The sequence below is a fragment of the Mucilaginibacter sp. JRF genome (genome assembly GCF_015223065.1).
Taxonomy (GTDB): Bacteria; Bacteroidota; Bacteroidia; order Sphingobacteriales; family Sphingobacteriaceae; genus Mucilaginibacter.
This window is the reverse complement of record NZ_JADFBY010000006.1, coordinates 115,344-230,686: the sequence shown is the minus strand read 5'-3', so window position 1 is coordinate 230,686 and position 115,343 is coordinate 115,344. Positions and strand designations below refer to the sequence as shown.

Below are 115,343 nucleotides of genomic sequence, written 5' to 3'. Positions count from 1 at the left end.
AGGCATAGGCGATTGCGCTACTATGATAACGTTTGATGAATCGGTTATGGTGCCCTCGTAAGTAACAGTACCCAGTGTTAGCCCCGCCCCTCTGATGGCAAAGCGTGCCGCGTCAAGGTCCTGGTTCAGCAAATCGGGTATATCAACCTCGCTGGCTCCCTGTCCGTCGCCCAGTACAAGGTCAACCTTTGAGCCTTTGGGTATTTTGGTACCGGCTTCAACCACCTTGCCGCCAAAACGCACTTCAAGCACACGGTCGCGGGCAATGTCTGACCGGTAGCTGGTATCGCCCAGCTTTAAGCCGTAGTTAGCCAATGTAGCCAGGGCTTCGCGGTAGTTATTTTGCTCCATATCGGGTAATGATACCATCGGGGCCTGTGTGGTTACTATGGTGAGGTAGATCACCCTCCCCTCTTTTACGTTGGTTTCAGGGTCAGGATCTTGTTCGATAACCGTACCCGGAGGCTGATCGCCAATGTAGGCCGAATCAATTTTATACTCAAACCCCTGCTCCTGCAATAGGCTTATAGCACGATCGATATTCATACCCTTTAACTTAGGTACCGGTATGCCCGAACCATGGCGGGTGTAGTAACTCAAGCTAAAAAAGGCTATCAGCACAACAGCCAGAATTGAGGCCGCGGCAAACAATATTGTTTTACGGAAAGAGGCAGATTTTATATATGCACCAAATTTACTCATGTTGTAAGCAGGGGTAGCTATTAGCTATCAAACATAGGTGAAATATTTTAATTAAGGAAAGATTAAGCGCCAAACACCAGGCAAATAGCTGATTTACCGACCGTATGATATTAGCCCTGCCTGCACCGCTATTTTTGTAATTTACAGCGTTTACAGGTATCAGCTAAAAACCTATATTTGACCCCATGTCAGCAAAAAACATAGCCCTTTTGGCCGGCGGTTATACCGGCGAGTACGAAGTTTCAATTAACAGCGCCAAAAACATAGCCGCCAATCTGAACCCGGAGAAATATGCCGTGTACACCATTTTGGTTGACCGTAACCGCTGGCTGCACGAAACCACTAAAGGCGCTGTAGATGTTGACAAGAATGATTTTAGTATAACCATTGATGGCAGCAAGATCAAGTTTGATTTCGCTTTCATCACTATACATGGCACCCCAGGCGAGGATGGTAAAATGCAGGGCTACCTGGATATGATAGGAGTGCCTTATAATACCTGCGATGCCACAACATCGGCCATATCTATGAACAAGGCTTACACCAAAACTTTGGTGCACGGCATACACGGACTAAACACCGCCCGCTCTATAAAACTATTTAAAAACGACGCGCACGATGTAGCTACCATTGCCGCTACATTGAAATTCCCGCTGTTCATCAAACCTAATAATGGTGGCAGCAGCGTGGGCATGAGCAAGGTTTACAACGCTGCCGCATTGCCCGCCGCGTTAGAGAAAGCTTTTCATGAAGACGATCAGATACTGATAGAGGAATTCATACAGGGACGTGAGTTTAGCATTGGCATTGCCCGGTTGAACCATAAGGTAACGGTGTTGCCTGCTACGGAGATCATCAGCTCAAAGGACTTTTTTGATTATGAGGCCAAGTACACCCCCGGCGTTACCAACGAGGTTACCCCTGCCGACCTGACCACCGAGCAAAACGAATTAGTGGCCAGTATTGTAAAAGATGTTTACAGTCGCCTAAACTGCCGCGGTATGGTGCGAATCGATTTTATTATCCAGGAAAATACCGGCGATTTTTATTTTATCGAGGTTAACACCACACCAGGCCAAAGCGCTAATAGCCTGATACCGCAACAGGTACGTGCCATGGGTATGCAGGTAAGCGATTTTTATGGTATGCTGATAGAAGGCGCGCTGTAAGCGTTAGCTTCTATCAGGCATAAAGCTCAATTACCAGCAATACGGCATTGTTGCTCAGGGCTTCTGCCTCAAATACTTCAGCATCCCATAAAGCAAGGCCATCCCCCGCGTGCAGTAACCTGTTTTGCGCCTCAAAGGCTCCGGCTATGGTAAACGCGAATAATGATGATGCTTTGTCGCGCACCTTGTATTCGGTTTCGCAGCGCCCCGCAAATCTGCCTATCTGCATCGCAAAAGGCAGATCATCGGCACCAATAACCGGTACCAGCTCATCCTGCTTGTAATAAATATCAAATTCAGCCTTGTGGAACACACCGGCGGGTAACGATGGTGTTTCTATATTCACCATCACAAAACTTACCCAATTGGCTTTGTAAGGGTTTTGTATACTAAACTCATACCCCTCACCGGCCGGGATGATGATGGCCTCCCCTGCTTCGGCCTCGGTTTGGTTAAATTCACCCGTGTAGTTAAACGCCCCTGTAACCGGCACTAATATTACGTAACCCGTATGCTCAACCATATACGTGGCCGATGCACCGGCTGCCAGTACGATCTCGTTAAACGTGCAAAGATTTTTAAACGGCAGCTTATGCTCGTTATAATAACCGCCAAAGTTAAAAGTGCTAAAGCGCTGTTCGTATTCGTCCTGCATTAGGCCGCGATCATCTGCTAAAAATATGGTGGCTGCTGTTTGTTCCATGGTTATTGATCTACTGGTTTTGTAACGAATAAATGCTTAAGTAAGGGGTTAATGGCAAAAGGTCGGTAAGCATGGTGTCGGTTTGCTGATCGGTACCGGTCAATAATAAATTTTGCCCTATAGTATCCAACCAATACACCGGCTCCGAATAAAAAGTGATCGAGATGCGATGCTTATCCTTATTATCAAGGTGCGAGTTGATGATCTCGAACTTAAACTCGTTAAACTTTAAAAACCTGCGGCCAAGCGCGTTCAGTACATCGGGCATTATGTTATTAAGCTGTTGCAGGTAGCCTATTACAGCACCGCTCACCATGTGGTTAATGCGTGCTACATCAGGATTGTGTTGCAGCAGATCGCTATACAATGGATATTGCTCTGCCTGAACAAAATTTTGAACCTGCATACGGTATTCCATATAACTATCATCAAACACCTGCCTGTCCCAGGCTTTGGTGGCCGATGCATCGATGATCTTGCGGTAGCAAAGACGTATTGTTTTGGTATTCATGTTTACCTGGGTTTAAATAAGGGCATACCGCTGGGGCATGCCCTATTGTAGTTATGAAAACAGAACAAATTAAGCGGGCACACCAAAGGTAATAGCCAACTCAAAACCATCGGCCTTACTGCCGGTAACGGTAGCTATTTGTATACCGGCCGTATCATCACTAAAAATATTATCGCTTTTGTTATAAGTATAATTGCTCATGCCTTTATCGTAACCATTCACCAGCGCCAAGGCCGAGCCCGAACCTTCAGGAAAAGCTATTTGCGTAACCTTTAATGATTTACCTGCCGAGTTGTATACGTGAACGTGAATATGCGTTGCCCTGCCGGTATACCACCCAGGAAAAATACTGGTAAAGGTTACCAGTCCGTTAGCATCAGTTGTTTGGCGACCACGCAGAAAGTGTACCGACTGGTAGTTGGTTGATTGCATACCCGAGCCACCATATTCAGAATAGTTACCCTCAGCATCGCAATGCCATATATCCACCAACGCGCCGGATAAGGCCGCGCAACTGCTGTTGGTATTGGTGATGGTGATTTGGGCGGTTAGTTTGTAACCTGTACGGCCATCGGTAATATCGCTGCGTACGTATGATGCCGGTTGCTTGGTGGGGAAAGGCCCCTCGGTTTCGGTTGGCGCTACATTACAGCCTGATGTGCTTGAACCCGTGTTGGTTGCCTGTGTATCGTCCGAATCGAGCGTTACGGTATCATCATCCTTTTTGCAGGCGTGTAATAGCACCGGGGTTGATATAGCCCCGATCATTAAACTCTTTAGAAAATTTTTGCGTTCCATAACTTTTATATTTTGATCAATATAAAAGTGAGGCAAAGCGGCGATATAATAACAGGTGTATCGGTAAACCGGCTTTATGAGTCGATGAACCCAAAAAGATCGGTACTAATAATACTTACTGACCATTTGAACGCTGTACACTGAACAGGTTTTTGACCGACAGATCACTACGCTTTTCAATAAAGCCTGACTCGGCCAGGGTACGCAGATAATTGTATACTGATGCTAACGAGATCTTTTGCTTTTTAACCATCATCAGCCACAACTCCTCGGCGGTAACCTCGGTTTCCAAACCGGCGAGTTCGCTGTATACATCCATGATCATGGGGGAAGTTTTGGGTTGCTTTTTCTTGATCAGCAAAAATAATTCTTCGGTAGCGGCATTTTTCATAAGGTAGATGATAGTTAGATGCAGCGCTTAGCAAGGGACAACTCCCCTGCCAATGTATTGTTAAACAAAAGCAAACCCTGCAACATAATTACAAATATTTGCTAATGTATTAATTTTATTTAAACCAATTCTAAATAAAATGATATAAATAAAAACGCTCCCGATATAAACCGGGAGCATGAAGATTTTTTAAGGTATTACTGATATTTATTCGGGTTTGACAGACAGCTCTATTTCATCCAATTGGAAAGATAATACCGCGTCCACATCATCAAACTGCACAAATACCTGTTCGGTATTGGCATCCATCACTTTACCTTCCTTACCGAAGTAATTTGAATTTTCTTCGGTGATCTGAACCATCGCTCCAATTTCTATTGAGCCTGATTCTTTACTAATTTTTGCTTTCGCAAGGCCAAAAGCGCCAATAGGCACGCCCGCGAATAATGCTGCTGCTGTAAATGGGGTCATTGTTAAAAAAAATACTTTTTATAATTGGTTAAGGTATTTACGTTCACCGCTTGCTGACGGTTTTGTACTTAAACAACTATTTTATTCCTTAAAGTTGTAAATCTAATACTTTATAACGTAACTTACTGTACAACTGTATATTGTATAATGAAATTATTACAAAAAATATTTCAACTTATTTTTTGTAAAACATCGCTACCATTTACGGTAGTTGTGCTAACTTGAAAATAATGTTCAAAGGTACTTTTTTGATAGCATTGTAATTGTACATTTTAATAAAGTTACAATACACTAAATAGCAGACAATCTGTGCTTAAAAATTTAACTATTTAAATCACAATGCTTAACCCATCAAGATATTACACTCAATTATATTACAAGGAAATAATATATCCTGATAAGTACTTGCACAAAACATTATTCCGCAAAGGAGTGTTAGATAGTTAACTGATTTACTCACAAAATTTTCCGAATTTAAATAAGCCTCATCTACTGCTACCATCCTTATTTACTTTCCTAAAATTCATATATATTAAATATTATGCATCTACCGAAAGTAATTACAGGCATTTTGATTGATTCAACAAAAAAAGAGATTAACGTTATTCAGGTTGAAAATACATTGAGAGCGATATGCCCCCTGCTGGATTGTAAAAAGATAATAGAACTTAAACTTGATGGCAATACCTTGTGTCTGGATGAGCAGGGCTTATTAGACCAATCTCTTGATAAAAAACACTTTAGGTTTTTCGAAATTCAATTCAAAGGGAATGGCTTAGTATTAGGCAAGATAAAAAACGGCGAATTTACCAATGTATCAAAATCGGTGGCCTGGGTATCTGAGAGGGTCACATTCTTATAACCCATTTTGTTAAACATCGATTACATAAACAAGAACGAATATCTATCATAACAGTTAAATATATTTTAATAAAAAATTAATAATTGTATACTTTTTGTTATTGTTTAACTTACATTTGGGTAAAATATGTGAATCTGTAAACACATATTTGCCTTTTAGGCCAAAGTGTTAAACCAATTATTACATGATCACCGTGACCATTCAGGGAAAGTTAATTGAAAACGCTATACGCAAACGTGGCGTTAAATTAAGTTCGCTTGCCAAACAACTTAATGTAAACAGGCGCACATTGTATAACTGGTTCCATTCCGCTGATCTTAAAAAGGAGCTTATACATGAGATAGGGGTTTGCATCGGTCATGATTTTTCGGAGGAATTTCCGGATATGTTTACTTCAGATATGTTCTTCGCGGCTAAGCCACGCCCCAAACCTGCCTTAACAGAAGATAAGGCCGAACCGGGTGAATGGAAAAATAAATACATTGCCCTGCTCGAAAAATACACCGAAACGTTGGCACTATTAAACTCTGAAACAGACGAACAAAGCAAACGCGCCATAAAAAATTAGTTATTATAATATCGCATTATAAGGTTTTTAATAAAAAAAGGCCCAGGACACTCGCTGCCTGAGCCTTTGAACCTAAACCTTATCACATAAGTAGTAGCAAATACCACTCGTAAAATTCTATTCAATGTTAAATGTTAACATTATAAAAAAGCCCGGACACTTGCTGCACGGGCTTTCGCTTTAATCTTACAGACAGTGATATTTCTACCCCATGTAGTGCAAATATACCTTGTTATTGGTGTAAATTATGGCGTTTGAGGGGCTTACAGGTTGATTGGGTAACATATTGTGAAAGCTACACTTATAGTGTGTATCAGCTTAAAAATGCAAAAAACGGCGATTAAAACCTTTCTGTAACACATCCGTATAAAGCCAAAAAGCAGCAACCGGATGATGATTACTGCTTTTTAATGTCTTCTTAGCTTCAAATGAGCTTGCAATGCCTTGGGGATACCCTTTTGTAACAAACTTCTTACCAAGTGTATATTTTTTTGTTTAATTTATAAGAAGGCAGGAAACATAACACTCATTAACAACACGTTACGGCTGCACAAAATTAACCTTAAGGATTTAACAAAATTCAGATGATTTTATAAATATGTGGAGAAAGTCAACAATATGACGCCTGCTCCTCCACAAACTGTTGCGTTTGTAAACAAGATAGATTTGAGGTAGCCGGAAGATATATCTTGCGATACTTCTCTAATAACATTCTAATTATTGATTGGTTTTTGTTAATGCAATTAAAATTTATCATTAAAAAAAATAGTGATTGAGTAACTCGCGCACAGTAGTTTGTGTAATAGCGCGAAGTGTTATTATTAGTAGTAAGTTAAATTTAAATTTAGGTTGATTAATGATGCAGGGGCAAACCATTCTTTTACATATTTGTAAAACAACCGGACATGCCTATGAATTTGATTATTATTATTACCAGTTTAGTTACAATTAGTACCCTGTTTAGTTATATAAATGCCCGTTGGATAAAGCTACCCGGCGTAATAGGTGTTATGCTTTTATCAATAGTCGCGGCGCTGTTTACGGTTATTGCCGGGTCGGTTACCCCCCGGCTAACACATTTGATATTCGAGCTTACCCACTCTATTGATTTTTCAAAAACCTTGCTTGATGTTATGCTGGGCTTCCTGCTGTTTGCCAGCGCCCTGCATATTGATGTAAACAAGCTGCGCGAAAACCTGCGTGGTGTACTCATCATCAGCACCATTGGGGTTATTTTATCTACATTGATTTTTGCGGGGATATTATTCGAGGTGCTTGGCCTTATTGGCTTACACGTGCCCTTTATGTATTGCCTGGTATTCGGCGCGCTCATCTCCCCTACCGATGCTGTAGCGGTAGCCGCCTTGCTCACCCGCTCAAAAATGCCCGACAGACTCAAAACTATCATCTCGGGCGAATCGCTGTTTAATGATGGTATCGGGTTGGTGTTGTTCGTAAGCTTTTCAGAGGTAGCGTCAATACCTGATAAGTTCTTTTCCTTTTCAGAAGCCGCGCGACTGTTCGCCTTAGAGGTTTTTGGGGGAGTGGTTTTAGGTGCCGTATTAGGTTTTCTGGCCTATCGCATGATGCGGGCCATTACCGACTTTCAAACCATCGTAATGATATCTGTCAGCCTGGTGCTGGGCATATCGGCATTGGCGGGCATACTGCATGTATCGGCACCATTGGCCGTTGTGGTGGCGGGGTTACTGATAGGCAGCCACTGCTTTAACCGCCATGAAGCTATCAGCCAGGAGCAATATCTGGAAAAGGTATGGTCGTTGATGGATGAGTTGCTGAATACTATATTATTTGTGCTGATAGGTCTGCAATTGGTTTCGCTAAACGTAAGTACCACTTATTTGCTGGTTGGCTGTATGGCTATTGTTATTTTACTGATAGCCCGTGCACTGAGTATTGCATTGCCGGTTATCGTTTTGAGGCGATCGCTGGCAATACAAAACAGCAGTGTACTAATTTTGACCTGGGGAGGCTTGCGGGGCGGTATATCAGTTGCACTTGCCCTCTCTCTGCCCGACTCAGAATATAAACCTATGATACTTACCGCAGGCTTTGTTATAGTAGTTTTTTCCATCATTGTACAAGGGCTTACCCTTAACAAGGTGGTTAATAAACTTTTGCCATAACGCTACCTACTGTACCATAAATCTTACAACATCGGTTTTACCCTCTTTTGAGCGTACTAATACCGAGTAAATACCTGTTTTTAACGAAAGCTGGTTAATATTAATATCCATCTTTAACGTATTGTTATTGATAACCGATTTTGATACCGGATAAACTTTACCATTCATATCAACTATAGTAACTGATGACGCGCCTTTATAGTTAGCCGGGAATGTAACCTGGAACCTATCGCTCACCGGGTTAGGGTATAGCTGTATCTTGCTTACTGTAGCTTGCGGATCAATAGTATTTGTTGCCGAATACGATTCAAACGCTCCGCCCTTTAAGCTCATTAAAGCCGTGCGGGATGATGCTGTGGCTGTGGCCGCAGGCACCTTGCCTATCACCAGATACTCGCAAAGCGTACCTGCTGTTGGGCTGGCGTAATTACCGCCAATGGTTACTTTACCCGCCGCGAAGTCCTTACTGTATAAGGTAAGCGAGCTTAGTTTCGGGTCGTCGATACCTATTTTGTCGGTGAGCTTTTTCCAACTTTTTAGCCATGTAGGTAACGATGTAGCCCTCGGATCATAAGCCACATACACCGTTGCCGCCTGCCCAAGCGTGAACGACAGGATGTTGGTTGAGGTATTCATCTTATCATCATTAGGTGTTTTGATGAATGGCGAACCGGTTAATGCCGATGGTACGGAGGTAATTTTATAAGTACGATCGCTATAATAAACAACGCCCGTATTCAACTGCCCCAGCACATAGCTTTTAGTGGTTGTGGCAGCAATGTTTGATATTAAGGCTACAGCTACTGTCGTGTCCTTAATAAATGTGGCGGTGTAATGTTTGCTGGTATCCATTAAAGCAGCAAATGAATTGGTGGTTGCAACGGTATCGCCAGTCCACTCCTTAAACAACCAACCCGAGGCGGGGGTAGCGGTTATGTTAACCACGCTGTTTGAATCATAGGTACTTCGCTCCGGCGATCGGGCTATGGTGCCGATACCTATGGTATCAACCAAAAGTGTATACTGAGTTTTGGGCTGTTGCGATGGCAGCACATTCAGGTTAACACAAAACTTAGCCGTTGAGTTGGCCAGCGGCCCTTTAGCTGTTATGTTACCCGTGTAATGCCCCGGTGCTAAACCTTCGGGATTTATAGCTACATGAATATCCTGTCCTTCGAGCGTTACGTTGCCGCTTTGGTTTTTGGTGATGCTTAGCCATTCAACATCAGATGTTATGGTGTAAGGCGCGGCATCTTCAATACAATACAACAGGTTTTTTACCTGCGCGGTACTATCTACCCTAACATCAGCACTAACGCAGGCTTGGGTAAAACCAAGCGTACGGGCGCTGCTACGGGTTACTTTGGCGGTGTAAGTTTCCTTACGCTCGTTGCCATAGTTATCTAAAGCGCCGTTGGTGATGATGAATGAAGTACCCGCCAGTTTTGATGACAAGCCCAAGAAAGTACCGGGCAATTTATAAGATGACAGGTTAGTCCATGCTCCGGCGCCATTGTTAGCTTTAGGATCAAACTGATAGGTTGAGTTTTGGGTGAGGTTATTATAACTCTGTCCGCCTACCAGGAATATCTTACCGTCAACAGCAAAGGTAGCGGCCTCGGCATGCGAGCGTGGTTTAGGCAGATCGGTTAGCCTTGTCCAGGTATCGGTAGCGCTATCGTACACGTGGCAATACATCTTGTCTACAGCTCCGCAATCATGCAGAAACTGGCCACCCAGCGCATATATTTTGCCCCCTATTACTACCGAGCTTAAATGGTTACGCGGTATAGGCATTGGCGCCAACTTATTCTCCCAGGTTACATGCTGCGGATCAGCCATATACTTATCTACATCAATAGTAAGGTGCAGGTTGGCCTGATCCTCACACAATGTGGGGCCAAAGCCACCAAAAACGTGTATGGTTCGGCCTAAGAGCGCATACCCCGCGGCACCTATCGGGAATACCTTGTTCGCGCCGGGGTCTATTAACTCAGGTCCGTCCGACCATGTATTGGTAGTGATATTATAAATAAGCACGTGGCTGCTTGCCGGGCCGTAGGCATCTACTAACCTGCCGCCAATAAGCCATACCTTATCATCAACAAGTATTACACCCTGGTGCGTAACCTCTTTACCTACCGGAAACGAGGCTATCTTACTCCATTTATTCGCGGCGATATCATAAACCTCGTTAGTTTTTTCGATGATGGGATTATCGCCAAAACCGCCGAAAACATAAAGCTTGTTTTTATAAAGTACGTTGTTTGATTCGGCACGCTTGCTGATCTCATCGGCCTTGCGTGTCCACTGGCCTAATGCGGTGCCCGAAATTAAGGTGAATAAAATGAGTACTAAAAGGGACTTTCGCTTAAAATTTAAAAATACGTTTAACGTAAAGCATCTGCTAATCATGACGGTGTGGTGTGGTAAAAGGTTGAAGTATAATAATATATAATTCAAAAGTACATACACATTCCACGTGGCGCAAAGGGGCTGTTACTGTTGTGTAACTTATTGTCCCTTATTGTGAAAATAATTGAAAATCAGCCTATAAAAAGCATTTACCATCCCGGCAGGATAGATACCCAAATGGGTTTTTAATTTTTATAGAAAAGGTAATTCTCCTTAGTAATAATATCTATAGGCATATAATAATGTTTATCAACCCCTGCCCTATGTACAAGGTGATTATAAAGGGTGATTATACCACGATATCCCTGCTCCTTTGGTTTTTGGCTGATCAAAAACTCGATAACGCCATCCTTCAAATACGATATATTCTGCTCCAAAAAATCATAACCTATCAGCTTAATATCAGTACGTTTAGCCTCGGCGAGGAACTCAGCAACGTATGACACGCGGGAGTTAGTTACGAAAACGGCCTTCACATCATGATCCTTCAACATCACAGTCAGTTCACGCTTTACCGAGAGGTGATCGGTATCGCGAATATCAACCTTAGTTATTTTGTTATTCAGATCATTGATCTTGAAGTACCCTCTAAAGCCTTCCTCTTTGCGTAGCAGGTGGTGCAGGTTATCAATTTCCTTAGAGATATTGACCACCAGCACTTCATCGCCCGGCTGTACAAGGTATTTTATAAGATGCGCTGCCGTAGCGCCGCTATGGTACAGATCGGGGCCTATGTAGCACAAACCACATTTATCGGGCACATCCGAGTTGATGAAAACATAGGGCATCTGCCTTTCATCGCATTCGGCGGCAAATTCGCGTGCTTCCTGCATAAACATGGGCGCAAGTACTACGCCATCAACACCTTTGTTTAATATGGCTTTGTATTGTTTTACAAAGGATGATTTGTCGTTTTGATCAAACAGATATTTCTCTACAACAATGCCGTAAGGTTTAACCTCGGCTTCGGCATCAATAACGCCATCAAGCGGGGCCTGCCAGTAATTTGTTTCGGCCGACGCGGATGGGATAAGCACGGCTATGGTAAGTACTTTTTTAGAGGCCAGCCTGCGGGCCAAAATATTGGGCTGATAATCGAGTTCTTTGATTATCTCCAGAATTTTAGCTTGTGTTTTTTTAGAAACCCCTGCCCTGTTATGCAAAACCCGGTCGACCGTGCCTATGGATACACCGGCACGGCGGGCAATTTCTTTTACGCCTACGAGTTCTTTTTTATCGCTCATTTATATTTAGCTGCATTTGGCTTATCAGCCGCAAATAACAAAAAAATTTATGGCTTACAGCGATGCTAATATAATTACCGCGATGCCATGCTACGCAATATACCCAGTTCAAGCCCACGTATCTCGGCAATGCCTCGCAGCCTGCCAATGGCCGAATAGCCGGGGTTTACCTTTTTACCCAGATCGTCCAGCATTTGGTGCCCATGATCGGGCCGCGCCGGGATGCTGATGTTACGTTTTTGCATTACCGTTACCACTTCTTTAATTATTTCGTACATATCGGCATCGCCCTCAAGGTGGTTGTCCTCATAAAAGTCGCCGAGGGTATTACGCTTGGTATTGCGCAGGTGTAGAAAGTTTATCCTGTCGCCAAATTGCCTTACCAACCCGGGCAGGTCATTATCAGCCCTCACACCGAAAGAGCCTGAACAAAAACACAAGCCATTATTAAGCGAAGGCACTGCATCAAAAATATATTGCAGATCGCTCATGGTGCTTACCACCCTCGGCAAACCCAATATGCCATAAGGCGGGTCGTCCGGGTGAATAACCATTTTTACCCCATGCTCATCGGCAACGGGTATTACCTGTTCTAAAAAATAAACCAGGTTAGCCCGCAACTTATCGGCGGTAATATCATCGTAGGGGCGCAGCGCATCCTTAAAGTTATCAATGGTAAACTGCTCTTCGCTGCCGGGTAAACCGGCAATAATATTGGCTATCAGCTTATTTTTCTCAGCATCGCTCATTTGGGCTAAACGCTGCTTGGCGCGGTTCAGTTCATCCCAGGTATATTCATGGTCGGCATCGGGGCGTTGTAGTATAAATACATCAAAGGCTATAAAGGCAGCCTTTTCAAACCGTAACGCGCGGCTACCATCGGCTACCTCATAATCAAGATCGGTACGTGTCCAATCCAACACAGGCATAAAATTATAGGTGACGGTTTTTATGCCACAATGCGCTAAATGCTTTATGGATGTTTTATAGTTCTCTATCAATTCCATAAAACCATCGGCCTGGGTCTTGATACTTTCATGCACCGGCAGACTTTCTACCACGTTCCAGTTCAGGCCGGCGGCGTTGATCAGATCATTACGTTTCTGTATCTCATCAACAGACCAAACCTCGCCATTAGGGATATGGTGCAGGGCGGTAACGATACCTGTACAACCGGCCTGCTTAATATCCTGCAAGCTCACCGGGTCTGCCGGACCAAACCAGCGCATGCTTTGCTCCATGCGCAAACCTGTACCACGATATGATGAATATTGATGTTCCATTGGTAGTGTTTTAGTTTATAATTTAAGGCGGATGTGTTTTTTAGCCAGCAAGCCGGTTATAAAAACTATAAGCAAGGCGTATATCAGCGATTTGATAAGCCCTACCCCGCCCGTACGTAAAAATAAAGGCAAAAATGATATATCCGTAATTTTTACGAGCGAATAATGTATGTATGGCAGCATATAACAGGTAAGCGTAAACACTCCTGCGGGTTTAATAAAGTTGTACCATGCGGTTCGATTTTTAACATCAGTTAGGTAACTGATCAGCATAAAGGCCCAAACCGTAATACCCGCGCATATAGCCACCCACGAGGGGGTTGCCTGTATTTTTGATATTCCCCATAATGGCCGCGTTACAAAACCGAATGCTATCAGCGCCACAGCAAAGCCCAAAGCCAACAACCAAAGAGTATTGCCCGCGATACCATATTTACGATACCACATAGTTAAAATTATACCGGCCATTGATAATGCTGATACCGAACCACTACCTGCTACCCAAAAATAATCCTTTATACACTCAACCGGTTCAAGCCAACCCAAATGGCTTGCTGAGCAGAACAGCATGAAGAAAACCAAGGCCGCTATTTGTACCCACAGTTTTTGTCCGCTGAAAAGATAGATGGAGCTTACCGTAAAATAAGCCCATCCTATTTTACCCAATATACCCCACCATTGCGGCCTGAGCGCAAGTATACCTGTGCCTGTATCTGCATGGTAAATACAAGCGAGGACTATCAGCATAACTACACCAATAGCTTTCAGTATTTTAACTTTAGGCAGATGCGGGTCGGGATAATCAAGCCATATCAGGAAGAAGCTGATAACCAGCAGCAGCACCCATACATCTTTACTAATGACGGCGCCACTGTTAACATAGGTTTCAGAATTAACAAACATAAAGCCCATGACGAGCAGCACCAGGCTGCGCTGTACAATGTGCTTGAATATTGTCGCAGTGGTATCGGACTTTTTTTGGCGACTTTGGATGGCGTAAGGCACGGCCATGCCTACTATGAACAAGAATGCAGGAAACACCACATCAGCCAGGCCCATTCCATCAACATCGGCCTTTACATGCTCTAAACCTTTGGGGATGTTTTTAAGCGAACCCAGATCGTTCACAAATATCATTAACACCATTACGATAGCCCGCAGGGCATCAATGGCTATTGACCGACCTTTGTTTAATTCACCTGTTTGCATCAACACAAAATGAAATTACGTGTACGTTAACGTTCAAATGTAATTATTTCACTCTGAAGATACACACAGGTGTTCAGATAATAGTAATAGCTGCTTGTTTAATTATTTTGCACCACCACTTTTTTGCCCGATCTACCCTGCTGATCAAATACTTTGAGCGTAATGGTTCCCTTAGTGGTAATGAGCGTTTTATAAGCCGGACTATTTTGGTTTGGCTCGCTACCATTGGTTGTGTACCTGATAGTAAAGCCGGGCAGTTGGGCGTTGGCTTTTACTACCCCATTGCTGCACTCTACCCCGGGCTCAAATATTCTGTACTGATAGCCGCCCTTGTAATGGGCAAGGCGTGGTAATTCGCGCGTGCCTATGGTGCTGGCAAATTTGGCCCAGTCTTGTTTGTACTGGGTGCTTGTAAAAATAGAATCGGTAAGGGTTGACCACTCGGGAGCCTTGGCCCATGAGCGTTCGGCAGCGCCTAATAATTTGGGGAGCAGCATATAATCAATTAAACTATCGGCATACAGGGTTTCAGACCATAATGCCGATTGCAGCCCAACTATGTTTTGCTTAGCCTCATCCTTCAGCTTAGCCTTGTTTTTAAAAACCGATTGCGGCACTGGTTCGCCATATTCATTTTCGGTTGTGGTGGTGTAGTAATTGTACGGGATGAAATAGAAAGGCTTATCAACATTTACAAAGCCAGCCCAGTTCATGCCATGCTCGTAAAAGCTGTTGTTATAGGCCATATCCAAATACATATTGGTTACGTTGGATAGCACCACCTTGAACCCATTATTAGCCAGATTGTACGCCAGATCCTCAGCACCTGTACCTATAATATTATTCCATACATCGGTAGTGTAGCCCCGGTTGGCAACGGTAGTGTCCAACACCCATCGTTTACGGTTGTTTACAACCGTCCGTTTAAGGCCTATCTCCTCCCATCCGTATAATGATAGCCCTTGCTCCTTCAACACATCGTTCACCTTGCCAAAGTAGTACTTCCACATACCATACACCGACCCGATACCGGCATCCTGCGCCATCAGTTTATTTACCTCGGGCGATTTTGCCCAAACCCCTTCGGGCACTTCATCGCCACCCATGTGGATGGTTTTTAGCGGGGCACCTGCGTCAGCGTACATTTTAGCGATCTCGGAAGTCACCTTTTTTATAAAGGCATAGGTTGATGGCATGGCCGGGTTAAGCACATTATCGTTCCAGCCTTGTACCGAGCGGTAAACCGAGCTATCGGCCATATCGCGAAGCAAATATTGCTCGGCCTCGGCCTTTAGTCCCTTTTTGATGTAATTATTATATCGCGCATCCATTGATTTGATGGCGGCACGGGCATGCCCGGGTGTTTCAATTTCGGGGATCACAGTGATGTGCCTTGCCGTAGCGTACTTCAATATCTCCACATAATCGGCCCGGCTAAAATAGCCGCTGCCAAAAGGATTATCACTCTCAGGCCCTGAACCGTATGATGGCGGCAGCATAGCAAATTTATCTACCGAGTGGCCGCGCTTTGATCCTACTTGTGTTAGTTCAGGCAAACCGTCAATTTCAAGTCGCCAGCCTTCATCATCATTCAAATGAAAATGCAGTACGTTCATTTTATAAAGCGCCATCACATCCAATACCTTTAACACTTTAGGTTTCGATTGAAAGTTACGGGCAACATCAAGCATAAAAGCCCTGTGGCCAAACCTTGGCGCATCGCTCACCTTTACAAACGGCACCAAAAGGCTTGTTTGCCTGGCAGCCCATGCTTTGGGCGGCAACATGGTTTTTAACGATTGTATGCCGTAAAATATCCCCGCCGCCTGCGATGCGGTTATAGTAACACCCTTAGCATCGGCAACTAAACTATACCCTTCGGCAGGCGAATTACCCTCTACCAATTTAATTGCCGGGGCCGAATTTGATTTAGAAACTATTGATGGCCGGGTACCCAATAATCCCTCAAGCTCGGTGGCTAAAAGCTCTGCCTCGCTCTTAAACTTATCTGGCGCTACGATCACCGTTTTGGCCGTTAACGCGAACGTACCTTTTTGCACCGAGTAACTTACCGGGCTTGGGAAAACCAACGATGGCGGTACCTGCGTGGGCAGACTTAGCTGCGCATTTTTTTGGTATGATGCCAGCGCTATTTCGGGCTCAATGCTGTTGGTTAAAACGGTGGTATTTTTAAGCGGATAGCCTTTGCCGGCATCGTTATCATATACTAAATAAAACCCTTTGGCAACTTCGGTAAAGTTGCGCAGCTCGGGCACGGTGATGTTTATCCTGAAGGTTTCATTAGGTTTCAGCGTAACCTGTGCCGATTTGAATTTGATACGAAACAAATCACCATTCAAATGACTGATCTGATATTTAAGCGAATCCTCACCAACAAGCAGCGTTTTTTTGATGGAGTTGAAATATATAGACCACCCGCTAACCGGAATAGCCGAACCACTATTATTACTAAGCAGCAACACCGGTACAGGTTTGCTGCCTTGCGTGTTTATTTCCCAGCTGTAGCTCAACGCGGTATGATAACCGGGGTTTGCAACCTGTGCCTTCACGCTGAATATCATCAGCATAAAAGGCAGCAGTAATGTTAATTTGGTTCGATAGTTTTTCAATAACAGATTTCGCATTCACAAATCTATAATGGCAACTACTTTAAGGGTTTCCAATAATCCCGATTGAATGTAATGCAGTCCTGTTTTAGATGCCAACAGCTGTTTAGCACTGTTAGTGGATAGTATTAACACTCTTATTTTTCAAGTACACCACATACTCTTTCGGCGTTAACTTGTATTGTTTGGTAAAGCTTTTTGAGAAGTACGATGGTGTGGCAAAACCTACCTCATAAGCTATCTGGCTGATGTTTAGTTTGCCTTGCTGTAAGTGCTCCAGCGCCTTTTTTAATCGGATGTTCTTGATAAAATCGTGCACACCCATACCTGTCAATGATTTAAACTTGGCGTAAAGCACCGTACGGCTCATGGCGGCATGTTCACTCAGCATCTTATAATCGAGGTCGGCGTTTGATAGGTTGAGCTCAATGTAGCCGCTCATCTTTTCCAGAAACTCCTTATCCAGCTTGTTATAATCCAGATCATCGGGCACCAGCAGGTCGGTGTGCATAAAGCGGTTTTTAACCCGCTCAAGGTTTTTAATAAAGTTGAATATTACGCTCAGCAATATTTGCCTGTTAACCGGTTTGGTGAGGTAAATATCAGCCCCCGCCTCATAGCCCGATAGCTGGCTGTGCTCGTTATTCTCGCCGGTTAACAGCAGCACCGGTAAATGGCTGGTGCTGATATCGCTTTTTATGGCATTACAAAACTCCAGGCCATCCATCACCGGCATAATCAGGTCACTGATGATCAGTTCGGGCTGAGTATCCTTAGCCATTTTTAATCCGTTAACGCCATTGTCGGCCTCAAATATTTCAAATATTCCGGCCAGTAAGGCTTTCAAATAATTACGTACATCCTGGTTATCATCAACTATCAATATGCGTTTACCTTTCAGTATCTGCTTTTTGGCATCGGGTAACAAATGCGCGCTATCATCCGGAATGATAGAGTTATCATCTATCGCGTTAGCATCATTAACAGGCAGCGCTACGGTAGCCGTGGTTGACCTTGCCAGCACCACCGTGATTGCCGACCCCTTGCCCGGCACGCTGGAAATCTCCATGCGCCCATTGTTGGCCTTTACAAGATCGCGGCATATTTGCAAGCCCAGGCCTGTACCCGTTTCGCCGGCAGTGCCCAGCGTTACCTGTGGTTGCAGGTCGTTCAGCAAGGCTATCTGCCCGGCAGACATGCCTATGCCCGAATCGGCAACGGTTATGGCCACCTCATCATCAATACTTGCCGATGTTATGTTGATGCTGCCGCTAACCGGTGTAAACTTGATGCTGTTGCTCAAAATATTACGGATAACCGTGTTCAGCATCTGGTAATCAGCAAAAATGTTATGGTCGGTATCAATATTTACACGGCAGGCTATATTCTTGTTGGTGAGTTGTATTTGGGCGAGGTAAACATTTTTCATCACCAGCTCGTGCACGTTAATATGCGCGGGCTGACTATGTAGGTTACTGGTTTGCGCACGTGCCCAATCAAGCAGGTTGATCACCAGGTTATTTATCGAGTTTGATGACCGGCTGATATCGTGCACAAAAGATACGATCTCGTTAGTACTCAAATGGCTCAACCTTGTTTTAAGCAGATCGGCCAAGCCGGTAAGCGCCGCGATGGGGTTCTTAAGATCATGTGCCAGTATGGAGAAGAACATGTCCTTGGTTTTATTGCTGCTCTCCAGCTCGCTTACCGTACTTTCCAATTGCTGGTTTTGAATAACTATCTGCTCCTGCTGGTTAAGTATCTTATCCGTTTTCCTCACTATCTCCTTATTCACCTCCTCCAGGCTCTCGTTTTGCAGCCTGATCTCCTCGTAACTTTCAAGTAAATGGCTGTTGGTTTCAGATAGTTGATGCGTGCGCAGGCTTACCTCTTTCTCCAACTGCTTGTTGCGGTTACGTATGTTTGATAACCGCAGATAAAACAACGCGGTTACCAGGCCAATTATAGCTGCCACTATGAGCAAATAAAACCACCATGTTTTCCAAAACGGCGGGGTTATCACAATATTAATGCTACTCACCTTGGCCGACCATTGCCTGTTATTATTCAAGCCCTTTACCATCAGCGTATAGCTACCCGGGTCGAGGTTAGTATAGGTGAGGCTGTTGCGCATGCCCAGGTTATGCCATTGATTATCATAACCATCCAGCTTATACATGTACTGCTTTTTTTCGGCAGCGGTATAGTTTAGTGACGCGAACTCGAATGAGAAAGTGGATTGCTTGTACGATAGCACTATTTTATCCGCAAGCGAAATATTGGTTTTCAGGGGCGAATCATCGTCACCTATCTTAACATCGCTGTTAAATAACTGAAAGTTGGTAAATATTACCGGCGGATCAAAGTTTACGCCCCGTATCTTATCGGGCCTGAAAACGTTGAAACCATTACGTCCGCCAAAGTACATGCGCCCTGCCTGATCGATACACTTGGCGTATTTAAATTCATCGGCCTGCAAACCATCCGCGGTCGAAAAGTTATAGAACACCTTTTTCACCGGGTCGAATTTACTGAGGCCCTTGTTAGTACTTATCCAGATGTTGCCCTGCCTGTCGCCCAATACAGCGCCAATGGCATCGTTAGCAAGGCCGTTTTCGGCATAGTATACCTTGTTCACAAGCCTCTTGGGGTCAAAGCAATTCAGCCCGAAATTGGTACCCAGCCATAACCGACCTTTATCATCATCCCAAATGGAGGTTACGGTATTATTGCTTAACCTGTCGCTGCCTTTACTCATGGTTTTGGTGGGCAAATAGGCCGCGAAGGTGCCGTCCTCATTATATTTATTCAAGCCGCCGCCATCGGTACCCAGCCAAATATTGCCCTGCCTGTCCTCGTGTATGGTGAGTATATAATTAGTGCTGATGCTTTGCGGAGCGCCGTTCACAAAACGAGTAAAGGTTCCGGTTGCCTGGTTATATAAGTTCAATCCGCCGCCGTAGGTGCCTATCCACATACGGTTCTTGCTATCGTTAAAAACAACAAAGGCGTAATTGCTGCTCAGGCTGGTGTTATTGCCCGGTATATTTTTAAAATGCTTATAGCTGTTAGTAGCCGGGTTAAACACCGTAACACCATCGCCCCAGGTACCCGCCCATATATTGCGGTCACCATCCTCACTAATACTTAAAACATAGTTGCCGCCAATACTTGCCGAATTGCCTGCCTTATGGGCATAGTAGTTAAAATGACCGGTAACCGGGTTAAACATATTAAGCCCTCCACCGTCTGTACCTATCCATATACGCCCTTGCTTATCATTAAAAATGGCGTTAACAATATTATTACTCAGGCTATTGGTGCTGTGCTGATATTTGTAGTGTACAAAGCCGCCCTCATCAATATTCACCATTGATATACCGGCATTGGCCGTACCTATCCACATATTGCCTTTTATATCGCGCTTAATACTATTAATGGTATTGCTTGAAATGCTACCCGCATCATTATCTACATGCTGATAGGTTACTGATTGCTTGGTTACCGGGTTATATATGCTTAATCCACCATTTTCGGTACCTATCCAAAGGTTACCGGCGGCATCCTCCTCCATACATAGCAAAAACTTGTGCGTTCCGGCTTCGGCAGGGTTCTCAAAGGCTATCTGCTTAAAACCATCGGTATGGCTATCGTATAAATGCAGGCCACCGCCGTAGGTGCCTACCCATATATTGTTTTTATGATCGTTAAATATGAACCGGATATGGTCATCAGCCAAACCATGCGCGTCGCCCCCCTTCAGGCTAAAGTGTTTTATAAGCGACCCGTTTTTTGATACTACAAAAATACCGTTACCATTAGTTCCCGCCCATACATCACCATTGGCATCTTTAATAATTGCTGTTACACTTTGCTTGCCCTGCTGTAGCCTGAAGTTTTTTAATGATTTTTTGGAGAGATCATAACTAAAAACGCCTCTGTCGCTGCTACCTATCCATATCTCATTCTCGGTACTCTTGTAAAGATATTGTACAAAATTGCTGAGCGAACTCGCGCCGGGCAGTGTATTGGTTGCCGGGTAAAATTTTTCTGTTTTAAGATCGAGTACATTCAACCCACCATCAGATGTGGCTACCAGCAGGTTGCCATTTTTATCCTGCAACAACGATTTTATCTCATTAGAGCTGAGGGTATTTTTAACCTTGAGGCTTTTTTTGAATACGTTAAATTTATAACCATCGTACCGGTTCAGCCCATCGCGGGTACCGAACCACATAAATCCCTGCCTGTCCTGATAGATACATAACACTTCGCTGCGCGATAGACCGTTGTTTGTGCCCAGCTGCACAAATTTTAAATTCTGCGGTTGTGCCGATGCCCAAAAAGTGGCCATACAGCATAAAAAAAGCATTATTACAGGGCGAACATTCATTTTATTGGCTAAAAACAGGATTTATTGAAACGTTAAATTATCAATAATTAGAATACAAAGGCAGCATATTTTACTTGCAGTGCAAAAAATGAACAGGATTGCAATTATTGAGGACTATTGGAAAAAAAAGCTCAGCGATCAGCAATAATATTGCATTGTACAACCAAATACCCCTATTTATTTCACCTTTTGATGAAAAAAATTATATACATCACGATTTTCTCGGTTTATTTGACAAGTCTGTGGCAGCATTGCGCTGCCCAGGCTCTTTTTGACGATTTTAACGGCACTAAACTAAACAATGCCCTATGGAAAAAAGAAAACAACAAATGGGGCGAAAATCTGGCTAAGGGCACACACGGGGGCGTAATACCCGAAAACGTGTACGTGAAAGACGGAAACCTGGTGATACGTGCGCACGGCAATTTTTACCAGGGTAACATTTGGGGGCACGGCCAAAAAACAAAAGTTGGCGGCGCTATCTACAGCAAAAAAAGTTTTGCATCGGGCAGTTACGAGATCAGGGCGAAGATATGCCCACAGGTTGGAGCCCTTTCAGCATTCTGGACATACTATTATAAAAGCGATACCTGTAACCACGAGATAGATTTTGAATTTCCGGGCAGAAACCAAAGCCCGAATTCGCCGGAAAAATCGGATATTAAATGGGGTTTGATGACCAGTTGGCGTGGTGTGGGTGATGATATGCACAAAACCACCGATATGCCCTTTGGCAATCAGGCCGACGGGCAGTATCACCTGTATCGCTTTGAGTGGCATACGGGCAGCCCTACCGAAAAAGCCCGGGTTGAGTGGTATTACGATAATAAGCTGATGACCACCTCGTACGAGCACGTACCCGACAGGCCATCAAAATTATGGATAGGTATATGGTTTCCCTACTGGATAGGGCGACCCGATTTTGAGGTTGACTACATGTATGTTGACTGGATCAAGATCACGGAGTTTAAAGAACCCGGCGATGTATTAACTAAATAAGTAATTACAGTATAAGTACCCCAAATAAAACATTAATCACCTAAAATTTATAACATGATTAAAATCTTTACCAAATGCAAGCTTCGGCCCCAGTTAAGGCGCGTTAATAGCCTGGCACTATGCGTTAGTATATGCCTGGCCGCACAAACATTGGGTACCGGCGCGGTATGGGCAGCACCCAATGCCCTTAACAAAGGCGCCACGTTTAAACCCGTTGAAATAACAGGTACCGTTACTGACGAAAGCGGCGTTACCATGGCCGGCGTTAACGTATCGGTTAAAGGCACCAAAACCGGCACCACCACCAATGCCGATGGTGCTTACAAAATTAGTGTTGAACCGGGCGCAACGCTGGTATACTCGATGCTGGGTTTTGAAACGCAGGAGGTTGTGGTAAGCAGCCAAAAGGTTGTTGATGTAAAACTATTGCAAACCAACAAGCAGCTTAGTGAAGTACTGGTAATTGGTTACGGCTCAAAAAACAAGAGCACTTTTACCGGTTCGGCAGTAACGTTGAATGCTGAGGATCTGAACAAGGCATCGCTATCAATGGCCAACATGCTGCAAGGCAGGGCGGCAGGTGTGCAGGTAACGCAAAACAACGGTACGCCGGGCGCGTCGCTATCAATCAGGGTGCGTGGTACCAACTCATTGAACGCCAACAGCGAGCCTTTGTATGTAATTGACGGTTTCCCGGTGAGCGATCAGGTTGGTTTTACCCTGAATCCTGATGACGTAGCCTCAATAAGTATATTAAAGGATGCCGCCTCAACAGCCATATACGGTGCCCGTGGTGCTAACGGTGTGGTATTGGTAACCACCAAAAGCGGCAACAAGCACAAAAGCAACCTGAGCGTACATAGCTATGGCGGTATGCAAACCGTTATTAACCGTTTCGATTTGATGAACGGCTACCAAAACGCGCTGCGCATTAATGATATAGCCACCCAACAGGGTAATACCCCACCCTATACCGCAACAAGGCTCGACTCGTTACAGCAAGGCATATTGGGTACCGACTGGCAGGATCAGCTTTTCCGTACCGGCTATGTGCAAAACCATAACCTGAGCTTTGAAGGCGGCGGCCCTAAAACCAACGTATTTACCAGCTTTGATTTTATGAAACAGGATGGTATCATCATTAAATCGGGCTATAAACGTATTGGTGGCCGTGTAAACGTTAACCACGCGGTTAATGATAAGTTCACCATGTCGGCCAGGGTGTTTGGCAACTATGGTACACAAAATGATCTGCCGCTGGCACCATCAACCATTAACGGCTTTTTGAAACAGGTTATCAAAGCCAACCCGGCATCTACATTTGATAGCGGCCTGTCGGCACAGCGCGACGCGCAAAACCCGCTGCACTTTTTAGCGGCCGAGGATCGTGAAAATTCAACCTATCGTACACAAGCCTATTACTCGTTAAAGTACGAACCTATAAAAGGGCTTACCTTACAAACCGATCTGGGTGCCGACATGAATCGTACCGAGATACTTTACTTCTCGCCATCAACAGTAACTACATCGGCAGCAACCAATGGCCGCGGCTCCATCACCAATATTGATGAGCGCGACCTCATCATCAACCCAACAGCTAAGTATGCCTTTAAAAAGGATGAGCATAACTTTAACTTACTGGCAGGTTACAACGCTCAGGATTATACCTACAAGGAATCGGGCATTAACGCTACCAACTTTAGCAGCGATGAGCTGGGTTATGATAACATTGGTACGGCGCAACAATTTACCGGCTACTCATCAAAAACCAAAATAAAACGCCGTAGCTGGTTTGGCCGTATTGATTACGATTATCAGAACAAATACATATTTTCCGGTACCTACCGTATTGATGGTTCATCGGTATTTGGCTCGAACAGCAAGCTGGGTTACTTCCCATCGGCGGCCGTGGCCTGGAACTTTACTGAGGAAGAATTTTTGAAAGGCAAAAACTTTTTAAGTACCGGTAAATTACGCGCCAGCTATGGTATAACCGGTAACGACCGTATACCTACTGGCATATCGCTGGCCACATTCTCAAGCGATAATTCAACCAAGTATACTTTTGATGGGGTATCAACCATAAGCGGTATAGCTATCAACCGCCTTTCAAACCCTGATTTGAAATGGGAAGAAACCAAGGCTATTGATGTTGGTATGAACCTCGGCTTTTTTAACAACCGTATATTATTAGAACTCGATTATTATTCAAAAACAACGTCTGACTTGTTGCTTGATCGCAGCATAGCGCCATCAACGGGTTTCCAAAGCCGTTTTGGAAACTCGGGCGAGGTTACTAATAAAGGCTTTGAGGCATTTTTACAAACCACCAACCTGCGTGGCAAGGGCTTTAGATGGAATACCACCTTCTCCTACTCATACAATAAAAATAAGGTAACCTCATTAGGCAGCAACAACTCTGATATTTATGTCGGCTCGTTCAAACCTGATGGGGCCGCTAATTTCGAGTCGCCGTTCATTATCCGTGTAGGTGAGCCTGTGGGTTCAATATATGGATACGTTTATGATGGCATTATTCAGGAGAACGATCCGGTACTGACCAGCACCCACCCTAATGCCGAAGCCGGCGATCCTAAATTTAAGGACTTGAATGGCGATGGCATTGTTAACGCTGAAGACCGTACCATATTAGGCACCGGTGTACCAAAAGCCATCATAGGCTTTACCAACAACATTGTATACAAAGGCTTTGAGTTGGATATAGTATTGCAGGGCCAAACAGGCGGCAAACTGGTTAACGTACAAAAAGCCGATTTGCTTAACCCAATATCTAACGGTAACGGACTGGCCGAGATAGCTACCAACACCTGGTCGCCAACCAATACTTCGGGCACTATACCTGCAAAAGGCTTTTACGGTAACGCGCATGGTGGCTGGGTAAATTCAAGGTTTGTTGAAAGCTCTGACTATCTGCGCATAAAGAACGTTACGCTGGGTTACACTGTGCCCGAGCGTATAAGCAAAAGGTTTGGCATGTCAACATTGCACTTTTATGTGAATGCCCAGAATCTGTTTACCTGGAGCGGCTATTCAGGCCTCGACCCGGAGATTGGCAACCTGGTTGACAATTCGCAGCAAAACCGTAACGTAGCCCGCGGCATGGACTTTAACGCCTACCCGCTAAGCAAAATGTACCTTTTAGGAGCAAAGATCACTTTTTAACACTATATTGATACTCAATACAATGAAACTACATAAAAACATACTTGTACTGGCCGGTGCTATCAGTGTAGCGGTGCTGGCCTGTACCAGCGGTTTAGAAGAAGAAACCTTTTCGGTATTTGATGCCAATACGCTTACCAACCCCAACAATGGCGAGCAGGCCGTGCGTGGCACCTATGCCGGGTTAAAAGATAATGGAGGCTATGGATATTATGCCGGTTACCTGTACTGGCTTAACGAGTACCCCGGCGATGTGGTTACCACTACCCTTACCGCCCGCCAGGGCGTACAGCTGGATCAGCTTACTTATGATGCCAGCAACGCCACCATTAACGATGTTTGGACGAGTATATACCGCCTGATATCAAGAGCCAATGAATCGGAGGCTATCATCAACAATATCGATTACGTTGGCAACGGCTCAACCGAAGCCTTGAAAAGACAACATTTAGGCGAAGTGAAGTTTTTGCGTGCGCTGGCATATTATGATGCTACCTCATTATGGGGAGATGTGCCGCTGCTGAACAAACCATCATCGGAGTTTACGGATGCTGACGAAAACCCGCCCCTTACCGCGCAGGCTACTATTGAGCAAGGCATGATTGCCGATCTGGAATATGCCGAAGATAACCTGCCTGCATCCTATTCAGCAACCGAAGTAGCACGCGCGACATCGGGCGCGGCAAAGGCATTGCTTGGTCGTTTGTATTTACGCAGGCTGGAATGGCAAAAGGCCGCAGATAAACTGGCCGAGGTTATGAACAAAGGTTACGACCTGCGTACACAAGGCGAAGGCGGCATTGTATCATTGTTTTCGCGCGATAACCGTTCGGATAATGAGTTCATATTTGTGTTGAAATCATCGAGCGAGCCGGGTGCTTATGCCATCAACTCCAACAGTTTCGGTCAAAACTCTACCCCATGGGATTATAACCGTGGCTGGGGTAACTTCCCTTTAAATATCCAGTTCTACTCTATATTTAGTCCGGCTGATGCACGCCGCGATTTGCTGACAGGTAAATTCACTACCATTTACGGGCAGATCATGGCCATCCCAAAACAATATGGTGGCGAAGCTGAATCTGCCGATGCTGATACCTTATTGGCTACCTTTGTTTACAATTTAAAATATCCGCACACAGGTAACTATAATTACTCGGGTTTTAATAACGTAACCATTTTGCGCTACGCGGATGTATTGATGATGCGTGCCGAAGCCCTGAACGAGGTTAACGGCCCTAACCAGGAAAGTATTGACCTGATAAACCAGGTACGTAACAGAAGCGGATTGGCCAGCTATTCGGTAGGTAACTTCGCCTCGAAAACAGAATTGCGTGATGCCATTTTTGAGGAGCGTAACAAGGAGTTCTTTATGGAAGGGCGTCGCCGTGATGACCTGATCAGGTGGGGAAGAGCAGCCAGTAATGGCAGCAATCCGCTGGTTAAATTCAAGGAAAAAGTAGTGCCAACGCTTAAAAACGCGTCTACCTATTCGGATGCGGTTAACTACGCGCTGTACCCTTATCCGCAAAACGAGATACAAAGCAATACCTCGCTCGATCCAAGTGTGAACGCCGGCCGGGTAAGGCAATAGCTCTTTATTTCAACATAAAAACACTACCGAAAAGATACTGCAAGCTTGCAGTATCTTTTCCTGTTTGATTATATTTAGTACGATCATTATATTTTTTACTGAGTGATTAAAAAGAATAAAGGATACACCATTGGCCTGATAGTTTTGATAGTAGCCGTCATAGCGGTAGTGATCATCAAGCAGGATGATCTGAGGCCATTGCGTATCAAACATATTGAGCTGATGAAGCTACCATCCAACAGGTTACGGTTCGAGATCAATGTAAATACCACCAAAACCTGCGATTCCTATCTGCAATACTGGAAACGTGGCAGTCACGATACTTTGTACAGCGCCTTATCATCGGCACAAAAAAACCATAAACTGTACATTACCGCTACCGAGGCCCGCACAAAATACTATTTCAGGGTGCTGGCAAAAAGTAACGGGCATTATGTGAACAGCAAAACCTATAATTTTGAAACGCAGCCCATTTACCAGGCTACCCCCTACTTTACCCTCGAACATTGCGACAGCAGCCTGCGGGATGAGTTGAAGAACAAATACTTTTTAACGCAGATACTTACCGAACCCGGCTCGCTGGTGATTATTGACAATAAGGGCGAGATAGTTTGGTATGAGCCTTTTCAAAAAGGGGTTAAGGTTACCAACTGGACCAAGGACAAAACCATACTGTGCATTGTCGGGCCTGAAAAGATACCATCATCCGGCGGCGACGAGATATTGGAATTGGGATTGAATGGCAAGGCCGTTTTCCACCTGCAAAAAGGCAAGGGCGATATGGATAAACTGGTGCATCATGAGGTACGCAAGGATAAGGATGGAAACGTTTACGCGTTGACCTTTACCAAAAAGATATTCGATTTGTCATCAGTAAAAGGTAAGGTTAAGGATACCGTTAATGGCGATGGCATTGTGCTATTCAACAAAAAAGGGAAGAAACTTTGGGAATGGTCGGTACTGGATCACCTCAACCCGCTGGGCGATCCGGAGATAATTAAACATAAAAAGGATTGGGTACATGGCAACGCTGCTTACAGGCTTGATGATGGTAACTTCCTGATGTCATTCAGGGATTTGAACCAGGTATGGAAGATCGATTTTAAAACAGGCAAAGTGCTGTGGAAATTTGGCGAGAAAGGCGATTTTAAGATGGACCCGAAGCTGTATTTTCACACACAGCATTACATACACCCCACCCCGCAAAACAACTATATGCTGCTTGATAATGGCGACGAAACACATATTTCGAGAGCCATGATATTTAAGCTGGATACTACCAAAATGGCCGCTGATCCCGTTAACGTAGTAACCCTGCCGCCCGAGTATTATACCACCGCCAAGGGCAGCGCTGCGCTGTTCGGCAAAAACGGCGATAAGGTGCTTTTTTGCCTTACCGACCCACGCGCGTTTTTAATAACGGACATGAAGGGCAAAATACTCTGGCGCATACAGGTAGGCGGCGACCCTTACCGCCTTGAGGAAATAACCGACTTTTTATATCAAAAACCTTTGTAATGGAAGCAGTACTTGATATTGAAACGATGAACACAACGCCCCATACCGATAAAAAGCAGGTAACGCTTGGCTACCTGTTCTTTACTTTTTTTAAGATAGGTATGGTATCATTCGGCGGGCACATGGCGCTAATATCGGTGGTGCAGCGCATAATGGTTGATAAGGATAAAGTTATCGATAACGAGCAGGTGCTTAACAGCATAGGCGTGGCCAGCCTGCTGCCGGGGCCGCTGGCCGTAAACGTGGTGGGCCAAATTGGCTACAGGTTAAGGCAAGGCCGTGGCGCGCTCATCAGCACCGCAGGTATTATATTACCGGCATTTTTGCTGATGTGCGCTATAGCGTGGGCGTACTTTTCGCACAGGCAATTTATTAGCAGCAATGGTATACTAACTTACGTTACCGGGGTGGTTTGCGCCATTATTTTGGCTACCGGCTTCCAACTGTTTAAAAAAGAAGTGGCGGATAATAACAACAAGATCATGTTATTTATTGGAGCGCTTGCTTTGCTATTGTATACCGGCAACTACTTTATAACCGTTGGCCTTCTGCTGGCCGGTGGCGCGGCCGGGGCGCTTTTGCAGTTGCAGCAAAAGGAAGCATCGGCGCAAGCCTCACTATCGGGTAAAACCGAGATCGGCATCATCAATAAAATTGTATTGCTTATACTGGCCATTAACCAGGTTTTGTTTTTTAGCAATGGTACACGATACATCAGTACGGGTTACTTAAAGCTGGTGTTGATATTCAGCGGCATCAGCCTATCGCTGTTTGGTGGCGGGTATGTAATGATCCCTATTATGGAATCGCTGTTTGTGAACGATCTGCACTGGCTTACCAAACAGGAGTTTGTTGATGCCATTGCCTTTAGTCAGGCTACGCCCGGGCCTATACTTATTAGCGCTACGTTCACAGGGTATAAAATAGCGGGCTTTGTAGGGGCTACTTTGGCAACCATAGCCATATTTGGCCCATCGGTTTTTGTGAGCATACTGGCCATCAGCATTATTGAAAAGCATCAGGCCAATAAAACCGTAAAGAATATTTTAGCCGGAATAAAAACCGTAGTGGTGGCGCTCATCATCTCATCGGCATGGCGATTAATGGCAGGGCAAAAAATTGACGTACTGTTTGTGGCTATTGTTGCCGTATGCTTTATATTGAACTACAAATACAAAATAAGCCCCGTATACCTTATACTGGGCGCAATTTTAACAGGAACCATTACTACTAATTTGTTATGACAGATACATTAGCCGGTATACAGATCATTGGTACACAGCGTTCGGGCTCTAATTTACTGAGGGTTATACTCGATCAATCTACCGAGATAGCATCACCGCACCCACCGCATATCCTGACCACCTTTATGCCCCTGTTGCCCTTGTATGGCACATTAGATCTGCCTGCTTACCGGCAATTGGTTAGCGATGTGGTTGATTATGTAGATGCCAATCCGGTACCGTGGGAAGGCATCGTACTGAATAAGGAAGAAATACTCAAAGCATCAAAAGCTTATACCCTGCCCGAGCTTAACCGGTTGATTTACGAGCAAGCCGCCAAAACCAAGCAGGCGCGCTACTGGTGCTGCAAAAGTATGGCCAATGTGCATTATGCTGATGAACTGGAAGCCGCCGGGCTCAACCTGAAATATATGTACCTGTACCGTGATGGGCGCGATGTGGCGGCATCATTTAAAAAGGCGGTAGTGGGCGAAAAGCACAGCTATCACCTCGCTAAACAATGGCAGCACGACCAGCAGGCTTGTATCAACCTTGAAAAAAAGTTAAGCAGCGATCGTTTTTATAAACTTAATTATGAAACATTAATAGCCTACCCGGAGCAAACGGTTAAAAGTTTGTGTGATTTTTTGGGTATTGAATACGTTGATTCTATGCTCTCGTTCTACGAGTCGAAAACATCAAAACTAACTGCCGAGGCGGGTGAAATGTGGAGCAATCTGAAGAAACCGATCATGAAGGATAATACCGGCAAGTATAAGTCGGCATTTAAGGATAACGACCTGGAGATATTTGAAACCGTTGCCGGTGGTGTGCTTGTTGAGTTAGGCTATGATCTGCATAGCGATGTAAATCCATCTAACCACAATACTTATGCGGAAGAATTGTTATCCGAAGAAAACATCAAGACCTACACGGCCTTGAACGCGCAGCTAAAAAAAGAAGTGCTATCGCAAGCCCGCCCCTCGGATCTGGAGAACAGGCGCCCGCAGGAGGAGATCATCAAAAATATTAAAGCCCGTACCGAGGCAAATAAAAAAGTATGGATATAGATATTGACCTGCTTACAGGTATAGCGGTAAAAGCTGGTGAAGCCATTATGAGTGTTTATAATGATGACCGTGATGCATCGGTCACTTATAAGGCTGATAGCTCTCCCCTAACGCTGGCCGATAAGCTATCACATAAACGGATAGTGGCCGACCTTACCCTGCATTATCCCGAAATACCTATCCTATCAGAAGAAGGAGCCCATATACCCTACGAGGTGCGCAGCGAATGGGAATATTATTGGTGCGTTGACCCATTAGATGGCACCAAGGAATTCATTAACCGCAATGGTGAGTTTACGGTTAACATAGCCCTTATACATCGTGATACGCCGGTGCTGGGTGTAATTTATGTACCCTGCAAAAATGTGTTGTATTATGGCGATAGCAAGGGCAGTTACCGCCAAAAATTAATTGAGGGAAAAGTGCGTATTAAGACCGAAAGCAAACCAAGTAACTGGACGGCCGTAGGCAGCCGCTCGCATGCGGATGGAACCGAGGCTGATTTTTTAAGTGCCTACCCGGTAACCAGGCAGCTAAGCGCAGGCAGCTCGCTCAAGTTTTGTTTGGTGGCCGAGGGCAAGGCGCAGATATACTTTCGCAGCGGACCAACCATGGAGTGGGACACCGCCGCCGGGCATGCCATAGCCGTAAACAGCGGTGCCATTATGCAGGGCGTTAACGGCGAGCCGTTTCGGTATAATAAGCCATCTCTGCTAAATCCGGGCTTTGTGTGCCGGGTTGAGCTACCTCAGCAGTGATCAGCGGCAATATAGCATTGTATAGCTTGGCTGTACATTCCTGAGCCGTGGTATTGTGCGCCTGCAAGGTTAGCCAGGGTTGAGCAGGCGCTTCAAATGATGAGCCGATGCCGGTAAAATTCCTGATCTCCTTTTTAAACGCCTGTTGGTACAGCCCCTTAACATCGCGGCCTACGCATACCTCCAGCGGGCAGTCAACAAAAACCTCGTGGTAATTATCACCCAAAATATTACGGGCAATATCGCGGTGGCGATTAAGCGGGGTTATGAGCGAGCAAATGGTTATTACATTGTTGGCGCATAGCAGCGAGGCCATTTCGGCGGTACGCCTGATGTTTTCGGCACGCTCATCATCGCTAAAGCCGAGGCCTTTGTTCACGGTTTCACGCAACGCGTCGCCATCAAGCCTGATGCTGAAATAGCCGTTAAGGGTTAAGTGCTGCTCAAGCAGTTGGGCAATAGTGCTTTTACCCGCGCCCGACAGGCCAAGCAACCATACCACAATTCCTTTTTGTCCGGATAGTTTTGTTGTTATCATGCGTTTTGTATGATGATTTAAAGCGCTGTTATTAAGATACTAATTAATTTCAGGATTTATAGCGGCGTGAATTTAAAACTGTGTATCACTATCTCCACACTGCTGTTATCGCTGGGTACCATGCCCTGAAACAGCCATAAATTCATGTACACAGGCATGCTTACCGTTGATACAGAATAGGGCGGCGCGCAGGTAGAGGTAGCGAATAAGTTGGTATCGTTATCATAAAACCCACCAAGGCTTTTAAACACCACGCTGTTTGCCGTGCGTGTAAACCTATGGGTAGTGTAAGTACCATCATCAAGACTAAAATTATACGTTTGATGAAATGTTGGGTTACCTGTAGATGCCGGGTAAATGGTATAGTTTAACGGCTGATTGGCTTGTACACCCCAGCGGGCAAACTCAATATCCATTTCGTGCAGGCCATCAACGCCGTTGTAATTAAAAAAGCCAAGCACCACGTTTTTATCAAGCGCATTCAGCGGGCCATCAACCTGCCATTGGTAGGTACCATAGCCAAAGGTTTGCGTGCTGATCACCTCGGCGCACTCCCAGCGGTTGGTAGTGGTGTTCTTGCTTACTTTTAAATGAAGCCAGCCATTGCTATCAACCCAAACATTATCCTTATTCCAGTAGTTAGGGCCCGGCCCCATGGTTGAGCTGCCGGTGTTCTTTATATTCCAGGTATAGCCGCTAAACTGTATTGTTGCCGAGGCTTTTTTAACGGTATCAGTATTTGATGGGGTGGCTTTTGTACTTTGCGCTCCCTCCTTTTTACAGGCTGCAACAGCAAAGGCTACAAACAACATGCACAAACTTCTGATCTTCATGGCCGATAATTGGATCTTCATTAATCCAAATATACCACGCACCATAAAGCCGGAATTTCCAATAGTCCTGAATTGTTGTAAACTTTAAATGCCTATCACTTATTCATCTTGTAGCTTTCTTTTATCACGGCCTGGTTTACGGCACGTACACGCTCTACGTCCATTTTTTCAACAGCACGATCGTACGTTAAAACGCCGTTCACCTCGTGTTCAACATCGGTGGTTTGGGTGTATATGGCTACGCTGAGGCCTTTATATTTCATGAGCTGTTCTACCTGATCGAATAGGAAAACATAACGGTCAGTAAGTGCTGCTTTGGTCGGCTCATAATCATAGGCATTGTTTTCAACAGGCCACATGTGATCGCGCACAAACAGGCCTACACCACCAAACTCACCCAGCGAGGCGGCCCGATGATCATCGGGCACTGAAGCATCCTTGGGGCCTACGTAGATGTGGGTGTCCACATAATCGCCATTACCCGGATCGCCATAGGCTTTTTGATAGCCCGGATTATTGTTAAAGCCCGAGTTACCGTTAACCAATCGCGATGGATCGTACTGCTTTACCCAGTTGGTGATGCTCTTAACATCAAAGGCTCCCCAGTTCTCGTTAAATGGCACCCACGTAATTATGGATGGTGAATTGTAATGATCGTCCATTATAGCCTTCAACTCCTGACGAAATACCTTGCGCACTTTCAACGTATCCTCATGCTGATACCAGATGGCCGGCATATCCTGCCAAACCAGCAAGCCCAGCTTATCGGCCCAGTAATAAAAGCGCTGAGGCTCGGTTTTCATGTGTTTGCGTATCAGGTTATAACCTGCCTTTTTTGAAAATTCTACATCAAACTTCAAAGCGGCTTCGGTTGGCGCGGTTAATATACCATCAGGCCAGTACCCCTGATCAAGCAAGCCTACCTGCATTACAAACTTGCCATTAAGCAATGGCCTTATTACGCCATCAACCTTACCCAATTTAATATCGCGCATGCCGAAATAGCTTTCCACCTCATCGGCAGCGGTACCGCCGGCATTGGTTACCGATATTTTCAGATCGTACAAAAATGGCTCATCAGGCGACCATAGTTTGGCATTTTTTATAGGCAGATAAAAAGCTTTTCCGGCTACACCTTTAGCTTCTGATACTACCTTGCTGCCATCCAGCGCGGTAGCCGATAATTTGGTATTGGCATCGGCATCAACAGTAACTATCAGGCGGCTGTTGGCAACATCAGGCAATAGTTTAACGCCTTTAATATAAGTTTTGGCCACAGGTTCAAGCCATACGGTTTGCCATATGCCCGATGTAAAGGTATAATCGCCCCGCGGACCATTTTTGCCCGATGGTGTACGCCCATCGTTAGGATCGTGCGCGGCAACTACAATAGTGTTGCTGCCCTTTTTTAAGTATGGCGTAATGTTAAAGCTAAAAGCATCGTAACCACCGGCATGGCTACCGGCTTTTTGGCCGTTTATAAATACAGTAGCATCATGATCAACAGCATCAAAATGTATTATAACCTGTTTATCGCCCCAATTGGCTGGTACTTCAAACGTGCGTTTGTACCACATATTTATTTCCTGCTTACGCTCAATGCCTGATATTACAGACTCGGGGCAATACGGCACCAATATCTTATCTGTTTTACCGCTGAACGTTATGGGCTTTGCCGGGTTGAACGCGTTAGCTACATCTTTACCTCCCTGGTAATCCCACTTGCCGTTAAGGCATAGCCATTGCTCGCGCTGTAATTGTGGTCTTGGATATTCGGGGAAAGGAATTTTGGCTTCCATGGCCTCTGTTGTCCATTGGGTTGGCAATTTTGGCTTTTGGGCTACTGATGAGTTACAAAAAGTTACACCCAATAAAATTGATGCGGTAAACAGTTTAAAATAATTGGTCATTGATCTCAGATAAATGTTAACACTGCTTGCATAGCTAACCGGCAGATAATTAAGCAGCTTTAGGTTTTTACTGAGCCAATAATACTAATAATATACTTTACAGCAGTGTTAAATAATAACGTTTTAGCAATTTAAGGGTGAATTATAATGAATTTTAACGTATCTTATTTTTAATATTAAGCGTAAAATATACATATGTTAATAATATTGATTTGTTTGGCACAATCTTAGCACTGTCATATTTTGCTATATTTTATTATTACTTAATATCAATAATTTAACTTTGCATGTTATAACTTGCGAAATAACAAATAATAAGTCCCCTATTTTTGAATTTGTATGCCCGATAAAAAGATTACCGTTTTGTATGTGGATGATGAGGAGAATAACCTTTTTTCGTTTAAAGCTACTTTTCGCATCAAATACAATGTGTTAACCGCTATTAGCGGCGACGAAGCATTAAAACTACTGGCCGAAAAACCGGTACATATTATTGTTACCGACCAACGCATGCCCGAAATGACCGGTGTTGAGTTTCTGGAAAACGTATTAAAAAGTTACCCTGACCCAATGCGCATACTCCTTACCGGCTATGCTGACATGAACGCGGTGATCGATGCGGTAAATAAAGGCAAAATATTCCATTACCTTACCAAGCCCTGGAACGAAGCCGAACTGGATGCCACCATACAAAAGGCTTATCAAAAATACCTGGAGAAATTAGAGATGCAGGACATGAACGATAAGCTTGCCGTATCAAACGATCAGCTTGAGTTTATGCTGAGGCAAAAACTGCTATCCTGATCTGTTACCCTATCGAGTATTTATGGAATACATCTTCAAGCTTCTCTTTAGTAAGCGGTTTTTCAACCACACCAAGTACTGTACGGTAAGTGCGCCCGCGCGATATATCATTTTTATTTAAGGTAGATGATAGTATAAATATGCGGTACTGATCGGTTATCTCATCAGGCAAACGCTCATAAGCTTCCAAAAATTCAAAGCCATTCATAATAGGCATTTGCAAATCCAGAAATATTACCGCAGGCAAAGCTAACCCGGTGTTACCATCGCGTATGGCCTCAAATGCGGTAAGCGCGTTGTTATGCAGTTTAACCGTACTATCGGCATAGGCAAACTGAATGATCTTTTGCGCTATAAAGCAATCAAGCTGACTTTCATCAATAACTATTAAAGATAAGGCCATGGCTGATCACAATGAAGGTATAGTAACTTTAAACGTAGTACCTTGGTCCATAATTGAGTTTACCTCAATTTGGCCGTTCAACTTTAGCAAGGCTCCTTTCACGTTATACAACCCGAATCCCGAGCCTACCTCCTGCGAGTTTGCCCGGTAAAACAAGTTGAATATCTCGCCTATGTGGTTGCCTAATATGCCCACGCCTGTATCTTTAACATACACGGTAGCCATATTATGCTCAACCTCAATTATAACATCAACACGCTTATTTATCTTGCGCTTATCCTGGTATTTAAAGGCGTTTGAAAGCAGGTTGTTAAATATCAGTTTCAGTAATTCGCGGTCACTCCTGAAGGTTTGGGTTTGTGTAACCTGCACTTCAAAACCAACTTCGTTTACCTTTGATGATACCTCGTACAGTGGCTTCAGCTCATCCATCAGCTGCGCAAGGTTTATCTCGGATATTTTTAACTCGCCACGTTGCAGGCTATAATAATCGTGCATGCTGATGATGTAGCTATCCAGCTTACTGATAGATTTTTCCATCAGCACCAGCATCTCCTTCATCTCGTTAATGTCGTCAATATCATGCGCTACGTTTATAGCGCCTAATATGCCGGTTAACGGGCCACGTATATCGTGGCTTACGCTGTAAGCGAACTTATTAAGCTCCTCGTAAGCGGTTTGCAGCTCGTTGTTTTTCACGGTCAGCATTGATGTGGCCATGTAAAACTTATTAGCCTCCTCAATGGCCGAGAATATATCGGGCTCTGTCCACGGTTTTTGGCAGTACCTGAATATGTTACCCTTGTTGATGGCGGCGATGGTTGATTCGGCATCGCTGTAGCCGGTTAGTAAAATTCGTACCGGTGCCGGATGCTTGGCACGCATCTCCTCAAAAAACTCCACCCCTGTTTTGCCCGGCATACGCTGATCACAAAATACCACGCGTATGTCAGGATTCCGATCCAGTATATTAAAGGCCTCATCAACCTTATCAGTAACAAATACCTGGTAATTTATACGTAATGTAGCCTTAAAGCCGATGAGGTTATCAGGTTCATCGTCTACATATAAAATTTTGATTTTCTCGGACATTGCTTATATCGGTTTATGTTGATCGATTATTCTTATATGGAATACTATAAATATGATAATTGTTTTAAGCCAATTTTAAAGGGAGTTCAATAATAAATTCACAACCCTCACCAAATGTGCTGTTTATGGTAATATTACCGTTATGGCGCTTAATGGTATTGTACACTATTGACATACCCAGGCCCGTGCCCTCGCCTACCTCCTTAGTGGTAAAAAACGGCTCAAACACCTTGTGCTGCGTTTCTTCGCTCATACCAACACCATTATCACTAAAATGCAGGTATACATGCCCATCATGCTCCCTTGTTTTTATATTGATGATACCTCCGTTATTCTCACCAAATTTCTTGTTTATTGCGTAAACCGAATTCGATATCAGGTTCAGGAATACCTGGTTCAACTTACCTGGGTAACACTCAACCAAATCCAGCTGACCAAAATCGCGCTCAACCGCTACCTTATTATTAAACAGATTGTTACATATAATAATAGTCGACTCGATACCTTCATGAAGATCGGCGTATTTCAGGTCATCTTCATCTAAACGCGAAAATATTTTTAAGCCTTTTACAATTTCGGCCGTACGTACCGCGCCCTCGTTTATACCCTTTAACAGATGCTTTATTTCGTAGGTCAGATAATCCAGGTCCAGCTCCTCTTTAAGCGCGTCTATCTCCTTCTGCTTCGCTTCAACTGATGTGTTTGAAAGGCCTACTTTTTCAATAGATTCCAGGGCATCCATCATCATCTCAATATCGCGCTTAAGCGGATTGATATTTGAAGTTACAAAATTTATAGGATTATTTATTTCGTGCGCAATACCTGCCGTTAATTGACCAAGCGATGCCATTTTTTCTGACTCAACCAATTGTGATTGAGCCTGTTTCAAATTATCCAACGTTACCGATAATTCGTTGTTGGTTTCCTTCAGCTCGTGTGTACGGTCATTAACCTTGGCTTCAAGTATCTCATTTTGCTCGCGTATAATGCGTTCGTTTTCCTGCAAGGCTTGCAGTGCTTCTTCCTGTGAACGTTCTTTTTCTTCCTTGAGTACGTTGATCCTGTCAGCCAGCGCGAATGATAGCAGCATGGCCTCCAACGCCGAACCTATAAGCAGTGCCGAGTTAGTAAGATCGTTATAAGGTAGTATTACGTTAAAATCCTTAAGTACATAAATTACAACGCATACAATGAATATTGACCACGCGATCAGGAAGTACTTAGCCGAGCGCGAGCCTTTCATCAATATCCTCACTGCCATAAACAACACGTACAACGCGCTGAACATGGCTGTTGCCAGCATAATGGTATAGCTCAGGTTGTAATGCCCTAAAAAGGCCAGTAATATCTGGAAAGAATATAAGCCCCAGAAAACGTACGAAAATTTATGTAAAGTGGGCGCGTATACCTTTGAATTCAGGAAGTTTTTGGAGAACTCAATGGCCGACAAGCCTATCAAAGCGCTGGTGATATAAACCAGCATATCAGCCACCAGCGGGTGGTTTTTAAGTACGAACCGTAGCAAATAACCCTCTAACGATGATTGCGTGAGCAACACCATTGACAGGTATACAATGTAATACAGGTAGTTTTTATCGCGTACGCTGATGTATACAAAAAAGTTGTACAATATCATCACCAGGATGATGCCTACATAAATACCAAAGGTTATATCCTTAAAAAACGCGCGTTCAACAATTTGCCCCGCACTGCCCAGGTAAAACGGTAATATAAGTTGCTTACCGCTTTGTACGTGTATATAAACCGTACTTTCGCCACCCTTTTTTAGGCTGATTGGGTATATATAGCTTTGATGCTTGATAATGCGGGTATCAAAATTTAACCGGTGCCCACTTTTGTTTTGCTGTACAACTTTGCCATTGCTTAGCTGGTAAAAGCTGATAGAATCAACTATAGGCTGATTGAATTGTATAGCCAGTGAAGTATCAGCCGAAGCATCTTTAACCGTGAAGCGTATCCAATAGCTGTAAGGCTTTGTAGCCAGGTTAGGAAAATCATTATCAACCTGCTGATACGCTGTGGAGCGCATGGCCGCCGTTAAGGGTATATTGGAGTTGGTATCAGTTAATATCTCTAAATCCTTACCTATAACCTGCACCTGGCCTTTAAATGCAACCACATTTTGGGCTTTGGCAGGTGTGAACATGCTTGTTACTGTTGTTAACAATAACAGCACGAAGAATTTTATGAATGATATTGGTTTTTTATCGGCGATCATTACAGCTATTTTATACCTAACCGTTGGTTAAAGTTGATAAAAAAGTTCGTCTTTATGTTTTCTCAATGATTTTGGTCCGTAATCATCAGCCACGGCCAGCTTCATCAGGAAAACCTCAGCTTCCCGGTCGTTTTGCTGCCCTACCGGGAATATCTTAAGGAAACGCTCGCGCAGGGCGGTCAGATTTTCGATCTCGTCAGGCGTAAGCTGTTCGCCTTTACCATGTATCAACCGGTTAAAGAAGAATGCCGGCGACAACATAGGATGTATGGCTATACCTTCCGCAACGCTTAACAACCACAATTTTTCAACCGCTTTACCGGCATCAATTAAACCGGTGTGCGTAAACTTAGGTATAGTTACCAGCAACATACTACCGGCAGATTTTACCGCCTTAAGCGATAGCTTTTTAAAGGCGCTCCCCTTTTTCCAGTTCGATATCAGCTCAACAGCTTTCCAATCGCCCGCTACCTTAAAACCGGCAATATCGCTTTGGCTAATGTCAACCGCCTCTATCTCAACACCGTCGCGCTTTTCATCAGCTTCGGTTCTGTTCCAGCGTATCTCGTGGTAAAATTCTTCGTGGCCCAGTTTATTCAATAACCTCACCTTATCGCATTCGGCAATAATATCGGCCAGTTCGGCCAATTCGGTTTCATCTTCGGTATGGTACAGGTTAATTCCTTCAAACTCGCTTAGCTGCGCGGTAGCTTTATCAAACAGATCGGCGGCTATAGGCTGGCGCACATCAATACGGCGATTGGTGCGACGGGTAAATATCTGCGCGGCCAGTTGGCTGTCATTACTTTCAGCCGAAGCCTTATCCTCAAAGCGTATAACGGCGGCTATTTGAGAGGCTGCATCCGCAGTTAATATGTCAGCCACAGCAGTTAAGCCGATAGCTTTTGCCTGTAGTTGAACGTTCTCGATTGCAGCGCCTAATGCCATGTGCGAGCCCATCTCGTAATAATCTCCCCACGACCATGATTTGAACTTATCATGAAACAGGAACAACAGCCCATTATGATAAACCCATAACCAGGGTTGGTTATTACCGGCAGATGGCGCAGCCAATGCCGCATCAATTATTTGTTGCAGTTGTTGCTGATCAGGCTTAAATGTAGCTGCCGCGTTTTGGGCAGTGTATTTTTGTATGCTCTCCGCTTGCTGACCTTTGGTTAACGGCAGGTATGGATTAGCCGACAGATCAACCACCTTGGCAACATTCTCATCCTTCACTAAATCTTCCAGATCGATATAATAACGGCCTGATTCGTGGTACTGATCAAGCAAAATACGGCGGCAAACATCGGTAGTTAGCGCGCCACCCAACGTAACCGACGATGCCAGCTGCGGCCAGGTATTGATGGATTGCTCAACCTCCAGCATTGATGCTTTCAATCGGGTTGATATGGTATCAGCGCCTATCATACGCAATATGTATGGTACCTTTTCTTCGTTGGTCAGATCCTTGATGTTATCCGGGTCGAGTCCATCGGCAAGGCCGTGCAATACCGGGCGGTTAGGCTCAAGGTCAAAACGCTCAACATCAAGCATACCACGATCGTTGGTATCCATTACTACCGGTATGTTCAGTTCGCGTGCTTTATAGCGACTTTGTATCTTAATATCCAAGCCATCACACACCTCAATAAACAGATCGAGTTTTTTATCGCCTATAAAAAAGGCGTCCATATTGCCTTTGTGCAGGCCATCGTTAAATATAGTTACCTTTAAAAACGGATCTATCTCGGCTATCTCACGCGCGGCTATAACCGTTTTGTTGATACCCAGGTTAAACAGCGGGGTACGTAAACGGTTAAGGTTACTTAGCTCGGCGGTATCAAAGTCGGCCAGGCGCAACTCGCCGCAAATACGCTCCATAGCAATAGTTAAGGCTATAGAATGCCCTACAGACAGGCCTACTATACCAATTACCCTTTGCTGCAAACCGTGCTGCTCATCAAGCGTAATTTTATAGCGGTTACGGTTGGTACGTACTTCTATAAACTCCTCCTCCTCCAGTAAATGTATCAGCTTTTTATTCCAGGGAAAATAAACCCATACACCCTCCTGATCAGGGTTTTTATTCGCGTGGCGCTCACTGATCAGGCGTGCATAATCATCGGGTTTTAGCTTAATGGTTGGGTGCTGCATTTTCAGCAACTCCTTAAGCTGTTCCTCATAATTATCGTGCACAATACTTACACCACCGCCTGATATCAGGTCGGCAAGCGCCTGCTCATCATCACTATTTTTTAACCGATAAAAAACTGGCTTGTAAATTTGGTTGAGTGCGCCGGTGGCTTCAATTAATCCCGATAGAGCGTTCATATACGTATTTGGTAGGTGTTTTACGATGAAATAGTTGTAAAAGTTGGCAATTTACGGCACTAAAGAAAATTAATATCCCTTTCGTCAATCTTGCCTTGCAGAAAGTTTTTCTGTGTGTTGGCAATGGCCTGCTCAAGGCTCCAGTTGCCCAGTGTTGGTATTTGGGTTTCGTAATGTATAATGATCTTTTTGCCGCGCAATTCCTCCTCGCGTACAGCCACAAAATTATCGCGCACCTGCAAAATGGCCTTCCTGTCTTCCTCATCGGCTAACGGCATTCCGGGTACATCCTTTAATACCATGGTAGTAGCTACCAGGTCAAGCTTTGGGTAATAAAAGGTACCGTTGTTACCTATCGTTGGCACCAGCTCCATACCTATACCTTTAACCGGCTTTACCGTATATGGCGCGCACAACGCGAACAGCGATTTTAAGCCCAGCTGAAAGGCAATAGCCGCCGATACTCTGATCAAAAATATACTGCCTACGCCGTAGCCCGCTATTTCGCGCGAGTTCCATAAGCCGCAAAGCTCGCCGGTACCCTGCTGGGCGTAGTTGTAAACGGTTTCAAATATCTTGGGGTCCATAGCGCCCGTGGCCGATTCAATGGGCAATGGCTCGTGCCCGCCCGCCACATGCACGCGCGCGCCGCCGTAAACCTTTGAACCATCTATCGATTCAACAACCATAACAAACGCGTCGGGGTTTTGCGTCCACTCGTGCCTTGATGAAGTTACCTTGGTAACACCTATTGAGGTTAGTACATGGGTATGCCCTTCAATAAACGCTTCACAAGTATCCGGATCGTCAACTGCTCTAAATGCCCTTAGCCGTACTTCCGGCTTTTCTTTACTTAATATAGATTCCATTAATACGTATAGGGGTATCAATAGTAAAGCTATCATTCATTCCGCATCTATACAACCCGTTGCTCACTACTGCTCAGCAAATGTAATAAATGCAGTTGTAACATAACAACCTCCCCAAAATGTCTTTTACTCGATTAAAGCATATACTTATAAAACAAGAAAGCCGCTGAAAATTAGCGGCTTTCTTGTTTTATTTGGCTTGTACGCCCCATCGCTTGTTGGGCTTAGGCCCCATTTCAAGCTCGAGGGTACCGCCACCTATCAGGTCGCTGTGGTTAAACCACGGGGTGTTTATCACCTTGCCGTTTAGTTTGGCGCTTTGTATGTACTTATTTTCAACAGATGCGCCTTTGGCTATTAGTCTGAACTTTTTACCGTTAGGCAGATCAATGGTTACATCCTCAAACAGCGGACTACCTATAGTATAAACCGGCGTGCCGGGAGTTACCGGGTAAAAGCCCATTGACGAGAATACTACAAAGGCCGTCATGCCGCCGCCATCCTCATCACCGGGGATGCCGAAAACATTATCCTTATACCATACATCCAGCAAAAAGCGGATGCGTTTTTGGGTTTTCCAGGGGGCATCAGTAAAGTTATACAGGTATGGTATATGGAAGCTTGGTTCGTTACCCATCGAGAACTGGCCTACTATGCCGGTAAAATCAGGGAATTTTGCCTGCAACTCATATTTGCTGCGGCCCAGGTCTTCGCGGAACAATTGATCTAACCGTGCCTCGAATTTCTCTTTGCCGCCCATTAAGCCGATCAGCCCGGGAACATCATGCTGTACCTGCCATTGGTATGTCCAGCCGTTATTCTCATCGTAATAATCACGACCGCCCATGCCGCCATCAAACTTAGGGTCGATGTTGATCCATTGGCCTTTATCATCCTTGGGCATAAACAGCATTTCCTTATCGCTCCAAAGTTTTTTATAGTTATCCGCACGTTTGATAAACAGGTTGTAATCATCATTTTTGCCGATGTTCTTGGCGTACTGAGCCAGCGCCCAGTCATCATAACTGGCACCAAGTGTTACTGCTACGGCCTGGCGTTTTTCAAAGCCATGCACACCCTCAACCGTTTCCTTTTCGCCCGGATGCAATGCCGGGATATAGCCGTTGGCATAATAATAATCTTCCAGCGGACCTTTAGGGCCATTCTTCCACGGCATCATGGTAGCTTGAGTGGCATTTTTACGCATGCCCTCATAAGCCTTTTTAATATCGTAATTACGTAAGCCTTTATTGTAGGCATCCAAAAAGGTTACCGTTGAGTGAAAACCATTCATACAAGCGTGATCGCCAAACAACACCGGGAAGGTTGGCACCCAACCACTTTGCTGATACATGTTTACGTATGAGTTGAGTATATCCTCCTCTTGCGCAGGGTTAAGTATGGTACGTAACGGGTGGTGGGCCAGGTAAGTATCCCATGTCCAATCATCAACATAAAAAGGGCGGTTGCTTTCGTGTATCTTTTTATCGTAACCGCTGTAGTATTTATTTCCTTCGGAGATGTTTACCGGGCGTTCGTAACAACGGTATAGCGCCGAGTAAAAGCTGCGTTTTTGCGCTTCGGTGCCACCGGCTACGTTTATCTGGTTGATCACCTTGCTCCAGGCCTGCTCGCCTGATTGCTTAAGTTGATCAAAACCACGGTTACCCTTAAACTCGGCTGTATAATTTGCCTTGGCCTGCTCAGCACTTACAAATGATACCGCGTACTTAAGCTCAACCGTATTGGCTGATGAATTAGCGAAGCTGATAAATGCCTTTACGCCTTTGCCGCTAATGGTTGAACCCTGCGCTACATTGCCGTTGTTCAACACACCGGCAGTACCTTTTTCATTGAACACACCGTAGGTGTATATCTTAATATCGTCATGATAAGTTTCAACACCGGTAAGCTCGTTACCTGCAACATTCCATGATGATTCGCCGCCGTTGTAAACGCCAAGCAGCAAGTTCTTTTCGCCCTTTGCCGGGAACTCAAAGCGATAGATACCTGTTTTTATACCGGGCACATACTCAACAGTGATCTCCTGATCTATTAAATAGGTTTTGTAATACCACGGGCGTATCTGTTCCAGATCATGATCATACGTCATGCGTTGGTTAAAGGCCTTTGCCGAAACGGCATCTGTCGTTGGTTTCAGGCTGAATGCCTCGCCCATACGGTGCGATACGATAAGCAACGGGAAACTGCTGATCTGATCGTCCAGATAATCCTTACGTATCGGGAACATACGCATCATTTGGTTAGGCAGTTGCACGGTTGGCCGGGTAGGCTCTAACAGCGCGCCAACGTTGCCCACTCGCGGATCTACATACTTTAAATTTCCTTCGCCTGAGTTTTGCTGAGCCATAGCGGGCATCCAGCAAGCGGTAATTAACGTTAACGCTGATACGCAACGCTTAATTTGTTCTATCATCAGATATTGGTTTGTAACTGCTTATGCAGTATATGGTAAAACGGTTTCCCAAAGTTATAATCTGTATCGTTATTCAAAAATGTAAACGCTTTTATTTTTTTAAGCTATTGTTAAACTTAACCTTGCACACATTAAGGGCATAAACACCAAACATTATATACAGTATTCTAATAATCAGATATTTGCTTTTATAATCACATTCAAAATATACTATTGGTTAATTTAACAATCACACAGATTTTATACTGTGTACATGTTGAAACTTTACATTTATACCTAAATAAACCTTAGATGAATAAAGACACTATACTTAAAACAATAAGCCGCCGAAACTTTATCCGCAATACCGTTATTGCAGGCGCGGGCGCCGTTCTTATCCCTTCAGCCTTAACAGGTTGCAGTAAAAACGACGATGATGATAAAGTAAACTACCAGGGCCAGGGCTTTAACGAAGGCGTAGCCAGTTTTGACCCGGCTACCGACAGGGTTATATTATGGACCCGCTACACTCCGGCCAGCCAAGAAACCGGCACGCCCGAAGTATTGCTTGATGTTGCCAAAGACAAAGATTTTAAAGATGTGGTAGCCAGCAGATCGGTACGGGTTGATAGCAATAGCGATAACACCGTATATGTTGATGTAACCAACCTTACATCAAACACAAAATATTACTACCGCTTTCGCAGCGAAACAACTGAAGCTGTTTCAGTAACCGGCGAAACCAGGACATTGCCTGCCGCCGGGCAAACCAACGAGGTGAAGATGGCCGTGATATCATGCGCTAACTTCCAAGCCGGGTTGTTCAACGTTTATGGCGCGGTAGCTGAGTCTGACGCTGACTTTGTTGTTCACCTGGGCGATTATATTTATGAGTACCAGGCAGGCGGTTACGGATCGAACGACAACACCGAAAACTTAAAGCGCACACATAAACCTGCCGGTGAGATCATCTCGCTTGATGATTACCGCCAGCGTTATCGCCAGTACCGCAGCGATGAGCAATTGCAAAAGGCTCATCAGCTTAAGCCTTTTATTTGTGTTTGGGATGACCACGAGGTGGCTAATGACGCTTATAAGGATGGCGCGCAAAACCACCAGCCTAACGAGGGCGATTACAATACCCGTAAAATGAGCGCCATACAGGTATGGCACGAGTATTTGCCAGCCCGCGTACAGGATAACGCCAAAATATACCGCAACTTTGAAATAGCCGGATTGGTGAATTTGATGATGCTGGATACCCGTATCATAGGTCGTGATAAGCAAATAAGCTATGCCGATTATATTACACCAACAGGTTTAAATACCAACGCCTTTTTAGCCGCATGGCAAAACCCACAACGTACTATGCTTGGAGCCGAGCAAAAGGCATGGCTGGGTACCAGCCTGGCTGGCAGCAATGCCAAATGGCAGGTATTGGGCAGCCAGGTGTTAATGGGCAAAATGTATATGCCTGCCGAACTGCTTTTATTAGTAGCCCAAATTGCTGATGGCAGCAGCAACCCCGAAGTGCTGGCACAACTTAATACGCTGATATCTCAATTGGTTGTTATCAAAACCCGCGTACTGCAAAATGATCCGACTGTTACCCAGCAGGAAAGGGCTCGTGTTGATACGGTGTTACCTTATAACCTTGATGCCTGGGATGGTTATCCTGTTGAGCGCGAAGCCGTATTTGCCTCCGCAAATGGCAAAAAACTGGTAGCCTTAGCCGGTGACACCCACAATGCCTGGTACTCGGCACTTACTACCGTTAACGGCAACAAGGCGGGTGTTGAGTTCGCTACGGCATCGGTATCATCACCTGGATTTGAGGCCATATTTGGTACCAATGCTGCTACAGTTGCCGGTTTTGAACAGGCCATAGCTTTGCTGGTTAATGATCTGCAATACCTGAATGCCACACAGCGTGGTTATGTAATGGCATCGTTCACGGCTAATGAGGCAAAATCCGAATGGAGATATGTAAGCACCATCTCAACCAAAAATACTACTACCGTTACCGGTAAAACCGTGACCGAGGTTTAGGTTAGACACTATTATACTACAACAAGCCGGTTTTTGTAATGAAGACCGGCTTTTTTTGTTGAGTCAATGGATCGGATTGCACATCTATCAGTGTAAATTATACAATCGACCATCTTAGTATCGCCCGAAAGAATAAATTAATATATTAGCCTCTAAATCTACTTTTTATGAAAAGACGCTCCTTTGTAAAAGCATCCGTTATGAGTACCGCCGCTGTTGTATTGCCTATTGCCGCCAATGCTACCGAAAACACTGCACGCCTACCCCAGCAGGAATTTTATGAATTGCGGGCATATCAGCTTAAAGATGCAACCCAGCAAAAACTGGTTGAGGATTTTTATAAGGACACCGCCATAGCCGCCCTTAATAAGCTCGGCGTTAAGCATGTGGGCGTTTTTACGCAGATGCAACCTGAAACACAAACCAAACTGTTTGTGCTGATACAATATAATAGCCTTGATCATTTTGATAAGGTTGCTGAAAAGTTGAGCATCGATACAGATTACTTCACCAAAGGTGCCACTTACCTTAACGCCCCGGCTAAAAGCCCGGCTTATGAGCGTATTGAAACATCATTACTAAAATCGTTTAAACAAAGCCCTATCCTTGAGGCTCCGGATAAAAGCACCCGCCTTTTTGAATTGCGCCAATACCAAAGCCCAAGCGAGGCCGCGGGTAAGCAGAAGATAGAGATGTTTAACGACCAGGGAGAGATGGGTATATTTAAGCGCCTTGGTTTTAAGCCTGTATTTTGGGGCGAAACCGTTATAGGCAATGCACGCCCTAACCTTACCTACATGCTCACCTTTGCGGATATGGATGCCAAAAATGCCCATTGGAAAGCCTTTGGCAGCGACCCCGAATGGAAAAAGATAAGCTCGGTACCCAAATATGCTGATGCGCTGCTCATTAACAAGATAGTATCAACCATGCTGGTACCAACTGAATACTCGCAGATATGATATTAAATAGCGTTATAATTTATAACGCTATTTTTCTGATCAGGTAATTCAGGTTGGTAAAGTATATAAACTTTTCATCGGCAGATAGCGCTATCCTTATGGCCGATACATCGGCTGCAAGGCCAACACCATCCTCATTGCTGCCTGAGCCATTAGGGCCGGCAAGGGTTTCGACAGTGCCAGTAGCAACATCAAGCTTTTTGATCTTGTAGTCGTCAACCATGTAAATGGTTTTGCTATCCTTTGTGGCTATCATGGAGGTGATACTGGTAAAAGTTAAGTTTGTAAGGGTTGGCGCTAAATGCCCGCCCTCCTCATATTTATAAAGAGTACTGCCATTTGCCACTACGTATTTAACATCATTACGTAAAGCCACAATATTTGAGAAGCGGGCGTTGGGCGATACCTTGTCTATCGGTATCAACACAAAGTTTACTGTTTTTTTATACGGCTCAACCTTAAAAAATTGGAAGTTTTGCGAAAACACCTGCCCTGCGCAAGCCCAAATCATATTCTCCTGCGGATCTACAGTTAAGCCGGTATAAACATCATCACCCCGCACCAAAGGAGCCTGACCCGAGCCTGGTTTATAACTTACCACTAAACCTGCTTCCTGAATATATGTCTTACTGGTAAATGTTATTGTGCCATCTGTAGCTACCACAAGTTCTTGCGGAGCATATAACTCAAATGATGAAGGACTAAAGCTTACTGTATTAACAATACTATCCTGCACAATTTTGCGTATGCTGTTACCATTTATACAAGCCACATAAATAACGTTCTTACTGGTAACACCAATACCTATGGGCTGCGCGAATGAGGCCGCCTTGCCTACACCATCAATATCTTCCTCAAAGCCGTTTCCATTACCGGCTATTGTAGTAACCAGGTGTTCACCGGGTACATCATGGGCCTTCTTTTCATCTAACGGAATACCATCCTTTTGGCAGCCGTATAAACAAAGTATTGCTACAACACTGTATATTAAAGGTAAAATGCGTTTCATAACCTGATTGTGTTAAAGTTTAAGAAATTAGTGACCTTGATAGCCGGGCAAGGTTAATGCTTTAATATTACCGCCTGAACTACTATAACTATCAGCAAAATATAGCAGATGCTGCTGTTCGTCAATTGCCAATTCTCCGGCTCGAATAAATGCGGCTGTACCTTCAGTTGATGTTTGACCGCTTGGATATACCAGCGTTGTGATCACGCTGTTCTCTAACTTCATGATGCGGCCATTTTTTGTGAAATAAATGATCTTATTATCGCCGGTGGCCACCAGCCCGGTCATGCTTTCATATGGTGTGTAAGGATAATTGGCATAAGGCTTCGCTCTAATGAGCTGGCCTCCGCTGGTTAGTTTGAATATTTGCTGATTGTTTACCAGATACTTAGTACCACTTGCTCCAACAAAAATACGTGTTACCGGGCTTCCGCGCTTTTGCTCGCCGTTTTGCAATTCATACAAACTATCGGCAGGTATTTTAAAGTTAGGCAATTGAATGTGCGACGAAAAGAATTTGCCTATGCCATCAAAACTGCAAAACCAGGCAAAACTACCGCTTGGGTCGCCACTCATACCAATGTTACCTATCCTACTTACCGGCAATGTATATATACTGCCAGATGGGCCATATATACGCCCGTAAACCACGCTACCAAACCTATCATCTGTTCTGAAAAGCACGTTAATTGATCCATTATTAGTACCCACAACATTTATTGGGTTGGTCAATCTCAGCCCGTTCTCGCCCGGCGGTGTATTCACGGTTGTTATAACACTTGTAAACTGATTCGCTGTGCTAACAGGCGTAATGTCAATTTTTTTGATCGAGTTATTAGTCACATCAGTTACATATAACGAACCACTATTTTTAAGGTAGATACTTCCGGCTGTAAAACCATTTGGTATACCTGCCGTGGTTATGTTTAATATGGTATAAGGATTAATAGTAACAGCGGCGGCAGTAGCATCAGTGCCTGTTTTTGCAGCACCAGCCGGTATTACATCATTTTTACGCTGACAACCCAGCAAAGCCATTGCAAGATAGAGGATCGCTATCGGGGTAACAAGGTTCTTTTTCATAAGTGATTTTAATTGGCAGCTTAAAATTAGAGCAAAAAGCTACATTAAAACCAAACCCAATACAGTTGTATACCAAGCTGTATAATAACCACTTACAACAACAATCATTGCACCTCAAATGTGGTATGGTACGTTTGTTGTCGCGGCCAAAATGTTCTTACTATTTGAGAGAAAGTAGTTGATTTTTGGCAAACCAGTGAAAGAAAATATTATCAGAAATCTACTGAAATAAAAAAACCTTCCGCGTCGCGAAACACGGAAGGTTAACTATTGATAAAAAACAACCTAATGCTTTTATCGAGTCTAAAGAAACTCAAATTTTTATTAAAATGCTAATACAAATTCATTTTGTGGATAGTATTTGTTCTTTTTTTCGCTTATGGGTCAATTAATTAACAAAATGGCACAAAACACAATCAGCAGGTTAAAAAGCAAAAAAGCCCACCCGGGCCACTCGCTGCCCCGGGTAAGCTAACTATTGATAAAAAACCATCTTATAAGTTTATAAGATGGTTTGGGGCAACAAAGCATGTACCCCACGTGCCATTATTCCGAAAAAGAATACCTTTTGTAAAAATCTCTTTACGTTTCACCAGCCGCCAAATACATTAAATACAGAGATAATTTATTATCAGATATGTAATTTCACTATCGCCGTTTATTAATTTAGTTTCAATAGGGCTAAACAAAATGCACATTTTTAGCACATAACGAGGACGATATGTGATTAATATGAACTTAAAGAAAGAGAAATAAATGACAAATCAAATTATTGAACAACAGTTGATTACTTGATTTAGCATTATTATTTTGCACTTGTTTAATATTTATCAGCTTAAAATACGGCTAATAAATACATACGAGAAAATAACCACACAATTCTCAAATACTACCCAATTTAACTATTGCTTAACAATTAAGGTTTTAATTAGAAACTTTGTATGTATATTTGTATTGTCTTGACTTGGGGAAGTAAAGACAAGCAATTTTTAATCATTTAATCAATAGTAATCCTTTGAGCAGCGAGTGGTCAAAGGATTTTTTATTTTATATACTTCCTGTATAATCTCTGCTCTTTTTCTCGGTTCAGTTAAGTTCAAAATCTTACTCTGCTTATAGTTCTAATTGCAAGTGCGAAAAGTACTGAGTAATGCGCCAAAACACTGGCTCAGTTTTACACAATTGTGTTCCATAAAATTTTCTGAAAATAAAAATGCCCTTTACGCTTTGTATATTCGGGTTTTGCATTATTTTTAAAATAATCTACCTTTTGTTGTAACTATTACGAAACATAGGCGTATAAGACCACAACTATTGATTAAAACACACCCAATGATTAAAAACTTAACAAAAGGTTTAGCAGTTGCGGTATGCGCTGCAAGCTTCACCCTGGCCTCTTGCTCAAAGCAAAACGATGTTGTTCCTGTTGAACAATCAGTAACCCCGATCCAATCAGAACAAACTTTAAGAACCGCTGCTACTACCAGCACTTCTACTTTAAAGCTGGGTATCAATGGCCACCCGTTTGGCGATGCGCCTTACCTGGCAACTCCTGCTACTAAACAGGTTGAGATGATAAAGGGTATGGGTATGAACTGGTACCGCATTAACGTAGTAGTACAATCAGACGGTACAATATCTCAAAACTCAAAAAACTTATTCCCGGAGTTGCGTGATGCAGCTAAAAATGGCGCTGTAAACCTGCTGCCCATGTTATATCTTAAAACATTAAAAGAGTCTGACAGTCCTGAAACTGCTTACCAAAAAGGTAAAACTTTAGGCGCTAACTTCGCTGCAAAATATGGTGCTTACTTTGAGTACTATGATTTAGGTAATGATCTTGAGCTTGACCTTTTATTGCCAGGTACAACCGGCCGCGAAATAGCCGACTATAACCCAACCAAAGGTAAATCAGTTGCTTATTACCTGAAGGGTTTGGATGAAGGCATCAAATCAAAAGATGCCGGTGCTAAAACCATGATTGATGCAGGTTGGTTACATTGGGGCTTTTTAAACCTATGCACCAGCCACGGCGTAAAATTCGATGCCATTGGATACCACTGGTACTCTGACATGGAAGGTGCTGCTGCCAAAAGCTTCAAGATAACTGATATCACTGTAAAACTGGCCGAGTTGTTCCCAACTAAAGAGATATGGTTTACTGAGTATGGCTTCAGATACAAATCAACAAACGCATCTAACGAAGATAGCCAAAGTGCTTTCATGACCACCTTCCTGAACAAATGCCGTAACAACCCTAAAATTAAAGTGGCTATGGCTTATGAATTGTTTGACGAGCCTTACAAAAGCTACCAGGAATCAAACTACGGTTTATACAAATGGACCGCTCAATACACAAATTCAGCTAAAAAGAATGCTGTAAGTCTTTTCTAAAATTAAATACAGATAAAATTATATGCAAAGGGGCCTCGTTTTACCGAGGCCCTTTTTATTTTATTAGGGTAGTATAAATACTGGTTATTATTCTAATAGCTTAACAAATTTACTTTTGCCCTTTATGCTGAAATTGGCATGCTGACGGCCTGATGATAATTGGCTGCCTCTGAAAGCAAATTCGTTACTTTTAAATAATTGAGGAAACTCTCTTGAAAAATCGTGGTGGATGGCCATACCGATCACATATATAACATCACGCTTTAACAGCGGTGTTTGAAACCAGTTATATAAAGTTCGACGATTAGTTCTCAACTCAAAAGCCAATTCTTCAAGGCTGATACCTTTAGCCCTGATAGTGAATTCAACAATTTTGCCGTAGTTTATTATCATATTAATTTTAATGTGGGTAGATGATTAACAAAATAAAAACGACAAACTGTATGCCGACTATACTTCCAGTAAAACAATACAACCAATAGGTGTACTTTTAATTATTAGATTAAATAAATAACCATTCATTTACAATTGATCTTATTGTAAGAAACTTTTTATCGAAAAACGTATAATTGTGGACACTTTAGTCTACAAAATTCTCAATTAGTATACACCTGCACATTATACTATACACAGCAAACAATTCACTTTTGCCGAAAGATCTTATCAGACTATCCCTTACTGCTCTGCGACTTCTTGCTAAAACAATTTAAATCAACTAATTACAACTTTTAGCTATTAAACAATCCGTTTTTATTCATCTACAAATCTTGTTAAATGTCTTGCAGACAATAAAAAAACAGCAAATACAGGCCAAAAACGAAGCTTTTGCAATATTTTTAAAATAAAGCACATTTTATTGTAACCTTTACGATACAAAGGCGTAAAAGACCATAACTATTGATTAAAAAACCCTATAATGATTAAAAACTTTACAAAAGGTTTAGCAGTCGCGGTATGCGCTGCTGGCTTCACAATTGCCTCTTGCTCAAAGCAAAATGATGTTGTTCCATCTGAAAATGCTACTTCCCCGGTACAGTCAGAACAAACATTAAAAACCACCGCTACAACCAGCACTTCAACTTCAACCTTGAAACTGGGCATCAATGGCCATCCGTTCGGCGATGCGCCTTATCTGGCAACGCCTGCTGAGAAGCAAGTAGAATTAATTAAAGGCATGGGTATGAATTGGTACCGTATCAATATCCAAACCATGGCCGACGGTACAGTTTCAGCATCATCAACAAAGTTATTCCCCGCACTGCGTGATGCTGCTAAAAATGGTTCAGTTAACCTGTTACCAATGCTTTACCTGAGAACATTCAAAGCTGCTGACAACGCTGCAACATCGTACGAGAAAGGCCGTATTTTGGGCGGTAACTTCGCTGCCAAGTATGGTGATGTGTTTGAGTACTACAACCTGGGTAACGATTTAGAGCTTGGCCTGCTAATTTCGGGCAAAACAGGTCGTGAAGCATCGCACTATGACGCTGCAAAGGTTCAAAAACTTGCCGCTTACCTTAAAGGTATGGACGAAGGCATCAAGGCTAACGACCCGGGCGCTAAAACTATGGTGGATGCCGGTTGGATACACTGGGGTTTCCTGAACGCGCTAAGCAACAACGGTGTTAAGTTTGACGCCATCGGTTACCACTGGTACTCTGATATGGAAGGCGCTGCTAAAAACTACAAGATCACTGACATCACCAAAACACTGTCTGACTTGTTCCCTACTAAAGAGTTATGGTTCACCGAGTATGGTTTCCGCTACAAATCAAGCAATAGCTTAAGCCTTAACGAAACCAACCAAAGTAACTTCATCAACAGCTTTGTAACTAAATGCCGCAACAATCCAAAAGTAAAAGTTGCCATAGCTTACGAATTGTTTGATGAGCCGTACAAAAGCTACCAGGAATCAAACTACGGTGTATACAAATGGGCCAGCCAATACACTCACTGGAATAATAAAGGTGTTGTTGGTATCTTCTAATAAAAAATCACTAATTAATATAAACAAAAGCGGCCTCTGTAATGGAGGCCGTTTTTTGTTTATACTATTGGTATTGTTATGTGGTTGGTTCACTCATAATATGGTAAGGCAGTACATTATCAATGTAATACACCTCATCCTGATAATCATAATTTGTGCCTTTGGTGCCAAGGTAATCGCTACCCATAATGTAGGTATTTTTTATAATGTGACCTTGCTGATCAACGGCTTTCCATACGCGGATGCCTATTTTCTTCTTATAATTCTTATTACGATCGGTATTTGAATTACCTATCATAAAACCAAACGGCAACGATGTTTTGAATGAAAGATAATTTTCATTGCTCTTACTTTCAACAGGTAGCAATGTTTGTCCGCTTTGGCCATTGTAGTAACATATAGGTTTGGCGGCTTTATCATTAATGTTAAAATACAGCAGCGTATCAGCATCGGCAACGGTACAGCAACCGTGGTATGATGCAATCTTTTTTAAGCGTACCGGCTGGCGAACATCAGCAGGCATAAAATACTCTATACCGATTTCGTCCGTCCCGGCAATAACACTCTCGCCTTTGTTGCCGTTATCCACAGTACCAAAACCTACACGTGTGCCAAAGCCCATAGTATTCAGCTCGGTTTGCAGGTTGGGTTCCCAATCGCCGGTAAGACGGTACTGCCAAAGGCCGTTCAAAAAAACGGTTTTCTCCGGCGATACCTTATCATTAGTCAATAGCTTTAAAGTACCGTTCACCCTAAAGTTAGTAGCGCCAAATGGCAACCAGCCCTTTAAGGTTTTGTTAAACCTGATCAGCTGAAACTGGGTATACATCAACACTTTCGACGCAATGTTTGAGGCACGCTCATTAATACGCTTACCTGTAAACGCTACCGTAATATATGCTTTGCCTGCCGGAGCGATTGTTAATGGAAAATCGGCTTTGGTCGCCGCTTTGTTATTTACGGCACTTACCTTCCACAGTTCATCTGCTGATAACTCGGCGCTTTTTATAATCAGATTGCTCTTATTATTATTGTTTACCTCAATGGTAACCTTATCATGATTAAGGTTCGGGTTTACTGTATTAGGGCCTGCCTCAAATGATCTTGAAAAAACCAAATGACGATCATCAGGAAAGCCATCCATATTAACGATAGTTACACCGCCGGATGTATTCCCTGCTGAATTGTGTATACAATACTTATCGCTTGCCAAACCCGGCTCTGCTTTTACATAAGGTTTTGCCTCGGCCGTTGCCGATTCTTTTTTCCAGGTGAATGATACGATACCAAAGATGGTGACCAGCATGATCGCGAAGAAAAAAGTTGTACCAAAAAACGACTTATTTATAAACGCAGGCGTAGCCTTATATAGCTGAGTGATAAACACTAACGCGAACACTGTTATACATAACAGTACCACCCACTCGGTTTTATCGGCAGTTAAAAAAACAGCGGGAACCAACACTACATAAATAAGCAGGGTAGCAATGGTTAAAAGTACTAAATGAAGAAAGTTAATTTTTTTCACTTTTAATTTAATGATTATGAGATATTTAGCTGACCTATCTCTATATAACAAATGTATTCTTTTAAGTGGTTATTCTAAAGAATATGAGCTCTCAAAAGCTTATGGATGAAGATTTTGTATAAAACACCACGTTTGCTTTACACTTTTTGACCAAACGGCCAAAACGCTTTTTTCTCACTATTTGTCCATGTAGATTTATGCAGCGAACGATCAAGATTGACGATGAAAAGATTTGGAATAGGCTCTAAAAAAACCGGATTATTAATAGCCTGCATGCAGGCAACCGCGCTTTTAACATCCCTTCAATTTCAGGCATGTAAGCTTGACGACCCACTGCCGGTTGCCGATACTGCTACCTCTGTAGTGGTTAGAGATTCGTTAATGCTAAAACTGAACACATCAACCTTGATACAAGGCATCAACAACATTTTAGAACCCTCACGAATTTGCAGCACAGCCGACGGGTTGCTATACATTACTTCAAGCAATCGTGGCCGGGTGTACAGGGTTGACCAAGATGGTAAAGTAACCATAGTGCTTGAAAACCGTAAGCAGCCCATGGGTATAAAATCAGCCAGTAATGGCGATATTTTTGTTACCCTTGAGGGCGAGGACAAAGTGATCAAACTCTCAAATAATAAAGTAACCGAACTGGCCTCAAACCTTCAACTACGCGGTCCGCGCGATCTGGCTATTGATAACAACGGTATACTATACATTGCCGATACCAAGAGCCGACGCATAATAAGGCTCGATCAAAAAGGTAATGCGAGCATACTTGCCGGTAAAACCGGGGTATTCGGTATTCGCGATGGTGTTGGCCAAGACGCCCACTTTAGCTACCCAACAAACATACGCCTATCTTCCGACGGTTTTTTGTGGGTGATAGATGGTAACGGTGTTGATAAGGAAGGCCAAACATTAAGGCGCATTACCCTTAAGGGCGCGGTTAATACTTACATGTTCCAAAAACACAAAGGCTCGCAGTTGCAGGATCTGGCTGTGAGCCGAGTTGATAAATATCTGCAACCGGCAACCACATCAGGCATCATACTACTGTATCAGGACAGAACCATATCGCACTATGCTACCAATGGCGTTGAAACCAATTTGTTCGACAATACCCAACCCGGCTTTGTGGATGGCAACCCCGAACATGCCAAATTTGCTCAGCTAACCGGGCTTACCTTCAGAGATAATACTTTGTATATTGTTGATGCCGGCAACAACGCGTTACGTAAAATCAGTATGCGATAACCCGATGTTAGCCATGTTTAAAACACGTCTTCTCTTATCCTAAATAAATAATTAAATCAGTTAAAGTTACAAGGGCGACAGTAATCACTGTCGCCCTGTTTTGGTTTATTAACTGGATAAATTAAGTATTTTTTATTAGCTCGCTATCAAGCTTTCCGAACGTAGTTCGCGCAGATAATCATTAACCAAATCAATAACCTCAGCAGGTTGAATATTCTTTAGGCAGATGTTATCATCGCAAAAGAATTTGCCGCAACCGGTACCCATATCACAAGGCACACGTTTTTGCAGCAGAGTAATTTGGTTTTCGTAAAAGCTGCAAGGCTTCCATACATTAATGTCAGATGTCCCGCTGAAAAGCACAAAAGCCTTTTTCTTCAGCATACCGGTAATGTGCGAAAAACCCGACTCCAGGCCAACAAAGGCGGTAGAGCGTTTTACTACCGATATAGATTGTAATAGTGAGTACTTACCCACCAGGTTTATCACGTTCGGAATGCTTGAGATGATCTCCAACTCCTCGGGGCTGGCATCCTGAGCAACACCCATTACACAAACAGGGGTGCTTAAGGCAATCCCTTTAATAACTTGAATAAAGTTAGGGATGGTCCACCGGCGTGATTGCGCACCGGCACCCAGGTGAACGGCAACGAAATTAAGCGGCAAGTTATCATCAGGCAGCGGATCAAACGGAACATCATCCTCGTGCCAGTGAGCCGCGTTAGTTGATTCGGGCAGGCCCAGATATTTGAATATAGGCGTGGTAAACTCGCTTGCATGGCCTTGATATACAAAATCAAATTCCTCGTTAAGCAATGCGCCTCCCCCGCCTACACCGTAACCTACCAGTGCTTTTTTACGGGTAAAAAATTTCAGGAACACATTATTGCGCAAATCGCCCCTAATGTCAAATATCACATCACTCTTAATCTTGCGCAGCTGTTTTATAAAATTCCAATATGATTTTTGCGGACCGCGGGCAAACCACGGCGCATCGGCCACGTAAACTTCATCAATGTAGTTGAGCCTTTTGGCTATAGCGTAATTCTGGCTGTTTACAACCAGCTTAACCTTGAGGTTTGATGTGGCCTTCAACCTTTTTAAACCCGGAAGCGTAAGTAAAAGGTCGCCAATGTGGGCAAACTGGGTAACTGTAATTTCCTTTACATCTACCTTTTTGGCGCGACTTTTATATAGCAGGTTCAGCCCTGCATCAATAGCCTTAATAACTTTTATGGTTTTAGGGCTGATGTTAGGACTGAACCTATATTTTACTTCTTTCATAGTTTATTAGGATTGATAGAAGGTTATACGATCTTTTACAGATCGCGATCTCCCTCAAAATAGCCTCTGAGTTCGGTAAGTTTCTTAGTCGAAAAGCTCGTCAACAGCCTTACAAAGTATATGGCCAATGATGATGTGGCACTCTTGTATACGGGCTGTAATGTTTGATGGCACAATGATGGTTACATCGCAAGCGCCTGCCATTTTACCACCATCCTTACCGGTTAAACCTATGGTTTTGCAACCGGCACCGGCGGCGAAATTAATGGCATTTAATATCGACTGACTGTTACCACTTGTTGATATACCGATAAACAGGTCGCCTGGTTTGGCGAATGCTTCTAACTGCCTTGAAAAAACCACATCGTAGCTATAATCATTAGCAATCGCTGTAAGTGCTGAAGTATCGGTAGTTAAGGCCAGTCCCGGTAGTGGCTTACGCTCCTTTACAAACCTGCCGGTAAGTTCGGCAGCTATGTGCTGCGCATCGGCGGCGCTGCCACCGTTACCTGCCAAAAATACGGAATTGCCAGATTTGATTGTTTCTGTGATCAGGCCACAGGCATATTCAATATCCGAAACCTTTTCGTTAATTAAGCTTTCAATAACCTTGTAGTGGTCTAACAATTCTGCTGATACCATTTGTGTGTTTAGTTTAAAAATTGAATTCGTTTTTGCTCCAGCTCTATTTCTTCAATGATCTCATCAACTGTAGTTGTAGCACTACCAATCTGGCGGATAACTATTGCCGCCGCGTGGTTGGCCAGCTCGCAGGCTTCTGATAACAAGAAACCGTGCGATAAGAAGTAAGCGATGGTTGCCAACACGGTATCGCCCGCGCCGGTAACATCAAATACATCGGTTGCTTTAACAGGCAGGGCGGTGTGGCCGTTGCTGTCAAATATCATAATACCTTCTTCGGATAGGGTAACTACCAGTTGCTCAACTTCGGTAGTTTCAAGGATTATCCTGGCTGCGTTTTGCAGATCTTCAAAATCCTTTATCTCATCCATTTTAGCGGCTATGGCTAATTCGTGTTTGTTAGGCTTAATAATGTTAGCGCCCTGGTATTTATTAAAGTTATTTCCTTTAGGGTCAACCATTACCTTTTTACCGGCCTTGCGCGCTTCGGCAATAACACGGCGGGTTAATGATGGCGATAAAAGGCCTTTATTATAATCAGACAGTACCACAATATCCGCCTGATTGATCAGCGGGGTAATGCTGGCTAATAATTCTTCTTCCAGATGAGATGGCAGATGATCGGTATTTTCACGATCAACGCGAGCCAGATGATGGCCATCTACAAATATCCTGGTTTTAAGCGTGGTAGCGCGATTTTTATCCTTAACAATGCTGGTCATGTTAACAGGGGTTTCGGCTAAAATGTCAACCAGTTGCTGGCCGCCAAAATCGTCACCTATAACACCTCCAACAATTACCGAGGCTTGCAGGCCCAGCAGGTTTTGGATAACGTTACCGGCACCACCCAAAGTTGAATACTCCGAGCGCAGGTTAACAACCGGCACCGGTGCTTCAGGAGATAAGCGGGTTGCTTTACCTTTAATATAATGATCAACCATCAGGTCACCAACCACTAAAATAGTTGGTACCTTTGTGGAAGCCTTGATAGCAATAAGTTTTTCTTTAAGCATAATAATTAAGTTATGTTAACAGGAATATTGTATTACTAATACGCGTTCTCGTGGCCTGATATCATCTGTTTAGCTGTTTTCAGAACGATCTTGATATCTAACAGCATGCTCCAGTTTTCCAGGTACCATACATCGTGTTCAACACGGTGCTGCATTAACTGCGGGTCTTTAGTTTCACCTCTGAAACCATTAACCTGTGCCCAACCGGTAATACCGGCTTTCAGGAAATGCCTTACCATGTATTGGTTTATTATCTTGCTGTACTCATCGGTCATGGTGAGCATGTGCGGGCGTGGGCCAACTATGCTCATATCGCCAAACAATACGTTGAAAAACTGTGGTAATTCGTCGATACTGCTTTTGCGTAAAAACCTGCCGATAGGTGTAATACGGTCGTCATCCTTAGTGGCTTGCTTAGCATCGCTGGTGGTGTTCATCTTCATGCTCCTGAACTTGTAGCAGTAAAAGCTTTGATTATCCTTACCACTGCGCAGTTGTTTAAACAGGATAGGTCCGGGGCTTTGTATCTTGATGATCAAACCGATAATGGGATATAACCAGCTTAATATAAATATGATGACCAATGAGCTGAATATGATATCGAAAACACGTTTCTTTACTATGTTCTCCACCTTTTCAAGCGGCTCGTAACGGTGACTTAATATAGAGAAGCCGCCCATGTAACTCACCTGTAATGGGTCGGGGTGATTAAGCGAACTATCGGCCACCAGTTTTAAGCGCAGGCAGCGGTTTTCAATTTCGTTTTGCAGTATCTGGAACTCGTTAAGGCGTTCCGGCGTGAATGACAGGTAAATATCAGTGATACCGCTTTTTTGTGCAGCCTCTAACTGGGTAGCAATTGACGGAAGTAAACGGCCGTTATTATCTAAGAACGATACATGCTCGTTGTGCATAATGCCCTTGAAGGCAAAATCGCGCTCGCTTTCCAGGAAATAGCCGGCCAGCCTCATGGTTGTTTTATCGGCACCCAATACGGCAACGGCCTTGTTTATCTTGAATATTTTTTTGAGTAATGATTCGGATTGAAAGTATAACGCGCGGTTAACTAATAAACCAACGCTTATAACCGGGATAAACATGTACCATACGGCCAACGTTGCCTCTAAACCCTGAGTTACATACAAACCCGGTGTAAATAGTAACGTATAGAAAAATAATGCCTTAAATAATACGGTATAGCCCTGGGTATCATTAACCAGAAAGCGTGCGCGGTAAAGCCCAAAATAAAAGTTGGTAAGCAACCAGAAGAAGTTAGCCATTAACGTAAGCATCAACGGCCTACTTATCAATTCGCTATACTGGTCGAGCACACCGCTTAGTGTGAGATTGATGATAATAACGTCTACTGCTGTTAAAATCAGGTAATTTGTGAGTAAAAAACGGTTTCTCATGTGCGGTAAGGATTTAAAACTTGTTGAAACACCGAAATTTGAGGATAATTAAACCATTGTTTAAAAACTACATCAAATTGATAATCATTCGCTTTGTTTCTTAACAAATTTACATTACCTATCACTGCAAACAGCACGTTTGCGGTGATAGGTACGTTATTGTGCAATTTGAGAAAGAATGCACGTTATTGTATGAATTGTTTGTGTAGGCTATCAACAACACTACGGCCAATGCTGCTGTAATAGAAGCCTAATTCGGTCATTTTTGCCAGGTCGTACAGGTTACGGCCGTCAAAAATTACCTTGTTTTTTAACGAGTTGCTGATCTTCTCGAAGTCAGGATTACGGAATACGCTCCACTCGGTCAGTATTAATAAAGCATCAGCATCAACCAAAGCTTCGTACTGGCTATCAGCATATTCAACAACGTCACCTAACAGGTTCTTAACATTCGACATTGCTTCCGGATCGTAAACCACCAGCTTAGCGCCGCGGGCTACTAAAGCTTTAATGATGTACAGTGATGGTGCTTCGCGAATGTCATCAGTTTCAGGCTTGAAGGCCAAACCCCAGATAGCGAACTTTTTGCCCTCTAAGTCATTTTGGAAGTAATCGCTCAATTTATCAACCAATACGGTTTTTTGAGTTTCGTTAACGTCCATAACGGCTTTCAATATCTTGAAATCGTAAGTATTTTCTTCGGCTGAACGGGCCAGTGCCTGAACATCCTTAGGGAAACAGCTACCGCCGTAACCAATACCCGGGAACAGGAAGCGTTTGCCGATACGGTCGTCAGCACCTATACCAAGCCTTACCATGTCAACATTGGCACCCAGTAATTCAGACAGGTTAGCGATCTCGTTCATGAAGGTGATCTTGGTAGCCAGGAATGAGTTAGCAGCATATTTAGTTAACTCTGATGAACGCTCATCCATAAAGATGATCGGGTTACCCTGACGTACGTATGGCGCATAAAGCTCGCTTAGCAATTCTCTCGCGCGCTCGTCAGTAGTACCTACTACTATACGGTCAGGTTTCATGAAATCCTCAACGGCAACACCTTCTCTTAGGAATTCAGGGTTTGATACTATAGCAACCTCAACATCGGTATTTTGCTCAAATACAGCCTTTACCTTATCGGCAGTACCAACAGGTACGGTTGATTTGGTAACGATAACTTTGTATGAAGTGATCATCTGCGCGATGTCCTTCGAAGCGTTCAATACATAGCTCAGATCGGCTGAACCATTCTCTCCCGGAGGGGTTGGTAACGCCATGAAAATGATGGTAGCATCGGCAATGGCCTCAGCTAAATCAGATGTAAAATGCAATCTGCCTTCAATAATGTTTCTGTGGAACATGGTTTCCAGGCCTGGTTCATATATAGGCACCTGGCCTTGTTGCATCATTTGTACTTTTTGTTTATTGATATCAACACAGGTTACATTATTTCCGGTTTCAGCTAAGCACGTTCCGGTTACAAGGCCAACATAGCCCGTTCCAATAACAGCGATTTTCATGATTTAAAATTTTTTAATAGTGATATTAGTGTGTGGATTTGAAGTATAATTTATTACATGCGGCTGGCTGATTTACCCAGGCTCACCTTGAATTTTTCGCGCGCGGTAATTACCGACAGGTAGTACCTGATATAAAATACCAGCAGCTTTTGAACCGGATGCAGCGATTTGCCTTTGCTGATGATCAGCGGAATGCTGCGTACCGGCGGACGAAGATCATACAGAAAGCGAACTACCGATTGTACAAACTTTGAGCCCGATTGCTTTTGAAAGCCGGCCTGGCCGCCGCCTACCCTTTTGGCTTTCTTTACCAGCTCGCTAATGGCGTGCCTTGCCGGGTGGCTAACCACTACCATATCAGAGTATTGAATTTTGAAACCCGCATCGCGTGCACGTACCGACCATTCGTAATCACCGCCAGAAAGCAGATCATCCTTGAACGGACCAACCTGATCAAAAACCTTGCGGTAAGTGAACATATTGGCGGTTACACCGGTACCATCCTGCTCAACATATAGATCCTGGTTAAAGGCATATACGGTTTCGTAAAGCTCGGCATGGGTAAGTTTTTCTGATTTATAGTACAGCCTGATCTTACCGGCAATGCGGTCATAACCCGGGTTGTTTTGGAACACAGCTACCGCTGCGCTCAACCAATCCGGATCAGGGATACAATCAGAATCAGTAAAGGCCATAATTTCACCCTTTGCTATTTTCAGGGCTGCATTTCGTGCCGCGTATGATCCGGGCTGCTCCTCAACAATTATTTTACAGTTTTCCGGAACAAAATAATCGTCCGGTACTTTATCGCCTATATAATTATTTACTACAATGATCTCAAACGAGTTTGAATCATACGTTTGCGTAGCCAATGATTGCAGGCATAGCGACAGGCGTGCCCAATCCTTATAAGTTGGGATAATTACGGAGATGAATTTTGGGGTCATAGTTAAATGATTATACTTTAAGCAGATTGAAGGATAGATTTCTTGAGGCCCTTTAAAAACAATTTAGCACGTGTTTGCAGAACCTGAACAAAACTTACATCGAGCTTATGCTGCTGCAACAACCCGTTGGCATAAGCCGGCATGGCATTATAGTTCCGCATAATTTCGAGGTAGATATATTTATCGATAGCGCGCCTTAATTCAGTTGTTAGCAGGTTACGATAGTTTAGTTCTGTTTTAATTTTAAGGCGCAGATCAATACGGGCATTCAATATGCGCTGGCGTTTTTCCTGATCGGTGCTTTTTGATACCGAGTTGTCGGCAAAATGCACGTAGGTATTTTTTGAATTATCAACAGCTATGGTGGCCTTACTTTTCAATAACCTGAAAAGCAAGTCGTACTCCTGTGATGACAGCGCTTTTTCATCCCAGCCATTTACGGCCAGCAATGCATCCTTACGCCATAGGTTTGAGCTGGTTATACCCAGTTGCGAACCTATCAGCCCTCGCCATATATTTTTGTCGGCTTTGCGTACAATAGTGTACCCATCGCCATTGTTATGATATTTAAGCACACAATCGCCAGCTATAACATCGGCCTTTTGTTCGGCGGCTACCTTAAGCTGATGGGCTATTTTTTCGGGCAGCAACTCATCATCCGCATCCAAAAATTGTATCCACTCGCCACGGGCTTTTTCCAGGCCATTGTTACGTGCCGCTGGTGCGCCTTTTTTGGGTTCCTGGTAAACGGTGATCAGCTCAGGATGTAATATTTGATAACTGTTAAGCTTGGCCCAGGTATTATCGGTCGACATATTATCAACCAATATCACTTCCAGATCTTTATAGGTTTGCGCAAACACGCTTTGCAATGCCCTGTCAATAAAGCCTTCACAGTTATAGCACGGTATGATCACTGAAACCATTGTTTGTTCTTTTATTAGTTATCTGTTATTTTTTACGTAAGCCGTTTATCAGGCCTAATAATTCGTCCTTCATCAGCAGCCATATACAACCTGCATAAACAATCATGGTAATACCCGATGTTATTATAAAGTGCAAACCGGTCGCCTTTACCAGTAACGATACGCATATAGCCACCACCGTTGCTATTACCGGGGCTTTGATGGCGTTTACAAACTGCCCGAAGGTTATTTTAACATGTATCAGATAGTTAAAGGTGTACTGAGCCACTATAACTACCACAAACTTGTTAAGCAGTATGGCGTAGGCCGCACCAACTATACCGTAGTAATGTATACCTACCGCTAACGATGGCAGGAATATGAAGGCTTTTAATAATTGCTGGCGCATTTCCAGTCCGGGGCGACCAAGACCTCTTAACAAGGCTGTGTTGCCGCTAACCAATATGTGCATCATTACCGATACGGCTAATAGTCTTAATGGCATTACGGTTTCCTGCCATTTATCGCCAAATATGCCTACCACTATACGGTCGCCATCCACCAAAAAGCATGACATTATAGGGAAGATGAACAGACAGTTAAAAAGTACCACCTTGAGGTAATATCTTTTCAGCGATTCCGGATCATTTTGCTTTTTGCCGTACATGGGGTACATCACGTTGTTGATCACGGCCATCAAACGGCTGCGGAAGGTATCAGTAAGTACAAAGGCCAGCGTGTATATACCCAGGGCGCTTGCACCAAGCAGCTTACCTATCAACAGGTAATCGAGGTTATTGTACAGGTAGTTCAGTATGTTCGATCCTGTGGTGTAGATACCAAAACCAAATACCTCTTTAAATGCCTTTTTCTCGAAAATGAATGCCGGTTTCCAGCGGGTAGCGTTAAAAAACAGTGGCATGGCTACCACTACGGTTGCTACCGCGTTAAATACCAGCGCCCATACACCCGCGCCTGATACGGCCAGGATAATAGCGATAACGCCCGCTGTTATATTGGCTGTATTATCAATAAACGCCAGCTTTTTAAAGTTCATTTGCTTGGTAAGCTGAGCTTTATGTACCAGGTTTATCGGGCTTAACAATATACCTATACTTATGGCCGGTATAATGCTTTTTAGCATAGGTTGGTTATAGAATGACGCGGCTATGTTGGCAACTCCTAAAGCCATTACAGCATACAGGAATACCGACCATGCTACCCCCGTCCAAAAGGCGGTGTGGTAATGCTCCTTACGCAGATCCTCTTTTTTACGCTGAACAAGCGCGGCACCCACGCCCAAGTCATTCAGTACCTGCACAAAGCCGGTGAAAACAGTTGCCATACCAACCAAACCAAATTGGCTTGGGAACAACAACTTGGCCAGTATAAGTTTTAAGCCAAATGCAAACGACTGATTGATAACAAGCTGTAAAAAATTCCAGAATATGCCCGTTGCAAGTATCTTCTTGTCCGACGGGGCAACTGTTTTTTCTGCAACTGTATTTTCTATAACAGTACTCATTAGATTATTTTTTGCTACGTTATTTAACCGCAGACATGGTTTGTTTTAACTGTTGTGGTTGTTCGTCGGCAGCTATTACCTTTTTGTACAAATTCAGGTAGTTGTCGATATTTATTGATGATGAGAACTTTTTGGCGTGGCTGCGGCAATTCTCCTTCTTCATCGCTATCTGTTCCGGATCTGCCAAAATTTGAGTCAGTACTTTGGTCAACTCGCCTGCCACCGGAGAGAAAAGCCATGAGCATTTCTGATCGTAAAGCTCTTTTAAACCTCCCCTGTCCGATTGGCATACCGGCACCTTATGCGCTAACGATTCAATAACCGTGCGGCCAAAAGGCTCCTGCCATAAGGCCGGCACAAGCAGCACATCTATCTTACTGAAAAAGTCTTTCGGTTTTACTACACCTAAAAACTGGCATTCAATACCATTCAGTTTATTTTCAAGATGTTTGATGAATTCCAGCTCACCCTTACCCGCAAACATCAGGCGAATATTACCTGTGTATTGTTTTGATAGCGCGCATACCTCATCTACCAAATACTCCACCCCTTTATCCTTTTCAACACGGCCGATGTAACCCAGGGTTATTTTATCAGTATTATCCGGCTCCGGTTCGTTGTTAAAATCGCTATCGGCAATGGCGTTGTATATCAAACTGCTTTTTGGGGCGATAGACGACTGAAACGACTCGTACTTATCCAACACGAATTTGCTGATGCCAACAAAGTGATCAGGAAAGCGGAAAAAGGGCTTTTTAACCGTGTTGGTTACCTTACATGGCGCACAAAGCGATTCGCAATTTTTGCCGTTGTACATATTGCAACGGTGGCAAAGCATGTAATAATCGCGCATGGAATGTACCAGCGGAATGTTACATGATTTGATGATGGCCCAAATGAACGGCGAAAAACCTTGAATGCTGTTGGTATGCGCAACATCGGGCGCTATCTTTTTAAGGATGGCGCGTATTTTAAAGTAGTAAAATATATTGCAGCTATCAATTATGTGCCACAGCGTTTTCATGGCCGCGCCACGTGGTGTTTTATCGTAGCTGTTAAATATATTTTGCTGCTTTACGGTAATAACAATTACATCTCCTACCCTATACACACTATCTTTTAAGCCGGTAGCCAGTACATATACCTGGTTACCTTTAGCGGCCATGCCCTCGGCCAGTAGCTTTACCGATATTTCGGCACCGCCAACAAAAGCCGGATAGTAATAAGTATTAGAGATCAGCACCCTCATGCTATAACTGTTTTTGAGGGTACACCGTTAATAACGTCCGCCTTTGACGATTCGGCATTCTTGTACTTGTTAAGTACGAATGATTTTATCTTTTGTACGAACGCGCCTTCATCAAATGATTCGGCATGCGCGCGGATAAATGATGAATTGAATTCCAGGGTTTCGAACAGGTTAACCGCTTTTGTAAGCGACTCGGTAGTTTGCTCCTCAAAGAAAACCGCGGTAGCTTTTTGCGCATCGTTGGTGTAAGGTACCATGGTTTCGGTAACACCACCACGGCCGTAAGCTATAACCGGTCTACCTGATGCGTTAGCCTCAAGCGGGGTAATACCATAATCCTCTAACTGCGGGAAAATGAAAGCCTTACAGTTAGCGTATACCTTAGCCAGATCATCAGCGCTCAAACCACTCAGGAATGTGGTATTCTCGTTAGCCATCTTCTTGATCTCGGCCTCACGCGAACCTTTACCTACCACTACCAGATGCTTATCAGGCATTTGATTGAAGGCTTCGATCACCATGTCAACTTTTTTGTATGATTCAAAGCGTGATACTATCAGGTAGTACTCGCCCGGTTTGTTTGATACGTAGAAGTTTTTGCACTTAACCGATGGGTTGATGATAGATACCTCGTTTTTAGGCGAGTAAGCCGCTTCGATACGTGGTAATACCTCGCGCGAGTTGGTGATGAACCAGCTGGTTTTTTGTGCTGACCCCCTGTCATACTCACGCAGGTACGATAGTACGCGATTGTATAACGCTTTTTTTATGGCACCGGCGTTGGTTACCTTTTCGTACGACTCACTGCTCCAAACCAAACGGAACGGGTTGTGGCAATAAGTTATAATTAATGCATCAGGATTTGTTTTGATGTACTTGGCACAATGCGTGGTTGATTGCAGCACGATGTCAAACGAGCGGAGGTCAAGTTGCTGCATGGCCATAATGCCAAGTGGAAAATAAAACCGTTTGCAATTTTTTTCGCTTTTGAATACCCGCCCGAACCAGCTTGTTCTAACATCGCACTCCTGAAATTCAGGATATGTATTTTTGCGATCGTAACTAAGTGTATATACAGGTGCATCAGGAAATGCCTGATGGAAGCTTAAAGTGACCTGTTCTGCCCCTCCTTTACAAACCAGGTTATCATGAACAATTGCAACTTTCATATATAAATTGATTTAATATTTTATTTGGTGTTTAATTATCAAACTATTGATCGTATTCTTATTTTAACTCTTTTATAAGCTGTTTATAGCCATCGTAACCGGCTTTAGGTATATGCTTACCATCAGCGCCATCGCTCATTAAGCCGTAGAACGCCTCATCAGGATAGCGTGGTTGCAGCTCAGGCTGATCGTACAGTTCGTAAACGAAAAGCGCATCGGCCAAACCCTGGTTATATACTTCTGACAGGCTGCTTTTTAAATAATCGCAATGCTTATCAGCATCTACTCTCAGGGTGCCTCTTGAGTAGTTATACTCCGTAACCCAAATGGTTTTGTTGAAGCGCTTGCGCATAACGGCCAGCACATCATCGCCATTAACCTTGGCGCTTTTAATGTTACCCATATTTGAGTACCAGTGCGCGCCTATGATGTCGTAATTAACCTTATAATCCTGCAAAAGCTGTAGGTAGTAGTAATGTATATAGCTTACCGAAAGCGTTGTTTTCGCCGTTGGCTTAACCGACTTAAAACCATCAATAAAACCTTTAATGGCGGTTATCAGTCGTTCAGCTTTAGGCAGATTGAAATCAGCGGCTTTGGTACCACGCGGGTTGCCCTTATTCATCATCTTATTATCTTCCTCGTTGCCTACCTCAAACACATCAATGGTGCTGCCATAGCGTTGTGCAAAGTTTTTGCCCTGGGTAAAGCTCACGCTGTATATGGAATCTACCGAAAGCCCTTTCAGTCCACTTTGCATTACCACCGGTAATGGGCGTATGTTATTATCCTTAAGCTTCTTCAGCAGCGTTTGTAAACCTTGCTCCCTTTTGGCATAGCCCTGCGCATCGGTCAAAATATCAAACCGGTAGCATTTTACGCCGAGGTTAAGTATGTCGCTTATTTGCTGATCTAAGTTTTTTGTATAGGCTTTTTGCGTAAGCGGATGCCCGTTCACTCCCCATAAAAATGGTATTTTGGAGTTACGCTGCGCATTGGCCGCGCCACCCAGGCATATACATAAAATAAAGATCCAAGCTCTTATAGTTGCCATGGTATTTATCTGGTTAAAGCCAATTTTGTTTCAGTATTGGCTGTTTCACTCTCACTTTCCCCTGTTGTATATTTTTGTAATATGAAACCCAGTGCTATGTATATCCACAGCGATGGGTAAGCAAACTCAGGTACGGTAGCCATCATAATGAGGTATACCAGGCCAAGACCCATTTTGTAACAGATAGATACTATCCTTACCGGTATTTTAAGCCACAGATTTTTAAGCACGAACCAACTGAACACAAAGAACCCGATGAAGCCATTATTTAAAATAATGGTCGAGAAAAAGTCGGTTGAACGTACATAGCCGAACCCGATACCTACTGCCTGACTCACCCCGTTCAGATCAGCCCAAAATGCCAGGTGGGTTGTAAAGCCGTTGCTACGCTCCTTTGATGATGAGCTTTCGCCCTGTAGCTTGCCCGCGAATACGAACTCATAAATACTATCGAACAAATGCTGCATCTTATCCAGTTGGAGGATGAAACACACTACTATAATGCCGAGGCACATATAGTAAAAAATGTGTATCTGCCTTTTGTATATCACCCAGAACGAGAAGAAGATGAGCATACAAGCGTACGATGTGGTTGAGAACGTTAGCACCAGGCATATTAAGAACAGCATGGTATCAAACTTTCTGTCCAGCGCATAGCTAAGCACCCAAAACGGGAACACCGTGAACACAAACATGGATGGCTCGCCCGTATATCCTTTAACACGCATCAGGCCCATACCACCCAAACTAACCGTTTGAAACAGTGATGCTGATTTTTCAGATTCACCAAAGGTTCTGTTGGTCACAAAATCGCCGTTTTGGCCGGTGGCTACATAAAACAGGAACTCGTACAACGCGTAAAAACACAGTATGCGTAAGCCCCAGAATATATAGTTAAGCAGCGTTTTGTTAGGGAAGTACTTTACGTAAGCGTAAATAACAAACCCCACAATCAACGGCAACGTTTGTGTAATGTGCGATTGCCTGTAGAACGTTTTGGTATAATCGTTACGGTTGATCATGATCAGCGATTTGATCAGCTTTAGATTAGTTACCAGGTTGGTGAACTGCGACAAAAAGCTCATGGCCAGTATCACGGCGAAGAAAATTGAAACCTCTTTAAAGAATTCAAATTTATTTTCCTTTAGTGATGCCAACGGTATAACGAATAACAGCAATAAAGCCATTACATTAATAACCGTAGTACCCGGAATGGTAGGTATTACCAGGAATGATGTGAGCGGAAAGAACAACATCATCAGGTTAACCCAGTTACCTACAAACGTGTTCTCTCCTGTATCCACCGATCCTCGTGATAGCGCGATCCGATTAAGCATAACTTGTTATTATGATTTAACTAATTCGCCGTAGCCAACACCGTAACCATAGCCATAGTAGCCTGATTTAGAGAAATCAACATCGTTAATTACTACATACAGGTTATCTACCTTATCCTTGCTCTTGATCTCGTTAATTATCTCTATCTGATTTTTATCAGTATAGTTATGGCGGCAAACAAAGATGGTCATGTCGGTATACTTCTGAATCTCCAACGCATCAGACACTAAACCTACCGGCGAGCTATCGATCACCACGTAATCAAAACGGGTACGCAGGTCGGTGATCAGTTCTTCCAGTTTATCGGTAAGCAACAGTTCGCTACCATTGGCAACTATAGGGCCGGCAGATATAGCGAAGCAGTTTCTGTGCAGTGTAGTTTGCTTTAATACCTTGCTGATCGGCAGGTCATCCATTACATAGTTGGTGTAGCCGTTCTCAGCATAATCCAAACCGATCAGTTTTGAAAGATTAGGCTTGCGTAAGTCAAGCTCAACCAATACTACACGCTTGCCAGACATGGCCAGCATCAGGCCCAGGTTACCGGTAAGGTATGTTTTACCCTCGCCCATTTTGCTTGAGGTAACCATGATCACGTTAGAGCGGTTAACATCAAGCAGGTTCCTGATTTTGGTACGCAGCGTACGGAAACTCTCTGTTACCGGCGAGCGTGATGTTATATCGATTAGCTTCTCGTCGTTTTTAGGTACACGGCCAATTTTACCGATAATGGTAACATCAGTTTGACTTTCAATATCAGATTCCTCTTGTATCTTATTGATGAATAAGCCTTTGGTATTGATGTAGCTCAACGGGATAACAAAACCCAGGAAGAACGACATTACAAAAATCAATGGCTTAATAGGTTTAACCGGCGAGTTTGAGCTTTTGGCATCATCAACTATACGCGAGTACGGCATATCGGCAGCCTTGGCCATTTCGGTTTCTTCGCGTTTTTGTAACAGGTATACATAAAGCTGTTGCTTAAGTTCCTGCTGGCGTTTAAAGCCTACTATCTCACGTTGTTTGCCCGGGATATCCTTAATATCGTTGCTAACAAAATTCTTTTGTGAACCGGCACCTGCTGTCGACATTTCTAACTCGCTTTTGTAACTGTCAACATTTTGTATCAGGTTGCTTTTAGCCAGCTTTATTTGTTCGTTCAGGTTCTGAATTACCGGGTTCGATTCGGTGTAGGTAAGTTTTGAACGCTCACGCTCGTTAACCAGATCGTTATACCTGGCCAAACTTGTAGCGAATGACGCGTTTTGAATACTTAATGAACTTGGTATAACTGTACTGTTAGGATTGTTCAGCTTAGCTTTCAAACTATTAACAATTGAAAGCTGTACACGTTGCTGATCGTACCTGTCAGTATAAGTACTTGAATTACCTACCAATACTTTTGCTTGCTCATCAATATCAGTAATGTTGTTTTTGCTACGGAAATCCTGATAGGTCTTCTCAATATCTGATAACTCATTAGATACTACTGCTATACGGGCATTGATAAAGTTGATAGTACTGTCAATTATCCTCTTTTTGTTAGCGTTATTATCTTTCAAATACTGATTCATTAAGGTATGAAGTATCACCTCACCCTTTTTTGAATTCGGATAATAGAAAGTAAACTCAACGTTGGTAGTAGTTTTATCGGTAAACTGCGCATCATATCCTGCTAACAGACTATTAATGGTTTGATCTTCCGATTTGATCATCGCTGAATACTCCTTACCGGCAGCAGGTTTAGCCGCCGTTTTAGCTATCGATATATCATACTGAGGCAATTCAACCTTTTGGTCGAACTGTACTTTGCGGTTAATACCTTCATCCTCGTTTTTAATGGTAACGGTGTTATCACCATTTACAGAGAAGGTATACTCTCTTTCGCGTAACGAGTCGGTTCTGTTCTTTAATATATTAACAGCAAAAGGAGCCTCCTCATAAATTTCGGGGCTACCTAATGCGCTTTTATTATAATAGCTGATATTTAAGTGCAACATCTGCACCACCTCTTTCATCAGGCTGCGCGATCTGAGTACGTCGCCCTCATTCTTAACATTCTCGGCCAGGCTTAACGCGGTTGATACACCTGCGTTGGCATATTCCTTATTAGCATCCGGCGATGTTGGGTGCAGTTGTATCAGCATGGTACTTGATACCAGGAACTGTTTTGTTGAGAAAGTGATATATGCATATCCTAACCCCAGAAAAATAACAAGGCTGATAACGAACAGGTACCAGTATGATTTTATCTGGCCGAGTATGTTGCTTATGGCGTTGCTACTGTCCTTTACTGAACGGGTTTCCATATTTACTAAGTTTTTTGAGTGATTTTATTTTAGCAGGTGAATGTTACAGGTATCTGACGCCTAAAATAATAGCTGTAAACACGGTCGCGGCAATAGTAATGAACCTGGCAGCATTGTTATCATTGTTAAGCACTTTGGTTTTGTTTGGCTCAACATAGATCACATCATTTTGCTTAAGGTAGAAGTAAGGCGAATTCATGGCTGACTTTTTGGTAAGGTCGATCTTTACAGATATGTTACGGCCCACACCATCTTTACGAATCAGGGTAATATTGTTGCGCTTGCCAAAGAAGGTAAGGTCACCCGCGTAACCGATAGCATCTAACAGGGTTACCTGCTCGTTAGGTATTACATATGATGCCGGGCGGTTAACCTCACCCAGTACGGTTACCCTAAAGTTTGAGTAGCGTACATCAACCACCGGGTTAACAAAAAACTTGGCAGCCTTGTCGCGCACGGTTTCGCGTGCCTTCATGGTGGTTAAGCCTAATAGTTTAATGCTACCCAAAGTAGGCACTTCAACAAAACCTGCTTTGTTAACCAGGTAACCTGATACCGGAGTGATCATGCCTGCTTGCGGATTAGCGCCGGCAGTGTTGGTTAAACCACCGTTACGGCTGTTAATTGCGTTAGTTGCCAACGGATCGTTAGTGGTAACGGTAATGGCTAATATATCGTCGGGCTGAATGGTAGGTTCTACATATTCGGCAGCGCTAAATTCATTGGCCTGGCTGGTTTCAGGCAAATCTTGAAAATAACGTATTTTTTTGGTTGATCCGCATGAGCTGAATAGTATAGCTGCTATGCTTATTAAAAGACCGAACCTTACGGCAGAAATTTTCTTCATGGGTATTACTGTTATAATGATTGTTTAGCTGTTCCTTTTTTATATAACCTTTAGAAAGAGCTCCGCCAACCCGGTCACACAACCAATCTTTCTAAATATTAAATTCGCAAATAATTCAATCAATTGCTTTGATATTATTAACCCAAGCTTGATTTATAACAAATATTAGCAAAATAACCTTTACATTTCTTCCCTTGGCGGGGTTGATACCTTTATGTAAAACGACGTGAAAGTTGTGAGAAAATCAACCACAATTACTTTGCATGTGTAAAACAATTTGTGGTCAAAGAAGAAACTTTTGAGGTGGTACTTCGGTCTGTTTATACTGCGTTATACACCAAAAACAGTCAGATTTCTCGCTGAGCTTCATACTTTTTATGAAAATACTACTCGTAAAACTGTGCCCATAGCAGCCCTGGCAACACTTTAAAATTAGGGCTATTTAGCCGCTATTGTAATCACAAAATAGGGGCAAAAAAAAGCTGCGCCTTTTGCGGGGCGCAGCTTAAAAAAACTATGTTGTAATTATCAATATTTACTCAACAATAAGCTTGGTATACACCTTTTTACCCGTTTGGGTTTGAGCGTTTATAACGTATATACCACGCGGCAACTTGGTAGGGAAGTTCATATTAAGTGAGCCCGCTCCCTGGTCGTCAACCGAGTAATTTTGTGTTAGCCATTGTTTACCAAAGCTATCAGTAACTACTAATGTACCCTTCTCCTGCTTGGCAAAATTGCTAAGCTTAAGGTTTACATTGCTGCCCGTGCCCGGGTTAGGATATGCAAGCAGCGTTTGCACAAGAGGGTCTGACGATATCAGATCGATGCCATTGTTACCTAACAATGAGTTGTTTTGCACCCGGTATATCTCCAACGCGGCCACAGCCACACGGTTAGCCGTAGGGTTAAATTTCAGGATCAGTGTACCATTCGTTACTGTGGCCGTATAATCTTTAACCATAGCTGTACGGTATGGCACCTCGCTGATTATATCCAGGTTATTTACCAACTCCTGCGTACCTGCCGTTATTTTGAACACACGCGAACCCGGAGCCGTCCAGTAATTCTCAACAAAGTGGAAACGTAACTGATACTGGCCATTGGCAAGCGGTATCTCGTACCTTGTTTCAGCCAGATCAGCCGCTGCCGATAAATATGTTTTGTAGAGCGAGTCAACATCGGTTGCCGCCACAGTGGTTATTGGCGTTTGTACATCAAGCTTGATAGAGCCTTTACGGTATTGCGAATCATTTTCATAAGGCACACCACCATAATTAGCACTCACATTAACACCACCCTTTATGCGTTTTACCGCGGTAACTGTTGCTGTATTTGTATTTGCTATACCATATAAAGGCACACGCAACGGCGCCATAGCGCTGTTATAGTTAATTAATAGTACGGCATTTTTAATACCCGCGCTTGTTGGCGAGAACCTAACTGTAAGATTACGGGTAGCCTGTACCGCCAGTGTTGAACCGGTAAATGATGGTATACTGAACTCAGAGGCATTTTGCCCCTCTATCCGCACACTTCTTAACTGTATAGCCGGATCATTACCACCGCTTGGATAGGTTTGTCCGTTATTTTTAATGGTAAGGGTGTACGAGGTAGTAGTCCCCGTCATGGCCGGTGCGTAATTGATGGTTTTGGTTGGCATGGCCACCAGCTCCGAATAACCTACCGAACCCGAATCCGGACGAATATTCTCTACATAGTATATATTATCCTGATAATCGTAATTGGTGAATGATGTACCCAGAATATCGCAATTCAGGAAGTAGGCATTAGGTATTACGTTACCCGCCTCATCCAGGGCTTTCAATACACGCATACCAATCAGGCCATTATAATTCTGTGTACGGTCTGACGATGAGTTACCTACTCTGAAACCAAATATACCATCATGGTTAAATGTATTTTGAGCCAGATTGGTACTTGAACCAATTAACCTTGGTAAAATAGATTGACCATCTAAAGGGTTATGTGTAAAGATATTCGGATTTGAGCTTGAGCCTTTTGTAAAATATCTTATCGACTCAACTGTTGAGCAGCAACCATGATAAGCTGCCACCTGTATAACCGTAATCGGTTTCGATGGATCGGCACGTCTAAAATAATTAGCGTTTATTTCGCTTGAGTTTGATACGCGTGTTGTTCCGCGGTTATTGCCATCATTGTGTCCATACCCTATTACAGTGCCAAACCCAAAGGCATTAACAAGTTGTTGTGCATAAGGTTCATTTGTGCTTTCGCCTGCCTTTTGCCAAATACCGCTTAGTATAACATTCTTTAACGGAGATATGCTATCGGTACTGGTTATCTTAAGCGTATCAGTAAATATCTTCACCCTGTTATCAGCATTTGGGGGTATAAACTGTACAGTTACTTCGCTGTAACTACCTGCTGCTATATTAACAGGCATAGCAGCGGTTGCATCGCTACCAACTGATACAATTTTCCATGCAGCGGGGTTGGATAAAGTAAGATTTGATACTGTAAGTCTGCCGGTCCCCTTATTGTTTATCCTCAACTTTACACGATCGTGGTTGGCATTATACGGAGTAGTATCAGGGGTTAACCTTCTCCACGGCTCCTGTATAAATGAAAACACCAGGCGATCATTTGAAGGGAAGTTATCCATATTCTTCAATACCATATAACCACCTGAAGTGCTCTGAGCTACAATACTAAAGTTGTATGGATCGCTGGTGGTTTGGTTACCATTGGCATCAGTAGCACGTACCCTGATGTTGTGGTTACCCGGCGTGCGTAAAGTAAATGGTGCTTTATAATTAGCATATGCACCGCCATTTATAGAATATTGAAAAGATGCAAGGCCTGAACCTCCGGCATCTGCCGCGGTTAAAACTACCTGCACCTCATCATCATAAGTATTGGCCGATTTTAGCGTACCTACAAAACGTGCACCAACAGTTGGCGCGGTGTTATCAGTAATGGCGGTAGCCGGTGATATGGTGATGTAGTTTAATTTTGTATTAGTGCCGCCCGATGCATCAACCGTAAGTTTACCATCGCTAACGGTAACAACAGCTGTTGAGGTGCGAAATTTAGTTGATGCGGTTCCGACAAAATCGGCAATTGCAGGCAAGCCTTCAACATTTACCTGGTGGTTACTATCGTAGTAACCATTATCGCCCGCGCTAACGGTAACACGGTAAGTGCCGTTAGCTATGGCATACTCCCATGTACCTGGTACCTGGCCATTGGTATTGGCTTGCATTTGTACGATGGTAAGCTGCCTTGCATCGCCGCTGCCTGTACGGGCGCGCATGTTGGCAGTTAAGTCAAGAGGCGCTTTGGTTGTTGGATGCACCCAGCCGAACTGGCGAGCTTCAGAATATGGTAAACCTGTATCGGCAGTATAACCTGCAGGCACAGCTGAGCTTGATGGCTGAAAATTGATATTAGCCGTAGTTGGAGCAGGTGCTACAGCTAACGAGGTAATACCAAAATCATCAAAGGTATAAGTAATAGGGCTGCTGCCGTTTCTGTACGAAGCATAAATGCCCGCGTATACCGAGCCTGTTGTTAAATCTGTACTACCTAATGATAGTGTTGTGCTTGGATAGCTCGCTCCAACATTTGTGAAGTTCTCGCCATCAAGAGCGTAAAAACCCTCAGCTGAGTTGGTAACCGAATCAATAAGTATACGTAGGGTTACTGTTTGATTGTTCAGACCATTGATAAGCGGAGTAATACGCTGATCAGGGTTTGATGTGCCTGTTGTATTTGATGATACATCATTGATCTCGCGGCGAAGTTCAACCTTATTACCTGCAATAGTAAGCTTAATAAAAGTTTTATCATTTAAACCGTACCAAAGGCCTACCTGTTGCGATTGCCCACCATAGTAAGGATTGATCACCTTAGTATCTATCTGTACTTTCCCTTTTGATGCTACCGGTACGCCTAATACGTTTATTTGATTATTGTTTGTTAGATAATCAATCCCCTTAGCGGCAACCAATTGCAGCCTGCCACCAGTAAGGGTGATCTTTGACGCATCATAACCCGGAACTGTCGCAACAGTTGGTTGGCCATCAACAGCTAAACGTGTACCTGAGAAGGTGTTCACTGTAGTGAAACCCGTACCCGCACCGTTGTCATCAACAATGGTGTTGGCTACTGCCGTGCTAAAATCAAGCGTGTAGGGTAAGGCAACATTAATATCGCTACAATCTAATGTACTCACCGGGCTGCATGGTGCAACCTGCGATAATTCCTTGAAAACAGCAGCGTTCTTTCCTGCAAAAACAGCGTTGGGCAATTGCACCAAAAGCATTAATAATGCAACAACTTTCAGTAAGCTTTGCTGGTAAAATTTTTTCATTCCTCAGTTGGTTAAGAGTTTAGGAAATGCATTATATATCGGTATAATTAATCAGTTACTTTTTTTGAAGCCTCACGGTTAAGCGAACGATTTTTAGCCAGCAACCCATTCTGTACCTTTTTCTGATTAACCTTTAATAAGGTGATCTGCGAAATCAGGTTCGGGTTGTCATTCCAGTTAAATTCACTCACGTATAAGTTACCGGTCAGCGTATCTTCAACAATATCAATCGGGTTAGCAAAACCGCCCATACCTTCAAGGCCATAGTTACCGGCACCGCTGGCAGTTTTGCTGATGTCATAAATACTATCATTCTTAACATCGGTAAGTGCTACCTTTTGTTTGGCGCCCGGCTCTAACACCATGATATCGCCACCGCCGCTGAAACGACAAACTAATAGCTTGCCTTTAAGCTGACCGTTAAAGCTGTCGCTTTTGTACTCAATAGCGCCGTTTGGCGATTTGTTGAAGCCAAAATCAAACGCGGCACCACGATAGTTGGCATCTGCCACAACTTTTTGCTTGTAAACCGGATTATCAAGTCTGCCACGGTTAATTACATACTCGCCGCGCAATGGGTTAGGGTGGCCAAAGTAGCCTATGCCCCTATCCGGGTTGATGCGGAACAGCCAATCGCGCTGTACGGGCACATCATTGGTCATTTCAACATCAGGGCCGTTGTAAAAAGTATTGTCAGGACGGCGGGTACCTTTAACTGATTTTGGCGAGTTACCACCACCTCCCGATCCGTTGGCAGGCACATAGAGCTGGCCATTGCTGTGCCATACCAGATCGTAGGCATTACGTATGCCCGAGGCGTAAATAGTAAGCGGCGACACCACGCTGTAAGGGTTGTAAGTACCATCGGCCATGGCAATAGAATTTGCCGGAGCCTTGTTTATCAACCTTTGGTTTGATGTAGTGCGTACATTAAGCGGCCATTTATATTTGTTTAGCTTGGGGATGTCTAACCTTAAAATAGAACCTGCAAGCAGTGTTTCATCACGTTGCCAACCTTTATCGTACATACCTGCTGAGGTATTACTACCTACTGATACGTATAAACCACCATCAGGCCCGAAGGCTATACTGTTCACCATGTGATCGCGTGTTGAACGTGGCAGGTTGATGATGGCCTGATCCTCGTTTTGCAGGGCATTGCCTGACAGGCGTGAGATGCGGCCATCAAACATTGGCATTTCTTCTTCGCCGGCTGATGAGTAAGATACCCAGGCAACCATGTTCTCTTTGGTAGATGAAGGCTCGAATGCAAGGCCGATAGCGGTTACCGCTCCGTATTTCTTAGTGAGTGTGTTTATCTGTTTAACGTTTTTAAGCAAACCGGTACTGTGATCTATCTCAAAACGCTCAATACCACCATCAATCCTCAAGGCATAAAAACGCCCGTCAGGACCAAAGGTTAATGAGGTATACTTTTTCTTCTGAGTACCCGGGATAGGTATCTTAACAAACTCGGCGTTGATGATCTCGTCGGGATTAATGGCTGTTGCCGCTGTATAGAAGGTAGTTTCGTAAGGTGTAAACTCAGCACCTGAATATGATTTAACACCGCTTGTTATCACAAATTTATAAACTGAACTTGGCTCCAATTGGGTAAGCGGGGTAAAGCTGATAGCATCGCCACCACCGGTACCTTGCACTGTACCACGCACCGGTAACACACCGGTTGAAGTTACCTTGAATAATTGTACGGTATGATCATTAATAGTAGCGTTATCAACACCACCTTTAAAACCTTTTACAGCCGGTACCGAAATACTGCCTGCTGATATACTGGCATTGTTCAACAAGCACTCGCCAAGATGCGGCGACGAACTGATAACATAAGGCGTTTTACCATCAACCACACGCACACGTAAGGTTACCCGGCTTTGGTTAAAACCATCGGCAGATAGGTTTAGCCTCGCGTAATAGGTGCCAGCTTTTAATGAGGCCGTTTTAGCATATTTACATACCAATACCGAATCGCCGCTTTTTATAACTTTCGGGAAGCTCAACCAATCTTTGGCATCGCCCTCGTATTCGGCGCTAACTTTGTACTCGGCATTTATATCGAGTGAGTTTTTAACAACTACAGGTACGGTCAAATCCTTGCCCGCGCCTTTCACAACCAGCATATCCTGCTGTTTAGGCAATATATAAGCGTAAGGGAATATGGTTAAAGGCTCAACCTCTACATAACAAAGTTTGGTATTGATACCACCTTTGGCATCAAGCGTTAAAAAACCATCGTTAACGGTAACTGTAACCGTATTAGTTTTAAAACGACCAGGGCTGCGCAGTTTACCAAAAGGCACAAAATCCTTAATGGCTGGTACACCTTCAACATTTATACAATCTACTTCTTTGGCTTTGTGCACACTGCCATCGCCGGTAGCCACAGTAACTTTGTATACGCCGTTACGCAATTTCAATTCCCAATAACCTTCGGTTTTTACACCATCAAAAGGACCATATCTTAAACCATTAATATCATCAGCCTGCATGTGTATCAGGGTTGATAGCAAAACATCTTCGGGTTCAATGCGTGCCCTGCCGTTTCCGGTCATATCAAGCGGCTGTTGTGTTTCAACATTTTTCCAGCCGTACATCAACTCAAGGCCCTGGGTGGTACCTGAATGTGTTGAAAATGGTTCGCCAAAATCTTTAAGCCAACCCGGCGGCTGGCTGGTGGTTTCATCCTGAAAATTGATCTTGATCACATCAAACGTTGGCTCAGAGGCAATAAAAAAGCCGTTACTTATGGAGGCTTTCACCTGCTGTTTAACGGCTACCCTTTCAAAACTTTTGCTGCTAACATAAATAAATATCAAACTTAAAGGCAGCGCAACATAGAGGAATATCAACCTGACATTTCTTATACTTATTCCATCCGTTATCGTTTTGAGATTGCTCATCTTCAGCTTAGTAAATACGTTTAAATGTTATTATGTAGGGGTGTATCAAATACAATATGCTACAAATTTAATATTTACCGCCCGCAGAAACCCGCCTAAAAGCCTTGTTGTGAGCGGATTGTGCAATCGTTGAAATAATGAGTAATTCGTGTGCAAAAAAGGTGGCATTTATCAATTATCGAGCCTAAAAATCAAGGTTTGGTGCACATGAAGGGCAAAAATTTGCCAAACGTAAAATTTGGGAAGTGTACCGTTCACACTTTCACAACTTGATACACAATGCCATAGCGCGTTATAAATAGCCTGCAACTTTAGCGTAATTTTAACGTTTGTAATACCTTTTGAAAACTTTAAATGATTCAAGCCAGCGAAAAACAGTGGATGGTGCTGTATACACGGGCGCGGTGGGAAAAGAAAGTAGAGCATTTGTTAAAGCAACAGCATATTGAGAGTTTTTGCCCATTAATACGCTCTAAACGGAAGTGGGCTGACCGTTATAAGATCATAGAGGTTCCCCTATTTACCTCATACATCTTTGTTAAAGAAGATACGTCACTATTTGAAAAGGTAATGCAAACTAATGGTGTGGTAAGCGTTGTGCGCAACAATGGCAAACCAGCCCTGATCAACGATCAGGAAATTGAAAGGATAAAATTCCTGGTGCAAAATTATGCCGAGCTGCAAACCGTACCCATTGAAAATTTAAAGGTTGGCGATATGGTTGAGGTAAAGGAAGGCCCTTTTATGAATAAACAGGGCGAAATAAAAGATATAACCGGCAATTCGGTACTTATGGTTTTAAAGGACCTGAATTGCGTGATAATTGTAAAAACAGACGAACAAAAACTCATTGCCGTTAATTAAATAAGGTAATGATAATATCGACATTATTATATACTTGGTAGGGAATCATGGATAAACATTATGGACAGATCGTTGAACTTGTGATCAGAAAAAAAGGGATAAGTATAAGTGAGCTTGCACGTTCATCAAATATTAACCGTAAATGTGTTTACAATTGGTTCAATCAAAAATATTTAAAGCCTGAAGTTATACATCGTATAGGTGGCATCATTAAACACGATTTTTCAGTTGAATTTCCGGAACTCTTTACCCCGGAGGATTTTATGGCCGAACAATCAGAACACGAAACCGATATGATATCAGATAAGGATCAGGCCGAAAACAAACTATGGAAAGATAAGTACATAGTTTTGCTTGAGCATTACAATCAGTTGTTGCTAAAGCATATTAAAGGCGGATATTAATATCCTGAGAAAAAAGATTATAACAAAAGGGGCTGCTTTAGCCCCTTTTGTTGTTTGTAATACTTATGGTAATGTAATTTTGCGGATGGTGTTGCGGGTATCAGTAACAAATAATGCCTTACCGCTATTTGATATAGCCAGGTTAGCGGCCACAACATCGGCTTCGCGGCCAACGCCGTCGCGCCCATCATTACCATAAGGGCCGGTAATTGTTGAGATGCCGCTATTGTCTATCTTTTTAATGGCGTTACCATCGGCAATGTATAAGGTGTTACCATCTTTACTTACAGCAATACCGCTTATAAATATAAAGCGCTGCTGCGGGTAAAGCCTTGTTATTTGTCCGTCGGCACTAACTTTAAAAAGTTTGGTAGCGGTGCTTACATATTTAACACCTTTAGGGCCTACCCCTATTCCGCGCAGGGTTTCATATTGATCCAGATAGTCTGAAAAGTTTACCACGTTGCGGGTAATAACTCTTTTAACAATTTTACACAGGCTATTATCATTCACAAACCACATGGTACTCTCGCTATCGCGCTCCATATCCAGGTTCGAGTCGGCATTACCAATACGGCTTACTATGTTTATGCCACGATCTTTATTGTAAATGCGCACACCATAAGCGGTACTTACTATATGTATGGTGCCTCCCGGATCTAATGTTACAGCTTCGGGCAGTAAGCCACCCTGCGAATACTCGGGCGGTAGTTCAACAGTGCTTACCTTATTGTAAATACTGATCTTACGGATAGCGCCGTTAAAAAAATCGGCAATGTAAAGGCTGCCATCGCCATTTACAAAAATTCCGTGCGGTTTGTAAAACCTGGCTTGCGGTCCGGGGCCGTTAACTTTGCCCGATTCATCAAACTTGCCGGCAATGGTACGCACAGTGTACGGCGCTACAGGCTCATCAGCAAGTGCGCTGGTTGAAAGTTCTGTGTCATCGTTAACCGGGGTTTGTTGGGGTTGGATTGTTTTTTCCTTATTACATGCCACTAAAAAGCATGCAAATAATGCAAAAAGGTAGGATAAGCGTTTCATTGAGTGATTTTATAATGTGGTAGGCAAATAACACTATAAATCACTACAAGTTTTTACTGATTTTCAAGGTGTTCCATTTTTTGTATAGCATATGAAATACAGGCACACAAAGCAATCAATTTATTATTCAACAGCCTGAATTTTGAGCAAGTGTTTTAAAGCATGTTTATAAATAAAATTGCCCAAAAACGAGCAGGGCTCCTCATGTATTATGAGGAGCCCTGCTGCTGGTTTAAATTTATGTTTAGAAATTATGGTATGGTTACTTTAGCTGTCCACAATACACCTGCTTGTTTAATTTCATTCAGGTTGAAGATTTGTTTTTCTTCGCGGCTGTATACATTAATATTTACTCGTTGATCAGATTCAAGTGGAGTAACTTGCAGATCAAGAGGATAGTTACGTTTGTAACGTATATAATAAGTAGCTGTACCTTGATTAATATCAAACTCAGCATATTTATCGCCACCACCGTACGCAACGTGTGCTTTTTTCTCAACAGTTACAGTTAATTTAGCATAACCGTAATCGGTATCTCTGCTGTCCTCGTCCGATTTGTCCTTTTTACAACCTACAAACATTAAGGCTATTAACACTAAAAAGGTCACGCTTTTCATCATCCACACTTTTCCGTTTCCTATTGAACTCGACAAGCGGGCGTTTTTAGAAGTTAGTTTAATTCTTTTCATATCATTAAATTTTTCATAAAAATAGGCCATGTTTATTACAATAATACCCCATTTTATAAAGTGTGTATCAGGTCGTGCAAGTTTGTATAATTTTTGTGGAAGATGCTTTTTGAGTAGGATCAGGCCATTTTTGGGCACCTTAAAAAGCCATAAATCAGGCTTATAAAATATAGGTTTAAACGTGCGATGTTTAGAAAAAACAGCCACAAACGCATAAATTCTTATTTTATTCTAATGAGTTGTAATACTTGTTATATGTCAAGCGCAGCTTTGCGAAAATACTTTTGACCCAAATAAGTGAAACAAGAATTACGAAATTCATACTAAAGCTTACAAATATTTATGAATGATACACAGGTTCGCCTCATCGTGTCACTATTTTACACAGTATGGGGACACAATGCGTTCAAGGGTACAATTTTTGAAATCTTATTGCGACCTTTCGCTCATATTAAGCTTGTGAAAATAAGCTGTGATATGCAAACCGAACTTTACATTAACTAAACCAACTTTACACTTACCCATGAACAAACACCACGGACAACTAATTGAGTACAGAGTTAGAAAGAATGGCTATAGCATTAGTGATTTAGCCAGAAACTTGAATGTAAACCGCCGATCAATATATAACTGGTTTAATCAGCCTTATATTAAAAAGGATGTTATACTACATATAGGTATTATACTACGTCATGATTTTTCGCAGGAATTCCCTGAGATGTTTACCAGCGAAGAATTTGAATCAGTACATAAATTCAAGCCTACCGGTTTTGGTACTCAACGTACAGTTACTACCAACCAAGACGACGAGATATACAAAGATAAATACGTTAATTTGCTCGAAAAATACAATATGTTACTACTTAAGTCACTATAACAACTTAAGTAAAAACGAGTAAGTTAAAGGAAGAACACCTCTATATTTTATTGTAAAAAACAATTCATTGGTCGGCCGATCAGCGAATTATTTTTTAAGATAAAATGTACAGGTGTTTTTTTTGTGTGCATATGTAACTATTTTAGCGAAAAAACTTCTCGTGTATGCAACAGTCGCTGGTAGACATTAAGATAAGAATATCTGAGTTTACTCAATTTTTCGAAACAAATTACCTGAACCACAATGCTCAACCAGCCGATAAAACACTCGAAATTCTTGGCAACATGGCCAAAAATATACTATCGGGGTTACAAGGTATACACCATTGCCTGGATGCAGGGGCTAATTTAAACACAACTCAATTCAAGCAATTACAGGTAAGCATTGCCGATGCGGTGATTAGCATTTACCTTATTGAAAATTCGGATGGGTTACCTGAACTGCTTTCGGGCTTACAATGGTTAAACAGCAAGCATTTTCAACTGGCCGGCGAAGCCGAACCAACTGATAGCGACTTAAGTAATAATGCGGATACCGATCTGCCGTCGCCGGTAAAGATTGATTTCGCTACTGCCTGCGGGCATATCAACACTCATTTATCTATCAGGGAAGTGAGAAATGCTGTGAAACAGGCAGAAAGTATCCATAGCTTTTTTTCGTACAACAGCCATTATATATCAAACTCAACAAGCCAGCAGGCTTTTGCTGATACTATATTAACGCATTTATTAAACAGTATACAGGTATATATTATGGCGATATCATACCTCGAACCGTTGTTTGATAAGCCAAAATCAACCTTTGATGCATTCAATGCCGAGATCAAAAAGTTAATATCAGTCCAAAAGGCTATCGTTATATAAAAAGCATAACCTATACTACGAATGCAGTATAGGTTGTGCTGATTTATCTTTATCTGTCTAATATAAATTTAGCAGCTTCTGTTGTACCCCGGCCAACCGCCCGGATAATGTACAACCCTAACGACCAATCATTACCAACAGAGAATGTTGTTTGTGTTGTACCTTCGGTAGATACCTGCACTTTTTTGGTGAGCAGTTTTTTACCATCCTTGTTATAAACGCTTACATCGTAAGTTTCGTTAACTGCAAAACCTTTTAAGGCCACATTTACCGTGCTACCTGTAACCGGGTTAGGGTATACTATCAATGCACGTTTAACAACAGGCTTGTTCAACGCATCGGCAGGCTTAATAAGTTTGCGGTTAGCTTGTGCTAATGTATCAGCAAATACATTCTTTAGAATTACCCGCTTCACCGTATCATCTACCGTGGTAACGGCCATTACGGCTTCGGCAGGCTTATTATTCAGATCAAGCGAGCTCACCTTGTATGATACCGCGCTTTGACTGGCTAACAACAATGGCTTTTGCGCGCTTGGCTTGATCATATCAACCAGTTTAAAGTTTGATGCTCCCGCTCCGGAAAGATCAATATCCTTTATGGTCAGCGTAGTATCGCCCTGGTTCATGATGGTTAGCCAGTAATCGCCATTTTGAACTTCAGGATCGGCACTTTCCTCCTTGTTTAAAGCAACAGCCAAACGTGCACGTGCCGGGCTTGGTTGTGCCTGAGCTTTAAGCAGTGTTATTTGCGCCATCAGGTTGGTGTTATCATTCCAGTTAAACTCACTTACGTATAAGTTACCGTTGGTAACATCCTCTACTACATCTAACGGATTAGCAAAGCCCGACATACCTGTTAAGCCGGTATTGCTTGAGCCTGTGTTGACCTTGATGATGTTATAAGCCGTATCGCGCAAAACGGTATCAGGTAATTTAACCATTGAGCCTGGCTCCAATACCGTAATATCGCTACCGCCACTAAAGCGGCATACCAGTATTTTACCTTTAAGCGCGCCGTTAAAGTTATTGCTCTTGTACTCAATAACCCCGTTTGGCGAATGGTTTAGGCCAAAGTTGTAACCAATCCTGAAATTAGCATCGGCCGTAATGGCCGGAGAGTACAATGCATTATCAAGGTATCCCCTATTGATCACATACTCGCCTCTTAGCGGGTTAGGGTGACCATAGTAGCCTACCCCCAATTTCGGGTTAACGCGGAACAGCCAGTCAACCTGAACCTGTACGCTTTTACCTGTTGGAGTAGCCGGTATTTCAGGACCATTATAAAAAGTGCCATCAGGCAGACGTGTACCTATAACCGAGCCCGGCGACTTACCACCACCGCCAGAACCGTTGGTTGGCACATATAATTGTCCGTTTGAATGCCAAAGCAGATCGTAAGCATTACGCACTCCTGAAGCAAATATTGTAAGCGGTGAATTTGTGGCATATGGATTATACTTGCCATCGCTCATGGTAATGGAATTAGCAGGCGCGGCGTTAATTACAGCCTGAGATGAGCTTGTTTGCACGTTAAGCGGCAGGGTTATACCTGTCAGTTTATTCAGATCTAATTTTAGCACAGCACCCGAAAGCAAAGTTTCGTTTCGCTGCCAATCGTCATCATATAACCCGGCCGAGCTGTTACTACCTTGTGATATATAAAGCGCGCTATCGGGGCCAAAAGCAATACTATTAGTCAGGTGATCGCGGGTTGAGCGTGGCAGTTTGTTTATGATCAATTCTTCGTTACTAAGTGAATCACCCGTTAAACGTGATATATTACCATCATAAGTAGGCGCGTTATCTAACCCATAGGATGAATGTGTTACCCACGCTATAGGTTGCGTTGGTGTTGACCGTGGATCGAACGCTAAACCAATAGCCGTACGCATGCCATACTTGTTGGTAAGTGTTTTTATCTGTTTCTTATTGCTCAAGTTACCGGTGGTATGGTCAACATCAAAACGCTCAATGATGCCATCCATACGCAAGGCATAAAATTTATCATCAGGGCCAAATGTCAGTGTTGAATATTTGATGTTTTGCGTACCAGGGATAGGTATTTTCTGGAACTGAGCGTAAAGGAACTGGCTCGAATCAACATCAGCAGCTCCGGTAGTAAAGTAAAGTTCGTAAGGCGTAAATGCGGCCCCTGAATATGATTTCACACCCGATGTGATCTCAAATTTATATTTGGTATAAGGCTCTAATAAAGTTTTAGGCGAAAAGCTAACAGCATCACCACCACCGGTTCCCTGCACAGTGCCGCTCACGCGAGTTAAAACATTATTAACTACTTTGTAAAACCTTACAGTGGTACTATCAATGGTTTCATTATCTACTCCACCTTTATACCCTTCAACAACCGGCACATGTAAATAATTTGCTGACACACTTGATGTTGTAAGGCTTACATTGGTAGCGCCATTTGGAGGGTTTGAGCCTTTTACATAAGGGCGCTGGCCATCAACCACGTTTAACTGAACCTTTAATATAGTACTTGTATAGTTAGCGGCAGTTATTTTTAACGTAGCATAATAGGTACCATAAGGCAGATTATTTGCTGCCGCATAGTTAAATACTTTAGTTAACTGTTTACCACTTTGGCTATTAGTGACTGATAACCATCCGGTGTTTGCTCCCTCGTATATTGTTTGTATATCGTAATTTAAATTAGCGTTGGCTGAGTTGCCGATCACTAATTTGAATGAGCTCACACTATCAGCCCCTTTTCTGAGTACGATGTTCTGGCTTTTCAGATCCGTATATAAATAAGGCGCTGTACTCACCGGCGCTATTGAGGCGTAAGTTATTTTAGTGTTTGTTCCGCCGGTAGCATCAATGGTCAGCCTTTCATCGGCCACATTAACGTTGATTGTTCTGGTTGAAAAACGACCATTGTCGCCTGCCTTACCTTGAGGTATAAAACTATTGATAGCGTTTATACCTTCAATATTTATGGTGTGCTTTTCAACAGCGGCACCAACACTACCATCGCCTACACTTACGGTTACATTATAATTTCCGTTAGGCACGGCCATTTCCCAGTAGCCCTCAGTTTTCACACCGGTAAAGCTACTTGTAATATGATTGGCCTGCATGTGCATTACGGTAGCTAACAAAATATCTTCGGGCAAGGTACGTACCCTGCCGTTACCTACCAAACTAAGCGGAGTACCGTCGGATTTTTTGCGCCAACCATATGTAAAGCCCGACTGCTGCTGCCGCCCTATCCTTTCGCCATAGGCCTGCCCATAATCTATCATATAATCCAAAGGCGGTGTGGTCTGTTCATCCTGAAAATTCACATTCATCACCTTTGGCGTTAGCGGTTCAATAACCGACAGATCGATCAGCAGGCTTTTAGGTGTAAACCCTTCGGAGCGGAAAGTCACCAGCGCCTGATGATCACCCACTGCCAGGCTCGAGCTGATATTGCCAACTCCAAACACTAAATTATTAGTGAGGTTGGTAGGCAGCGTAAGCCACGGAGCTTCAGTTTTCTCTATAGTATACGAGTTCAACGCTGTATTAGCCGATATACCTACCGAATCGGGCAATATTTGTCCGCCTTTTATCACGGTAAAATGCAAGGTATCCTTAGTCAACGCCAAAGTTGGTATCGGAGGCTGCGGTCTTGATATTTTGAAATCATCAAAGGTGTATACAAAAGGCACTGTACCATTACGGTATGTTCCGTACAAACCAGCAAACAAGGTACCGTTGCCTAAACCGGTACCTGCAATTGATAGCGTTGTCGAAGTGTATCCAGTAGCACCTGTACTTGTATAAATATTCCCGCCGTCAATCGAGTAAAATCCTTCCGCGGTTTGCGATGCATCATCCACTATCAACCTTAAATCGACAGTTTTGGTGTTGAGGTTAGGTATTACTGCAGTTACCCTAACATAATCACTACCATTGTTGGTAACATCATTCACCTCTTTTCGCAACTCAACTTTATTAGCTTTTATACTGAGTTTTATAAATGTTTTATCGTTAAAACCATACCATATACCGCCTTGCTGTTCAGCATTACCATTATATGGGTTGATCATCCGCAAATCAACTTGTGTTTTTCCATAAGCATTGATGCGCGCACCTAAAACGTTAAGCTGACTGTTATTAGTTGTATAATCATTACCTTTGTTGGTAGTTAATTGCAAGTGCCCATTAACTAAATTAATATTATCTTGCTCATAACCGGGCACTTGAGTCAATTTTGGCTTACCATCAATGTTAAATCGTGCTTTTGAATACGGATTTACTGTAGTAAAACCTGTACCCAAACCATTTTTATCCTGAATACTGTTGTTAACTGATGCATCAAAGCTTAAACTAAATGGTAATTGTACATCTAAGTTTTGGCAGGGTATTGTACTTAATGGCGAGCAACCAGTAAAACCAGTTGTAGTTAAAGAGCTTACAGTAAAGTCATCATAAGTATATGTTACAGCGCTTGCACCACTACGGTAAGTTGAGAATATGCCCGCGTAAAGTGTACCCGATGTTAAACCGGTACCCTGCAAACTTACACTGGCCAACGGGTAACCAACAGAGCCTGCATTAATGTAGTTAACACCATCTGTTGAGTAATAGCCATCTACCGTTTGCATGGCTGAGTCAATAACCAAACGCAACGAAACGGTTTTAGTATTTAAACCGGAAATAACTCCGGTAATGCGTCTGTCTTGATTAGTACTTGTTGTATTGGTACTGGTTACATCATTTATCTCCCTACGAAGCTCTACTTTGTTACCTGTAACCCCCAGTTTTATAAATGTTTTATCGTTAAGGCCATACCATAAACCGGCTTGTTGCGATTGCTCGCCATAAAACGGATTGATGAGTTTTACCTCGAGCATTAACCTTTTTGCCGCGCTAACCTGTATACCCAAAGTATTGAGCATATTATTGTTTGACAGGTAATCTATCCCTTTACCGGCTACTATCTGTAAACGCCCGCCGGTAACAGTAATTTTTGAAGGCACATAGCCTGGTACTTTAGCGTCGTAAATTTTAGGATCGGTTGAGATGCGGGTACCTGAGTAGGTGTTAACCGTGGTGAAGCCGGTTCCAACCTGGTTCTTATCAAGAATGGTGTTTGGAACCGCCGCGTCAAAATTAAGCTGATAAGGTAAGGTAGGTTTAAGTGCCGAACATGGCAGCGTACTTACCGGGCTGCAAGTATCAGGTATTGCCTGAGTTGCGGCATTCAACACAGGTTTTGAAAAACCTTGCTGATAACCTAACAACATAAGCATACCTATAAGTAGTTTATTCATGGTAAAACAACTTAAATTAAATTATATGAATTAAATAGATAGATTGATACACCAAGTGCAGGCTAACCACGATCAACTGAAAGCCGGAAAGGTAAGCCGTACTATCCGGCCCCATCGCACAACATAAAATACAGTACACAAATGTATGCTTATCAGTGCTTTAAATGAAGATTACACATCTACTTGTGGCGATAATTGAGAAGTTGTGATTTAATTTAACTTAGAGTTTAAGTTAGCAATATACAAATGTGGCCAAAAGGTGAGCCAGATGTACCGGTATATAAAAGCGAAACCCGGCGCAGCGTGCCGGGAATCATGTTGTTTTATTACCAATAGTTAATATCTTATACGTTACCCAACATAAAAGGTTACTCATGTAACTCAAACACTTATTTATTATATATCATATATATAATAATCAATACTCTACACGTTTTAGTATAGGTTTATGAAATGAAGTGAAAGTTTGTGTGTAGTAGTGAACAACCGTAGCTTAACGGTTTGCCCTTGTGCCTTTTATGACTAATTTTAGAACAGTAAGCTACATAAACCCAAATTATTTATAAACAAATTGGCAACATCGCAAAAATATGCATAATCATTACGGAAAGACAGTTGAATATATTATTCGCCGCAAAGGTGTAAACCTGAGCGATCTGGCTAAGATAATGAATATTAACAGACGTACATTTTACAACTGGTTCAATCAGGCTCGATTAAAGAAAGAAATAATTATACGAATAGGCGCTGCAATTAAATATGATTTCTCGGCAGAGTTTCCCCACCTTGTTACTCCTCCGGAGCAACCAAAATCATTAATACCCAAAGCTCAACCCTCAGACGATGATCATCAAAACAATAACTGGAAAGATAAATATATCTCATTGCTCGAAGAGTATAACCAGGCATTGATAGATACCCTGAGCTATACCGAAAAAAAGCCGAACGCTAATAACGACTGATCTTATTTATTACATCTATATAAAAACTTGCCTCAAATGTGGATTAACAACCACATTTGAGGAATACAATACCTATGAAATATCAGTTCAAAAATTTACTCAACCAAGCTATTACACAAGAGATTCGTAACCAAAATGTAAAAAAATTACATACTAATCGAATTTTAATAACTCATATATCACAATAATCAGTTTTTTTTTTGTTTTGTATAACATTTGCCGTAATTGCTTCGTATAAATGTATAAGCTTCAAAAGTTAAATGAAAATGACCCCTACAGAAATCAGTAACGCAATTACACTCCTTGAGTTGAATGCCATTAAATGCAGTCCGTTTGATTGCTTTGGCAACGACGTCAGGAAACAGATCTACGCCATGATCGACGTGTTGAACAATCAACGTTCAAAAGAATGGATCAATGCACGTTACCTGGCCGAAAATGAAATTTACGCCACCAATTTAGACAATGTAGTTTGGCGCTCGGCAATGGACGCCCGCGATTGGATGGATGGTTTGTTTGAAATTGATGATCTGTTGTTTCCCGAAGCTGATCAGGCGCAAAAAGCCTACGATAAACATCAGATATTCTTCAATAAAAAATCTGATTTCAAAAGCACTCAATCACTGCACGTTAATTAACCCCAATTAACGGCTCGAGATAAAGTTAGTTCGAAAAAATAATCGACACACCTGATTGTGTCAACCTCATAAAATAAAAAAAGCAACCCGTTGGCATGACAGGTTGCTTTTTTTTGCTTATTGTCTTTTGCTTAGGCTTTCTTTTTATCTATCAGTTCAAAAACCTGCTCCCACATTTTGGCCGAGTTTATTTTGTGCTCTTTGCCTCGCTCAAGTAAGCGTGCTGATACTTCATCGCGGTTAGCCGGTACAGCTAATTTTTGTATTAAGGCATCAACTGTAGTATAATCATTCAGATCATTGATCAGGCCTTCAGTAAAATCGTACTCGGCTACCAGCATAGCATATTTGTGCGACCAGCTTGTGGTAACACATGGCACACCCTGGCTCAGCGCGCTTACAACACCATGAAACCTTGAGCAAATAATGAACTTCGCCGTCGAAATAATCCCTTTAATAACCAGCGGATCATCCTCCTTGATAACGGCCAGCGGCACATCCAACATCTTGTTTACCTGGTGGGCAAACTCCTCATCCCTTTTACCCTCGTGTATTAAAAAGTATGGTTTAAGGTTAAGGTTGCGGGTGGTAGCAATGGCATGTTTTAAAAACTCAATATAATCGCCTTGTGCCGATGCCTTGCTCTCAACCATTTTGTAGTTAGGTATGATAGCTACCTCATGCGCTTGCTTATCAAACGTAGCAGGTACTTTACCTTTTATCAGGTTAGTAAAATCGGGCGATCGTTTAATGATCGGACTATTTTTAACACCAGTTATGTGTTTGTATGATTCTTCTTCTCGGGCGAAGATAAGGCTGGCCTTATCAACAATTTTGGCCATTACGACTTTTAGTTCAGCATCCTCGAACGGGCCGAACGCTTGCGCTAACAGGATCACCTTTTTACCATCGGCATTCCATTTACTTATTTGAGCACCCAGCCTGCGCTCGGCATATTGTGCTCCCCATTGATCGCCAAAGGCAAAGCCCGAGGCATCTATAACAACATCAACTTCCTTTTCCAGATAGTAGCCAAACATTCTACGTATAAAGCCGGGTATCATCGCTCCTTTACGGTTTGATTGCTCGCTGCTGAATTTTATACCGATGTTGCTGGCTTTTAATTTTTCTTTTGGTGTTTTTGACCCCGTTTGCATTATTATTACAACCGAGGGGTATCGCGTTCGGAGTTGATCTAAAATGGCGCGAAGCATAAGCTCGGCTCCTTTGTTCACGAATTCTACTCCGCGTAGTTCTATAGTCATAAAGTAATGGCTTTTAGTTAGTGAGGGTATTTTGTTTTAGATTAGTTTTTCTTTAAAAATAAGCGCTTTAATTCATTCCCGATAAACAACCATATAAGCGCGAAGTATGTTATAAACAACAGTGGCGCACCCACAAAAAATGTGATGTGCAGGTAGTTTGACAATAAGCCCACCCCTGTTGCGGCTACTAAAGCAATTAAACACGGCTTTAATGATTGCAGCAGTTCCATAGTTGATATTTTGATGGTTAGCAAATACTTAAAAGTATACTGCGCTATAACCACTAATAAAAACTTGTTGAACACAATAGCTACAGCCGCGCCAATAATGCCGAATTTAATGGTTGCATAAGCCAGGGTTGGTACAAATATGGCTGCCTTGATCATTTGCAGTTTCATATCCAGGCCTGGTTTGCCTAAGCCGCGTATGAGGGCGGTGTTACCGCTAACCATAATTTGGAACATTACCGAAATTGACAGGAACCTTAACGGCATAATGGCCGAGCGCCACTTCTCACCAAATATTTGCAGGATGAATGAGTCGGCAAAAATGGTGAAGAAAAGCATGATAGGGAATACGAATAAACAGTTGATCTGTACTACACGTAAATAATATCGTTTTAGCAGCTCCGGATCATCCTGCTTTTTTCCGTAGATTGGATACATTACGTTATTTACTACCGCCATAATACGACTACGGAAGGTATCGGTAACAACAAAGGCGAATGTGTAGGTACCTAATAAGGTCGCTCCTAATAAACGACCGATCAGCAGGTAATCAATATTATTATAAAAGTAAGTGAATACGTTTGCTCCTGTTGTGTAGGCTCCAAAGCCAAAAACATCCTTAAATGCCTGCTTATTCCACTGAAGTTTTGGCAACCAGCCGGTAGCCTTATAATACAATGGCATCGCGATAGCATAAATGGCAACTGTATTAAACACCAATGCCCATATACCAAAACCAGCCAATGCCAGGCCGATAGCTGTAATACCGGCCAATATATTAGCTGTATTATCAATAAGAGCTATGCGTTTAAAATTCATGGCGCGGGTTAGCTGCGCCTTGTGTACCAGGTTTACAGGGTTTATCAGGATAGCTAAACTGATCACCGGTATTATGGTGTTCAACATTGGCTCATGATAATAGTAGGCCGCCAGCGGACCAACAGCGAAGCTTACAATAATATATAGCGTTGCCGACCATATAATGCCCGTCCAAAAGGCGGTATCAAAATGGGCGCGTGTTAGCTCCTTGTCCTTACGTTGTACCAGCGCTGCATTGATACCCAAATCATTAATTACCTGCATTAGCCCTGAAAAAACGGTGGCCATACCTATAATACCAAATTGCGATGGCAATAAAAGCTTTAACAGTACAAGTTTAACAATAAAGGTGAACGACTGATTTACAATGAGCTGAATAGCATTCCAGATAATGCCGGTCTTTATTTGCTGTTTATCAGTTTTAGCCTCATTGATCATGGCCGTATCATTAGTATTAACACTTGTGCTGTAAGCGTTTTCCATAAGTCATGATTGTATTTTGGTTCGAATATCCGACTTAGGGAACAAAAGCCCACACACATTTGACCGTGTGCGCTGATAATGTGGTAAAATGAGAAAATGTGCGTGAAAATTAAGAACAACAGGCTTTTTGAAAGATATTTAAAACCCATCAGAAACTTATTTTCGCTGAATTTAAATTAACTATTAGTTGTTATTATTAACTGTTTATAAGACATTTACACACTTTCCCACCAAACGATCCAAGTTCAAAAATTAAAATTTATCAATAATTAGGAGTATTTCGTACAGGTTAAATAAAAAACTCCGAGTAATATTGAGAAAGTGGCAACAAATTTCGGTTTTGTTTGTAGAAAATCACATTTTTTCACGTCCTTAGCATAACTATTAACAATTGATTGACATGCTTAAACACTACCCCCGCGCAACGGCGTATGCGCTTCTCTTCGCCCTATCTGCAATTGCATCCTCGTGCAAGAAAGAAACATTGGTACAACCCGAATCACCTACACTTGGTGCAATGTCTCAAGCTAAGGATGTTTTGATGTCTACTTCAAAAGTATCATCAGTAAAATCAAACCTTAAATTGGGTGTAAATGGCCACATGGGTGATGCTCCGTATTTACAAACACCATGGAGTAAACAAGTTGACATGCTTAAGGAACGGGGCATGGCCTACTACCGCATCAACGTGCAAACCAAATCTGATGGTACCGCATCAGCTTCCGCTCATCTCGAAACCTTAATGGCTGCTGCCCGCGCTAAAGGTGTGAGCCTTTTCCCGATGGTGTATTTAAGGACTTTGGACTTCAAAAAATCCGAGTCAGAAAACTACAGTATGGGCAAAACCCTGGGTGCTAATTTTGCCGGCAAGTATGGAAAGAATTTCACCTACTACAATTTAGGTAATGATGAGGAACTGGACTTGCTTTATCCAGGCAAATCCGGCGAGAAAGCTTCACATTATGATGCTGAGAAATTTAAACGCACAGCAGCCTTTTTAAAAGGTATGGATGAAGGCATCAAATCAAAAGATAGCGATGCTAAAACCATCGTCAGCGCAGGCTGGTTACACTGGGGCTTTTTACAAATGTGCGAAGACTATGGAGTTAAGTTTGACCGTGTAGGCTACAACTGGTACTCGGATATGGAGAAGGCTGTTGTAAAAGCTCCTTATTACATTGATGACATTACTGTAAAATTGGCTCAGTTATTCCCCGACAAGCCAATCTGGTTCACTGAGTATAATTTCAGATACAAATCAGGAAGCTCAACTAACGAGGCAGATCAAAAGGAATTCATCAGAAACTTTACAAATAAATGCAAAGCAAACCCACATGTTAAAGTGGCCTGTATTTATGAGTTATTTGATGAGCCATACAAAAGCTACCAGGAATCAAACTACGGTTTAATAAAATGGAAAAGCCAGTACACCAGTTTCCTTGAAAAAGCTTTGAATATTTCAAGTATACAAGATTTATTATCTGATACTTTGCATATATAAGTAATTTAAAATTATCCAATAATAAAGGTGCCTGTATATTTTACAGGCGCCTTTGTTGTTTAATTATGCTTTCAGATCCCCTTCTATCGAATCGTCAATTGTAGTACCCATAATAGCGCCTGCAATTTGTTTAACAAAGGCAATGGCGTTACCATGCTTGTTATCCCAATAATGGCCTTGCGTTGGCGATACCTTGATGATGCTGATACGCGAATCACTCTTACCCTCGGTAAACCATACCTTTAATATCGGGTCCCACAGTTCGTCTATCTTGTTGCGGTCGGTTACTATTTCGGCAATGCCGTAAACGTTTAAAAAGCCTGAATATGCCGAGCTTTGAAACAGCAATTGCACAAACGGATCGGCAGCTATTTCTACGTTTTTGTGGCTGTCGTTAGCGCTTAAAAACCACATATCGCCATTATCGTCAATTTTTTGCGGCGACATAGGGCGTGTTGAGAAAGGTAAACCTGTGCGTATGTTACTGCAAAAAAAGCAGGTATCGGCCTTTTCGGCTAACTGCTTAAGTTTTTTCCAGGCTTCGTTGCCTTCCAGGTTCTCAATATTATCTTCGGGCTGATTGGCGTTAATACTATCCATAATGTTTTTCGTTGTAGGTAAATTATTGATAGAATAACGCATGCCCATCAGTATTGTTTATACAATAATGTGGGCGTTTCCCTACGGGCCGGGCTATCCGCTCATACGCCTGCAAGGCCTTAGCCACAGGCCGGTATCCGCTTCTATCCCTAACGCAAACTACGCACCGGCAAAAACCAGCTTCCGCTCCGGAAAGCGCGCAGCATAGCCCGATACAATATTGCGTATATAATCATTCCCCGGGTATGGGGTGAGGTGGGTTTTGAGTTGCTGAATATCATCAGCCCTAAAATAGTGGGATATATAGCCCATACCATAAAAGCGACCTTTTTCGATCAGTATGCAACTATGCTCGTCAATAGTGCGGCCTTCATCGCGTATAGCAAAGGTGGGCAATGCCGCGTTTAACGATTCAATGGCCTGGTTAACCCTATCATTATAATCATCAGCCGTCATGCCACCGCAGCAGGCACAGGCATCTTTATGTATGCTGTTACATTCGGCATTGTTTTTTTGCACAAAGCATAGTTTAGGGCATAGGCCAAAAGTATCTATGAGTTGGTTAAGCAAACTATATCCCTCCAACATAGAGTTACAGGTATACAATGGCATTTGGTGTTTGCGGTGCTTATCAACCGCCAGGCGTACGTATCCGCGCTGGTCAATATAATCGTACAGTGCATAGCCTTGCTCAAAGCGTTTAAGCGAGCGGTTGTACTGTGGCCAAAGGCGTTTTATCTCCACAGCCTCCAACACAAAAGCGATCAGCTCGGTGCCACATATCTGGTAGCTGATGTTGTAAATATTCTTCATAAACTCCTGTCGCTGCCGCCCGGCGTTGTTGCCGGTAAAATGGCTGCATACACGTTTTTTTAGGTTTTTGGCCTTGCCCACGTAAATTACCTTGCCCTTGCTATCATGAAAATAATAAACGCCGGGCGTAAAGGGCAATTGCTCAATATATTGCTTAGGCAGGTTGGCAGGCAACACCTGCTCCTTCGAGTTTTGTTTAAGTGCCTTGGTAATATGCTTATCCGCATCTGCAGCTAACAGCATGGTGAATAATATTGCCGTAGCCTCGGCATCGCCAGCAGCACGGTGCCTGCTGTTGTTCACTATACCCAATTGCGAACATAGCTTACCCAAACTATACGATGGAAAGCCCGGCATTATTTTACGCCCCAACCGCACGGTGCACAGTTTATTACAATGCAAGTCGTACCCGGCTTGCGCCAAATGGAACCTAACGAATGAGTAATCGAAATTTACGTTGTGCGCTACGAATATCTTACCTTCCAACAGTTGGAAAATATCATGAGCTACATCCTTAAACAGCGGTGCATCCTCAACCATTTGGTTAGTAATACCGGTAAGTGCCTGTATGTATATGGGTATTTCGCGCTGCGGATTGATCAGGGTATCGTAGCGTTTAACCACCTGCACCCCATCGTGTATACAAATAGCTATCTCTGTAATGCCATTGGCATTGGCATGCCCTCCCGTCGTTTCAATATCCACAATAGCGTACATAGTTCAAATGTACTACTTTTTGACAAAATGCTAAATAATTTAGTTGAGATAGTATTGGCTACAGAGCTACTAAATTTTGAGAAAGAGCATATTCCTTAAAAATCCTATAAAAACAAAAAAGGCGTTAATGCTTAGGAACATTAACACCTTGATATTTTTTAAATCAATAGCAATCCTTAAGGGTAAGGGAGTAGAGCGTGTCTACATTTACTATTAGGCAATATTTAGCCCAAACTTTTTACTTTAAATACAATCCCCAATAAAAAAAAATAAAACATTGATTAACAGATAATTAATAAGTTAAAAATCATAAATCAAACTCACGATTAATCAAAAAGATAATTTACACTTAAAAGAAATGTTGATTTATAGCCTGACCTTGAGGTATTGCTGCCCCATATACCTTTCCCATTATGGGATAATGGATTTACATTGATAAACAGATTTAGCGATTGAATTAAGATGCATTAAATGACGGATTTTTTAGCTTAACAGCTATCATACAAAAAAGGCGTCGATATTAAATATCGACGCCTTTTAATCATTTAATCAATAGCTCCCTTTAATTGGGGATAAGGGAATAGGATCAACCTACATTTACTATTAGGCAATATTTATCCCAAAGTTTAAAATATTGAACAAATAAGTACCCATCAATGTAAATAATCTTATAAATATCTGCATATCAGTATATTAATTACTTTACAAATTATAAGATCTACTGAGGCTATCAATATCAAATCACGCATACAAAAAAACACGATGGGGAATATGAGAAACCATTTCCTTACGGTGAGGTATTGAAGCAACGAAATTTTATATCTGAAAACTGGAGAAAAATTCCCGGATGGAAATTCAGGGAAATACGATACTATCTATCCCCTTGGGTTTGGGGATAATGACTTAAAGGAAGGCACACTTTAAGGTGATGGGACAGGCAATTAATAAATCAATAAGATACAAGCTCTTATTGATTTATTATGCTGTGGCTATTCATTGATGAAATGATGAGGTCTTTATAACGCTCAAGCAGATCAATGTATTTATCCTTCCACGGAATATCGTTGTCATTACTTGTTGGTGTAGTTTTTCCGTAGGTGCGAATATTGGTTACCAGGAAATCATCCTTGGTAAACAGCTCCGGAAAATCATCCGAAAAATCGTGATGTATGGCTACCCCGATACGGAAGATGATATCTCTTTTTAATGACATGCATTGAAACCAATTGTAGACTGTCCTTCTGTTGACACTGAGATCAGACGCGAGCGTTGAAAGGTTGATCCCACGCTTTCTGACCACGTACTCTACTATTTTCCCTTTGTTGACCATTTTGTTGACTATTTATTTACAATAACTACAAACAAATTTGTTTAATCGTTTCACATAATCAGCCCACTCAAAAATAAAGATAGTCAAATATTTCTATAAATATTAATTATTTATCAAATACTTGATTAAATTTTTATGAATTTGTCAATAACGCAGTGTGAAATGTGCACACTTTGCTTTAAAGAAATAAATTGTTCAAAAACGTGCTGTCAAAATCACAAAATACCATATAATTCTCATTAAAGTAAACAAGTTATACTTACACACAATAATTAATATTACAGCATAAGCACTACTCATTACAAATTGAATATGTATAAATATTTCACAATACTTACACATATTTAGTCCACATAGCTAAAATGCAGATTAGTAACAAATTGAGAATTTATTTTTTAAGTATATTTAACAGTATCTACATATACTTAAAAAAACAATGCAACGCAGCAAACAGCACATTATTAACAGGGCGAAAAACGCAATAAATTATTTAGCAAATGATAATGAATGGATAAACAAATCCATTGTATCATTACCTATCCTGATTAATGATGGCATAGCGATCACCGCGCACATTGTACGCTTCAGCATTATTAGTAATGGTGAGCAAAAGGAATGGCAAGCTACGCACCTGGATGGCGCGGCCATAGCGATACAATAGTCGCTTTAAAAGAATTTGTTTACGATGCGATGTTCTGCTCAGCTATATCATACAGCTGTTGCTTAGATACGGGCTTGCTCATGAAACCCTTAACGAAAGGATATTTTTGGGCGCGCGATTGCTCGTCGCGATCGATAGATGAGCTTAGTATATAAATTACCGGTTGTTTGCATAATACATCCTTGATCTCGCTCAGCTCTGTTAAAAACTGCCAGCCGCTAAAAGGCATATTCAGATCCAGAAAAATAAGATCGGGCAGGTTATCTTCATCCTCACAGTTCTCTTTCATCCAGGCTATGATATCAGCACCGTTACTGGAGTGAGAGGTGTTCTGAAAAACCTCGTAATGATCAAACATCTTTTGCATGATAAGGTGCTCCACCGGATTATCATCTATCATCAAAGTTATATACATTGCAATACACTAAAGTTAACCATTAAACTATTTGTGCTAATTCATACAACCAAGATCATACAAGATGAATGCACTTAATATTCAGTAATTTACAATTAATTATCACGACAAAAAATTAGTTAAAACTGAGGTTTCACACTTTTTACCAAGCTATATTTACCATTTTGCCACATAGTTTGTGCTGCAACCGCTATTAAATCAATTAAAACGGGTTTTTAGCTTTTATAAAGTAACAATCAATACACATTTGAGAAAGGTTTTGGGTTGAAGGATGTTCCTAAGTATTTACTCCCTCAAGTTGTAAACGCTATAGTTAAACAATAGTTTCCCATCAACCCGTAAATTTCCCCCATAAACTATCCGGCCGAGTAAAAACCGTAGGTGGTGTTTCCTGTATGGCATCACTAAACTTTCTATCGTTACCTGAGCTGCAATGGATCACCTTTTTCATCACCCCGTTGCTAACTTCGGACACTATACCTACGTGGCCTATTAACTTACCCGCACCGTATACTACAATACAACCCGGCTCGGGCGTGGTTATCCGTTCAAAAATACCGGCACTACTGTTAACATCATCAACCATCGAGTCGGTAAATATCCAGCCGCCATATTTTTTGTAGAATGGGATATTGGTTTGGCGCGACAGACCTAACACCCAGCACACAAAACCACTGCAATCGCACAGTCCACCACCATCGGGCAGCGTTGCGGCGGGTTTCATACCGCCACTACCTAACTTGTACCTAATGCCTTTGTTAATTGCCGAACGGGCGCGGCTTAATAACGCTGATACCTCGGTAGGCAACACAAGCTGCGGATCGGGCGGAACATCGGCCATGTTGGGCACCTCTATCACCTGCCCTACCACCAACTTGTTAGGATCAACAATTTGCTTATTGGCCGCTATAAGTACGGCTATGGGTATTTTGAACTTGGCTGCGATCTTACTTAACGAATCGCCTGATTTAATGGCATATTGCATGGCAGTAGGTTGTAGTGTATAAATGTTAATGAGATAGTTTTTTAAAGATCAAAAACTCCCGGCGCCGAGCCCGGAGATATACAGGTATAATTAGTTATAATAAGATTGATAGCAACCTACACTGCTCCTCCCGGCATCAGCTTATAACAACTTCATCAGCATGGTAAAATAAATGCGGTTCATCGGCATTGTGCTGCTTAGGTACAAGCAATTTCAGTAAAAGTATTTTTACAAAAAATAGCTATAAATAGTCATTTTATATGTGCTATATAATTAGTAATTACCGTTAAAACACCCTGCCTTTAAAGCAGCAGCTGTTACTATATTTACACCTATATTACAACCTATTAATCAAATACTTAACCTTACTATCATGACAAAGAAGCCGTTACTATTTAAGCGAACCTTTAGCCACCTGCTATTGGTACTATCTTTCCCGCTTATGCTGAGCAGTTGCTACACCTACCGGGTTGAAACCAAGGCACAGGCAGGCACCGAGGTATCGCACGCCAACGTACATTCCTTTTTTTGGGGAGCCATTAAAAAGCCCGCTGTTATAACCACCCCGGTATGCGACTCGCTGGGCGTTAATGGCGTTGCCGAGGTAACAGTAAAATCAAACTTTGGCTACTCATTTATCACCGTTATAACATTGGGTATATGGAGCCCGAGCAGAGTGGAATGGAAATGCAGTAAACCTTGTCAAAAAGTTGGTGGACTTTAATCTATATCTATCATGAAAGTAGTTAAAACAGCCAATAAAAGTTGGGAAAACAGGCACGAGGTGTTTGTTGAAGATATAAACGACATGTATATCCCGGGCAACGAAAGTGCCCTCGATGCGCTGGACTCATACAACGATGCCACCAAAGGGCTACAGCAACTTATTGCCGATGCCATTGCTAACAATACGCCGCTAAGGGCATTGGGTGCGGGTTGGTCGTGGCCGAAGATAGCCACTGTTAAAAACGGCGTTATGCTGGACACCAAACAGCTTAATACCGTTTTTACCATATCGGCACAAAGTGTATCGCCTGCTTGTGCCATTGAACCCCGTAAGTTGCTATTCGCGCAAAGTGGTAATTGTATTTGGGAACTGGAGAGGTTTTTGTTTAATAAGGGTATGTCGCTCCGTACATCGGGCGCCAGTAACGGACAAACCATTGCCGGTGCCATGAGTACCTGCACACATGGTTCGGCATTTGATTTTGGATCGGTGCCCGATTTTGTGGTTGGCCTGCACATTGTAAGCGGCGCTAACAAGCACGTTTGGCTGGAAAGAGCGAGCGCGCCCATAGCATCGCAACAGTTTATTGATAACCTGCAAACCGAGCTGATCAGCGATGATGATCTGTTTAACGCCGCGCTGGTTAGTTTTGGCAGCTTCGGCATCATCCACGGGGTGATGATTGAAACCGAAGATCTGTTTTTGTTAGAAAGCAGCATGGAGCGTATACCTTATGATGATGGCCTGAAACATATTATGGATACGCTTGATTTTAGCCAGGCGACCGGCTTGCCTAATGGCACCGAGCGGCCATTCCACTTTTCGGTACTGGTAAACCCGCACGATATTGATGGCGGCGCTTATGTTACCACCATGTATAAAAGGCCATATACTACCAGTTACAGCAAACCTGTAAGCAATACGGCAGGTATTGGCCCGGGCGATGATGCGCCGAGCTTTATCGGCCTACTATCGGGCATGGCACCCATTATTACACCGCTGATGGTGAACAAGGTACTCGCGGCATCGCTAAACATACATAGCAAACAAATAGGTACGCTGGCCGAAATATTCAGCAACACTACCCTGCGCGGCAAATTGTTAAGCGCGGCCATAGCCATCCCACTTGCCGAAACCAGCCGGGTTGCTGATATATTGATAGAGATTAATAAAGATGGTAATCCATTTGCGGGCTTGTTCTCGTTCAGGTTTGTTAAGGGGACAAAGGCTACGCTGGGCTTTATTAAATTCCCGCAAACCTGTGTATTTGAGCTCGACGCGGCTTTCTCCAACGATACCCATCTTTTTTACGAACGCGTTTGGACCCGGCTCGAGGCCGAGAATATTCCCTTTACCTTCCATTGGGGCAAGGTTGGCGAGTTAAATCCGGAACGTTTAGATTATATGTACGGCGATAGCATTGATAAATGGCTACAAGCCCGCCAGCAATTATTGGATGCCGATACCCGTAAGATTTTTAACAACGCGCTATTACAACAATGGGGTATGGATGCATAAGCAACCATACCCCATCAATATGATCTACCTTACAACGTAAGCTTACTTACCGAATAATTAATAAAGCTTGTAAAGTATATATACTTTTCGTTGTTGGATAAAGCTATTTGCGCATTGCCGATCTGAGCCAGGCTGGTTATAGTTTTTGGCTTACGTGTGTCGTTTGTAATTACCTTAAGGGTGCCACTATCGTTAAGATAGATCTTGTACCCATCTCTGCTAACAGCCATGCTTCTTACACCACCCGCTTGCAGGTTTGATAAAATACGTGCAGCAACTCCTTTACTGGTGTATTTATACAAGCCCTGATTTGAAGCAACATATTTAACGCCGTTAGGGCAAGTGGCAAGCGCTGTAATAAAGCCTGAACCCAAGTCGGCATAATTATAAGCAAATGTAGCAACCTGCTGTCCGGCATTTTGATAATACAATGAAGAATTGATGCTGAGCCAAACCTTTTTCCCATCAGGGTCTGCATCTAACCCATCGATAGACTCATGCAATGTAGCTATGCCGTTTGAACTTATTGTGCCACCCAATTTGAAATAGAACATAGCGTCATATCCAATTACAACAAAAGTACCGTCATTTAAAACAGCTATACGCCTGGGAGTACTAAACGAATAATCGCTATTTGGCGCTGCCGGCGGCAACTCAACTGTACTTACAATAGAGTCGCCTGTTACCTTACGTATAGCATCGTTACTAAAATCGCACAGGTACAACGAGCCATCTTTATTAACCCAAAGGCCTTCAATACCGCCAAGTTTAGAGTCCTTAGCTTTTCCGTCCTGATAACCGTAGCCGTTACCACCTGCTATTACACGGATCACAGGGGCTGTTGTGGCTTTTAAAACAGTGATTTCTTCGTCGTCGGTAACCGAAGTTGGTTGAACAATCTCGTCAGCATTACCCTTACATGAGTAGAGGCTTGAAATTAAACACACGGCAACAATAGTTGCTGTTTTTGCAATGTTAAAGGTTCTCATAGGTTTGATTTTTATTTTCGCAAAAATCAATATTTAATTTTAATGAAATATTGATTTTATTTTAATGTTGCCCGATTGTATATAATACACACTTACAAGCCAAAAAACGCCGTTGTAATACTGTTTTACACAGCTAAAGGGACATTATTAAAAACTTATTAATATTATTAATATATAACACATAAATTTAGTTTATTATCTGACTTACAAATACTTATAAACTATTTCACAGCACCGTCCCTTATATCTGTTAACACCCGTACGCCATGAGTATTGTTACACCAGGTTATTCAACTATAGAGATTGCTAACCAAGCCGCGCTATTTTCTTTTAACAACAAAATAAGCTCTAACCAAATTAATATTGAGGATGTTGGGAACTCCATACCCGGTAGCGTTATGGTTCAGGATATGGACAGCCTTACCAATGTGTATATGAACAATAATGGCTGTGAGATATTAAAGCACAGCAAAGAAGAACTGAACCACTTAGGCCCCGAATATTATAAAATATTTTTCCCGGCCGAAGAAATAAATATGATTATGATGGAGATCAAAAAGTTTTTGCAGCTTAATGATCCTACACGTATATATTCTTTTTTTCAACGTGTACGCCCCGATAGCAACAGTGATTACAAATGGTACCTGAGCAATGTAAGGCTACTTAAACCCACCGCACCCGGCGAAAGTATTAAACTGATAAACATTGCCTTGGCTGTTGATAATATATCATACGCTGCAAAAAAAATAAACTCGATATGCGAGCAAACCAATTACGTAGAGAAAAACTATTTTAAATACCTGCAACTCACCAAGCGCGAAAAGGAGATCATTTACCTGATAGCGAGCGGCTATAACAGTCGTTATATATCTGATAGTCTTTTTATTTCGCTACATACGGTAAATAATCACCGTAAAAACATTATCAGCAAGCTCAATGTAAAGGGCTTAGTTGAGTTGATGAAGTTTGCCGTGGCATTCAGTATTGTATAGCTCTTTTACGATGCCTTTTGCCCGCTGCTTTCAAACATGCTGATCATTTTAAGCACGGCAGGTAGCGCAGCCGTTAACACGCCCAAATAGGTTATAATGGTTGAATAACTCTCCTGCTGCGACGCGAACAGAAATGCCAGTGCCGCCACAATGAGTATGGTTAATGGGGTTTTAACCTTATTCCAGTTGCCATTATCGGTTATTTGTTTGCGTATCAGCATAGCCTCGGATGTGCCTATAGCTGTAAGTATAAAGTTGCGGAAGCCTTTGTTGAACAGATGTAGCACCCCATTGCGCCGAATGATCAACCCTTTGCTGATGAGCAGGGTAAGGTTATAATCATCAAATGAGTTTACAAGACTATCCTCAGCCAGATCGTACAGTAAAAACTTCTCCTCCTTAGTGAGCGATTGCCATATATACATATAAAAATACTGCGATGTTACCTGCATCTTAAACGCCAGCGAATCGCCATCGAGATATTCGGGGTCATCCTCATCAAGCTTGCGCAATGTGGTTACCAGCGGTTGCTGCATCTTATTTAAAAAATGGGTGTGGTTGGTTTCCTTTAACAGCACCTTTTCCCAGGTTTGCAGATCATCGGCTATTTTAATTTTGCTCGCGGTAAGCATATCAATAATAATTTTGAAATGCCCCAACAGCACATGCCAGCGTTCCAGATCATGCTCCGGTTTGCGGCCATCGGCTGTTAATACGGTACGCTCGTTCAATGATTCGAGGAAGTTTACCGGGTGCACCGTCGAGGTAATAAATATCTTGCTCTTGTTACGCTGCAACAGCTTCTCTAAAAAGTTAAGCTTTACGGAGTTGGTCAGTTCGCTTTGTATATCGTACTCAAAGTGATTAACTATAATGAGCGCATAATCGCCCTCGAGGGCTTGCTTCGCGATGTTCGTCCAATCGCAACTGTTTTTGAGTTCTTCGGCATCGTCGGGTATTAATATCATATCCACAACCAATACATTGTCTTTAGTTGGGTCGGCGGTATTGAGCACGGCTAATTTATCATCCTTACCCTTGATCTTTTCATCGGCAATAAGCTGCTTTATTTTTTCGAGCTTGCCCGAGCCCGGCGACCCGATAATGAATAGCAGCGAGTTAAGTTTTGAATCGGTAATGATCACCCTATCTATCTCCTGCCAGCCGGATAGCTTAGGCAAATTGATCGCGAATAGCTTAAGGATAATAAGGTGCAGCATGCGCCAAAACACAAACAGTGTTATTAAAAGCAGAAACCAGTAAAATATGCCGTTATTCTCCAAAGGCAATATGCCCGGCAGCTTATAATTGAACTGGAACGATGATAACTTAAGATACCTGCCCGATGATAATTTATATGATGTACAGGCTGTACCGCTATCAAACAATCCGCTAAATATTAGCGCGTTGCCGGGGTTGTTGTTATAAAACTCGCCAACACCTACCCTGCCCGATATATCATAACTGATATTATTGAACAGCAAGGCAGCCCGTGTTTCAGCGTAGGATGGCCGAGATCTTTTTGGCGAATCGGTTGTAAAAACGGGGGGCTTAATCCAAACGCCATCAACATAAACATTGGTTAATTTGGCGTACGTGGTATCGTTAAGCGTTGGTGTAGCCTTTAACACTTCCTTTATAAAAAAGGCGTGGCGGTACCTTGACATTAAGGTTTCCTGGTAATTGTATGATGATGCATAAAAAAGCGCTACCGGTATACCGCTTGTAATGATAAGCCGGGTAAATATCATGAACGAGTAGCTGCAACTAAAGTCCCAAAAATCAGCATACATTTTACTTTTCAGATCGCGCAGCTTGCTGAAATATGTATTTGAGGTTTTGATGAGCAGCCATGTTAAAACAACAAGCAGAGCTTCATGGCCAATAAGCAGCCATACATCGCCGTGTAGTATGGTTATGGCCACAAAATTTATCAGCAGCATAATAATAACCAGGGCGGCGTTGCCCTTCATCTTCTCGGAGTATTTGAGCGACTCCATGCGCCTGTAAGCCCTCGAGTATAATATATTTACAAACAATGTTACCGCCGTAGCCGACAACAACAGCATGAACAGGAACTGCAAAAAGTTGGCAATGTTATAAAATACAATAAGCAGCACTATGTTGAGCACATTCAACACTATGGCCAGGTTATATTGCCTGTGATACCGCATATCAGGCCGTATCCACGATATATCAAAGTATTGTTTCTCAAAAAACGAGCGCTTGCGGCACAGCACGTATATCAGTAACAGCTGAATAACAAATATCAGGAAGAACACTATGAGCATGTAAAAACTGAAGGAGAATATCTTGATATCCCGCATGTTTTTGAATGATGTACTCTCGTAAACCACTACATAATACGGCAGGTTATCAATAGGCTGGGCATAAAAGTTATAGGTATCGCCGGCATAATCGGCCTTAAAAAAATCGCTTCCCTGGCTGGTGATCAGTCCGCTGAGTTTTTGCTTTACCGATACTTCCTCCAAAAAGTTCTCGTTCAGGTTCTTTGTAGTATCTGAGTGATATAATACCCGCCCGTCGTTATTGATGATACAGTAACTCAGCCCCTTGGGCAATATAGGTTTATTGAGGCATTTAAGATTAAAAGTAATAGCGGCCACCGGCGCATCGCGGTTAATGGATGGCACGGATAACACGGTGGTAAATTTACCACTCGTCCATGATACTATCTGATCAACATAGTATGGCTTACGCAGATCGTTATCTACCAAATAAGTCTTATTGGTGATTATATTCCTGAAGTACTTGCGCTCGGTATAATTGGCCGGGGGCGAGTTATCATCCTGAGCCGACCAATTGTTTACCTCTACCCCATTGGCACGTATCCAATATACCTTACTTATCTCAACTACTTTGAAAACCGAATCGATGATTTTGCCATAGCGCAAACGTATGGTAGTACTGTCCAGGTTTTTTGCTGAATCCTTTACGCCCAAATTACGCAGATCATAGCCCAGCTTTCGGTCGCGCCGTATGGTATCGAGTTTGCGGAGCAGGTTGTAAGTATTTTTCAGTTCGGCCGTGTATCTGTTGCTTATGCTATCGGCCAAGTTGCTTTTTACCTTGGCGGCCTCCGTTTTTTCGGGCAGAAAAAAGGTATTGTATTTAAAGAACGCGAAAAATATCAACGACATTAACAGCATTGATACCGCGAATGATGATATACCATCCATAACGGTCAACCTATCCTGGTTACCCATTTGGTATAGCTTTATCCAGGGCATAGTAAGCACCACACCCATAGCAAAGGTTAACAACAACAGCACAACATTTTGCGGCAGTTTGGTACGCTCAAAATTATAGGTGCTGTTGCTCAATAAACCGGTTACGGTAACCACCGAATCTTTCAGGCTTAATTGCTGGGCAAACAGTTTGTAGTCGCGGCCACTCATGTGGGTGGTTTTTATCTGGCCTTTTAAAAAGCTGCTCTTTTCTGTTTTTAACGAATCGCTTGCTATGGCCGTAACCCCGCTCGGAAAGCTTTGGTAAATGATCTTGCCGCTTTTTAGTACCAGATACTCGTCAAAAATATTACGCTCGAGCAGTGGTTCAACAAATTGCTTTACCGAGTATTTTAAACCGGCCTGATAACCACCCTTGCGCAGGTAAATAAACAGTACCGACTTATTGAAGGTGATAACGCTCATGCTATCGGGCAGCGGCTTACCATCTTTAGGTGGTTCAAGCTTTTGCACGGGCAACAACACAAAACGCTGGCGCGGGTAATTAGCTATATACTCCTTAAGCCTTGTGGTATCAAAAACTGGCAGGTTCTTTTTATGGGTGATGAGTATATTGTTAAGCAGCGCTAATGAATTATCAATTTTGGCCTGTACATTTTTCTCGATGTTTTGCAGGCATTTAAAATGGCGCTCCTCTACCTGTTTTTGGTTATTGGGGATGTAAATAAAAAAATACAGACTCCCTAATACAATAACAAAAAATACGGTGATCAATACAACTACCTGATTTTTACTGAACGAGAAAAAATTTTTCATTACTGGTGTGTTTGAGCCGATGGTAAGCCTACGTTATGCCATAGATAGCTAATAATATTTACTATTGTAAGGCGCTGTGGGGCTTATTGCGCCTGTTGTTTAGCACTGTAATTGGCCAGCGCTAAACATAATATTATTGCGCATACTCATCAATAGCTATTTATAGCTACAAATACACATAAAATACTACAGATGTGAGGCTTGCAATCAAATAAACTTTCTCACTTTTTACAAATATTATGTATCCAATTTGTACATATCTGTATATATTTTAATACTTAATTTAGTTTAAATACCACCAGGCTGATCAAACTTGTTTCAGGCAACAAAAAACAACGTTCCCTTTGTATCAGCCGGATATGCTCAACCAATTTTTACCATGAAAACCGTTGCTCACTTCCCGCTTTTGTGTGCCGCCGCGCTATTTGCACTGGCCGCATGCAAAAAAAATGACGCCGTTAGTCCGCAAGCTAATGCTGCTCAAGCCGACTTGCAGATGGCGGCTGAAGAAAACGGCTGGCATTTGCCCCTTACGGTAAAAACCATAGCAGGCTCTGTTAGTGAATCGGGATATGTGGATGGAAAAGGCAAAGAGGCCCGTTTCTCTTTTGCAGATGGCATTGATGTAATGGATGATGGCACCTTGTATGTTGCGGATCGTTATAACGACAAAATTCGGAAGATCACACCCGACGGAGTTGTTTCAACTGTAAACATCCCCAAAAACAACGAAGGACATGAATTATTAGGACCATCAACCGTAAGGGTACAAAAAAATGGCACAATCAACATCTTAACTTATGATGTGTATTTTGTTACAGGTGATAAAATTTGGATAATAAAGCCAAACGGAGATGTATTGACACCGAAATACAAAACATCACCGGATAATACACTACAAAATTTGTACACTTATAATGATCTGCAACGTGACCCATATAGTGATTTCTTGTTAATAGGAGGCATTTTCCGTGGATATACAGGCATGAGGTCTGCCGGTGTTATAGAACGTTTTGAGATAAATGATAATAAGATAGGAACGAATGCCTTTCACACCCCCATTGAGGCTTTTGATAGCCACACCGCCAATACAAGAATCACAAGTTTTTTTAGCGGATACAACGGTGTAAAATATATCGTGATAGATCAGAAACAAATATTCAAGCTCACCAAGTCGGGCGTATTTGAGCGTATCTATAAAAACTTGTCGTTTCAGCGCATTACAAGTATCGTAGCCAATAAAGATAGCCGTACGCTTTATATAGCTGAATTAGGAAAGTTGATGGCCATTACAAACGGCAAATTAGTTTTTTTGGCCGGGCAACAAAAACCACATGATGGTGGTGACGGAGTTGGCTCAAGCGCTGATGTTGGGGCCCACAAACTTGCACTTTCAAAAGATGAGGGCACTCTATATTTCACCAATAATAGCAGCGTACGGAAAATGCTGTTAAGATAATACGATGATATACACTAAAAACTCATTAGGCTATATGCGTGTAAGGATGGATCTGGTATTGGCCAATATCAGGAGGAGCCGGGAGGCTTTGCATTTGTCGCAAAAGGAGGTGGCAGATAGGCTCAACATGTCGCAAAACGCTTATAGCAAGTTGGAACTTGGCTACACCAAATTAACCCTGCAACATTTTTTACTGATAGCCGATGCGCTTAATGTGCCGTATAAAAACATATTAGAGTAGTGACGCGGTACCAAGCACATTAAAACCGAATTCTTTTCATCAATTAAACATAAGATTAGTTTAAGCCCCAAACAGCGAGTGTAAGGGGCTTTGTTATTTCTTGTAGTTTATGATATTAAACAGCTGGTGCGGTTACATTTTCATTCAACTCCTTAACCACATCAGCAAACATGCGGTATGAGTTTAGCCGGGCTTCATGGTCAAAAATGTGCGATGTGGCCATTACCTCGTTCACGCCTGTATTATCTAAAAAGTTTGATAGCTCGTTTTTTATCTTATCGGCACTACCAATAAATGAGTAGGTTAGCATGCGTTCGGCAGCTTCCTGCTGGTAGTACTCCCAAATACCGTCCATGCTGTCAACCGGTGGTTGCAGCAGTTTACGCCTACCCGTTACTATACCCAAAAACAGTTGTTGTAGCGAGGTAGATAGTTTGGTTGCCTCGACATCAGTTTCGGCGGCTACCACGTTAACACAGGCCAGCACATAAGGCTCGCTCAGGTATTTTGATGGTTTAAAATGCTCGCGGTAATACTTAATGGCCGTCATGAAATGCGTTGGCGCGAAATGACTGGCAAATGCATAAGGCAAACCCATCTCGGCGGCTACATAGGCGCTCTCAGGACTCGAGCCCAGTATCCATATCGGTATATCCAAACCCTCGCCCGGGATTGCCCTTACCTGGCTGTTCCAGTTATCTTCAGAGAAAAACATTTGCAGGCGCTTAATATCATCCGGAAAGTTATGTTCCAAATGAAAATTCTCGCCACGTATGGCCAAAGCCGTAAGCTGATCAGTCCCCGGCGCCCTGCCCAAACCCAGATCTATACGACCGGGATAAAGCGACTCGAGCGTACCAAATTGCTCGGCAATAACCAAGGGCGCATGGTTAGGCAGCATTATACCGCCAGAGCCTACACGTATAGTTGATGTACCACCGGCAATATGGCCTATCAATACCGATGTTGCCGAACTGGCTACATTCTCCATATTGTGATGCTCGGCCAGCCAAAAGCGGGTATAGCCTATGGCTTCGGCATAACGGGCCAAATCAAGGCTTTTTACAAAGGTTTGCTGGGGCTTATCGCCTTTCACAACCGTTGCCAGATCAAGCACCGAATATTTTATGTTTGATGATCTCATGTTTTTACAGATATATAAATGCAAAGGTCTGACTGAATGGGCAGATTTTAAATACCACACCCGGTATTTGACATTCAGAGTATAAACTATGCAGTCAGTGTAGAAGCAAAAAGCGGCCTCATTCATCATGAAACCGCTCTCTGTACATATTATTTAGCCTAAGCTGTATGTGTCAAATATTAAAGCGTCCAATCGGCACGCTCAAAGTGGCAGGTGTAGCCAAACGGATGCTTTTGCAGATAATCCTGATGTTCGGCTTCGGCATTCCAAAAGTCAGTAGCGGGTACCACTTCGGTTACTACCTTGCCCGGCCATTTGCCCGATGCATCCACGTCGGTTATAAGCTGATTAGCTATATCGCGCTGCTCATCATTTAAATAAAATATGGCCGAGCGGTATGAGGTGCCAATATCATTACCCTGACGGTTGCGCGTACTTGGGTCATGTATCTGGAAAAAGTATTCTAATAATTTTCGGTACGATAAAACAGCAGGATCAAAGGTGATCTCGATCCCCTCGGCATGTGTGCCATGATTGCGGTAGGTAGCGTTGGGTACATCGCCACCTGTGTAGCCCACTACGGTTGATATAACTCCCGGCTGATGCCTGATCAACTCCTCAACACCCCAAAAACAACCTGCGGCCAAAATAGCTTTTTCAGTATTCATATACTATAAATCTTAAATCGATGTAATTACAAATTTAACAAGCGAATGTTCATTTCCTGTCACCATTAAATCACATCATTAAGCTATAGCTGGTTT

84 protein-coding genes and 1 pseudogene (1 of these 85 only partly in view) are annotated in these 115,343 nt (G+C 42.8%); 30 read left to right on the top strand and 55 right to left on the bottom strand.

The window, feature by feature from the left end:
* Positions 1-702: the 5' portion of a PASTA domain-containing protein gene (locus IM792_RS15820; protein ID WP_194102866.1), read on the bottom strand. The gene continues 102 nt to the left of window position 1, outside the view; 702 of the gene's 804 nt are visible here — the first part of the coding sequence; its start codon is at positions 700-702; its stop codon lies off the left edge, out of view.
* Positions 703-887: 185 nt separating this feature from the next.
* Between IM792_RS15820 and IM792_RS15815 the strand changes: the two genes are divergently transcribed.
* Positions 888-1,871, top strand: coding sequence for a D-alanine--D-alanine ligase (locus IM792_RS15815; RefSeq protein WP_194102865.1), 984 nt, complete (start codon positions 888-890; stop codon positions 1,869-1,871).
* A gap of 13 nt (positions 1,872-1,884) precedes the next feature.
* On the opposite strand, the gene IM792_RS15810 is transcribed toward IM792_RS15815, so the two are convergent.
* The 5 genes from IM792_RS15810 to IM792_RS15790 all read right to left on the bottom strand — a co-directional run bounded on the left by IM792_RS15810 (position 1,885) and on the right by IM792_RS15790 (position 4,745).
* Positions 1,885-2,574: a hypothetical protein gene (locus IM792_RS15810; RefSeq protein ID WP_194102864.1), complete on the bottom strand. Its 690-nt coding sequence runs from the start codon at positions 2,572-2,574 to the stop codon at positions 1,885-1,887.
* A gap of 10 nt (positions 2,575-2,584) precedes the next feature.
* Positions 2,585-3,085, bottom strand: coding sequence for a hypothetical protein (locus IM792_RS15805; protein ID WP_194102863.1), 501 nt, complete (start codon positions 3,083-3,085; stop codon positions 2,585-2,587).
* A 69-nt stretch (positions 3,086-3,154) separates the two neighbouring features.
* Positions 3,155-3,883, bottom strand: coding sequence for an intradiol ring-cleavage dioxygenase (locus IM792_RS15800; RefSeq protein WP_194102862.1), 729 nt, complete (start codon positions 3,881-3,883; stop codon positions 3,155-3,157).
* A gap of 115 nt (positions 3,884-3,998) precedes the next feature.
* A complete protein-coding gene (locus tag IM792_RS15795) occupies positions 3,999-4,274 on the bottom strand; it encodes a transcriptional repressor (protein ID WP_194102861.1) in 276 nt (91 codons plus the stop codon).
* A 207-nt stretch (positions 4,275-4,481) separates the two neighbouring features.
* Positions 4,482-4,745, bottom strand: coding sequence for a hypothetical protein (locus tag IM792_RS15790; RefSeq protein WP_194102860.1), 264 nt, complete (start codon positions 4,743-4,745; stop codon positions 4,482-4,484).
* 541 nt (positions 4,746-5,286) lie between these two features.
* Here IM792_RS15790 and IM792_RS15785 point away from each other — a divergent pair.
* From IM792_RS15785 to IM792_RS15775, 3 genes are all read left to right on the top strand, one after another.
* Entirely contained in the window at positions 5,287-5,607 is a 321-nt protein-coding gene (locus IM792_RS15785; protein ID WP_194102859.1) for a hypothetical protein, read from the top strand.
* Positions 5,608-5,791: 184 nt separating this feature from the next.
* Complete coding sequence (locus IM792_RS15780) at positions 5,792-6,175, top strand: hypothetical protein (protein WP_194102858.1); 384 nt, start codon at positions 5,792-5,794, stop codon at positions 6,173-6,175.
* Between the two features lie 911 nt (positions 6,176-7,086).
* A complete protein-coding gene (locus IM792_RS15775; protein ID WP_194102857.1) occupies positions 7,087-8,322 on the top strand; it encodes a sodium:proton antiporter in 1,236 nt (411 codons plus the stop codon).
* A 6-nt stretch (positions 8,323-8,328) separates the two neighbouring features.
* On the opposite strand, the gene IM792_RS15770 is transcribed toward IM792_RS15775, so the two are convergent.
* The 6 genes from IM792_RS15770 to IM792_RS15745 all read right to left on the bottom strand — a co-directional run bounded on the left by IM792_RS15770 (position 8,329) and on the right by IM792_RS15745 (position 21,454).
* Positions 8,329-10,737 (bottom strand): kelch repeat-containing protein, encoded by a 2,409-nt coding sequence (locus IM792_RS15770; RefSeq protein WP_194102856.1) that lies wholly within the window; start codon positions 10,735-10,737, stop codon positions 8,329-8,331.
* A gap of 185 nt (positions 10,738-10,922) precedes the next feature.
* Positions 10,923-11,981 (bottom strand): substrate-binding domain-containing protein, encoded by a 1,059-nt coding sequence (locus tag IM792_RS15765; RefSeq protein WP_194102855.1) that lies wholly within the window; start codon positions 11,979-11,981, stop codon positions 10,923-10,925.
* Positions 11,982-12,055: 74 nt separating this feature from the next.
* On the bottom strand, positions 12,056-13,264 hold the full coding sequence (uxuA, locus tag IM792_RS15760) for a mannonate dehydratase (protein ID WP_228085159.1): 1,209 nt from the start codon (positions 13,262-13,264) through the stop codon (positions 12,056-12,058).
* Between the two features lie 15 nt (positions 13,265-13,279).
* Positions 13,280-14,473, bottom strand: a complete 1,194-nt coding sequence (locus IM792_RS15755) for a DUF5009 domain-containing protein (protein WP_194102854.1) — start codon at positions 14,471-14,473, stop codon at positions 13,280-13,282.
* 98 nt (positions 14,474-14,571) lie between these two features.
* Positions 14,572-17,118 (bottom strand): family 20 glycosylhydrolase, encoded by a 2,547-nt coding sequence (locus IM792_RS15750; protein WP_194102853.1) that lies wholly within the window; start codon positions 17,116-17,118, stop codon positions 14,572-14,574.
* A gap of 97 nt (positions 17,119-17,215) precedes the next feature.
* Complete coding sequence (locus tag IM792_RS15745; protein WP_194102852.1) at positions 17,216-21,454, bottom strand: two-component regulator propeller domain-containing protein; 4,239 nt, start codon at positions 21,452-21,454, stop codon at positions 17,216-17,218.
* A gap of 231 nt (positions 21,455-21,685) precedes the next feature.
* On the opposite strand from IM792_RS15745, the gene IM792_RS15740 reads away from it, so the two are divergent.
* From IM792_RS15740 to cysQ, 7 genes are all read left to right on the top strand, one after another.
* A complete protein-coding gene (locus IM792_RS15740) occupies positions 21,686-22,492 on the top strand; it encodes a glycoside hydrolase family 16 protein (RefSeq protein ID WP_194102851.1) in 807 nt (268 codons plus the stop codon).
* Between the two features lie 54 nt (positions 22,493-22,546).
* Complete coding sequence (locus tag IM792_RS15735; RefSeq protein WP_194102850.1) at positions 22,547-25,675, top strand: TonB-dependent receptor; 3,129 nt, start codon at positions 22,547-22,549, stop codon at positions 25,673-25,675.
* 22 nt (positions 25,676-25,697) lie between these two features.
* The gene (locus IM792_RS15730) at positions 25,698-27,269 is read left to right on the top strand and encodes a RagB/SusD family nutrient uptake outer membrane protein (protein ID WP_194102849.1); all 1,572 of its coding nucleotides are present in this window, start codon (positions 25,698-25,700) and stop codon (positions 27,267-27,269) included.
* 102 nt (positions 27,270-27,371) lie between these two features.
* On the top strand, positions 27,372-28,787 hold the full coding sequence (locus tag IM792_RS15725; RefSeq protein ID WP_194102848.1) for an aryl-sulfate sulfotransferase: 1,416 nt from the start codon (positions 27,372-27,374) through the stop codon (positions 28,785-28,787).
* Positions 28,787-30,031: a chromate efflux transporter gene (gene chrA, locus IM792_RS15720; RefSeq protein WP_194102847.1), complete on the top strand. Its 1,245-nt coding sequence runs from the start codon at positions 28,787-28,789 to the stop codon at positions 30,029-30,031. The genes IM792_RS15725 and chrA overlap by 1 nt, the downstream gene beginning before the upstream one ends.
* A complete protein-coding gene (locus tag IM792_RS15715) occupies positions 30,028-31,080 on the top strand; it encodes a sulfotransferase (RefSeq protein ID WP_194102846.1) in 1,053 nt (350 codons plus the stop codon). The genes chrA and IM792_RS15715 overlap by 4 nt, the downstream gene beginning before the upstream one ends.
* Positions 31,071-31,838 (top strand): 3'(2'),5'-bisphosphate nucleotidase CysQ, encoded by a 768-nt coding sequence (gene cysQ / locus IM792_RS15710; protein ID WP_194102845.1) that lies wholly within the window; start codon positions 31,071-31,073, stop codon positions 31,836-31,838. Before IM792_RS15715 ends, cysQ begins: the two co-directional genes overlap by 10 nt.
* Here cysQ and cysC read toward each other — a convergent pair.
* The 3 genes and pseudogenes from cysC to IM792_RS15695 all read right to left on the bottom strand — a co-directional run.
* Positions 31,756-32,379 (bottom strand): annotated as a pseudogene (gene cysC, locus IM792_RS15705) (adenylyl-sulfate kinase); the annotation flags it as partial. The gene cysQ and the pseudogene cysC sit on opposite strands and share 83 nt — an antisense overlap.
* 53 nt (positions 32,380-32,432) lie before the next feature.
* Positions 32,433-33,230, bottom strand: coding sequence for a glycoside hydrolase family 16 protein (locus IM792_RS15700; RefSeq protein WP_228085158.1), 798 nt, complete (start codon positions 33,228-33,230; stop codon positions 32,433-32,435).
* Positions 33,231-33,304: 74 nt separating this feature from the next.
* A complete protein-coding gene (locus tag IM792_RS15695; RefSeq protein WP_194102843.1) occupies positions 33,305-35,119 on the bottom strand; it encodes a sugar-binding domain-containing protein in 1,815 nt (604 codons plus the stop codon).
* A gap of 339 nt (positions 35,120-35,458) precedes the next feature.
* On the opposite strand from IM792_RS15695, the gene IM792_RS15690 reads away from it, so the two are divergent.
* Positions 35,459-35,923 (top strand): response regulator, encoded by a 465-nt coding sequence (locus tag IM792_RS15690; RefSeq protein ID WP_194102842.1) that lies wholly within the window; start codon positions 35,459-35,461, stop codon positions 35,921-35,923.
* Positions 35,924-35,927: 4 nt separating this feature from the next.
* Here the strand turns inward: IM792_RS15690 and IM792_RS15685 are convergent, their stop codons facing one another.
* The 6 genes from IM792_RS15685 to IM792_RS15660 form a co-directional block, all read right to left on the bottom strand.
* On the bottom strand, positions 35,928-36,326 hold the full coding sequence (locus IM792_RS15685) for a response regulator (RefSeq protein ID WP_194102841.1): 399 nt from the start codon (positions 36,324-36,326) through the stop codon (positions 35,928-35,930).
* 6 nt (positions 36,327-36,332) lie between these two features.
* Complete coding sequence (locus tag IM792_RS15680; RefSeq protein WP_194102840.1) at positions 36,333-37,418, bottom strand: hybrid sensor histidine kinase/response regulator; 1,086 nt, start codon at positions 37,416-37,418, stop codon at positions 36,333-36,335.
* Between the two features lie 64 nt (positions 37,419-37,482).
* Positions 37,483-39,657, bottom strand: a complete 2,175-nt coding sequence (locus IM792_RS15675; protein ID WP_228085156.1) for a 7TM diverse intracellular signaling domain-containing protein — start codon at positions 39,655-39,657, stop codon at positions 37,483-37,485.
* Between the two features lie 27 nt (positions 39,658-39,684).
* Positions 39,685-41,991, bottom strand: coding sequence for an Rv1355c family protein (locus IM792_RS15670; RefSeq protein WP_194102839.1), 2,307 nt, complete (start codon positions 41,989-41,991; stop codon positions 39,685-39,687).
* A 59-nt stretch (positions 41,992-42,050) separates the two neighbouring features.
* Positions 42,051-42,860: a hypothetical protein gene (locus IM792_RS15665; protein WP_194102838.1), complete on the bottom strand. Its 810-nt coding sequence runs from the start codon at positions 42,858-42,860 to the stop codon at positions 42,051-42,053.
* Positions 42,861-43,050: 190 nt separating this feature from the next.
* Positions 43,051-45,297, bottom strand: a complete 2,247-nt coding sequence (locus IM792_RS15660) for a GH92 family glycosyl hydrolase (RefSeq protein ID WP_194102837.1) — start codon at positions 45,295-45,297, stop codon at positions 43,051-43,053.
* Between the two features lie 291 nt (positions 45,298-45,588).
* Here IM792_RS15660 and IM792_RS15655 point away from each other — a divergent pair, with 291 nt between their 5' ends.
* Both IM792_RS15655 and IM792_RS15650 read left to right on the top strand, forming a co-directional pair.
* Positions 45,589-47,325: an alkaline phosphatase D family protein gene (locus tag IM792_RS15655; RefSeq protein WP_194102836.1), complete on the top strand. Its 1,737-nt coding sequence runs from the start codon at positions 45,589-45,591 to the stop codon at positions 47,323-47,325.
* Between the two features lie 167 nt (positions 47,326-47,492).
* Positions 47,493-48,287: an NIPSNAP family protein gene (locus IM792_RS15650; protein ID WP_194102835.1), complete on the top strand. Its 795-nt coding sequence runs from the start codon at positions 47,493-47,495 to the stop codon at positions 48,285-48,287.
* 19 nt (positions 48,288-48,306) lie between these two features.
* Here IM792_RS15650 and IM792_RS15645 read toward each other — a convergent pair whose 3' ends face one another.
* Positions 48,307-49,296, bottom strand: a complete 990-nt coding sequence (locus IM792_RS15645) for a hypothetical protein (protein ID WP_194102834.1) — start codon at positions 49,294-49,296, stop codon at positions 48,307-48,309.
* 27 nt (positions 49,297-49,323) lie between these two features.
* Positions 49,324-50,379, bottom strand: a complete 1,056-nt coding sequence (locus IM792_RS15640; RefSeq protein ID WP_194102833.1) for a hypothetical protein — start codon at positions 50,377-50,379, stop codon at positions 49,324-49,326.
* A gap of 1,332 nt (positions 50,380-51,711) precedes the next feature.
* Between IM792_RS15640 and IM792_RS15635 the strand changes: the two genes are divergently transcribed.
* Positions 51,712-52,773 carry a glycosyl hydrolase gene (locus IM792_RS15635; RefSeq protein WP_194102832.1) on the top strand — a complete coding sequence of 354 codons (1,062 nt, stop codon included), beginning with the start codon at positions 51,712-51,714 and terminating at the stop codon, positions 52,771-52,773.
* 87 nt (positions 52,774-52,860) lie between these two features.
* Here IM792_RS15635 and IM792_RS15630 read toward each other — a convergent pair whose 3' ends face one another.
* Positions 52,861-53,166 carry a hypothetical protein gene (locus tag IM792_RS15630; RefSeq protein WP_194102831.1) on the bottom strand — a complete coding sequence of 102 codons (306 nt, stop codon included), beginning with the start codon at positions 53,164-53,166 and terminating at the stop codon, positions 52,861-52,863.
* 523 nt (positions 53,167-53,689) lie between these two features.
* Here IM792_RS15630 and IM792_RS15625 point away from each other — a divergent pair.
* Positions 53,690-54,760, top strand: coding sequence for a glycosyl hydrolase 53 family protein (locus IM792_RS15625; RefSeq protein WP_194102830.1), 1,071 nt, complete (start codon positions 53,690-53,692; stop codon positions 54,758-54,760).
* Between the two features lie 76 nt (positions 54,761-54,836).
* On the opposite strand, the gene IM792_RS15620 is transcribed toward IM792_RS15625, so the two are convergent.
* Positions 54,837-56,288 (bottom strand): hypothetical protein, encoded by a 1,452-nt coding sequence (locus IM792_RS15620; RefSeq protein WP_194102829.1) that lies wholly within the window; start codon positions 56,286-56,288, stop codon positions 54,837-54,839.
* Positions 56,289-56,510: 222 nt separating this feature from the next.
* Here IM792_RS15620 and IM792_RS15615 point away from each other — a divergent pair, with 222 nt between their 5' ends.
* A complete protein-coding gene (locus IM792_RS15615; protein WP_194102828.1) occupies positions 56,511-57,545 on the top strand; it encodes a hypothetical protein in 1,035 nt (344 codons plus the stop codon).
* A gap of 135 nt (positions 57,546-57,680) precedes the next feature.
* Here IM792_RS15615 and IM792_RS15610 read toward each other — a convergent pair whose 3' ends face one another.
* The 16 genes from IM792_RS15610 to IM792_RS15535 all read right to left on the bottom strand — a co-directional run bounded on the left by IM792_RS15610 (position 57,681) and on the right by IM792_RS15535 (position 82,037).
* Positions 57,681-58,829: a glycosyltransferase family 9 protein gene (locus IM792_RS15610; protein ID WP_194102827.1), complete on the bottom strand. Its 1,149-nt coding sequence runs from the start codon at positions 58,827-58,829 to the stop codon at positions 57,681-57,683.
* An 84-nt stretch (positions 58,830-58,913) separates the two neighbouring features.
* Positions 58,914-59,471: a D-sedoheptulose 7-phosphate isomerase gene (locus IM792_RS15605; protein ID WP_194102826.1), complete on the bottom strand. Its 558-nt coding sequence runs from the start codon at positions 59,469-59,471 to the stop codon at positions 58,914-58,916.
* An 8-nt stretch (positions 59,472-59,479) separates the two neighbouring features.
* Entirely contained in the window at positions 59,480-60,484 is a 1,005-nt protein-coding gene (gene rfaE1, locus IM792_RS15600) for a D-glycero-beta-D-manno-heptose-7-phosphate kinase (protein WP_194102825.1), read from the bottom strand.
* A gap of 35 nt (positions 60,485-60,519) precedes the next feature.
* A complete protein-coding gene (locus tag IM792_RS15595) occupies positions 60,520-61,896 on the bottom strand; it encodes an exopolysaccharide biosynthesis polyprenyl glycosylphosphotransferase (RefSeq protein ID WP_194102824.1) in 1,377 nt (458 codons plus the stop codon).
* 185 nt (positions 61,897-62,081) lie between these two features.
* Positions 62,082-63,416 carry a UDP-glucose/GDP-mannose dehydrogenase family protein gene (locus IM792_RS15590; RefSeq protein ID WP_194102823.1) on the bottom strand — a complete coding sequence of 445 codons (1,335 nt, stop codon included), beginning with the start codon at positions 63,414-63,416 and terminating at the stop codon, positions 62,082-62,084.
* Positions 63,417-63,469: 53 nt separating this feature from the next.
* Positions 63,470-64,363 carry a glycosyltransferase family A protein gene (locus IM792_RS15585; RefSeq protein WP_194102822.1) on the bottom strand — a complete coding sequence of 298 codons (894 nt, stop codon included), beginning with the start codon at positions 64,361-64,363 and terminating at the stop codon, positions 63,470-63,472.
* A gap of 17 nt (positions 64,364-64,380) precedes the next feature.
* A complete protein-coding gene (locus tag IM792_RS15580) occupies positions 64,381-65,289 on the bottom strand; it encodes a glycosyltransferase family A protein (RefSeq protein WP_194102821.1) in 909 nt (302 codons plus the stop codon).
* A gap of 25 nt (positions 65,290-65,314) precedes the next feature.
* Positions 65,315-66,793 carry a lipopolysaccharide biosynthesis protein gene (locus IM792_RS15575; protein WP_194102820.1) on the bottom strand — a complete coding sequence of 493 codons (1,479 nt, stop codon included), beginning with the start codon at positions 66,791-66,793 and terminating at the stop codon, positions 65,315-65,317.
* A 19-nt stretch (positions 66,794-66,812) separates the two neighbouring features.
* Positions 66,813-68,042, bottom strand: a complete 1,230-nt coding sequence (locus tag IM792_RS15570) for a glycosyltransferase family 4 protein (RefSeq protein ID WP_194102819.1) — start codon at positions 68,040-68,042, stop codon at positions 66,813-66,815.
* On the bottom strand, positions 68,039-69,211 hold the full coding sequence (locus IM792_RS15565; RefSeq protein WP_194102818.1) for a glycosyltransferase: 1,173 nt from the start codon (positions 69,209-69,211) through the stop codon (positions 68,039-68,041). The genes IM792_RS15570 and IM792_RS15565 overlap by 4 nt, the downstream gene beginning before the upstream one ends.
* Before the next feature lie 58 nt (positions 69,212-69,269).
* Positions 69,270-70,265, bottom strand: a complete 996-nt coding sequence (locus IM792_RS15560) for a glycosyl hydrolase 53 family protein (protein ID WP_194102817.1) — start codon at positions 70,263-70,265, stop codon at positions 69,270-69,272.
* Between the two features lie 5 nt (positions 70,266-70,270).
* Positions 70,271-71,602, bottom strand: coding sequence for a hypothetical protein (locus IM792_RS15555; RefSeq protein ID WP_194102816.1), 1,332 nt, complete (start codon positions 71,600-71,602; stop codon positions 70,271-70,273).
* 9 nt (positions 71,603-71,611) lie between these two features.
* Positions 71,612-73,915, bottom strand: a complete 2,304-nt coding sequence (locus tag IM792_RS15550) for a tyrosine-protein kinase (RefSeq protein ID WP_194102815.1) — start codon at positions 73,913-73,915, stop codon at positions 71,612-71,614.
* Positions 73,916-73,958: 43 nt separating this feature from the next.
* Positions 73,959-74,762 carry a polysaccharide biosynthesis/export family protein gene (locus IM792_RS15545; protein ID WP_194102814.1) on the bottom strand — a complete coding sequence of 268 codons (804 nt, stop codon included), beginning with the start codon at positions 74,760-74,762 and terminating at the stop codon, positions 73,959-73,961.
* Between the two features lie 535 nt (positions 74,763-75,297).
* Entirely contained in the window at positions 75,298-79,119 is a 3,822-nt protein-coding gene (locus IM792_RS15540) for a malectin domain-containing carbohydrate-binding protein (protein WP_194102813.1), read from the bottom strand.
* Between the two features lie 47 nt (positions 79,120-79,166).
* Entirely contained in the window at positions 79,167-82,037 is a 2,871-nt protein-coding gene (locus IM792_RS15535; protein ID WP_194102812.1) for a PQQ-dependent sugar dehydrogenase, read from the bottom strand.
* A 354-nt stretch (positions 82,038-82,391) separates the two neighbouring features.
* Between IM792_RS15535 and IM792_RS15530 the strand changes: the two genes are divergently transcribed.
* Both IM792_RS15530 and IM792_RS15525 read left to right on the top strand, forming a co-directional pair.
* On the top strand, positions 82,392-82,901 hold the full coding sequence (locus IM792_RS15530) for a UpxY family transcription antiterminator (protein WP_194102811.1): 510 nt from the start codon (positions 82,392-82,394) through the stop codon (positions 82,899-82,901).
* Positions 82,902-82,948: 47 nt separating this feature from the next.
* Positions 82,949-83,305, top strand: a complete 357-nt coding sequence (locus tag IM792_RS15525; RefSeq protein WP_194102810.1) for a hypothetical protein — start codon at positions 82,949-82,951, stop codon at positions 83,303-83,305.
* Positions 83,306-83,368: 63 nt separating this feature from the next.
* On the opposite strand, the gene IM792_RS15520 is transcribed toward IM792_RS15525, so the two are convergent.
* Together IM792_RS15520 and IM792_RS15515 are read right to left on the bottom strand one after the other, a co-directional pair.
* A complete protein-coding gene (locus IM792_RS15520) occupies positions 83,369-84,349 on the bottom strand; it encodes a hypothetical protein (RefSeq protein ID WP_194102809.1) in 981 nt (326 codons plus the stop codon).
* Between the two features lie 251 nt (positions 84,350-84,600).
* On the bottom strand, positions 84,601-85,245 hold the full coding sequence (locus tag IM792_RS15515; RefSeq protein ID WP_194102808.1) for a hypothetical protein: 645 nt from the start codon (positions 85,243-85,245) through the stop codon (positions 84,601-84,603).
* Between the two features lie 316 nt (positions 85,246-85,561).
* Here IM792_RS15515 and IM792_RS15510 point away from each other — a divergent pair, with 316 nt between their 5' ends.
* Positions 85,562-85,915 carry a hypothetical protein gene (locus IM792_RS15510; protein ID WP_194102807.1) on the top strand — a complete coding sequence of 118 codons (354 nt, stop codon included), beginning with the start codon at positions 85,562-85,564 and terminating at the stop codon, positions 85,913-85,915.
* A 164-nt stretch (positions 85,916-86,079) separates the two neighbouring features.
* Complete coding sequence (locus tag IM792_RS15505) at positions 86,080-86,778, top strand: hypothetical protein (protein ID WP_194102806.1); 699 nt, start codon at positions 86,080-86,082, stop codon at positions 86,776-86,778.
* Between the two features lie 49 nt (positions 86,779-86,827).
* Here IM792_RS15505 and IM792_RS15500 read toward each other — a convergent pair whose 3' ends face one another.
* A complete protein-coding gene (locus IM792_RS15500) occupies positions 86,828-92,068 on the bottom strand; it encodes an Ig-like domain-containing protein (protein WP_194102805.1) in 5,241 nt (1,746 codons plus the stop codon).
* A 590-nt stretch (positions 92,069-92,658) separates the two neighbouring features.
* On the opposite strand from IM792_RS15500, the gene IM792_RS15495 reads away from it, so the two are divergent.
* Together IM792_RS15495 and IM792_RS15490 are read left to right on the top strand one after the other, a co-directional pair.
* Positions 92,659-93,030, top strand: coding sequence for a helix-turn-helix domain-containing protein (locus tag IM792_RS15495; RefSeq protein WP_194102804.1), 372 nt, complete (start codon positions 92,659-92,661; stop codon positions 93,028-93,030).
* A 266-nt stretch (positions 93,031-93,296) separates the two neighbouring features.
* Entirely contained in the window at positions 93,297-93,668 is a 372-nt protein-coding gene (locus tag IM792_RS15490; RefSeq protein WP_194102803.1) for a hypothetical protein, read from the top strand.
* A 131-nt stretch (positions 93,669-93,799) separates the two neighbouring features.
* Here IM792_RS15490 and IM792_RS15485 read toward each other — a convergent pair whose 3' ends face one another.
* Entirely contained in the window at positions 93,800-94,933 is a 1,134-nt protein-coding gene (locus IM792_RS15485) for a polysaccharide pyruvyl transferase family protein (protein WP_194102802.1), read from the bottom strand.
* A 41-nt stretch (positions 94,934-94,974) separates the two neighbouring features.
* The gene (locus IM792_RS15480; protein WP_228085154.1) at positions 94,975-96,462 is read right to left on the bottom strand and encodes a lipopolysaccharide biosynthesis protein; all 1,488 of its coding nucleotides are present in this window, start codon (positions 96,460-96,462) and stop codon (positions 94,975-94,977) included.
* Positions 96,463-96,979: 517 nt separating this feature from the next.
* Between IM792_RS15480 and IM792_RS15475 the strand changes: the two genes are divergently transcribed.
* On the top strand, positions 96,980-97,963 hold the full coding sequence (locus IM792_RS15475; protein WP_194102801.1) for a glycosyl hydrolase: 984 nt from the start codon (positions 96,980-96,982) through the stop codon (positions 97,961-97,963).
* 63 nt (positions 97,964-98,026) lie between these two features.
* Here the strand turns inward: IM792_RS15475 and IM792_RS15470 are convergent, their stop codons facing one another.
* The 3 genes from IM792_RS15470 to IM792_RS15460 all read right to left on the bottom strand — a co-directional run bounded on the left by IM792_RS15470 (position 98,027) and on the right by IM792_RS15460 (position 101,306).
* A complete protein-coding gene (locus tag IM792_RS15470) occupies positions 98,027-98,563 on the bottom strand; it encodes a pyridoxamine 5'-phosphate oxidase family protein (RefSeq protein ID WP_194102800.1) in 537 nt (178 codons plus the stop codon).
* A gap of 159 nt (positions 98,564-98,722) precedes the next feature.
* Positions 98,723-100,093, bottom strand: a complete 1,371-nt coding sequence (locus IM792_RS15465) for an exonuclease domain-containing protein (protein ID WP_194102799.1) — start codon at positions 100,091-100,093, stop codon at positions 98,723-98,725.
* Between the two features lie 967 nt (positions 100,094-101,060).
* Positions 101,061-101,306 (bottom strand): hypothetical protein, encoded by a 246-nt coding sequence (locus IM792_RS15460; protein WP_194102798.1) that lies wholly within the window; start codon positions 101,304-101,306, stop codon positions 101,061-101,063.
* A gap of 553 nt (positions 101,307-101,859) precedes the next feature.
* Between IM792_RS15460 and IM792_RS15455 the strand changes: the two genes are divergently transcribed.
* Positions 101,860-102,084, top strand: coding sequence for a hypothetical protein (locus tag IM792_RS15455; protein WP_194102797.1), 225 nt, complete (start codon positions 101,860-101,862; stop codon positions 102,082-102,084).
* Between the two features lie 19 nt (positions 102,085-102,103).
* Here the strand turns inward: IM792_RS15455 and IM792_RS15450 are convergent, their stop codons facing one another.
* Both IM792_RS15450 and IM792_RS15445 read right to left on the bottom strand, forming a co-directional pair.
* Entirely contained in the window at positions 102,104-102,499 is a 396-nt protein-coding gene (locus IM792_RS15450; RefSeq protein WP_194102796.1) for a response regulator, read from the bottom strand.
* A 331-nt stretch (positions 102,500-102,830) separates the two neighbouring features.
* Positions 102,831-103,484, bottom strand: a complete 654-nt coding sequence (locus IM792_RS15445) for a LysM peptidoglycan-binding domain-containing protein (protein WP_194102795.1) — start codon at positions 103,482-103,484, stop codon at positions 102,831-102,833.
* A 373-nt stretch (positions 103,485-103,857) separates the two neighbouring features.
* Between IM792_RS15445 and IM792_RS15440 the strand changes: the two genes are divergently transcribed.
* Positions 103,858-104,208, top strand: a complete 351-nt coding sequence (locus IM792_RS15440) for a Bor family protein (protein ID WP_228085152.1) — start codon at positions 103,858-103,860, stop codon at positions 104,206-104,208.
* Positions 104,209-104,220: 12 nt separating this feature from the next.
* The gene (locus IM792_RS15435; protein WP_194102794.1) at positions 104,221-105,729 is read left to right on the top strand and encodes an FAD-binding protein; all 1,509 of its coding nucleotides are present in this window, start codon (positions 104,221-104,223) and stop codon (positions 105,727-105,729) included.
* A gap of 29 nt (positions 105,730-105,758) precedes the next feature.
* On the opposite strand, the gene IM792_RS15430 is transcribed toward IM792_RS15435, so the two are convergent.
* Positions 105,759-106,718 carry a hypothetical protein gene (locus IM792_RS15430; RefSeq protein WP_194102793.1) on the bottom strand — a complete coding sequence of 320 codons (960 nt, stop codon included), beginning with the start codon at positions 106,716-106,718 and terminating at the stop codon, positions 105,759-105,761.
* A gap of 266 nt (positions 106,719-106,984) precedes the next feature.
* On the opposite strand from IM792_RS15430, the gene IM792_RS15425 reads away from it, so the two are divergent.
* Complete coding sequence (locus tag IM792_RS15425) at positions 106,985-107,710, top strand: helix-turn-helix transcriptional regulator (RefSeq protein WP_194102792.1); 726 nt, start codon at positions 106,985-106,987, stop codon at positions 107,708-107,710.
* Between the two features lie 5 nt (positions 107,711-107,715).
* Here IM792_RS15425 and IM792_RS15420 read toward each other — a convergent pair whose 3' ends face one another.
* Positions 107,716-111,735, bottom strand: coding sequence for a cache domain-containing protein (locus tag IM792_RS15420; RefSeq protein ID WP_194102791.1), 4,020 nt, complete (start codon positions 111,733-111,735; stop codon positions 107,716-107,718).
* Positions 111,736-112,114: 379 nt separating this feature from the next.
* On the opposite strand from IM792_RS15420, the gene IM792_RS15415 reads away from it, so the two are divergent.
* Together IM792_RS15415 and IM792_RS15410 are read left to right on the top strand one after the other, a co-directional pair.
* A complete protein-coding gene (locus tag IM792_RS15415) occupies positions 112,115-113,194 on the top strand; it encodes a hypothetical protein (RefSeq protein ID WP_194102790.1) in 1,080 nt (359 codons plus the stop codon).
* A gap of 4 nt (positions 113,195-113,198) precedes the next feature.
* Positions 113,199-113,435 (top strand): helix-turn-helix transcriptional regulator, encoded by a 237-nt coding sequence (locus IM792_RS15410; RefSeq protein ID WP_194102789.1) that lies wholly within the window; start codon positions 113,199-113,201, stop codon positions 113,433-113,435.
* A 115-nt stretch (positions 113,436-113,550) separates the two neighbouring features.
* On the opposite strand, the gene IM792_RS15405 is transcribed toward IM792_RS15410, so the two are convergent.
* Together IM792_RS15405 and msrA are read right to left on the bottom strand one after the other, a co-directional pair.
* On the bottom strand, positions 113,551-114,579 hold the full coding sequence (locus IM792_RS15405; protein WP_194102788.1) for an LLM class flavin-dependent oxidoreductase: 1,029 nt from the start codon (positions 114,577-114,579) through the stop codon (positions 113,551-113,553).
* Positions 114,580-114,758: 179 nt separating this feature from the next.
* On the bottom strand, positions 114,759-115,247 hold the full coding sequence (gene msrA / locus IM792_RS15400) for a peptide-methionine (S)-S-oxide reductase MsrA (RefSeq protein WP_194102787.1): 489 nt from the start codon (positions 115,245-115,247) through the stop codon (positions 114,759-114,761).
* Between the last annotated feature and the right edge of the window lie 96 nt (positions 115,248-115,343).

What these genes read in the sequence shown, in the direction of transcription:
- IM792_RS15735 (WP_194102850.1), top strand. Translation starts at nt 22,547, where the DNA reads ATGATTAAAATCTTTACCAAATGCAAGCTTCGGCCCCAGTTAAGGCGC.
- cysQ (WP_194102845.1), top strand. Translation starts at nt 31,071, where the DNA reads ATGGATATAGATATTGACCTGCTTACAGGTATAGCGGTAAAAGCTGGT.
- IM792_RS15625 (WP_194102830.1), top strand. Translation starts at nt 53,690, where the DNA reads ATGATTAAAAACTTTACAAAAGGTTTAGCAGTCGCGGTATGCGCTGCT.
- IM792_RS15510 (WP_194102807.1), top strand. Translation starts at nt 85,562, where the DNA reads ATGAACAAACACCACGGACAACTAATTGAGTACAGAGTTAGAAAGAAT.
- IM792_RS15480 (WP_228085154.1), bottom strand. Translation starts at nt 96,462, where the DNA reads ATGGAAAACGCTTACAGCACAAGTGTTAATACTAATGATACGGCCATG.
- IM792_RS15790 (WP_194102860.1), bottom strand. Translation starts at nt 4,745, where the DNA reads ATGACCCCATTTACAGCAGCAGCATTATTCGCGGGCGTGCCTATTGGC.
- IM792_RS15665 (WP_194102838.1), bottom strand. Translation starts at nt 42,860, where the DNA reads ATGGAATCTATATTAAGTAAAGAAAAGCCGGAAGTACGGCTAAGGGCA.
- IM792_RS15470 (WP_194102800.1), bottom strand. Translation starts at nt 98,563, where the DNA reads ATGGATAGTATTAACGCCAATCAGCCCGAAGATAATATTGAGAACCTG.
- IM792_RS15535 (WP_194102812.1), bottom strand. Translation starts at nt 82,037, where the DNA reads ATGAGCAATCTCAAAACGATAACGGATGGAATAAGTATAAGAAATGTC.
- IM792_RS15575 (WP_194102820.1), bottom strand. Translation starts at nt 66,793, where the DNA reads ATGAGTACTGTTATAGAAAATACAGTTGCAGAAAAAACAGTTGCCCCG.
- IM792_RS15550 (WP_194102815.1), bottom strand. Translation starts at nt 73,915, where the DNA reads ATGGAAACCCGTTCAGTAAAGGACAGTAGCAACGCCATAAGCAACATA.
- IM792_RS15610 (WP_194102827.1), bottom strand. Translation starts at nt 58,829, where the DNA reads ATGAAAGAAGTAAAATATAGGTTCAGTCCTAACATCAGCCCTAAAACC.
- IM792_RS15555 (WP_194102816.1), bottom strand. Translation starts at nt 71,602, where the DNA reads ATGCTTAATCGGATCGCGCTATCACGAGGATCGGTGGATACAGGAGAG.
- IM792_RS15590 (WP_194102823.1), bottom strand. Translation starts at nt 63,416, where the DNA reads ATGAAAATCGCTGTTATTGGAACGGGCTATGTTGGCCTTGTAACCGGA.
- IM792_RS15565 (WP_194102818.1), bottom strand. Translation starts at nt 69,211, where the DNA reads ATGAAAGTTGCAATTGTTCATGATAACCTGGTTTGTAAAGGAGGGGCA.
- IM792_RS15615 (WP_194102828.1), top strand. Translation starts at nt 56,511, where the DNA reads ATGAAAAGATTTGGAATAGGCTCTAAAAAAACCGGATTATTAATAGCC.
- IM792_RS15450 (WP_194102796.1), bottom strand. Translation starts at nt 102,499, where the DNA reads ATGTATATAACTTTGATGATAGATGATAATCCGGTGGAGCACCTTATC.
- IM792_RS15745 (WP_194102852.1), bottom strand. Translation starts at nt 21,454, where the DNA reads ATGGCCACTTTTTGGGCATCGGCACAACCGCAGAATTTAAAATTTGTG.
- IM792_RS15690 (WP_194102842.1), top strand. Translation starts at nt 35,459, where the DNA reads ATGCCCGATAAAAAGATTACCGTTTTGTATGTGGATGATGAGGAGAAT.
- IM792_RS15430 (WP_194102793.1), bottom strand. Translation starts at nt 106,718, where the DNA reads ATGAGAACCTTTAACATTGCAAAAACAGCAACTATTGTTGCCGTGTGT.
- IM792_RS15755 (WP_194102854.1), bottom strand. Translation starts at nt 14,473, where the DNA reads ATGCAAACAGGTGAATTAAACAAAGGTCGGTCAATAGCCATTGATGCC.
- IM792_RS15780 (WP_194102858.1), top strand. Translation starts at nt 5,792, where the DNA reads ATGATCACCGTGACCATTCAGGGAAAGTTAATTGAAAACGCTATACGC.
- IM792_RS15695 (WP_194102843.1), bottom strand. Translation starts at nt 35,119, where the DNA reads ATGACCAATTATTTTAAACTGTTTACCGCATCAATTTTATTGGGTGTA.
- IM792_RS15420 (WP_194102791.1), bottom strand. Translation starts at nt 111,735, where the DNA reads ATGAAAAATTTTTTCTCGTTCAGTAAAAATCAGGTAGTTGTATTGATC.
- IM792_RS15655 (WP_194102836.1), top strand. Translation starts at nt 45,589, where the DNA reads ATGAATAAAGACACTATACTTAAAACAATAAGCCGCCGAAACTTTATC.
- IM792_RS15530 (WP_194102811.1), top strand. Translation starts at nt 82,392, where the DNA reads ATGATTCAAGCCAGCGAAAAACAGTGGATGGTGCTGTATACACGGGCG.
- IM792_RS15425 (WP_194102792.1), top strand. Translation starts at nt 106,985, where the DNA reads ATGAGTATTGTTACACCAGGTTATTCAACTATAGAGATTGCTAACCAA.
- IM792_RS15460 (WP_194102798.1), bottom strand. Translation starts at nt 101,306, where the DNA reads ATGTCATTAAAAAGAGATATCATCTTCCGTATCGGGGTAGCCATACAT.
- IM792_RS15650 (WP_194102835.1), top strand. Translation starts at nt 47,493, where the DNA reads ATGAAAAGACGCTCCTTTGTAAAAGCATCCGTTATGAGTACCGCCGCT.
- IM792_RS15455 (WP_194102797.1), top strand. Translation starts at nt 101,860, where the DNA reads ATGCAACGCAGCAAACAGCACATTATTAACAGGGCGAAAAACGCAATA.
- IM792_RS15750 (WP_194102853.1), bottom strand. Translation starts at nt 17,118, where the DNA reads ATGCGAAATCTGTTATTGAAAAACTATCGAACCAAATTAACATTACTG.
- IM792_RS15500 (WP_194102805.1), bottom strand. Translation starts at nt 92,068, where the DNA reads ATGAATAAACTACTTATAGGTATGCTTATGTTGTTAGGTTATCAGCAA.
- IM792_RS15635 (WP_194102832.1), top strand. Translation starts at nt 51,712, where the DNA reads ATGATTAAAAACTTAACAAAAGGTTTAGCAGTTGCGGTATGCGCTGCA.
- IM792_RS15585 (WP_194102822.1), bottom strand. Translation starts at nt 64,363, where the DNA reads ATGACCCCAAAATTCATCTCCGTAATTATCCCAACTTATAAGGATTGG.
- IM792_RS15410 (WP_194102789.1), top strand. Translation starts at nt 113,199, where the DNA reads ATGATATACACTAAAAACTCATTAGGCTATATGCGTGTAAGGATGGAT.
- IM792_RS15740 (WP_194102851.1), top strand. Translation starts at nt 21,686, where the DNA reads ATGAAAAAAATTATATACATCACGATTTTCTCGGTTTATTTGACAAGT.
- chrA (WP_194102847.1), top strand. Translation starts at nt 28,787, where the DNA reads ATGGAAGCAGTACTTGATATTGAAACGATGAACACAACGCCCCATACC.
- IM792_RS15815 (WP_194102865.1), top strand. Translation starts at nt 888, where the DNA reads ATGTCAGCAAAAAACATAGCCCTTTTGGCCGGCGGTTATACCGGCGAG.
- IM792_RS15675 (WP_228085156.1), bottom strand. Translation starts at nt 39,657, where the DNA reads ATGATCGCCGATAAAAAACCAATATCATTCATAAAATTCTTCGTGCTG.
- IM792_RS15805 (WP_194102863.1), bottom strand. Translation starts at nt 3,085, where the DNA reads ATGAATACCAAAACAATACGTCTTTGCTACCGCAAGATCATCGATGCA.
- IM792_RS15680 (WP_194102840.1), bottom strand. Translation starts at nt 37,418, where the DNA reads ATGTCCGAGAAAATCAAAATTTTATATGTAGACGATGAACCTGATAAC.
- IM792_RS15670 (WP_194102839.1), bottom strand. Translation starts at nt 41,991, where the DNA reads ATGAACGCTCTATCGGGATTAATTGAAGCCACCGGCGCACTCAACCAA.
- IM792_RS15715 (WP_194102846.1), top strand. Translation starts at nt 30,028, where the DNA reads ATGACAGATACATTAGCCGGTATACAGATCATTGGTACACAGCGTTCG.
- IM792_RS15630 (WP_194102831.1), bottom strand. Translation starts at nt 53,166, where the DNA reads ATGATAATAAACTACGGCAAAATTGTTGAATTCACTATCAGGGCTAAA.
- IM792_RS15490 (WP_194102803.1), top strand. Translation starts at nt 93,297, where the DNA reads ATGACCCCTACAGAAATCAGTAACGCAATTACACTCCTTGAGTTGAAT.
- IM792_RS15405 (WP_194102788.1), bottom strand. Translation starts at nt 114,579, where the DNA reads ATGAGATCATCAAACATAAAATATTCGGTGCTTGATCTGGCAACGGTT.
- IM792_RS15415 (WP_194102790.1), top strand. Translation starts at nt 112,115, where the DNA reads ATGAAAACCGTTGCTCACTTCCCGCTTTTGTGTGCCGCCGCGCTATTT.
- IM792_RS15685 (WP_194102841.1), bottom strand. Translation starts at nt 36,326, where the DNA reads ATGGCCTTATCTTTAATAGTTATTGATGAAAGTCAGCTTGATTGCTTT.
- IM792_RS15795 (WP_194102861.1), bottom strand. Translation starts at nt 4,274, where the DNA reads ATGAAAAATGCCGCTACCGAAGAATTATTTTTGCTGATCAAGAAAAAG.
- IM792_RS15730 (WP_194102849.1), top strand. Translation starts at nt 25,698, where the DNA reads ATGAAACTACATAAAAACATACTTGTACTGGCCGGTGCTATCAGTGTA.
- IM792_RS15770 (WP_194102856.1), bottom strand. Translation starts at nt 10,737, where the DNA reads ATGATTAGCAGATGCTTTACGTTAAACGTATTTTTAAATTTTAAGCGA.
- IM792_RS15495 (WP_194102804.1), top strand. Translation starts at nt 92,659, where the DNA reads ATGCATAATCATTACGGAAAGACAGTTGAATATATTATTCGCCGCAAA.
- rfaE1 (WP_194102825.1), bottom strand. Translation starts at nt 60,484, where the DNA reads ATGCTTAAAGAAAAACTTATTGCTATCAAGGCTTCCACAAAGGTACCA.
- IM792_RS15475 (WP_194102801.1), top strand. Translation starts at nt 96,980, where the DNA reads ATGTCTCAAGCTAAGGATGTTTTGATGTCTACTTCAAAAGTATCATCA.
- IM792_RS15785 (WP_194102859.1), top strand. Translation starts at nt 5,287, where the DNA reads ATGCATCTACCGAAAGTAATTACAGGCATTTTGATTGATTCAACAAAA.
- IM792_RS15595 (WP_194102824.1), bottom strand. Translation starts at nt 61,896, where the DNA reads ATGAGAAACCGTTTTTTACTCACAAATTACCTGATTTTAACAGCAGTA.
- uxuA (WP_228085159.1), bottom strand. Translation starts at nt 13,264, where the DNA reads ATGGAACATCAATATTCATCATATCGTGGTACAGGTTTGCGCATGGAG.
- IM792_RS15465 (WP_194102799.1), bottom strand. Translation starts at nt 100,093, where the DNA reads ATGTACGCTATTGTGGATATTGAAACGACGGGAGGGCATGCCAATGCC.
- IM792_RS15435 (WP_194102794.1), top strand. Translation starts at nt 104,221, where the DNA reads ATGAAAGTAGTTAAAACAGCCAATAAAAGTTGGGAAAACAGGCACGAG.
- IM792_RS15605 (WP_194102826.1), bottom strand. Translation starts at nt 59,471, where the DNA reads ATGGTATCAGCAGAATTGTTAGACCACTACAAGGTTATTGAAAGCTTA.
- IM792_RS15660 (WP_194102837.1), bottom strand. Translation starts at nt 45,297, where the DNA reads ATGATAGAACAAATTAAGCGTTGCGTATCAGCGTTAACGTTAATTACC.
- IM792_RS15765 (WP_194102855.1), bottom strand. Translation starts at nt 11,981, where the DNA reads ATGAGCGATAAAAAAGAACTCGTAGGCGTAAAAGAAATTGCCCGCCGT.
- IM792_RS15775 (WP_194102857.1), top strand. Translation starts at nt 7,087, where the DNA reads ATGAATTTGATTATTATTATTACCAGTTTAGTTACAATTAGTACCCTG.
- IM792_RS15505 (WP_194102806.1), top strand. Translation starts at nt 86,080, where the DNA reads ATGCAACAGTCGCTGGTAGACATTAAGATAAGAATATCTGAGTTTACT.
- IM792_RS15445 (WP_194102795.1), bottom strand. Translation starts at nt 103,484, where the DNA reads ATGCAATATGCCATTAAATCAGGCGATTCGTTAAGTAAGATCGCAGCC.
- IM792_RS15520 (WP_194102809.1), bottom strand. Translation starts at nt 84,349, where the DNA reads ATGAAACGCTTATCCTACCTTTTTGCATTATTTGCATGCTTTTTAGTG.
- IM792_RS15540 (WP_194102813.1), bottom strand. Translation starts at nt 79,119, where the DNA reads ATGAAAAAATTTTACCAGCAAAGCTTACTGAAAGTTGTTGCATTATTA.
- IM792_RS15645 (WP_194102834.1), bottom strand. Translation starts at nt 49,296, where the DNA reads ATGAAACGCATTTTACCTTTAATATACAGTGTTGTAGCAATACTTTGT.
- IM792_RS15545 (WP_194102814.1), bottom strand. Translation starts at nt 74,762, where the DNA reads ATGAAGAAAATTTCTGCCGTAAGGTTCGGTCTTTTAATAAGCATAGCA.
- IM792_RS15570 (WP_194102819.1), bottom strand. Translation starts at nt 68,042, where the DNA reads ATGAGGGTGCTGATCTCTAATACTTATTACTATCCGGCTTTTGTTGGC.
- IM792_RS15525 (WP_194102810.1), top strand. Translation starts at nt 82,949, where the DNA reads ATGGATAAACATTATGGACAGATCGTTGAACTTGTGATCAGAAAAAAA.
- msrA (WP_194102787.1), bottom strand. Translation starts at nt 115,247, where the DNA reads ATGAATACTGAAAAAGCTATTTTGGCCGCAGGTTGTTTTTGGGGTGTT.
- IM792_RS15560 (WP_194102817.1), bottom strand. Translation starts at nt 70,265, where the DNA reads ATGGCAACTATAAGAGCTTGGATCTTTATTTTATGTATATGCCTGGGT.
- IM792_RS15485 (WP_194102802.1), bottom strand. Translation starts at nt 94,933, where the DNA reads ATGACTATAGAACTACGCGGAGTAGAATTCGTGAACAAAGGAGCCGAG.
- IM792_RS15640 (WP_194102833.1), bottom strand. Translation starts at nt 50,379, where the DNA reads ATGAAAAAGAACCTTGTTACCCCGATAGCGATCCTCTATCTTGCAATG.
- IM792_RS15700 (WP_228085158.1), bottom strand. Translation starts at nt 33,230, where the DNA reads ATGAAGATCCAATTATCGGCCATGAAGATCAGAAGTTTGTGCATGTTG.
- IM792_RS15580 (WP_194102821.1), bottom strand. Translation starts at nt 65,289, where the DNA reads ATGGTTTCAGTGATCATACCGTGCTATAACTGTGAAGGCTTTATTGAC.
- IM792_RS15800 (WP_194102862.1), bottom strand. Translation starts at nt 3,883, where the DNA reads ATGGAACGCAAAAATTTTCTAAAGAGTTTAATGATCGGGGCTATATCA.
- IM792_RS15440 (WP_228085152.1), top strand. Translation starts at nt 103,858, where the DNA reads ATGACAAAGAAGCCGTTACTATTTAAGCGAACCTTTAGCCACCTGCTA.
- IM792_RS15810 (WP_194102864.1), bottom strand. Translation starts at nt 2,574, where the DNA reads ATGGAACAAACAGCAGCCACCATATTTTTAGCAGATGATCGCGGCCTA.